Consider the following 113168-nt stretch of genomic DNA (forward strand, 5'->3'; position numbering starts at 1 on the left):
CGCAGGGCAGTGCCGAGGGCGTGACGCATCGCGCCGTCGACGGCCGCACGGGCAATGGCGGCCTGCGCGGCCTCAGAGAGAGTGCTGCCAGCCAGATCGGCGAGGCGACGGGCCGCGTTCCAGCCGAGGTCCGCCGCACCGTTGCGGTCGTCCGCGCCCCCGGGACCGGGGTCAGCGGCGCGCGACCGGGGTGGGCTCGACGTAAACACGCAGACGCTGATGGGCATGGAGCCAGCGGAGCCGGGTGCCACAGGCCCGCAGGGCAGTGCCGAGGGCGTGACGCATCGCGCCGTCGACGGCCGCACGGGCAATGGCGGCCTGCGCGGCCTCAGAGAGAGTGCTGCCAGCCAGGTCGGCGAGGCGACGGGCCGGGGTTCCAGCCGAGGTCCGCCGCACCGTTGCGGTCGTCCGCGCCCCCGGGCCCGGGGTCAGCGGCGCGCGGCCGGGGTGGGCTCGACGTAGACGCGCAGGCGCTGATGGGCGTGGAGCCAGCGGAGCCGGGTACCGCAGGCCCGCAGGGCGGTGCCGAGGGCGTGACGCATCGCGCCGTCGACGGCCGCGCGGGCCGTCGCGGCCTGCGCGGCCTCGGGGAGGGTGCTGTCGGCCAGGTCGGCGAGGCGGCGGGCGGGGTTCCAGCCGAGGTCCGTCGCGCCGTTGCGGTCGTCCGTGCCGCCGGTCCGGGCGCAGGCGGCGAGCGTGATGCCGGTGGCACCGAGGTGGGTGGCCACGGGGAGGCCGGCGAGGGTGGCGCTGCGGCGGACGGTGTTGACGACGTCCGCCGGGAGCCCGAGCTCCACCGGGGTCGGCCCGACCTGGCGGGCGACCAGGACGCCGGGCGGGACGGTCAGACCGCCGCCGGTCACGGCCCGTCCGTCGACCCGCAGCTCCCGGCCGGTCCGGTCGCGGCTGGTCTCCAGCCCGAGGGCCGGCAGGAACTCAGCGAGCGCGTTCGTCATCGCCATCTCCACCACCTCCCGGGCCGGCCCGGCCGCGTCGCCCGGCTCCGCCACCGCGGCGGCGCCGGTCAGACGCGGGGACGGCAACCAGTCGAGGGCGGCCATGCCCGCGCACTGGTCGCGGGCGTCGACGGGCCGGGCGGGCCGGATGCGCACGCCGGGCCCGTGGTCGCCGAAGGCGACCGGCAGGCCGGCCAGCAGTACCGCGTCGGTGAGGCGGTCGGCGAGGGCGGGATCGACCCGGCCGACGGGCGGGCCGGCATCGGCCGGGGCGGGCGGCTGCCGGTGCGACGGGAGGCTCACGAGTGCGGGCCCTTCTGCGTGGGGGAAAGGGGGGGACGGCCGGGGCGTGGGCTGCGGGACGCGGCGGTGTTGCGGATGCGCCGGGTACGACCGCCCCCGGCCGGCACGGCCAGGGCGGCCGCGTCCCGCGATTCCTCCGCGAGGCGGAGCTGCAGCCAGTTGGACGCGGTGAGCACCTGCTCGGCGTCCCACGGCTCGTCCAGGGCGATCGCGCGCAGCAGCGTCCACTCCCGCAGCCGCCGGGCGGTGAAGTCGTCCACCGCCACGGGCCCGGTCAGCTCCCGGCACCAGGCCGACCAGCCGGGGTCGGCGAGGAGTTCGGCGGCCCGCCGGTCGAGGTACTCGCACACGGCGCTGTTCGCCATGGTCGGGTCGGGATCGGTGAGCACCCGGGCGACCAGCGCGGCCGCGCCGCCCGGGGCCACCGCGGCGAAGGCCCGGCCGTAGCGCGCGAGCCGTACGTGCTCGTCCGGATGCCGGTCGGGGACGGTGCCCGACGCACTCTCACCCAACTCCCCGTCCCCTTTCGGCTGCCGTGACGCGGGATCGTATCGCGGCCCGGCGCACTGTCGAACTCCCGTTCCCCGGCTGTCGTGGCCTCAAACGCCTTGGAAGACACCGCTCCGGCCCGATCCGCACCCGAACCACTGTGCCCCGCCCCCGGGCGGACGGCCGGCTGCCCGGGCGGAGGAACACCACTGCCCGACCTGGCCGACGGTCGATCCCGGACACCCGATCAAGGCCGCCGGCCGTCGGGCTCCTGGCGGTCCCCGCGTGCGGAGGTCGACACGGTGGTCGAGGACCGTCGGCGGGCTACCCGGCCGAGGTCAGGGGCCGGTTGGGCGCACTGGGGGGCAGGTCGGCGGGGTGGGCAGGGGGACGGATCTCCCGCTGTCGGAACAGCACCGTGCGTTTGGCCTGCACCGGCCGGAGCACCACCGACCACACCTGCGCGGGCCGCCCCGCCGTTGACCTCGCCCGTTCGCGGGAGGACCGGACCGACTCCCACCGGCCCGGCCCTCCCACGGGCGGCGTGCCCACCGGGTTCAGAGGCTGATGCCCGTGGCGTAGACGCTGGTGCCGCAGTTGGGGACCGTGAGGAATCCGTAGCCGGTGATCACGGCCGGGTGGCCGCAGATCCAGCCCGGGCCGGAGGCCGGGCCGAAGATCCTGCGCAGCGCGACACCGCGAGCGGTGGTGGCGGTGTATTCGGCGGTGCGGAAGGCGTGCCACAGCATGCGGCCGTAGACGGTGGCGGCGAAGGCGGGGCTGATGCTGTTCGTCAGGCTGTCGACGGGTGCGATCCCGTTGACGGCACGGAGGGTGAGCAGGCCCGGTGACTCCGCCCCGGTGCCGTGGCCACGGTACACCTGGTCGACGTAGACGCCGACCGAGTACGGGAACACCACGTCGTCGTCGTTGAGCAGCGGGTCGGTGCCGCGGTCGTTTCGCGGACCGGAGGTCACGCAGGCTCCCGGGGTCACCGGCGTGCCCCCGCCGATCGCCTTCAGGAACGCCGCGCGGGTGTCCGAGTTCGGCTGCGGGAGCACCGGCTTGATGGTGGCGTTGATCCACGACGGATCGAGCTGGGTCCAGTTGGTGACGGTGCACTGGTAGATGCTCCTGAGCTGGTTGGTGCTCAGGTTGGCCGGCGCGTGGCCGCCGGACTTGGCCGCCCAGGTGACCGCGTCGCGCGCGAACGGCACGAAGAGGTACGGCTGGGGGCTGGGGTCGACCGCCGGCTGGCGCGCGGAGCGGACGTAGTCGACGGTCGACGAGGTGGTGCCCACCAGCGCGTTGAACCCGGCGAGGCTGCCGTCGGGGCGCGCGATGAACGGCGCCCCGGTCTTGGTCGTGATCGGGCTGGGCCCGGTCGCGTCCCAGCTGAAGAGCCGCGGCTGCCCCGGCGTGACGGTGGCGTCGTAGTCGTTGGACGTCCGGTTCATGAATCCCTGCGTGGTGTCCGCCCCGACCCCCACCAGGTCGATGGCGGCCGGCACCACCCCGGGAGGCGGGTCGGCCACCGCCGCCGGCGCCAGCACCCCCACCGCGCACACCGCGGTCACGAGACCCGTCATCACACGGGCAGCCGTCGAACGCATCGAAGATCCCTCCCGGGCATCACCCACCCGGCCCCACCGGCCGGAGGTGCGCCCATCCTCACCACCCGGCCACCCCGCGACAATGCCAATCACACTTCAACTCAGCTCCGGCACGCATCAGTTGGCGCCTCCGACCAGCCAACATCCGGCCCTGGCCGCACCCCGCCCCCCAAGAGTTCTTCCCTCGGCAACCCGGCCACGGAGGCCGCCCGGTCGGTCCCGGTGGCCGTCGGGGCGGCACCGAAGCCGAGGACACGGCCGGGACGGGCGGACCTTCACCCGCGCCCGTACCCGGGCCGGCCGGGATGACCGTCGCCGGTCCCCTCTCGGCCGTACTGCCGCAAGCGCCGTTCGGCGGCCGTCAACAGGCACAATCAGCCACTCCCGGCGGCGGACGTCCGCGTTCCGGCCGATCGCCGCACTTCGGGCTTGACCAGCCAAATTGGTCTATGCCACTTTCTGATCGCGCGGCCCGCCACCTCCTCCCCCACCGCCGCATCCGAGGTGAACCCGGGCTCCCCTCCGCCGGCGCCGCGCGCCATCCCCCACGTCAGGAGAGGAACCCCCATGACCGTCAGAACCAGCCGCCGGCTCCCCCGCGTCCGCGCGGCGCTCGCCGCCGCCGTCGCCGTCGGGCTCGGCGCCGGTGTGCTCGGCGCCCTGCCGGCGGCCGCCGCCGCGGGCGAGCCGCTCGCCGTGCAGTACCGCAACGGCGGCAGCGGCAGCTCGCAGGCCTCGCCGTGGCTCAAGGTCGTCAACACCGGGACCACGCCGATCTCGCTGGACCAGGTCAAGCTGCGCTACTACTTCCGCTCCGACTCCCCCTTCGCCGCGTACCGCTTCGCCTGCGACTGGGCCGTCCGCGGCTGCGCCAACGTCACCGGCACCATCGGCACCATCAACGAGCCGGGCGCGGCCGCCGACCGCTACCTGGAGATCGGCTTCACCGGCGGCGCCGGCACGCTCGCCCCCGGGGCCGACAGCGGCGACCTCCAGTTGCGCGTCCACCGCACCGACTGGCAGTCCATGCAGCAGGGCGACGACTACTCCTTCGGCGCCGCCCAGACCGGGTACGCGAACTGGACCAAGGTCACCGCGAGCGTCGCCGGCGTCCAGGTCTGGGGCACCGCCCCCACCCGGCCGACCGTCCCGGGCGGGCAGGTGCTCTTCGACGACCTCGACTACACCGGCCACGCCGACCCGGCGCTCGCCGCCCACGGCTGGAACGCCCGCGCGGGCGGCGGCGGGCCGGGCGTCGCCGGGGCGACCTGGGCGCCCGAGAACGTCACCTTCGCCAAGCAGGACGGCAACTCGGTGATGACCCTGCGGACGTCGAGCGCCGGGACCGCCGAGTCCACCCGGCACAGCGAGTTCCACAGCCAGGCCATGAAGTTCCGCAACGGCACGTACGCCGCCCGGGTCCGCTTCTCCGACGCCCCGGTGACCGGCCCCGACGGCGACCACCTGGTCCAGAGCTTCTTCGCCATCAACGACCTCAAGGCGCCGGACGCCGACGACTACTCCGAGTACGACTTCGAGTACCTCCCCAACGGCGGCTGGGGCGAGACCTCGAACATCTTCTTCACCACCTCCTGGGAGACGTACGGCGCCGAGGGCTCGGTCAACCAGTACACGACCTCCCGGACGTCGTTCGCCGGCTGGCACGACCTGGTCCTGACCATCGACGACAGCACCATCGTCTACTACGTCGACGGGGTCGAGTTCTCCCGCCACGACGCCCGCTACCTCCCCGAGCGGCCGATGGTGATCGCCTTCAACCAGTGGCTCACCGACCTGGCCGGGCAGACCGGTACCGAGGCGCGCACGTACGAGGAGCAGGTGGACTACGTCCTGCACGTCAAGGACCAGGTGCTGACCCCCGCCCAGGTCGGCACCCTCGTCACCGGCTACCGCGCCTCCGGCACGTCCTTCACCGACACCGTCCCCGCGTCCTGACCCCTGCCGACGACGGCAGACCGCGCCTTCCCGTCCGTGCCCGGCCGCCCCACCGGCCCGGCACGGCGGGGGCGCCCGGAGCGTGTGCGAAGTGCACCGGGGGCGCACGGCGCTTCGTGCACCACCACCGACTGCCGCGCGGTGCGGCGCCCGGGTGAGCCGACGGGCCGCCCGGACCGCGACGCGACGGCCGGGCGACGCGGGAAACCGCAGGTGGGAGGGCATCGGGGCGGCTCGCGGCGCGGCAAACCCGCGTGCGGGAGTCCGGATCGCCACCGCCCGCACCACGGGGCGCCGGTGCCCCACCCTTGGCCGGGGTCCCGGCGGTCCGCACGATCTCAGGTGTCCGGCGCTCACCGCCCCGCCGCTCCGTCCCCGGGAGGACCCTTGCCGACCACATCGGCCCCGGCCACTGGCAGGCCGCCGAGGGCACCACCACGCTCGCCTTCCGCGGCACCACGGGCACCACGGCGGGCCCGGTCCTGGACGACGCCCGGGTCCTGCCGTGCACACCGTGTCCCACCTGCGGCTGAGCGGGCACCGAACGGTGCAGGAGCGGCAATGGGTAGTCGCCCCCATTGATCCCCGTACCGTTCCGGAGGTCCGCTGGACCCCGGCCCGCGGCCGCACTCCCCCACCCGTCACAGCAAGCGGCAACCAGCAAGCAGTGAGCAGCGAGCAAGGCCAGGTGAACGGCATGCACCACCCCCACGAACCGCTGAACCGGGCGGCCCGACGGCCCGCGATGTATCTGCGGTGCCGCCCGTACGACCCCCAGGAGGCCGAGTACGTCCGCTCCGCCATGGAGCACCTGGCGCACCGCCTCGCGCTGCCCTTCCCCGACGTCTACGCCGACCACGGCCTGAGCACCCGCGGCCCGCTGCCGGCCCTGGCCAGTCTGCTGACGGCGGCCGAGCGCGGCTGGGTGGACGTGGTGCTGGTGCCCGGGCCGTTCGTGTTCTCGCTCGACGACCGCGCGGCGGCGGCGACCGTCGAACGCCTCGCCCGGGCGGGCTGCGAGGTGATCGAGGCACCGGGCCGGGTCGTCCGGCCGGTCGGCGCGCCCGGGGACCCGCTCGCCCCCGTCCGTCGGCACCTCGCCGCGGCCGCCGTGCCGTCGCCGTCGCCCGACGGGGCCGCGGTGGCGTACGGGGCGGTCTGAGCGGGTGTGCCCGGCCCCGCTCGACGGGGGCGGGGCGGGCGCGGGCATCATGGGGGCATGTCCGCTCACACCTCCTCCGCCGCCGACCCGACGCGGCGCCGATGAACCCGCCGACGGCGCCGGACGCGCCGGAGGGACCCGGCTTCGTGGGGCGGGCCCGGGAACTCGCCCGGCTCGCCGAGGCGCTGGCCCGGCCGCCGGCCGTGCTGCTCGTCGAGGGCGAGGCCGGAGTCGGCAAGTCACGGCTGGTCGCCGAGGCGTTGCGAGCGCTGAGCGGCCCGGCGGCCGCCGGCACGGGCCGCTCCGTGCTCCTCGGCCGCTGCCACCCGCTGCGCGAGCCGGAGCCGTTCGGCCCCGTGGTGGACGCCCTGCGGGACGCCGCCGCGCTGCTGCCCCCGCCGGGCACGCTGCCGCCCAGCACGGGGGCGCTGCGCCGGGTGCTGCCGGACCTCGCCGACCGGCTGCCCGCCGCGCCGGCCGTGGACGGCGACCTGCTGTCCGCCCGGCGTTTGCTGGCCCAGGGCGTGCGGGCGCTGCTGGCGGCGCTGGACGACCCGGTGCTGGTGGTCGAGGACGTGCAGTGGGCCGACGACGCGACCCTCGACCTGCTGGTGCGGCTGGCCCGCGACCTGCCGCCCCGGCTCTCCCTGGTGGTCACCTACCGGCCCGAGGACCTGCCGCCCGGAGCCCCGTCGCTCGCGGCCGCCTGCCGGGGCGCGGCCCTCGGGCCCGGCGCGGGCGTCGGCCTGCTGCGGCTGGAGCCGCTGGACGCCGCGGAGGTGGCGGAACTCGCCCGGACCGTGCTCGGTGCGACGGCGGCCACCGCCGAGGTCGTCCGGGTGCTGCACGAGCGCGGCCAGGGCCTGCCGTCGGCCGTCGAGGAGGACCTGCGGGCGCTGGCGGACCGCCCGCCGCCCCGGCGGGCGGCCGGCCTCGCGGCCGCGCTGGCCGCCGCCGAGGTCCCGCGCACGGTGGCCGACGCCGTCACCGGCCGGCTCGCCCGGCTCGGCGCGAACGGGGCGGCCGTGGTCGCCGCGGCGGCCGTGCTCGCGGTGCCCGCGGACGAGGACCTGATCACCGCCGTCGCCGGACTGGACGCCGGGGCGGGCGCGGACGGCCTGGCCGAGGCGCTGCAGGCGGCCGTCCTGCACGAGACCTCGCCCGACCGGTACGCCTTCCGCCACCCGGCGGCCCGGCGGGTCGCCCACCAGCGGATTCCCGGGCCCCGGCGCCGGCTGCTGCACCGGCGGGCGGTCGCCGCGCTGGAGTCCCTCGACCCCCGGCCGCTGGCCCGGATCGCCGAGCACACCCTGGCCATGGGCGACCGCGCGGCCTGGCAGGACCTCGCGCAGGCGGCCGCCGACCAGGCCGTGGCGCTCGGCGACCCGGGCGGCGCCCGCCGGATGCTGCGCGGCCTGCTGGACGAGCCGGACCTCGACCCGCGCCGGCGCGGCCGGGCCGCCCTGGCGCTGGCCCGGCTCGCGGCCGACGACGTGGACCCGGCGGCCAGTGTGCAGGTGCTGAGCGACATGGTCGCCGACCCCCGGCTGCCGGTCGCCGACCGCGGCGAGATCCGGCTGGCGCTCGGCTTCCTGACCGCGGTGCACAGCGGCAACCGGGCCGGGTTCGGCCCGATCCGCGAGTCCCTGGAGGAGCTGGAGGAGCGCCCGGTGCGGGCGGCCCGGGCCATGGTGGCGATCGCCATGGACGAGCGCGACGGCGCCGGCCGCCACGCCCGGGAGTGGCTCGACCGGGCGGAGCGGCTGCTGGCGGCCCACCCGGACGAGGACGTGGCCGCCGCCGTGCGGGCCACCTCACTGACCTTCCAGGCCAGGGCCGGCGACCCCGCGGTCTGGGACCGGCTGGACGAGCTGCCGCGCGCCTCGGAGCGTCCCGAGGTGATGCGCCAGACCACCCGGGCGCTGTACAACACGGGCGAGATCGCCATCGAGCTGGGCTACGACACCCGGGCCGCGCACCTGCTGACGGAGAGCCGGCGGCTGGCCATGCTGACGGCCATCCCGTACCTGGAGTGCTACAGCCGGCTGGCCCTGATCCGGCTGGACATGCTGGCCGGACGCTGGGACGGGGTGGAGCAGCGGTTCGCCGCGCTGGGCGCCGAGTTCGACGACCTGGCGATGGCCGGGGCCGAGCGCTCACTGCTGGTCGGGCGGCTGGCGGCGGGGCGGGGCCGGCTGGCGCTGGCCCGGGAGGAGTTCACGGTCGCCGCCTGGTACGGGCAGCGGGAGTCGCAGGTGACCGTGGCGCTGCGGGCGGCGGCCGGGCTCGGTGGGCTGCAGCTGCTGGAGGGCGACAGCGCCGGCGCCGCCGAGACGGTCGGTCCCGCGCTGGCCACCGCGCGGCAGGCGGGCGCCTGGGCGCGCACCGCCGAGCTGCTGCCCGTGGCGGTGGAGGCGCTGCTGGCGACGGCCGGCCGGGACGAGGCCGGCGCCGTCGTCGCGGAGGCGGCCGAGGCGCTCGCCGACCGGAGCGCGCCCGCCGCGTCGGCGGCACTGGACCAGGCCCGGGGGCTGCTGCTGGCGGCGGACGGCGGAGCGGGCACGGTGGAGGCGTTCACCCGGGCCCGGGACCGCTGGCAGGACATCGGACGCCCGTACGAGGCGGCGCGGGCGGACGAGCGGATCGCCGCCGCGCTGGCCGCCGTCGACCGGGCCCGGGCGGCGGAGCGGATGGCGGCCGCCGAGCGGGTCTACCTCGGCCTGGACGCGACCACCGACACCGCGCGGTGCCGCAAGCTGCGCCGGGACCTCGACCTCGGGGGGATCGGCTCGCCGGGGCGCCGGGGCTACGGCAAGCAGCTGTCGCCGCGCGAGCGGCAGGTGGCGGAGCTGCTCGCGCAGGGCACCGCCAACCAGGACATCGCCCAGGCGCTCTTCCTGTCGCCGCGCACGGTGGAGCATCATGTGGCGAACGTGCTGCACAAGCTGGGCACCAGCCGCGCCGGGACGGCGCAGGCGCTCGCCCGGGCGGACGCGGAGGCCGACGCGGCGGCGGACGGCTGACCGGGGCCGGGGGCCGGGTCACCCATCGTTCCCGGGAACCGATAGGTAGTCACCCGCATTGATCCGGCCACCCCCGAGCGGGTTCCCTGGTGGCACCGGCGAGCGAGCGGGGCAGCCGCTCCCCGACCAGGAGGGATCCCAGGATGAGTGCACGTCACCACGCGCCGAGCGCGACCGCCGTCCAGGCGACGGACGGACCGGCCCCGGCGGGGGCAACCGTCCGGCTCTCGCCGTCCCCCCGCAAGGCCGGAAACCATCCCGCCCTGGTCCGGCTGGCCCGGCTGAGCCGCTCCGGCCCCGCGCACTGGGCTCACTGAGCGCGCCGGTCCCCGGCCGCTGCCGCGTGCGGGCGGCAGCGGCCGGGGACCGGCTGATCATGGAAGGACGAACGGCCCTGCCCGGGCGAGCGGGCAGGGCCGTCGCCGTGCCGTGGACCGGCGGGATCAGCAGCCGGCCTGCACGGTGATGGTCGCGGTGGCGGGCGGCCAGCCCCACTGGGTGGTCTCCAGGGTCGCCGTGGCGCTCGAACCGCACGGCACGGTCCCGGAGATGCGGCCCACCGGGGTGCTGGAGCGGTCGACCAGGACGGTGGGCGTGATGGTGCCCAGGGTGGCGCCGCCGACCACCGAGGCGGTCATCCGGTAGGGGACCGTGCGGGCCGTCCAGCCGATGCTGCCGGGCGTGGTCTGGCCGTAGAAGGTGACCTGGTCGCCGCTGACGACGGCGCAGACCTCGTTGACCACCACGCCCCGGTATCCGGTGACGCAGACGCCCGGAGCGGGCGAGGACGGGGACGCGTCGGCGGCGGACGCGGTGCCCTGGGCGGCGGCGCCGGTGGCGCCGGCGGCGGTCAGGACGGCGCTGGTGGCGAGGATGGCGAGGAGCCGGTTCATCGGGTGATTCCCGTTCATGGGTAGGGGCGACGGCGTGAAGCCATGTGACATTTCACGCTTCACACGTCACATGCTGGCATCGATCCTGGCGGAATTCCTAATTCCACCCTGGCTTTTGAAGACAGATATTGGTTTCAGCCTTTCAATGACCAATTCTCATCGCTTAGGGCAACCTTCATGGCGCCCGGTTTCCGCGCATGAACACTTCGTTGCAAGCGTTGCCGGGGCGGTGCGCCGCCGCGCAGGATGAACGGGCCCGGCCGCGCGGACCAACGCGCGGCGGACGGGCGGCCGACTGGAGGGGATCGTCTCCGTGTCCGTGCAACAGCTCCATCTCGCCGTACTCCCGCCCACAGCCGACGGCTCCGCCGACCCCGGCGGGCTCGACGGCCTCACCCGGCTCGCCCGCACCGCCGAGCGCGGCGGGTTCGACTTCCTCCTCCTGCCCGAGTCCGCGAAGGGCGGGCCCGAGGTCCTCACCGCCCTCGGCGCCCTGGCCGCCGGCACCACCCGGCTCGGACTGGCCGCCGGCCTCGGCCCGGCCGGCCATCAGCCCTACGAGCTGGCCCGGCGGTTGGCCTCGCTGGACCACCTCAGCGCCGGCCGCGCGGCCTGGAGCGTGACGACCGGCCCCACCGCCTCCGACGCCGAACGGCTCCGCCACGGCGCCCTTCCGCCGGACGCCGGACGGCACGCCCACGCCGCCGAATTCCTGCGCGCCGCCCGGACGCTGTGGGACAGCTGGGCGGAGGACGACGTCCCCGCCGACCCGTCCGACGGCACCTTCGTGCGGCCCGGCGCGGGTGCGTTCGTCCACCACGGCACGCACTTCGACCTCAGCGGCCGGTTCACCACACCGCGCTCGCCGCAGGGCCACCCGGTCGTCGTGCGGACCGTCGGCTCCCCGCGGGACCTGACGTCGGCGGCCGCCGACGCCGAGGTGGCGGTCGTCCCGTACACCGGACTCGACGAGGCCCGGGCGCTGCGGCAGGACCTCGCCGAGCGGCTCGCCGCGCACGGCCGCTCCCCCGACGGGCTCAGGGTCCTCACCGCCGTCGGCTACGCGCTCGGCGACACCGCCCCGGCGGCCCGCGACCACGCCGCCGACATCGCCGGCACACCGCACGAGGTCGCCGACGCGCTCACCGCGTACGTACGCGGCGGCGGCTCGGACGGCTTCCTGCTCACCCCCCACCCGGGCGCCGGTCCGCTGGAGGACTTCGTCGACCGGGTGGTGCCGCTGCTCCGGGCCCGGGGCGCGCACCGCACCGCGTACGCCGGAACCACCCTCCGCGACCACCTCGGGCTCGCCCAGGCCCGCCGACCGAGCCGGGAGACCGCCGCATGACCAGCACGTCCACGACCCGCCCCGAGCGCGGGCTGCCGCCGCTGCACCTCGCCGTCGCCCTGGACGGGGCCGGCTGGCACCCGGCCGCCTGGCGCGCCGAGGGCGCCCGCCCCGGCGAGCTGTTCACCGCCGGGTACTGGGCCGACCTGGTGACCGAGGCCGAGCGCGGCCTGCTCGACCTGGTCACCGTCGAGGACGCCCTCGCCGTCCAGTCGGTGAGCCTGCGCGGGCCGGACGAGCGCACCGACCAGGTGCGCGGCCGGCTCGACGCCGTCCTGATCGCCGGGCGGGTCGCGCCGCTGACCTCGCGGATCGGACTGGTGCCCACCACCAACGTCACCCACACCGAACCGCGCCACCTCTCCGCCGCGTTGGCCACCCTCGACCGGGCCGCGCCCGGCCGGGCCGGCTGGCGGCCGCAGATCTCCGCCCGCGCCGATGACGCCGCCCACTTCGGCCGCCCCGCCCCGGCGACGCTCCAGGAGACCGACCTCGGCTCCCCCGAGACGATCTCCGGCCGCCTCGCCCCGCTCTTCGACGACGCGGCCGAGGTGCTGGCCACCGTCCGCCGGCTCTGGAACGGCCGCGAGCACGCCCTGCCGGTCACCGTCCTCGCCCACGCCCGCATCCCGTACGAACTGGCGGCCAAGGGCGGTGACGTCGTCTTCATCACCCCGCACTCCCCCGACGACGTGGCGGCGATCCTCACCGAGGTCGCGACCGCCGCCACCGCCGTCGCCCGGCCGGCCGAGCGCCCCCTCAAGGTCTTCGCCGACCTCCTCGTCCTCCTCGACGACAAGCCGGGCGAGGCGGCCCGCCAGAAGGCGCGGCTGGACGACCTCGACGGCGCCCCGCTCGCCTCCGACGCCGAGGTCTTCGCCGGCGCCCCCGCCGAACTCGCCGACCTCCTCCTCGCCTGGGGCACCGTGGACACCGCAGGACTCCGCCTGGACGGCTTCCGCCTCCGCCCCGCCCGCCTCCCCCACGACCTCCTGGCGATCACCCGCTCCCTCGTCCCCGAACTCCAGCGCCGCGGCGCCTTCCGCACCGCCTACCAGGCCCACACCCTCCACGGCCACCTCGCCCTGCCCGACCCGGCCGCCCTCCGGCGGTAGAGCCGACGGGTTCGGCCGCACCGCCCGTGACCGGTGACGTGACGATCTTCGCCGGGCGCGGGCTGGTGGAGTCCTCGAAGGCGAACGCCGATGACCGACATGCACGCCCGCCGCGCGGAGATCCGTCTCGGCGCGGCGCTGGAGGGCCTCGCGGTCGCCTGCCACGGGGCGACCGCACACCCCGGGGAGCACAACCACGAGTGCCGTGGGGGCAGCGCCGACGAGCTCGCCCTGCTCAAGGTCCCGGGTGTGCGGCTCGACCCCGACCTCCTCCGGCGGACCTGGCAGGTCCCCGACTTGAGTGACCACGGCGCGGTGCTCCGCCGGATCCTGCCGCAGCTCGCGGGCACCCTCGTCGACAGCCGCTCCGAGTCGTTCCGCCACCGGGACGAGATCGGCGGGTCGCTCGCCCGGGGCCGCTGGCAGGAGTGGCCGCCGCAGCAGGCCGCCGCCGTGCACGAGTTCCTGCACGCCTTCTGGGCCTACGGCCTCCTCACCCCCGCGCTCGGCCCCACGCCCTTCGCCCACGCGCACCGGACGCTCGTCCTGTGCGTCGAGGCCTCCGGCGAGCTGGGCCCCTGGCTCCGCGCCTGGGAGGCGCTGGAGCACCCGGTCGCCGACCGGAACCTCGCGGAGGCCGCCGAGAGCTGGTCCTGCGACCTGCTCGGCGACGAACTGCCCTGGAACACCCGCCACGACAAGGCCGCCCTGCTGACCACGCTCACCTCCTGGCTCGCCCGTCACGCCGCCCCCCGGCTGACCGCCCGGGGCGCGCCGGGCGAGCTGCTGCACCACCTGAGGCTGCTCGGTCTGTCCCTGCCGGACCGCCGGGACGACCCGCACTGGCCCCGGGACCTCTGCCGAGAACCCCCGCCCGGCCGGCGGGGATGTCGGCGCGGGGCCGTAGATTCGGTTCGGCAGAGCAGGAGTTGAGCGAACCTTGGACAGGACGGCGAGCCCGATGACCCCCGTGACCCCGATCCCCCCGAGCGAAGCGCACGGCGTCGCCCTCACGGAGCGCGCCATCGCCTCCGTCGCGGCCGATCCGCACCGGCCGATCCTGGCCTACGGCCCGTGGGCCGGGCCCTGGCTGACCGGGGAGCCGGAGCCGCTGGCGGCCGAGGCGCTGGCCGGGGCGGTCTTCCCGAGCGGGCGGCCGCTGCCGCCGAGCCTGCGCCGGTGGCTGGCGTTCGACGCCGGACTCCTGCGCCGGTTCGGGTGGCTCGACGGGGACGGCCGGTTCACGCCCCGGTCGCTGGGCGAGCTGGCGCGCGCGGAGCTGGGCGACGTCTGGGGCTCCTGCTTCGACACCGTGTCGGACCGCTTCGACGAGTGCTTCCTGCTCCCGGGCGGCTCGGACTCCCGCCGGGTGCTGGCCACCGGCGCGGGCGACGAGCACGGCGAGTACCCGGTGTTCGCGCTGGACATCGACGACATCCCGTGCGTCGAGCTGATGTACCCGGGACTGGACGTCTACCTGGCCGACACCGCCGGCGTCATCACCGTCGACCTCGACGGCTACTCCTGCCTGGTCCAGGACCCGCGCTACGCCCGGCGGATGCTCACCCACGCGCAACGGGCCTTCGGCGGCGAGTTCTCCGAACAGTGCTTCCCCGACCTCTGACGGCCCCGCCCTTCTTCGACCCCCCGAGTGAGGAGGCCCTCGCCTTGGAGCGGCCGCCCGGCCTCGATCCCCGGCTCCCCGGCATGGAGTGGCTCGACCACGTCGGCACCGACCCCGGCCTCGCCCTGGAACTGTTCGTCACCGACTGGTACCCCGCCGGCCCCGCCACGGAGCCACCGCCCGAGCCGCCGCGCTCCGTACCGCCCGCGCTGCGCCGGTTCCACCGCCTCGCCGCGCGGCACCCCGGCCTGTTCGGCAGGCAGAACCGCCTATGGCCCGCCGGGCGGTTCCAGGCCGCGGAGCGCAGCGACCGGCTGGTGATCGGCGGGGACAGCCTGGGCGGCTGGGACTGGTCGATCGCCTGGGAGCCCGACGCCACCGGCACGGACCCGACGGTCCGGCACACCCGGGAGGGCGACGACCCGACCGCCGAGCCGGAACCCCTCAGCCGCTTCCTCCTGCACTTCGCCCTCTTCGAGGCACCGGTCGGCCCCTACGTCGCCTGGGGCAGCAGCACTCCCCCCGCCGAACTGCTGCCCCGGCTGGAGGGGGTGCTGCGCCGGGTGCCCCTGCGGTCGTACCACTCCCCCTCCATGGGCAGCGAGATCCATGCCGCCCCCGGCGTGATCGCCCACACCCCGGCCGCCTCGGCGGCCTCGGGCGGCTACTTCGTGACGGCCCGCCACCGTCACCTGCTCCGGCCTCTCGCCGGGCTCGGCATCACCTGGGGGCGCTTCGACGGCTGACCGGCGCCGTGGCGGCGCCGCGGCGGGAGGGCGTGCCAGACTGGCCCGTCATGGGTGAGAACGAGGCCGCGCGGGCCGTGCCGCTGCTGGTGGTGGACGGGGCCAATGTCGTGGGATCGGTGCCCGACGGGTGGTGGCGGGACCGACGGGGCGCGGCGGAGCGGCTGCGTGACGCACTGGCGCCGGTCGGTGGTCAGGGGCTCGGTGACCGGCCGGAGCTGCCGGTGCGGGTGCGGACGGGGCCGCTGGAGGTGGTGCTGGTGGTCGAGGGCGCGGCCCGGGGAGTCACGGCGACGCCGGAGGTCCGGGTCGAGGCCGCGAGCGGCAGTGGCGACGATCTGATCGTCGACCTGGTCGCGGCTGCGCTCAGCGCCCACCCCGGACGGGACTGCCTGGTCGTCACGGCCGACCGCGGGCTGCGCGCCCGGGTCACCGCCCTCGGCGCCGCGGTCGCGGGACCCCGGGCCGTCCGGCCGGCCTGAACGCCGGGGCAGGGCGGGGAACAGCGGCTCACAGCGTCGGGGGCGGCCGGCCGTACAGCTCGGCCGTCGCACCCGGCAGGGGCGGCCCGCCGGGGTCCGCCGCGCGCCGCCCGGCCACCGAGGTCGGCAGCATCACCACGGCGACGAGCAGCGCCGCGACGGCGAAGGTGCCGAACCCGGCGATGCTCAGCGGCAGTTCCATCCAGGTGCTGAGCCAGGTCACCAGCCACAGCTTCAGCGGATTGCCCATCGTCGCGACCGCCAGACCGGCCGCCGACCGCAGCCGCACGCCGCGCCCCGGCAGCGACAGCCGGCTGAACTTCGGGCCGAGCACCGCCCCCAGGGCGACCAGGGTGAGCAGTTGCCGCCAGCCCGGGCCGTTCCCCAGCGCGGTGCCGTCGAGCACGGCGACCACCAGCGCGAGACCGGCGACGGCGAGCAGGTGCCGCGCGACGCCCCGCAGCGCCGACCCGTCCCCGTCGCGGTCGGCCAGCACGGACCAGAGGTGGCGCACCGTCACCCCGACCAGCATCACCACCACGGCGGCGACCACCGTCGCGCCCGGACCCGACAGCCCGACGGACAGGCCGAGCCCGCCGGCCAGCCGCACCGCCGCCCAGAGCGCCGCCGGCTCCGCCGCGAGCAGTGCCGGGAGCAGCAGCAGCGCCCCGAGGCAGGACGCGCACGAGCGGTCCGGCGGGAAGCGGCGGACCAGCGCGCCCCCGGCGGCGTGCACGGCGACCAGGAGCAGCGCCGCGACGAGTACGGCGGCGCACCGGCTCGCGGGCGGATCGCCCAGGTCGAAGCCCGCCACCACGGCGGCGGCCACGGCGAGGCCCACGGCGGTGGCCACCAGGTCGAGCAGGTGGGCGGCCGGGCCGGTCACCGGCCGGGATCCGTTCGACATCCGTCCCCCCGGGGTCGGGCGTGTTGGGCCATGGTTCCCCGCCCGCCGGTCCGCGACCCGTCCGACGGCCCGTCACTTCAGCCGACGGAAGCCCCCGCCGGGGACCTGAACCCCTGCACGCCGGAGCGCACCACAGCGCGCCCTAGCACGAAACGGCGCGTGCTCGTGGCAAGTTCACCGGGAGTCCGCTCGCATTGGCGAACTGGGCGTGGGCGCCCGTGCGCGGCGGGCGGCGCACGGTAAACCTGAGGCCGACACCGGCCCGGTCGCGGGTCCCGGAGTCCGGCCGGGCCGCTCCCGCCGGCGCGCGCAGCGCTCGGCGACAGCGCGTCCCGGTGCCCGACCGCCCCGCCCTGAACACCGCACGCCCCCGGGCGCCGACCGCCCGCCTTTCCCCCCACCACTCTTCGACCGTTTTGAGGATGCTGAATGCTTGGTGCTGGTTCGTCATCCGGACGCCGGCGCTCCGCCCCCGTGCTCGTCTGGCTCCTGCCCACCCTCGCGACGGCCGCCGTCGCCGCCGTGACGGTGGCCGCGGCCTCCCCCGGTGCCCGGACCGGGGTCGCGCTCTGCGCGGCGGTGGGCACCATGGCGGTGGTCCTGGTCGCCGCCGAGGCCGCCCGCCGGGGCCGGGTGGCGGAGGAGTTGCGCACACGGGCGGTCCAGCGCGAGGGCGAGTTGCTCCGCCGGCTGACCCGGCAGGAGACCGAGTACATCCGGATGGCCAAGTCCGTCCTGCCCGCCGCGATGACCAGGCTCACGATGGGCGAGGGCCTGGAGAACGTCGTCCGCGCCTACACCCTCCAGGACGTCACGGTCGGCGCCGAGTTCCGGGCGGCGCACCAGACCCTGCTGCGCGCCGTGATGGAGACCGTCGAGAACGAGGAGGCGCTGCGCGAGTCCGCCCGGCGCTCCTTCGTCAACATCGCCCGCCGCGTCCAGGCGATCGTCCACCGGCAGGCCGCCGAACTGCGCAGCATGGAGCACGCGCACGGCAACGACCCCGCCGTCTTCGACGACCTGCTGCTGCTCGACCACGGCAACGCGCTGATCGGCCGGCTCGCCGACAGCATCGCGGTGCTGGGCGGCGCCAGGCCGGGCCGCCAGTGGAACAAGGCGGTGCCGCTGTACAGCGTGCTGCGCGGCGCCATGTCCCGGATCCTCGACTTCGAGCGGGTCGAACTGCACCCGGTCTCGGAGGTGGCCGTGGTCGGCCCGGCCGTGGAACCGCTCATCCACGCGGTGGCCGAACTCCTGGACAACGCCACCCGCTACTCGCCGCCGCACACCCTGGTGCACCTGACGGCGGTCGAGGTGCAGACCGGCATCGCGATCGAGATCGAGGACGGCGGGCTCAGCCTCAGCGAGGAGGGCCGGGCCCGGGCCGAGCGGATGATCGCGGAGGCGCAGGCCGGCATCGACCTCAACGACCTCGGCGAGACGCCGCGGCTCGGCCTCGCGGTGGTCGGCCGGCTCTGCCAGGCGTACGGCTTCCAGGTCTCGCTGCGGCCCTCGGCCTACGGCGGGGTGCGGGCGGTGCTGGTCTTCCCGCAGGAGCTGATCACCACCGCCCCCGCGACCGGGCGCGCCCACGGCATCGGGGTCACCGGCTCGTCCGGGCCGGACCCGGTGGACGACCGCCGGCCGCACACCTCGCCGCCGCCGCGCCGCCCGCTCACCGGGCCGCCGCCCGGGCCGCTCAGCGGCACCCGCAGCCCGGCGTTCAACGGGGCCTCGCTCGGCGGCTCGCGCCGCGACTCCTTCGGCGGGTCCTTCGGCGGCCCGCGCGGCGGGTCGTTCAACGGGCCGGTGACCGGCGGGGACGACGTCCCGGTGGTGACCGAGCGGACCGCCACCGGTCTGCCCCGGCGTCGTCGGCACGCCGCGCCGGCGAACCGGTTCGCGGCCGGCGCCACGACCCGCCCGACCACCGCCGGACCCGGCACCCCCGCCCACGGCACGCCCACCGGCGGCCGTCCGCCCGCCCCGCCCGGAGGGCCGGCGGACGCGGGGCAGGACGCGGTGCAGCCGGGCCTGTGGCTGGCCGCGTTCACCGAGGGCATCAACGGCACCGGCCCGGAAGGCGGCAGCGGCAGCGGCAGCGGCGGCGAAGACGGCAGCGGCAACGGGGACTCGACGGGGACGCGGAGGGACGAGCGATGACTCAGCCACGGACCAACCTGGACTGGCTGCTCAAGCAGCTCGCGGACGAGGTCCCGCTCGTCCGCAACGTCGTCGTGCTCTCCGCCGACGGCCTGCGGATCGCCCAGCACGGCACCGCGCCCGACGCCGCCGACCGGCTCGCCGCCGCCTGCGCCGGGCTGCAGAGCCTCGCCGCCGCCGTCGGCCACGAGTTCCCGCACGGGGACGGCCGGATGCGGCTGGTGGTGATCGAGATGGGCGGCGGGTTCTTCTACCTCATGGCGGCCGGCGCCCGCGCCTACCTCGCGGTGCTCGCCGACGAGGGCGTGGACGCCGGGCTGATGGGCCACCGGATGCGCGACCTGGTCGCCCGGATCGGCGAGCACCTCAGCACGCCTCCGCGAAGGGGCGAGCCCGTCGCATGAGCACCACCGGCCGGGACTGGGGCGAGGAGGCCCCGGAACGCTTCTACGTGATCACCCGCGGCCACACCCAGCCGGCCGGACGGCCCGCGCTGGACCTGGTCACGCTGGTCGTCGCCCGGGCGGAACCCGCCCCCTCGATGCCGCCGGAGCACACGGCGATCCTGCGCCTGTGCGGATCGCCGCTCTCGGTGGCCGAGGTCTCCGCGTACCTGCGGCTGCCCGTCAGCGCGGTGACCCTGCTGCTGGCGGACCTGGTGGCCGAGGAACGGGTCGAGGCGCGCGCCTGCGTCCCGGCCGCCCTTCTCCCCGACCGTGCCCTGTTGGAGGCGGTGATGCATGGACTTCAGCGGCTCTGACACGGTGCCCGGGCCGGCGGACGAGGATCTGCTGCCGGACTCGGCCGCCGCGGCCGTCAAGGTGGTGATCGTCGGCGGCTTCGGCGTCGGCAAGACGACCCTGGTCGGCTCGGTGAGCGAGATCCGCCCGCTGACCACCGAGGAGACGATGACCCAGGCCGGGGCGGAGGTCGACGACCTGGCCGGGATCGAGCGGAAGTCCGAGACGACCGTCGCGATGGACTTCGGCCGGATCAGCATCAGCGACGAACTGGTGCTCTACCTGTTCGGCACCCCTGGCCAGGAGCGGTTCTGGTTCCTGTGGAACGGGCTGTTCGAGGGGGCGCTGGGGGCGGTCGTCCTGATCGACACCCGCCGGCTGGAGATCAGCTTCGACGTGATCGGCCGGCTGGAGGACCGGGGCGTGCCGTTCGTCGTGGCCGTCAACGCCTTCCCCGGCTCCCCCGACTGCCCGCACGAGGAGTTGCGGCTCGCGCTCGACCTGCCGCCCGAGGTCCCGATCGTGGCGTGCGACGCCCGGATCCGCCGGTCCGGGCGGGACGTGCTGCTGGCGCTCATGCACTACCTCTACGACCTCGCGGGCCCGCCACCGGCGCGCTGACCCGCGCCCCGCCCCCACTCGCCTTCCCCCCACCCGCCGTCCCCCACTCGCCGACCCCCTCCGGAGACACCGTGACCTCCCCGTTCCGTGACGACCCCGCCCTCGCCCCGCCGGCCGGCTGCCCCGCCCACCGGGGCGGCGACCCGGGCGGCCGGGACCAGGCCGTGCTCGACGCGCTCGACGAGCCCGCCTCCGACGAGCCCGGCCTCGACGAGCTGCCGGTCGCCGGGCTCCGGCGGCTCTACGGACCCGCCGCCGAGACCGACCCGGCGGGCCTGTACGAGCAGCTGCGCGCCGAGTACGGCGAGGTCGCGCCCGTCCTGCTGCACGGCGACCTCCCGGCCTGGCTGGTCCTCGGCCACTCCGCGAACCTCACCGTGATGCGCACGCCCTCGCGCTTCTCCCGGGACTCGCGCCGCTGGACGGCGTTCCAGGAGGGCCGGGTCGCCGCGGCCTCCCCGCTGATGCCGGTGATCGCCTGGCAGCCGCTCTGCGTCTTCGCGGACGGCGCCGAGCACCGCCGGCTGCGCGGCGCCGTCACCGACGGCCTGAACGGCACCGACCGGCGCGGGGTGCGCCGCTTCGTCACCCGGTACACGGCCGAGCTGGTCGAGGAGTTCGGCGGCAAGGGCCGGGCCGAACTGGTGAGCCGGTTCGCCGAGCACCTGCCGATGCTGGTGATGACCCAGCTGGTCGGGATGCCCGAGGAGTACGGGCCGCGCCTGGTCGAGTCGGCCCGCGACCTCATGAAGGGCACCGAGACGGCCATCGCCAGCAACGACCACGTGGTGGCCTCGCTGCGGCGCACCGTCGAGCGCAAGCGCAGCGACCCCGGGCCGGACCTGTGCACCCGGCTGATGCAGCACGAGGCCGGGCTCACCGACGAGGAGGTGCTGGAGCACCTGCGGGTCGTGCTGCTGGCGGCGAACGAGACCACCGTCAACCTGATCGCCGACACGCTGAAGATGATCCTCACCGACGAACGCTTCCGCGCCCACCTGTCGGGCGGTCATATGACCGTGCCGGACGCACTGGACCAGGTGCTATGGGACGCCCCGCCGATGTCGCTGGTGGCCGGGCGGTGGGCGACCGGCGACACCGTGCTCGGCGGCCGCCGGATCAGGGCCGGCGACATGCTGCTGCTGGGCCTCGCCGCCGGGAACGTCGACCCGGTGGTCCGGCCGGACCCGGCGAAACCGCTGCACGGCAACCGCTCCCACCTGTCGTTCGGCAGCGGACCGCACGAGTGCCCGGGCCAGGACATCGGCCGGGCCATCGCGGAGACCGGAATCGACTGCCTGCTCACCCTGCTGCCCGACCTGCGGCTGGCCGTCCCGGAGTCGGAGCTGACCTGGACCTCGGCCTGGCTGTCGCGCCACCTGGTCGAGCTGCCGGTGGAGTTCACCCCGCGCGAGCAGCTGCCGGAGGCGGTGGCGGCGGCCGCAGCGGCAGCGGAGGCGGACAGGGCCACCTCCCCCGTCCAGGTGGAGCACGTGGAGCCGGTGGAACCGGAGGAACCGAAGGCGGCCGAGCTGCCCGGGCCCCGGCGCGGCTGGTGGGACACGCTCACCGGCTGGCTGCGGCGCTGACCGCCGGCCGGGGCGGGCGCGGCTAGAGTCGGCCCGAACCGCCGCGCCGCGCCGACCACCGGAGGGTGACCCCGTGTCCCTGGTACGCGTCCACAACTTCTCCGTCTCGCTCGACGGCTACGGCACGGGCGAGGGCCAGAGCCTGGAGGCCCCGTTCGGCCACGCCGGCGAACGGCTGCACCGCTGGTTCCTCCGCACCCGGACCTTCCGCGCCATGCACGGCGAGCCGGGCGGCGAGACCGGCGTCGACGACGCCCTGGCGCGCACCTGGGGAGCCGGCATCGGCGCGGAGATCATGGGACGCAACAAGTTCGGCCCGCAGCGCGGCCCGTGGCAGGACCACGAGTGGAACGGCTGGTGGGGGGCCAACCCGCCGTTCCACACCCCCGTGTTCGTGATGACCCACCACCCCAGGCCCAGCCTGGAGATGGCCGGCGGCACCGCCTTCCACTTCGTCGACGGCTCCCCGCACGAGGTGCTCGCCCGCGCCCGCGCGGCCGCCGGCGGCCTGGACGTACGGATCGGCGGCGGCCCGTCCACCGTCCGCGCCTTCCTCGCCGCCGACCTGGTCGACCACCTGCACATCGCCGTGGTCCCGATCCTCCTCGGCCGCGGCGAGCGCCTCTGGGACGGACTGGAGGGCCTGGAGGACCGCTACCGCGTCGAGTCCGTCACCACCCCGAGCGGCGTCACCCACCTGACGTTCACCCGGCCCGCCGCCTGAGGTCCGTCCTGCTGAAACCGGTTCAAGGGCCCCGTTCCTCACGGTAGTCGGGGTGTTCGTCGCAGGACTGCGCCGGGGCCCGCAGAGCGCAGGTGAGGCCGGATCACTCCTACGGAGCCGCTGCTGCCGAACCGGCGGCAGCGGCTCGATCCGGTCGCGGGCGCTCCGGAACCGGCGACGGCGGTCTCCGCCCCGTCCGCCTATCCGGCGAGGAACGGGAGGAGGGCGGCGGTGAGTTCGGTGGGGGCGTCGACGGGGATGAGGTGGCCGGCGGTGGGGAACTCGTGGAGGTGGGCGGTGGGGATCGCGGCGGCGTAGCGGCGGCCGATGTCCTGGAAGTCGGCGACGTCGAGTGCGCCGGTCGCCACCAGGGTGGGGGCGGTGATGGTGGCGAGGTCGCCGGTGGAGGTGCCCCGGGAGTGCTCGCCGACGGCGGACTGGTTCACCAGGGAGGTGCGCAGCGGGCCGCGGAGGCGGTCGGCGGTGCCGGGTGCCACGTCCTCCCAGCGGCGGGCCGGTCCGCGGACCCACATGTCGAGGTTGACCTGGACGGCGGTGTCGAGGTCGCCCGCGGCCAGGGCCGCCGTCTCGGCCTCGTCGTAGGCGGTCATCTCGGCGGACCAGGGGTAGCCCGGCCACGGCGCGGCGAGCAGGGCCAGCGCGTGCACCCGGTCGGGGTGGGTGAGGGTGAAGTCGACGGCCACCCGGCCGCCCCAGGAGGCGCCGACCAGCCGGACGCGGTGGTGGCCGAGGTGGTCCAGCAGGCGGCGCAGGTCGTCGGTCTCGCGGAACGGTCCGGCCGGGGGCGCGGACTCGCCGAAGCCGCGCAGGTCGTAGCGGATGACGGTGTGGCGCTCGGCGAGCGCGGGGGCGACGGCGTCCCACATGCGGTGGTCGGCGATGCCGGCGTGCACGAGGACCACGGGCGGGCCGTCGCCGTCGACGACGTAGGAGAGTTGGCCGAGGGCGTCGGTGAGGGTGGGCATCCGCAGATGCTCGCAGGTGGCGGGCGCATGTGCCACCGGTTAATGATCACGGCCGGGGCTTCCGGTGCGCCCCCTCCGCTCTGGTGCGCCCCGGCCGGGAGGGCCGGGCGGGGTTTGCCGCCGCTGCCGGGGTGCCATATCCGAGGCTGCAGGCCGGATCCGGCGGGAGGCCGGATCGGGCCGACCGAGGGAGGGACACCCGTATGACAGACATCCACCGGTCCGCGCTGCGGTACACCGCCGACATCACCGCGGAGGACATCGACGCCCTGGCCGGGTTCATCGGCCGGCGGCTGGTCCTGCTGCGGGAGGCGGCCGGCGCGGCGGGGAGCGAGGAGGAGCGCGTCGGGGACGCGCTGGCGCAGACGGTGGCGGCGCTGACCGGGAGCGCCCGGGAGGTGCTCGGCGCGCTCGCCGAACGGGCGGCGGAGGCCGCGGAGGCCGGGCCGGAGGAGGAGGTCCGGCACCCCGACGACGTGCTGGAGGAGCTGATGGTCCGGCTCAGCACCCTGTGGCGCTACCTGCTGACGGCCGCCGAGGCGTGGAGCCACCTGCCGGACTACGACGTGGCGCGCTGGCGGCTCGACGGCCATCTGGACGCCGAGCACGAGGCGCGGGCGCGCTGGCTGGCGGCCGGCGAGGCCTGGTAGCCGTGCCGGACCGGCCCCGGCCCGGGCGGGCGGGGGCCGGCCGCGTCCCGGCACGGCGCCGGGCGGCGCGTGCGGGCGCCGGCGGTCTTGACGAAACGTCCAGTCAAAAGGTCTTCTGTACCACGGAGTCGGCCCGCCGGCGGCCGCACGGCCCGGTGGGGGTATAGCCCGGAGCTGTACCCCCGGGTGACATCTGCCCGGCCGGCGGACGGTCCTCCTACGGTTTCCCGCAACCCCCACACCATGACCGCGGGAGACCCCCCATGCTCCGACGACCCGCCAGGGCCGCGTGTGCCGTCCTGGCCACCGCCGCCCTCGGCTTGACGGCACTCCAGGGCACCGCCGGTGCCGCCGCTCCGACCCCCGGATCCGGCCCGGCCGCCCGGGCCGCCGCGGCCGCCTCGGCGGCGGCGGACACCCTCGGGGTGACCGCCGCCGCGCCCGAGGTGCTCGACGCGCTCCAGCGCGACCTCGGCCTGACGGCCGGGCAGGCGCGGGCGCGGATCACCAACGAGGCGCGGGCCGGTGCCCGGGCCGGCGCGCTCGCCCAGGGCCTGGGCGACAGCTGGGCCGGCTCCTGGATCGAGGGCGCCGACGCCTCCGGGCTGGCCGTCGCCACCACCCGGGCCGCCGACGCCGCGACGATCCGCGCGGCGGGCGCCCGTCCGGTGGTCGTGGCGCACCCGCTGGCCGCGCTGGAGGGCGCGCTGGCCGCGCTCGACCGGGCCGCCGGGCGCGGCGCCGCGGGCCGGGCCGACGCGCTCGCCGCCCCGGTGCGCTACGTCGACGTGCGCGACAACACCGTGGTGGTGCAGGCCACCGACCCGGCCGCGGCCGAGCGGCTGGTCTCCGCCGCCGGGGTGGACCGGGCGGCGGTGAAGGTGGAGACGGTGGCCGAGGCCCCGCGTCCGCTCTACGACCTGCGCGGCGGCGACGCCTACTACATCGGCGGCAGCTCCCGCTGCTCGATCGGCTTCCCGATCACCCGGGGAACCACCCAGGGCTTCGTCAGCGCGGGCCACTGCGGCCGCACCGGCGCCACCACGACCGGCTCCAACCGGGCCGCCCAGGGCAGCTTCCAGGCCTCGGTGTTCCCGGGCAACGACATGTCCTGGATCGCCGCCAACAGCAGCTGGACCGCGACCCCGTACGTGACCGGCGCGTCCGGCGCGGTGACCGGTTCGGTGCAGCAGCAGGTCGGCGCCTCGGTCTGCCGCTCCGGCTCCACCACCGGCTGGCACTGCGGCACCATCCAGCAGCACGGAACCAGCGTCACCTACCAGGAGGGCACCGTCTCCGGGGTGACCCGGACCAATGTGTGCGCCGAACCCGGCGACTCGGGCGGCTCCTTCATCTCCGGGACGCAGGCACAGGGCGTGACCTCCGGCGGCACCGGCAACTGCTCGCAGGGCGGCACCACCTACTACCAGCCCGTCAACCCGATCCTCCAGGGCTACGGACTGACCCTGAAGACCAACTCGTCGGGCCCCGGCCCCGGCCCGGGCCCGGGCAACCCCGGCGGGACCTGGTCGGCCGGCACCGTCTACCAGGCGGGTGACACGGTGACCTACGGCACCACCTCCTACCGCTGCCTCCAGGGCCACCAGGCGCAGGCCGGCTGGGAGCCGCCGAACGCGCCGGCGCTCTGGCAGAGCGCGTAGCCCGTCCGCGGGACGACGGCGCGACGGCGGGCCACCGGTGTGAGACCTTGGACGGGGGGCGAACCACCAAGGAGGCCCGATGTCCTCGAAGCGCCGCCGCAAGAAGAGGGCCCGCCGCAAGGGCGCCAACCACGGCAAGCGGCCGCAGTGCTGAACCAGCGCTGAGCCGGTGTCGGAGCGCCGCGCCGGTCCGGACTCCCCGTCCGGACCGGCGCGGCGCTCACGCGTCGGCGGGCCGCCGCTCCCGCGGCGCGTAGTACAGGCTCGCCATGGTCGCGCGCACGCTCCAGCCGAGGGCGGAGTACAGCGCCCGCCCGTCGGGCGTGGCGACCAGGATGCCGGTGGCGGCCCCGCCCTCGTGCGCGGCGTCCTGGAGGGCGCGCATCACCACCGAGCCGAGCCCCCGGCGGCGGTGCCCGGGGTCGGTCTCGATCTGGTCGGCCACGGCGGTCGTCCCGGTGACGGCGAGCTGGCCGCGCGCGGCGTAGTGGCCGTCGGCGGTACGGACCAGCGCCTTGACCACGCCGCCGCGCCGCCAGCTGGTGAGGGTGTACCCGGCGGGCACCGCCGGGCGCTGCGGGGCGAGCGGCACGGTCATCAGGTAGCCGGGGACGTCGAAGTGCCAGCCGGGGCCGATCCAGGGGCGGACGGCGTCGTCGTCGGCGAAGAGCTTCAGCCAGGTGCCCGGCGCGGTGGTGGCCGCCACCAGCTTCCGGACGTCGGCCTCAGCCGGTTCCGGCAGGACGTGCCGGGCCACCTGCTTCGGCTGCCCGACATCGACGCTCCACCCCCAGGGCTCGTCCACCGGGTCGGCCGCGCACCGCGACACGACCCAGCCCCCGACCCACTCCCGCACCAGCTCATTGACGGTGGGCTCGTCCACCCGCCACCCCCAGGTAATAGTCACAATAGATATTCACAGCTTACCAACTCTGCCGCCGGGCCACGAGCACCCGGAGCGGCCGGCACCCGGCGGGCACGGCACGCGTTGCGCGGGCGGCCCGGCGGGCGCAGCATCCTGGGCATGACGAGCGACGAGGAACAGATCCGGGCCCTGATCGAGGCGTGGGCGGCCGCGGTCCACCGGGGCGACCTGGCGGGCGTGCTCGCCGACCACGCGGCGGACATCGTCATGTTCGACGTCCCGCCGCCCTACGAGGGCGTCCGGGGCATCGACGCCTACCGGGAGACCTGGCCGCCGTTCTTCGAGTGGCAGGCGCGCGGCGCCGCGTTCGCGATCGAGTCGCTGGACGTCACCGCCGGCACCGACGTCGCCTACGCGCACGCGCTGCTGCGCTGCGGGACGCCGCAGGACCTCGCCGACCGGCCGGCCCAGCGGCTGCGGCTCACCCTCGGGCTGCGCCGCCAGGACGGCCGCTGGGTGGTCGCGCACGAGCACCACTCGTTCCCGGAGGTCACCGGGGTGGAGTAGCCCGCCCGGTCCCGGCGCGGGGGTGCGGTCCGGCGCCGGCGGTCGGCCGCGCCGGTGGCACGCTCCGGCCGACGGACCGGGGCCGCCCATCACCGTGACCGGCGACCCGTGTCCCGGGGTCCCGGGCGACCACGCCCTGCTCGGCGATGATGCAGGAGTCGGCCGCCCGGCTCGCCGCGCCGCCGTCCTGACGGACCCACACCATCCACGGAGGCACCGCATGTCCGCTTCACTCCCCGAGCTCACCGGCGACTACGTGCTCGACCCCGCCCACACCCGGATCGGCTTCGTCGCGCGCCACGCCATGGTGACCAAGGTCCGGGGCTCGTTCGGGCAGTTCAAGGGCACCGCCCACCTGGACGGCTCCGCCCCGGCCGAATCGGCCGGCCAGGTGACGATCAAGGCCCAGAGCATCGACACCGGCGTCGAGCAGCGCGACCAGCACCTGCGCACCAACGACTTCCTCGACGCCCCCAACTTCCCCGACATCACCTTCCGCACCACCTCCGTCGAGCCGCGCTCGGACAGCGACTACCGGGTGACCGGCGACCTCACCATCAAGGACGTCACCCGTCCGGTCGCCATCGACTTCGAGTACACCGGCAACGCCGTCGACCCGTACGGCAACCTGCGGGTGGGCCTGGAGGGCTCGCTGACGATCAGCCGCAAGGAGTTCGGCGTCACCTGGAACGCCGCCTTGGAGGGCGGCGGCGTCCTGGTCGGCGACAAGGTCGTCCTGGAGTTCGACATCTCCGCGATCAAGCAGGGTTAGGTCCGTCCAGCGGCCAGGTGTCCCGGTCGCGGAGGTGGTCGTAGGTCGGCAGCTCCGCGGCCAGGACGTCGAAGTGGGCCAGCGGCGCCCACAGCGCGCGGTCGCCGATCACGTACAGGCGCCGCTTCGCCCGGCTGGCGGCCACGTTGAGCAGGTGCGGACTGCCGGCCGCCCAGGCGCGGGCGCCGGGGCGGTTGCCACCGAGCAGGAGGATCACGACGTCGGCCTCCTTGCCCTGGGCCCGGTGGACGGTGGCGCAGCGCTCGTCCAACTGTTCGGCGCTCCAGCCGGCCTCGGCGCAGGTCTCGCGGGCCTCGCGGACCAGGGCGCGGAAGGGCGCGATGATCCGCACCCGGCCGGGCGTGACGCCGTGCCGGTCGAGCCGGCCGAGGACGAACTCCAGGGCGCGCCGGTCGCGTTCGCCCCAGGGCGCGTCGCCGTCCCGGGCGGGGTCGGGGGTGTTGAGCCAGCGGCTGGGGAGCAGGCCGTCGTGGTCCTCGTCGGGGAAGGGCCGGGGGTGGGTGCCGTAGACCATCAGGCCGCCGTAGGCGACGTCGTTGCTGACCGTGAACATGGGCTCCTCGCAGCGGCGGTGCACCCGCAGCGGCGAGCCGACCCAGACGGTGGACCCGTCGTCGCCGGTGGGGTCGGGCAGGCAGGTGCCGTAGCGGTTGACGCGGTCGGCGACCGCCTGGGCGGAGGTCGCGGAGGGCAGCCACTCCTCGTCCACGCCGTGGGCGCGCAGCAGGCGGCGCTGGAGGGCCGCGGGCATGGTGACCACCGGTTCGAGCTGGAGCGGGTCGCCGACCAGGACGGCCCGGCGGGCCCGCCACAGGGCGCCGACGGCGGCCTGCGGGGTGGCCTGCCCGGCCTCGTCGACCAGCACCCAGCCGATGGCGCCCCGGCCGAGGCGGGCGAACATGCTGCCGATGGAGGAGAAGGTGGTGGAGACGACGGGGACGAGGAGGAAGAGGGTCTGCCAGGCGCGCAGGACCTCCTCGTCGGGGACGGGGCCGTTGGTGCCCGCCATGAGCTCGGTCAGGACGAGGAGGTTGCCGCGCACCCGCTTGGCGTTGGCGGCGACGAAGGCGCGGTGCAGGTCCAGGGCGCGCATGAACAGGTCGCTGCGGGCGGTGCACCAGGCCTCGTCGGACCAGGGCGAGCCGAGTTCCTGCTCCCGGTCGTCGAGGTGGGCCCACTCCAGGGGCAGCGAGGGCAGGTCGGCGGCGGCCCGGCGCAGCACGCGGTGGGCGGCGTCGAGGCCGGCGCTCTCCGCGTCCAGGTCGCGCCGGGCGGCCTCGGCCTCGTGCCGGGCCCGCCGAATGGCCTCCAGGGCGGCGGCCTCGGCCGTCCGGGCGGCGGCCTCGCGGGCCCGGGCCCGGTCGGCGGCCCCGGCGGCCTCGGCGAGGGAGACGGTGGAGCGGGTGTGCAGGTCGTCGGCGGCGAGCCGCTCGGCGCGCACGCAGTCGGCGAGGTGCTCGTTGGCGTCCTCCAGGGCGGAGCGCCGGCGCACCAGCAGGTCGAGGATCTCGGCCTGGGTGCGTTCCTGCTGCGCCTCGTCGGCCTGGCGCTCGGCGGCGGTCCGCAGCAGGCGGCGCAGCCCGGAGCGCAGGCCGGGTCCGGCCGTGGCCGGCGCGTCCTGGCGGGCGGTCAGGGCCTCGACGTACTCGCGGTGGTGGGCGGCCCGTTCGCGGGCGGCGGCCAGGTCGGCGCGGGCCTCGGCGAGGGCCGTCCGGGCCCGGGGGATGTCCCCGGTCACGGCGTCCCGGGCGGCTTCGGCCGTCAGGGCGGCGGTCCGGGCGGTGGCGGCGGCCGTGGCCGCCTCGGCGTGCCGGGCCTCGGCCTGCGCCGTGCGCCGGTCGGCCAGGGCGAGGTCGGCGCGCAGGGCGTCGAGGCGCCGCGGGCCCCGCTCCGGTGCGGTGTCCGTCAGGGCGGCGGCGAGGCGGGCCCGTTCGGCGCGCAGACGTTCGACCTCGGCCCGGGCGGCCTCGAAGGCGGCGACGGCCTGCGGCCAGGAGGGCACCGGCTGGGCGGGGCCGGCGGCGGGGGCCGTGTCCGCGGTGCGCGCGGTACGGGACCTCGGGGCGCTCGGCGTCACCCAGTCCCCCAGGACGGCGTTCATGCCGCGCAGCGGGGGCAGGCCCCGGGCGGTGCGCGCGTCGGCCTCCTCCTCGGTCAGCCGGCCCCACCAGAAGCGCTGGGCGAACCTCGTCCGGTTCGACTTGTTGCCGAGCACGGCGGCCACCAGGCCCCAGGCGGGCGCGCCGTCGAGCAGGGCGGAGGCCAGGTCGGAGAAGTGGTCGGGGCCGTCGTGCCAGTGCTCGTCGAGGGCGGCGGCGCCGGGCAGCTCGGCCGTCACGTTCTCCACGGCGCCGTTGTTGGAGGAGGTGACCACGATCTCGTGGCCGGTGAGCCTGGGGTCGAGCGCCGCAACGAAGCGGGCGTGGCGCCCCTGCCGGTCCTTGCCGCGCCAGGCCCGGCCGACGAACGCCTCCTCCGGCCGCTCGAAGGAGGCCATCACGGTGGCCCGTTCGACGACCAGGGCGGCGACCAGGTCGCGCAGCATGGTGGTCTTGCCGGTACCGGGCGGGCCGTTGACGGAGAACAGGCCGCCGTCGGTCCCCTCGCGGTCGGCCAGCATCCGGTTGACCGCGAACTGCTGGCTGAGCGCGAGCGGGTACGCCGCCTTCGCCGGCCAGCGCCCCGCCGGCACCAGGGCCGGGTCGACGCCGTCCAGGACGGCCCGGCGGTCCTCGCGCAGGTCGGTGCGGGCGTCGGCGGCGATGTCGGCACGGGAGGTCAGATAGGCGTCCAGCGCGGGGCCGAGGCCGTCCGCGCCGTCGTCGAGGGCGGCGCGGACCCGGGCGAGGTCGGGCGGCAGGAGGCTGTTGAGGAACGGCTGCGCGGCGGTGGGCCTGGCCTCGGGGTCGCGCGGCAGGCGGACCAGCCGGCTGCAGACGCGGATCTCGCGCGGGTCGAGGCGGTCCTGGACACCGCAGAGGTGGGCGATCTGGGCGGTCAGGGCGACGAGGTCGGCGAAGGCGACGCTGCGGGCCGGGTCGGCGGGCGCGGCCACGGCGGCCTCCTGCGGGGCTTCGGTCCCGGTCCCGGTCCCGGCCGCGCCCTGCGCCGTGGGGCCGTCCTGCGCTGAGGGGCCGTCCTGCGCCGTGGCACCGTCCTGCGCCGGGCGGCGGGCCGCCACCCAGTCCGCCACCCTGCGCACCAGGGGGTCCGCCGCCCCCTGGACCGCGGCCCCGGTCATGTCACCGAGCAGCACCCCGACCGCCGCCACCGCCGCCCCGCCCAGCACCTCGGCGAGCACCTGCCGCCAGCCCCGGGCCACGACGGCGTCGGGCGCCGGCTGGACACCGTACCCGGCCTCCCGCGCCGTCCGGCTCCCGGCGGCGTACGTGATCGGCGCGGCGGCCAACTGCCCCACCGCCACCTCGAAGGCCTCGCCCAGCTCCTCGAAGCCGTCCAGCCACCCCGGCGCCGACGGCCCCGGGTCGAACAGCCGGCCGGTCGCCCAGGCGCACGCCGACACCACCGACGTCCCGTCGACGGGCCGCCCGTACTCGTCCAGGACCAGCGCGAACATCGCGCTGCGCCCCGACAGCACCAGCTCCTCCTGCGGCACCCCCGGATCCGGCTCGGTCCCGGCCGGCAGCACGGCGATCATCGCCTGCCGCAGCAGCTCCAGGTCGAACAGCCCGCCGTACACCTCGTGGCGCCACACCATCCCGCGCGGCGCCCGCCACGGCGCCGTGTCGGGATGCTCGGCCGACCACGGCAGCACCGGAGCGTCCTGACCCGCCGCCGGTGCGAGGTCGACGACGAACGTGTCGGAGGCCCGGGGCCTGCCCGCGCGCCGCTTGCGCGGCACCTCCGGAATGCCCGGCGGACTGAACAGCTCGACCGCCCGCCAGCACTCCAGCAGGTCGGCCACCCGCCGCCCCTGCTCCCGCTCCCGCCCCGACCCCATGCCGCGCCCCCGTACCGAACCCGCAGCCCGCAGCCGCTTCGTGTGCCGATCAACAGTCCGCAGAATCTACCGGACGGCGGACCGCCCGGCGTAGGCCCCCCGGGCCTCGGGCCCGGGAGCAGCACCAGGTCAGGCGGGCTTCCCGCGGTCCGCGGCGCTCTCCCCCGCCCGGCCCCCGGCGCCCCAGAACAGCGGGCCGGCCGTCGGTGTGACCGTGATGTCCCAGCCGAGTCCACGCAGCCGCCCCTCCAGCTCGGCCGGCTCGTACGGGACCTTCACGATCCGGTAGGCCGTCCCGTCCGGGGTGTGCCGCTCGATGGTGGAGGATGCCGGGCCCTCGACGAGCTCCTCGGGATTGCGGTAGCGGTCGTCGACGAGGAACACCCGGCCCCGCGGCGCGAGGGCGGCGGCCACCAGGGACCAGAAGGCCTCGAACCGGCCGGCCGGCACGTGCGAGAGCCAGCACCCCATGAAGACCACGTCATAGTGGCGGTCGGGTTCCCAGCCGAACAGGTCGGCCTCGACGAATCTCACCGGGGCGCCCTCGGGCAGCCGGCTCGCGGCGATCGCGAGCATCTCCGGGGAGGCGTCGACGGCGGTGAGGTCGCCGGCGTGGCGGAGCAGCCGGGGGGTCCAGGTGCCGGGGCCGCAGGCCAGTTCCAGGACGCTGCCCGCCGGCCGGAACGCGTCGAGCGCTTCGGCCAGTTCGACGCCGCCGGGAAGGTCACGGAGGTGGTCGGGGTAGTCCGGGGCGAGGGCCCGGTAGTAGGCGCGCTGTTCGGACAGCAGCCGGTCCTGAGCCGGTCCGGTGTTCATGCCTTCACTATGCGGCCGCCCCGGGAACAGGGCCAGCGCGCGGCTCAGCAGGCCGGGAGGGAGCGGGGCGGGGGGAGGAACACCTCGCACCAGACGGCCTTGCCGGGGCCGTGGCGGTACCAGCCCCAGCGGCGGGTCAGGCGGGCGAGGAGGAAGAGTCCGAGGCCCCCGAGGTCCTCCGGGCGGCGGGGGCGGCGGGAGCGCGGCGGGCGGGGGCTGCTGTCGGTCACCTCGATCCGCAGCAGGCTCCCGCCGCGGGCGAGCAGCAGGGTCCCGGGGCCGCCCGTGTGCCGGACGGCGTTGGTCACCAGTTCCGAGACCAGCAGCACGACGTCCGTGACGACGGCGCGCTCGGTGGTGTCGTCGAGCCAGTCCGCGGTACGGGCCCGGGCCTCGGCGGTGATGCCGGGGCGGGCCGCCAGCGGGAAGCGGAGGACCGTCAGTGTTCCGTGGAGGTCGGTGGCGGGCGGCATGGCCCTGGGCATGCGGTCGTTCCTCCTCGATGTTCGGCGGTCGCTCCTCAGCGGTCGGCGGCCGGCCTCTCGTCGGCAGGCCGCTCGGTGACCATCCGTTCGGTGACCATCCGTTCGTCGGCCAGCCGCTCGTCCGTGCGCGGCGCCCGCGTCCCGGCGACCGCCGCCGCCCTGCGGTCACGCCGGGTCGTGCGGCGCGCCGGCCTGGTCCGGGCCTTGCGGGCCGCGCCGGCCAGCGCGAGGCCGAGGCAGAACAGCAGGGCGAGCGCCAGCCCGGCGAGGAAGACGCCCAGGCTGTTGAGGGTCACCAGGTCGTTGCCCAGAATGGTCACCTGGTACTCCGGCCCGCCGGAGAGGTTGTCGGCGATCAACAGCCCGGTGAAGGCCGCCGTCGCGGCGACCAGGAGAAGTCCGAACAGCAGCATGGCGTGTCCCTTCCGTCCTCGCCCCCTCGGTGTCCGTTCCCCACCACTGCGTCGCGCCTACCCGGACGGGCCCGGGCCTAACGCGGTTCGCCGGGCCCGTCCGGCTCGACGCGGACGGCGACCAGGCAGGTGTCGTCGTCGGTGTCGGCCGGGCTCAGCTCCAGCAGCAGGTCCAGGTAGCGCTCCAGGTCGGGGCCGGGCGGGCCGGCGGCCCGGATGAGGTGGTCGACCGACTCCTCGACCGGGCGGTCCCGGCGTTCCACCAGGCCGTCGGTGTAGAGCAGCAGGACGTCGCCCGGCGCGAGGCGGGCCGAGTACTCCTCGTACTCGGTGTCCGCGAGGGCGCCGAGCAGCACCCCGTGCGGCAGCGGCAGCACCTCGGCGCCGTCCCGGCCGAGCCGGATCGGCGGCAGGTGGCCGGCCCGGGCCCAGCGCAGCGTGCCGTCGTCCGGGCCGAGCAGCACGCAGACGGCGGTGGCGGTCACCTGCCCCGGTTCGCGCAGGGCCACCGTGTTGGCCCACTCCAGCAGCCGCGCCGGGCCCGCGCCGGTGACGGCGAGCCCGCGCAGCGCGTGCCGCAGGGCGACCATGCCGGTGGCCGCGCCGACGCCGTGGCCGGCCACGTCCCCGACGGCGAGCAGCACCTGCCGGTCGGGCAGCACCAGCACGTCGTACCAGTCGCCGCCGACCCGCTCGCGCTTGGCCGCGGGCCGGTAGCGGACGGCGGCGTGCAGGCCGGTGGCGCCGAGCGGCGGCGGCGCGGCGGGCAGGATGGCCTGCTGGAGCCGCAGCGCCAGCTGTTCGCGCTCGGCCGACTCCTGCTCGCTGTCGGCCAGCCGCGCCCGGGTGGCGCCGAGCGCGACCTCGGTCCAGTGCTGCGCCGACACGTCGTGGTAGGCGCCGCGCACGGCGCTGAGCGCGCCGTCGGCGTCCAGGACCGGTTCGGCCACCACCCGGGTGTAGCGCTGGGTGCCGTCCGGGCGGACCAGCCGGAAGACCGCGGAGGCGGTGCGCAGACGGTGCTGGACGGTGTCCAGCAGCCGCCGTACGGCGGGCTCGTCGTCCGGGTGGACGTACCGGGCGAGCTGCGCCAGCGGAACGGCCGGGGCTCCGGGTGGCAGGCCGAACAGCTCGGGCAGGCCCGCGTTCCACAGGATCCGGCCGGTTCCGGGCTGCTCCTCGAACCCGGCGACCCGGGCGAGGCGCTGGGCCTGGCGCAGCAGCGCGGTCTGGTCGGACTCGCCGGAGTGCTCGTCGTCCCGCTGCCAGCTGAGCAGCAGCCGCCCGTCGAGCGGGGCGACGGCGATCCGCAGGGTAACGGGCTGGGAGATGCCGCCGCCCTGGAAGACCAGGTGGAGGCGGTCGTCGGTGCGGGTCTCCCCGGTCTCCTGGGCGTGCAGCAGCGGTTCCAGCAGGCCGGTGGCGCAGGCCACCGGGTAGGTCTCCAGCAGGGAGGTGCCGTCCAGGCCGCTGCGGGGGCGGCCGAGCGGGTCCCGGAAGGCGCGGTTGGTGCGCAGGATGGTGAAGTCGACGGCCCGCCCGTCACGCAGGACGGGGGCGAGCAGCAGGGCGGGGGTGGGCAGGCCGTCCAGGAGGTCGGCCTGCCGGTCCGGCGGGACGGCGGGCTCGGGGTGGCCGAGGACGGTGGCGCAGAGGTCGGCGAGGGCTCGGAGCTGGCGGCGCTGCGGGGTGCCGAGGGCGGGGGCGGGGCCGGGCCAGAGCACTTCGAGCGCGCCGCGGCGGCGGCCGTAGTCGAGCAGCGGGAGGACGGCCCGGGGCGTGTCGGGGCCGCCGACGGCGGGGCCGGGGGGCGCGGGGTCGCCGGGCCAGTGCTCGGCGCCGGTGGCGACGGCCTGCTGCGCGGGGGTCGGGACGCCGGGCGGCACCCGGCTCCAGGCCTCGGCCTCGTCGGCCGGCAGTCCGGCCCGGGCGGCGAGGCCGAGGGCGCCGCCGGGCAGCCGCTGCCAGACCAGGACGGCGTGGGCGCCGAGCGGGGCCGCGCCCTGGCGCAGGACCGCCTCCACGGCGCCGTCCAGGTCGGACACGGCGGCCAGGGCCCGGACGAGGGTCGGCGGGGCCGGTTCGGGCGGTTCAGGCGGTTCAGGCGGTTCGGGCGGTTCGGCCAGGGCGGACTCCGCGGGCGGTACGGGGCGCTCGGGCGGCGGCCAGGCCGGGCCGGTGCGGCCGGGCTCGGCGGCGCGGCCGACGACGTCGGCGGCCAGGGTGAGGACCGGGACCCCGGCCTCCCGGGCGAGCCGGGCCAGCCGGGCGGCGGCCTCGGCGGGCGGGACGGCCAGCCGTTCGGCGAGCATCCCGGTGGCGAGATCGACCAGCGCCCGGGTGCCCTCCTCCGCACGCATCCGTTCGGCGGCGTGCTGGAGGCGGCGGACGGCGCCCGCGAGCCGCCGCGCGACGGCCTCACCCTCGGCCCCGGCGACGTCGTCTCCGCCCGCGTCGGCCGCCCCGTCGTCCCGCGGGGCGGGGTCGCGCGCGGTGTCGTCCCGGGAGCCGGGGCCGGCGGTCATGACGCGTCCAGCCAGTGCCGCATCCGCTCCAGCAGCAGCACGGTGTCCACGGGCTTGGTGACGTGGTCGTCGGCCCCGGCGGCGAGGCTCTTGGCCCGGTCGCCCGCCATGGCCTTGGCGGTGACGGCGACCACCGGCAGCCGGGCGGAGCGCTCGTCCGCCCGGATGGCGGCGATGGTGGCGTAGCCGTCGAGGCCGGGCATCATCACGTCCATCAGCACCAGGTCGGTCTCGGGGTGGTGGCGCAGCAGGTCGAGCCCGGCGCGCCCGTCGGCGGCGTGCAGGACGGTCAGGCCGTGCTGTTCCAGAGCGGCGGCGAGGGCGAAGACGTTGCGGATGTCGTCGTCGACGATCAGCACGGTGCGTCCGGCGAGCGGTTCCTCGGCCCCGGCCCCGGGCCCGGCCGGGCCGGGGGCGGCGGCGGGGTGCCGACCGCCGAGCAGGGCGATCAGCCGTTCGCGCAACTCGTCGAGCCCGGCGATGAGTTCGAGGCGGTCGACGGTCGCGCCGACGCTCGCGGCGGGGCCGCCGTCACCGTGGTAGCCGAGGACGGGCGTGCTCTCCGGGAGGGCGGTGAGCAGCACGGGGGCGAGTTCGCCGGTGTGGGCGAGGTCGACGACGGCGCAGCGGTAGGACCCCTCGGCGATGGCGGCGCGCAACCCGGCCTCGTCACCGGCGCTGCGGATGCCCGTCGGAGGGTCGTCGCCGTGCGCCTCGGCGGCGGTGCGGGTGAGCAGGGTGAGCAGGGCGGGCGGTTCGGCCTCGACGACCAGGACGCGGGCCTCGGCGGGCGGGGCGGCGGCGGGCCGGTCGCGACGGGCGAGCGGGAGGTAGAAGCTGAAGCGGCTGCCGCGGCCCGCGGCGGAGCGGACGGTGAGGGCGCCGCCGAGCAGGCGGGCGAGTTCGCGGCTGATGGACAGGCCGAGGCCGGTGCCGCCGTAGCGGCGGCCGGTGGTGCCGTCGGCCTGCTGGAAGGCGCCGAAGATGGAGTCGAGGTGGGCGGGGTCGATGCCGATGCCGGTGTCGTCGACGTGGAAGGCCACCGCGGCCTCGGCCTGGCCGAGTTCGGCGGGCAGGGCGCCGGCCTCGACGCGTTCGATGCGCAGGTCGACCCGGCCGGCGTCGGTGAACTTGACGGCGTTGGACAGGAGATTGCGCAGTACCTGGCGCAACCTGGCCTGGTCGGTGACGAGTTCGGGCGGGACGCCGTCCTCGACGGTGATCCGGAAGGCGAGTTCCTTCTGGTCGGCGAGCGGCTTGAAGGAGGACTCGACGTAGGCCAGCAGGTCCTGGACGGCGAAGGGTTCGGGGGCGAGTTCCATCTTGCCGGCCTCGACCTTGGAGAGGTCGAGGATGTCGTTGATGAGCTGGAGCAGGTCGGAGCCGGCCGAGTGGATGACGCCCGCGTACTCGACCTGTTTGGGAGTGAGGTTGCCGGCCGCGTTCTGGGCGAGCAGTTGGGCGAGGATCAGCAGGCTGTTGAGCGGGGTGCGCAGTTCATGGCTCATATTGGCCAGGAACTCCGACTTGTACATCGAGGTGAGGCTCAACTGCCTTGCGCGTTCCTCCAGTTCCTGCCGGGCCTGTTCGATCTCCAGGTTCTTGGCCTCGATGTCGCGGTTGCGGTCGGCGAGCAGCCCGGCCTTCTCGGCGAGTTCGGCGTTGGAGCGCCGCAGCTCCTCCTGGCCGTCCTGCAACTCCTCGGAGCGGGCCTGGAGTTCGGCGGTGAGCCGCTGGGACTCGCCGAGCAGTTCGTCGGTGCGGGCGTTGGCGAGCAGGGTGCCGATGTTGACGCCGCAGGCCTCGGCGAACTGCTCCAGGAAGTCGCGGTGGACGGCGCTGAAGGGGTGGACGGAGGCGAACTCCATGACGCCGAGCAGCCACTCCTCCAGGGCGATCGGCAGGATCACCACCGAGCGGGCGTGGCTGGCGCCGGCGCTGGAGGAGACGGTGGCGTAGCCGGGCGGCAGGTCGTCGAGGGTGACGGTGCGCCGGGTGCGGGCGGCCTGGCCGACCAGCGACTCGCCGACCCGCACCCGGGCGGGGGCGGCCCCGCCGGAGGGGATGCCGTAGGCGCTGATCCGGGCCAGCGCGGTGGACTCGCCGTCCTCCTCCGCCAGGTAGAAGGCACCGTACTGGGCGCCGACCAGCGGGGTCAGCTCGTCGGTGATCAGCTCGGCGACGGCGCGGATGTCGCGCTGGCCCTGCATGGAGGCGGTGAAGCGGGCGAGATTGGTCTTCAGCCAGTCCTGCTCCTGGTTGGCGCGGGTGGTCTCGCGCAGCGACTCGACCATGAAGTTGACGTTGTCCTTGAGGTCGGCGACCTCGCCGGAGGCGTCCACGGTGATCGAGCGGGTGAGGTCTCCGGCGGCGACGGCGCCGGTGACCTCGGCGATGGAGCGGACCTGCCGGGTGAGGTTGCCGGCGAGTTCGTTGACGTTCTCGGTGAGCCGCTTCCAGGTGCCGGAGACGCCCTCGACCTCCGCCTGGCCGCCGAGCCGGCCCTCGGTGCCGACCTCCCGGGCCACCCGGGTGACCTCGGCGGCGAAAGAGCCGAGCTGGTCGACCATGGTGTTGACGGTGTTCTTGAGCTCCAGGATCTCGCCGCGCGCGTCCACGTCGATCTTGCGGGTGAGGTCGCCCTCGGCGACCGCCGTGGTCACCTGGGCGATGTTGCGCACCTGGCTGGTGAGGTTGTGCGCCATGAAGTTGACGTTGTCGGTGAGGTCCTTCCACGTCCCGGCGACGTTGGGGACGCGCGCCTGGCCGCCGAGGGTGCCCTCGGTGCCGACCTCCCGGGCCACCCGGGTCACCTCGTCGGCGAACACCGACAGCGTGTCCACCATGGTGTTGATCGCGCCGGCGAGCGCCGCCATCTCGCCCTTGGCCTCCACGGTGATCTTCCGGGAGAGGTCGCCCCGGGCGACGGCGGTGGCCACCTCGGACATCGAGCGGACCTGGCCGGTGAGGTTGGAGGCCATCACATTGACGTTGTCGGTGAGGCCCTTCCAGGTGCCGGAGACGCCCCGGACGGTGGCCTGGCCGCCGAGGTTGCCCTCGGTGCCGACCTCCCGGGCCACCCGGGTGACCTCGTCGGCGAACGCCGACAGCTGGTCGACCATCGTGTTGATGGTCTCCTTCAGCAGCAGGATCTCGCCGCGCGCGTCGACCCTGATCTTCTGGGTGAGGTCGCCCTCGGCGACGGCGGTGGTGACCTCGGCGATGGCGCGGACCTGGGCGGTGAGGTTGTCCGCCATCACGTTCACCGACTCGGTGAGGTCACGCCAGGTGCCCGAGACGTCGCGGACGTCGGCCTGCCCGCCGAGCCGGCCCTCGCTGCCGACCTCCCGGGCCACCCGGGTCACCTCGTCGGCGAACGCCGACAGCTGGCCGACCATGGTGTTGACGGTGTTCTTGAGCTCCAGCAGCTCGCCGCGGGCGTCGACCTCGATCTTCTGGGTGAGGTCGCCGCGGGCGACCGCCGTGGTCACCTGGGCGATGTTGCGCAGCTGGCGGGTGAGGTCGCCGGCCATCGCGTTGACGGCGTCGGTGAGGTCCAGCCAGGTGCCCGCCGCGCCGGGGACGTACGCCTGGCCGCCGAGCCGGCCCTCGCTGCCGACCTCCCGGGCCACCCGGGTCACCTCGGAGGTCACCCGGGCGAGCTGCTCGACCATGCCGTTGAACACGCCGGCGATCTCGCCCGGCACGCCCGGCAGGTCCGGGCCCAGCCGGGTGCGGAAGTCGCCGTCGCGCACCGCCGTCAGCCCGGCGAGCAGCTGCCGCAGGACCTGGTCGGGCTGGTCCGCGCGGCCCGTTCCGGCCCCCGGCGCGCTGCCCGGCACGCCGTCCGGTGCCTGGTGCTCGTCCATCCGTCCACCGCCCGGATCCACCGCACGGCCCGATCGCCGAGGGGCGGTCCCGCCGTGGGGAGCGGCGGCGCCGCCCCGCCTCCCACTGTGCCACCGTCGCGCGGCGGGTGACACGCGGGACGGGTGGTTCGGCGGCGGCCGGCCGGGTAGACGCCGGTGGCAAGAACGGGGAACCGGAGAGGAGCACGGCCATGCCCCGAGGATCGAGCCCCAAGCGGGAGCGGCAGTACGAGCACATCAAGGAGAGCGCGCTGGATCGCGGCGCGAGCGAGAAGCGGGCCAAGGAGATCGCCGCCCGGACGGTCAACAAGGAACGCGCCCGGCACGGCGAGTCCAGGACGGCGAGCCGCAGTTCCACCCACGACATGTCCTCCGGCCGGCGCGGCGGGCAGCGCTCGCACCGGGGCTCCGGCGGGCCCACCTACGACCAGCTGTACAACGAGGCCAAGCAGCGCGGCATCAAGGGGCGTTCGAGGATGAACAAGCGCGAGCTGTCCCACGCGCTCGGCCGGTGAGGACGGGGAGGCTCGTCATGACCGTCCCGACCGTGCCGCCGCCCGGCCATCCGGACACCGAACCGTTCCCGCACCCCCACCCCAACCCGGCGCCCCACCCGGATCCGGATCCGGCGCCGCCCCCGGTGCCGCCGTTCCCGCCGCCGGACCCCGACCCGGGCCCGCCGACCGGGCCCCGGCCGCTCTAGCCACCACGGTGGTCCGGCGCACCACGGTGGTCCAGCGGCGACGGCACCTCCAGCCAGACCGACTTGCCCGCGCCCTCGGGCCGTGAGCCCCAGGCGCGGGCGAGCCGGTCCACCACGCGCAGCCCGTGCCCGCCCGGCTGCCCCGGGTCGGCGGACGGGCGCAGCCTCGGCGGCTGCGGGCTGGCGTCGACGACCTCGACCCGCAGCCGCAGGGTGTCCCAGCGCAGCCGCAGCTCGCTCGGGCCGCCGGGCGCGTGCAGGCAGGCGTTGGTGACGAGTTCGGAGACCATCAGCAGGACGTCCTCGAAGACGGCCACCTGCTCGTCGTCCGGCCACTGCCCGCCGTTCGCCGCCAGCCAGTGCCAGTCGACCAGGGCCCGGTGGCTGAAGTCCCGCGAGCGCTGTACCGCACCCTCGGCGCCGCCCAGCGTCAGCCGCCGGGTCTCGTCCCGGTCGGGGTTCGCCGCCGCGGCGGGGTCCGGGATGGTCATCACGGCCCCTCACGCACCCGCGTCGGGCGCGAGGGCGACGGCGACGCTGGGGTGGATCCGCAGCACGGTGTCCGCCCCGGTGACGGCGAACAGCCGGACGACGGCCGGGCGCGGCCCGGCGACCTCCAGCCGGACACCGGCCGCGTCGGCCTCGCGCCGGGCGAGCAGCAGGATGTTCAGGCCGGTGGAATCGCAGAAGCGCAACTCGGCGAGGTCGACCAGGATCCGGGTGAGGCCCTCCTCGGTCGGCCCGGCCAGCGCGGTGCGCAGCCCGTCCGCCGAGTCGTGGTCGAGCTCTCCCCCGACGGCGACGATCCGCACCGGTCCGACGCGCCGCACCGCGACACGCAGCTCCCCTGGCCGGTAGGCCTCCGGGGCCCCGTCCCCCGCCTCCCCGGCACCCCCGGCGCCCCCGGCGGACAGATGCATCGCTGGCTCCCGGTCCGGTCGCAACGGCCGTGTGCCGTCCAGACCATGATGCCGCGCGCCGGCGCGGGCCGCGCGAACGGCGGGCGCCGGCAGCGTCCGGGTGCTCTCGTCCACGGCCGGCGTTTGCCCGCCCCCGGCCCGGCTACACGCGAAGCGGGGCGGCCGGTGGATGATCGGGACGGGGACGCGGGAGGGCCGACGGACAGGACGGAGGCGGGCCGGATGGCACCGGGAACGGGCGGGCCGGACGGCGACGCCCCGTGCCGCACCGGGCGGCAGGAGTCGCCGGAGGAGCGCGCGGACCGGCGCTGGGGCGATCTGCTCCAGGAGGTCCGGGTCGCGCAGACCGGCTCCCAGGTCCTGTTCGGCTTCCTGCTGAGCGTCGTCTTCATGCCGCGCTTCGCCCAGTTGGAGCAATTCGACCGCAACCTGTACGTCGTCACCGTGGTCCTGGGCGCGCTGGCCACCGGCTCGCTCACCGCGCCGGTCTCCTACCACCGGCTGTTCGCCGGCCGCCGGCTCAAGCCGGAGCTGGTCGAGGCCGCCGGGCGGCTGGTCGCGATCGGTCTGGTGCTGCTGGCGCTCACCATCGGCTCGGCGCTGCTCCTGCTGCTGCGGGAGGCCGCGGACGGCGCCGTGGCCGCCTGGATCACGGGCGCGGTGATGGCCTACTTCGCCGTCTGCTGGCTGCTGCTGCCGGTGTTCCACCTGCGCCGCCACAACGGCGGGGGAAAGCGCCCGCCGCACGACTGAGCGGCGCCGCCGCGGGGACGTTTCACCCCCGCCCGGGCGGCAACACGCCCGCCATGAGGACCCACCGACATCCGCCGCCACGCACCGCCGTCGTGACCGGGGCCGGGGCCGGGGTGACCCGCGCCGAGGAGGGGTTCGGGCCGATCGACGCCCGGGTGAACGATGCCTTCGCCGGGGTGTTCGCGCTCTTCGCGAACACCCCCGCCGCCGAGTTTCGCCGGGTCGCCGAAGTCACCTACCTTGGGAACGTGAACGGCAACCGAGCTGCGCTGCACCGGATGCTCCCCCGCGACCGCGGCACCGTCGTCCAGGTCGGTTCGGCCGTCGCCCACCGGGGCACCCCGCTGCAGAGCGCGTACAGCGGCGCCAAGCACGCCCTCCAGGGCCGGCACGAGCCGCTGCGCTGCGAACTGCTCGCCGCCCGATCGGGCGTGCGGGCCACCATGGTCCAGTTGCCGGCCCTCGCCGGCCCGCGGTTCGACCGGGTGCTCAGCCGGCTGCCCGGACGCGCCCGGCCGCTGGCACCGGCGTACCGGCCGGAACTCACCGCCCGCGCCGTGCGGTACGCCGCCGACCACCCGGCCCGGCGCGAGGACCGGGTCGGCGCGAGCACGGTGGCCACCCTGCCGGCCGACGCGGTCGCCCCCGCCGACCTGTGGACGCCGGTCGACGACGTCGCCGACCACGGCGCGCGCGGCCGCTTCGACGGCGAGGCCCCCGGGCGCAGCCCCCGGCTGTGGGCCTCCCAGCGCCACGGCCTTCCGGCGGCGGTCTCGGCCGGCCTGCCGGGCGCGGCGGCCGATGCGGCGCCTGCCCCGGGTCCGGGGCGGAGCCGGCCGTGAACGCGCACCCGACCCCCAGGACGGTGCCGACCGTCGGGGTGGAGGAGGAGTTCCTGCTGGTCGACCGCCGTACCCGGCTGCCCGTCGCCCGCGCCTCGCAGGTGCTGGCGGCCGCCGGCGCGGTGCTCGACGAGCGGGTGCAGCCGGAGTTCCTCCAGGTGCAGGTGGAGACCACCAGCCTCCCCGCGCTGCGGCTCAAGGAACTGGCCGACGACCTCGCCCGGATGCGCGCCGTCCTGGTGGCCGCGGCCGCCGACGCGGACTGCCTGCTGGTCGCCAGCGGAACGCCGGTGCTGCCCGGACCGGACCCGGCCGTGCTCACCGACAACCCGCGCTACCGGCTGATGGCGGCCCGCTACCCGGCCGCCGCGGACAGCAACAGCGGGGCGCTGTGCGGCTGCCACGTGCACCTGGGGACGCTGGAGCGCGGGCTGGCGCTGGCCCTCGGCAACCGGCTGCGGCCCTGGCTGCCGGTGCTCCAGGCGCTGACCGTCAACTCCCCGTTCGACGCGGGCCGCGACAGCGGGTTCGCCAGCTGGCGCGATGTGCGCTGGTCGCGCTGGCCCACCGTCGGCGCGGCGCCGCTGGTGGACGAGCGCGGCTACGAGCGGCGCGCGGACGCCCTGGTGGCGCGCGGGACGCTGCTCGACCGCCGGATGATCTACTGGTACACCCGGCCGTCCGAGCACGTGCCGACGCTGGAGGTGCGGGTCGCCGACGTCAGCGCCGACCTGGGGAACGTCCTGCTGCTGGCCGGGCTGCTGCGCGGCCTGGGCGCCGTACTGCTCGACGAGGCGAGGGCCGGACTGCCCCCGCCCGCCGTGCCGCACGGCCGGCTGGCGGCCGCCCACCGGCGGGCCGCGCAGACCGGCCCGGTGGGCGAGGGGATCGACCCGTTCACCGGGTGGCCGGTGCCGATGCCCGCCCTGGTGGACCGGCTGCTGGAGCGGGCCGCGCCGGGCCTGTCGGCCGCCGGCGACCTGGCGGCCGTCGAGGCCGGGCTGGACCGCCTGCGCCGGCTGGGCAGCGGCGCCGAGCGCCAGCGCCGGGACTTCCGGGTGCGCGAGTGCCCGCAGGACGTGATCGACGGGCTGGCCCGGCTGACCGCCGCCGTCGCGCCGCCCGGCTGAGGCATGACGCGCCCGGACCGGGGCAGACGCGCCACGGGCGGGCACCGGCCCGCCAGTCGAACGGAGGCGAACACCATGGCGACCGACGACAAGGTGCGCAACATGGCCGAGAAGGCCCGCGGCAAGGCCAAGGAGGCCGCCGGCCGGGCCACCGGTGACCGGACGATGGAGGCCAAGGGGCGCGGCACCCAGATGAAGAGCGACCTCAAGCAGGCCGCGGAGAAGCTCAAGGACGCGGGCAAGGACTGACGCCGCCCTCACGGCCGTGGCAACGCACCGGAAGTGGGTGGTGAGCATGACCGACCCAAACGACCGTACCCGTGAGCCCCGGGATCCGCCCGTGCGGAGCGAGAGCCCCGAGTCCCGGATGACCGGCGAGGGCTCGCCCCCGCCGGAGCACGAGGAGGACAAGGGCCCGGCGGACGGCCCCGAGTACGCGGTGACCCGCCCGGGGACGGGGGCGCCGGAGCGCGAGCCCCCGCCCGACCGGCCGGCCGGCGGTCCGCAGCCGTACGAGCCGCCGGACTGACCCGCTCCCGCACACCGTTCGCCGCAGGCCCGGTGGGATGATCACAGATTCCCACCGGGCCTGCGGCGAACGGGTGATCCCGTCCTGGTGTTCGCGCACCCGACGGCGTTGCGCGCGGGACGCGCCCGCCCGCACGGCGGTAGACCTGGGGCCGCGCCGCGGCGGCCCGACGACCCGGGGGGGTGAGCCGATGCGTACGGCCGTGGAACTCCTGCTCTGGTGGGGCCTGTTGCTGCTGCTCTACGTGGTGCTGATCAGCTCGGTGACCGCCCTGGAGGCCGCCGTCGGCGGTGGCATCGCCGCCCTCGCCGCCCTCGGCACCGTCGCCGCCCGCCGGGCCTCCGGCGCCACGACGGGCGGGCAGGCCGGCTGGGCCCGGGCGCTGTGGGCCTTGCCCACCACCCTGCTCTCCGACACCGGTCGGCTGGCCGCCCTCGTCCTGCACACCGTGCTCCACCCGGGCCGGCCCCCGACGGACGGCGGCTTCCACACCGTCCGCCTCTCCCCCGGCACCGGCCCCGCCTGGGCCGGCGCGCTGCTCTCCGCCACCCCGGGCGGCATGTCGTCGAGGCCCGCGCCGGCGCGCTCGCCCTGGCGGGCCTGCCGCCGTTCGGCACCGGGCTCGGCAAGGCCGTCGCCGAGGAAACGGCCAGGGAGCGGGCGGGCCGGCTGCCGGTGGTGTTCGTCCTGATGTCGGCGGTCACCGGCGGCGCGGTGCTACGGGCCGCGCTGCGGGTGTTCGGCGGGGTCGGCGCGCGGCCCTCGGAGCACCCCGAGGAGGCCGCCACCCGCGGCGAGGGCGAGGAGCCCGGGACCGGCGGGCCCGGCCGGCGGCTGCCCGCCCCGATGATCGCCGTCCCCGCGCTGCTGCTGCTCGGCTGCCTGGCGGGGGCGCCGTCCCGGGCGTGGCCCGGGCGCCGGCGCAGGCCGCCGCCGCCTTCACCGACCGGCCCGGCTACCTCGCCGACGCCCTGCTGACGGGCACGGCGCCCGCCGCCGGGCCCGTGCCCGAGGCGTCCTGGACAGCGCCCGGCGTCCTCCTCGGCCTGCTGTCGGCCTTGCTCGCCGCCGCCGTCCGCCACCACCGCGCCGCCGTCCTGCCGCTGCGTCGCCTGCACTCCGGCCTGCTGGGCGACTACGTGGCCTGGCTGACCTTCGGGCCGGCGGCCCTGGTCCTGGCCCTCGCCGCCCAGCTGTGACCGGGCCGCCTACGACGCGCCCGGGGTGAGGAAGGCGCGGACGCGTTCGGTGAGGGAACGTTCGGGCGGGGGCAGATGGTCGGCCGGGCGGGCGGTCGGGGGCTGATGCCGGGGACGCCCGTCGGAACGCTCCTTGGTCTCGCGGGCGCGGTCGCCGAGCGCGCGCAGCTCCTCCGGGGTGGTGACGGCGCGCAGGGCGGGGAACAGCCGGGCCTCCTCGTCACCCGCGTGCCGGGTCACCTCCTCGATCACCCGGGCCAGCAGCCGGTCGAAGCGGTTGGAGCCCGCGCCGGTCAGCCGCAGCTCCTCCAGCAGTGCCTCCACCCCGTGGTGGTCGGCGAGTTCGCGCTCCACCACGGCGGGGCCGTCGGACAGCCGCTCACGGGCCAGCGGGTAGAGGTGCCGCTCCTCGGCGACGGCGTGCCGCACCAGCTGGTCGATGACCACGGCCGCCAGCTCCCCACGGGCCGGGTCCCCGAGCGGCATGCCCTTCATCTCGCTGAAATGGGTGAGCATCGCCCGGTGGTCGGCGGTGAGCTCCTCCAGCAGGTCTGCGTCACGGCGCATGACGGCCTCCTTCCACGGCGGGCCCGGCCGGCCGCTCCGGCGGCCCGCACAGACGGCTACCCGGGCGGACCGGCGGCACGCGTCACCGGCCAGCGAAGGGCCCGCGCCCCGCGGTCCCCGCCGGGGCGATTGGGGCGGGGCTCGGAGGGCAGGCGCCCGGTGCGTCCCGGTTCCGGGAGGGACGGCCGGGACGGCGGCCGACCGGGGGGAGCGCCTGCGGGGACCTCATGGAGCTGATTGACGACCTGGAGTTGCTGACCGACGTCGCCACCGGCGACCTCGACGTCTACCTGCGCTACTCGCGCGGCCCCGAGGCGGACGCGGCGGGCAGCCTGGACCACGAGGCGGACGTGCCCCTGCCGGGCCTGTCCGTCACACCCCTGCGCCCGGAGCCCTGGTGGCCGCGCCCGGCGGCCGACTGGGTGGCCCGCCGGGTGTTCAGCTACGCCCACCTCGCGGAGAAGCGCTCCGACCGGCGGCCCTGGATCCTCACGGGCCGGGTGGCCGGCACCGGCCCCGACCACGAGCCGCTGATCGCGGAACCGCTGCCGCTCGCCTGGCTGGGCCCGAAGCTGCTCGCCCAGGCCTCCGAACGGTACCGGGAGCGGTTCGCGCGCGGCCGCGACTCCGCCGACTGAGCGCCGGGGACGCCCGGGCCGACGGCTGGGAACGCTCGCGTCGGGCAGACGCCGAGGTCACCCGACATCCCGCAGCGCCCGCGCGGAGGCACCATGAACGGCCCGGAAGGCCTCCTGTGTGAACTGTCCTCCGCCCACCGCGCGGTCGAGGCCTTGCTGCGACGACTCGACGCCGTCCACGCCCGGGGCGAGCACGCCGTGGCGGACGGCCGCCGGCTGCTCGCCGAACCGGACCGCGTCCTCGACGAGCACCTGACCGTCGAGGAGGCGCACTTCCACCCCCTCGTCCGCCGGTACCTTCCCGCCGGGCGGGCGCTCGCGGGCGCCACCGCCCACACCCACACGACGGTGCGGCGGCTGCTGGCGCGGGCGACGGACGAACGGCTGCCGGCCGCCGACCGAACCCGCTGCACCGGCGCCCTGCTGGTCCTCCTGCGCGCCCACCCCGGACGGCGAGAGCCGGCGCCTGCTCCCGCTGATCCGCGCCGCCGTCCCGGCGGCCGAGCTGCGGCGCTGCGCCGACCGGCTCGCCGAGGCCCGGCGCGAACGGCCCGGCTCCCCCGTCGGGGGGCTGCCGCCCGGCACCGGGGCGATCGCCTCCGTGCGCGACCGCATCACCGGGCACGGCAGCGCGAACCGGCCGCATTCGCCGTGACCGGCGGCGACCCCCGGTGGACGGTGCGTCAGAGTCCGTGAGCCCCCGGCCCGGAGCCGTTTCGGCCGTCCCCTGACGGCAACCCGCAGGAGTATGGCGTACCTCGAAAGCACCGTGAGCACCCTCCCGCGACCCCGCCCGGCGGGCGCCTCCGCGACGCACCCCGGTGCCTGGCTGTTCCTCCGCGGGCCGCACCGCGCGGCAGTGGACGCGCCGCCCGGCGCCGTCCTGTTCGGCCGGGACGGCACCCTGATCCAGGACGTCTCCTGCAACGGCGACCCCGGCACGGTCCACCCGCTGGCGGGCGCGCGGGCCTCGCTCGCCGCGCTGCGGGCAGCCGGCTTCGCGCTCGGCGTGCTGAGCGCCCAGCCCGGCGTCGCCCGCTGCGTGCTGCGGCGGGAACAGGTCGAGTCGGTGCAGGCCCGCACCGAGATGCTGCTCGGACCGATCGACGTGTGGGCGGTCTGCCCGCACGGCCCGCACGACGCCTGCGACTGCCGCCCGCCCGCGCCCGGCCTGGTGACCGCCGCCTGCCACGCCCTGGGCCTGCCCCCGGCACTCGTCACCGTGGTGGCCCACGGCGACCCGCTGATCGAGGCCGCCCTCACCGCGGGCGCCCACGCCGTCCGCATCCCCGACGGCGCCGCCCCGCCACCGGCCGCCCCGTGTCCCCCGTGCGTCCCCGTGGTCTGCCGCACCGCCGACAGCCCCGAGCAGGCCACCGGCCTCCTTCTGCGCGTGCGCGGCTGACCCGCCCCTCGACGAGGGCCTCCCCGGCTCCTGGCCGGGGAGGCCCTGTGCCACCGCTACCCGCGCCCGCCGGCCGCTGGTGCGGGGCGGCGCAGCGCGGCGTCGATGGCCTGGGTGAACGGGGCGAGATCGTCCGGGTTGCGGGAGGTGACCAGGTGCCAGCCGCCGGTGGTGTCCTCGACGACGGGCTCGTCCGTCCACTCGGCGCCCGCGTTGGTGAGGTCGGTGCGCAGGGAGGGGAAGGAGGTCATCCGCTTGCCGGTGGCGACGCCGGCCTCGGCGAGCAGCCAGGGACCGTGGCAGATCGCGGCGACGGCCCGGCCGGTGGCGCTGAAGGCGCGCACCAGGTCGACGGCCTCGTCGTGGAGGCGGAGGGTGTCGGCATTGACGGTGCCGCCGGGGATCAGCAGGAGGTCGTAGTCGGCGGCGTCGACCTGCCCGAGGGTGTGGGTGGGACTGACCGTCTCACCGGGCTCCTTGTCCCGGACGAGGGTGCGGATGTCGTCCTCGTCGACGGCGGCGATGTCGACCTGGACGCCGTCGTCGCGCAGGTGGCGCAGCGGGACGAGGAGTTCGTCCTGTTCCACGCCGTAGTTGGTGACGATGGCCAGGGCTTTGCTGTCGCGGGTCATGGTTCTCCTCCTGATCGGCGGGCTCCTGAACGCGTGCGGGTACCCGGAGGGGCCGCCGGTATGCGCGGATGGCGCCGGACGGCGGATCGCAGCGGGGCTCGGGTGTGCGCGGCATCGGCGACGGGTAGCCGCAGGCCACCGGCGGGCATGAGGCCCGTCCCGAAGTCGAGGGAGACAGTGGTGAGTGCCAGACGACGCTCCTGGGCCGCCAGCGTGAACCAGGCGGCCGGGTGGGCGGAGGCGGATGCCGGGCAGCCGTCCGAGGGCGAGGGACCGGGGGAGGGCCCGGCGGTGTCCGGCGCCCCGGCGGAGGACGAGGAGGGCGAGGGCCCCGAGCCGCCCGCCGCCGACCGCACGGCACCGTGACGGCCTGACGGTGCTCTGCGCGGTCACTCCCGCGCATCGCCGCCGAGGTCTCCGTAGCGGGCGCGCCACTCGCGGGCGCGGGCGTTGTGCCAGTCGACCCCGCACTGCGCCTGGTGCTCGGAGAGGCCGCTGAGCGCGGCGACCAGGGCGAGCGGCACCGGCTCGTCGTACTCGGCGAGGGTGCGGCAGACCTTGGCCGCCCACTGCTCCTCGTGGACGAACGGGCGGTTGCGGTAGAGGTCGATCAGCACGGCGAGGTGCTCGGGCGAGCAGGCGGTGACGACCCGCCTGCCGTCGAGTCCGGGGTCGAAGGCGTGGACGGCGGAGGAGTCGGGGACGAGCGCGCCGAGCAGTTCCACGTCGAGGACCACCTGGCCGCAGTGGTCGCACAGGTCGTACTCCGCCGCGTCGTGCGCGCCGGGTCCGCCGTCCGCCGGGGGTTCGTAGTGCTCCACGTCCGGCGCCTACCCGGCGGGCACGTCGGCATTCCGCCCGGTAGGGACGGGCGGGGCCGGGTAGGCGCGCGGTGGGCCGGCGTCGGCGCCGGCGCCGGCCCGCGACCGCCGGAGTGCGAGGACCGGGAGGACACCATGACCGAGTCACCACGGGAACGGCCGCTGCACGACACGGGCGGCGCACCTCCGGTGTGGGAGGCGGAGACCGGGCCGCGCAGCCACGATCCCGGCGCAGCGCCCGAGGACGAGGGCGTCCCCGACCTCCAGGACGGCTCGCCGTCCCAGCGGTGGTCGGAAGACCCCCAGGTCGAGGCCGTCCCGGTGGACGCGCCGGTGGCCGCCGAGTCGTTCGGCACCACGGCGGCCGAGCAGGCGGCCGGCGAGTCGCTGGACGCGCGGCTGGCACAGGAGGAGCCGGAGGCGGACGAGGCCGCCGGTCCCCCGGAACCCGCCGCCGGGCGACTCGACCTGACCGACCCGCACAGCGATCTGCGCGCCGCCGCGCCGGACGACACCTCCGGGCTGTCGGCCGAGGAGGAGTCGGTGCGGATCAGGCGGGACGACACGGAGGACGACGGCGAACGGGGCGGCGGCTTCGAGGACCGCACCGAGCGGCCCGGCGTCGAGACCCCGGAGGAGGTCGAGGGCACCACGGGCCCGCAGGACGCCGAGGGCGACGTCCCCGGCACCGGCTGAGCGGCCGCCCGCCGCCGTGCTGACGGCCCCGGCCCCGTTCAGGGGTCCGGGGCCGTCGCCGTGCCGGCCGCGCCGGGTTCAGGTCGGGGTGATGCGGCCGCGCCAGCCTCCTTCCGCCCTGCCCCGTTCCTCGATGAAGTCCTTGAACCACCGCAGGTCGCCCTTGACCCGCCGGTCGACCATGCCCAGGGCGGCGTCACCGGCCTTCTCGGCCATCCCCTCGGGCCGGAAGTCGATGGCCAGGCTGACCCGGGTGTGCGCGTCGTCGAGGCGCTGGAAACTGACGACGCCCTTCTGGTCCACCCCGCCGTCGACGGTGCGCCAGACGATCCGCCCGTCCGGCGGCTGGTCGACGATTTCGGTGTCGAACTCGCGGCTGACACCACCGACGCTGGTCCGCCAGTGGTTGTGGCGGTCGTCCAGCTGGGTCACCGCGTCGACCCCTCCATGAACCGCGGGAACTCCTCGACCAGCGTCCACTGGTCGTACGCGTGCAGCGGCACGTCGACGTCGACCGACTGCTCGACCACGCTCATCCGGTGCCTCCGTGGTGCGTGCGGCCGGGCCGTTCCCGGCCTCGACCGCGCGCCTGACCGGGCTGGGCGCCGGTAACCGCCCCGGTCGGCGGAGAACCGTCCCAGTGGGTGCCACCCGGTGGCCGACCGGCGCCGCCCGGGATTGCATGGGAAGCCCGATCCCCTGCTCCGGGAGGCAGTCGTGTACGAGATGTGGGCCGAGACCGATCCGGCGGAGGAGCCGTCGGGTCTGGTGTGGCACGTGGTGTCGAAGGACGACGCGTCGACGGCGCTCTGCGGGCAGCTGCTGGAGCTGTCCCGACGCGTGGTCCCCAACGGCCTGGACGGGCCCGCCGGGGTGCCGGACCGCTACTGCGATCCGTGCCTGGTCACGGTGCGTGAGTCCATGGCGGCCGCCGCCCGCTGACACACACGACGAGGGCGTGCGCCGATCGGCGCACGCCCTTGAGGTCCGTGGCGGTCAGGCGCTCAGCGCGACGATCATCCCGATGAGCATCACCGATACACGGCCACCGCCGCGAGCACGATCACGACGGCGGGCCAGCGGCCCCAGGCCCTGCGGACCTCGTCGGGTTCCGGGTGGGAGATTCCTGAGATGCCCCCTTCGGCCGGCGGGGTGTCACCGCCGGCCGGCAGCGTGCCGCGCCGGTCGAGGCCGGGCGTACGGTCGGGGTCTGGGTCGGGTGTGGCCATGATGTCGTCCCGGGTCGTGGCTTCCTGCGAAAACCCGGCGGGTTCCCCGAGGCGGGGACGGTAAACGCCCGCCGCGGGTCGGCCCGGCTCCGCGGCGGTGGTGCGGGCGGCGGGCCGGTCGCGGGCGGTCAGGCGGCGGGCCACCGTGCCGAGGTCGGTTTCCAGCCGCTGGGCCACCTGGGCGAGCAGCATGAGGGCGGTGTGCGGGGCCACCCCGTAACGCACCATCACCACGCCCACGGCCAGCCCGGTGGCGTGCCGCCGGTCCAGCCAGGTCGGCCGAGCCGTCCGGGCCGGCGCGGAGCGGTCCAGGGCGATCGACGCCTGGAACACGAGCGCCGCGGTCAGCCGCAGGGGCGGGCCCCGGGCTCCTCCGGGCAGAGGAGGTAGGCGCTGAAGGCCGTGCAGCCGTGCGGGTGCGTCCGCAGGCGCGCGACAACCACGGTCCGCACCCCGCAGCGGCGGGCGCGGCCGGTGACCCCCCCGGCCGTCCCGCCTCGATCCGCACCACGACCTGCCCCTCCCCCTGGGCACGGGTTCTCGACAGCGGTCCCGCCCCGGCCTCGCCCTGCGCCCGTTCCAGCGCCAGGAGCTGCGGCCGATCCCGCCGCCGGGGTGTGCACCGACCCCTCGTCGTGCCAGGTGCTCCCCGCCGCGGGCAGGCGGGGAGGCCCGGTCAGCCGACGAGCAGGACGGCCGGCTCCACCCTGCCCTCGACCAGGGACCTGGCGGCGTCCGCGACCCCCGTGCCGCTGCGCCGGGCATGGCTGCGGAGCACCTGGAAGGCGATGTCCATGTCGAGGCCGCCCGCCTCGGCGAGGATGCCCTTCGCCTGCTCGATCGTGGTCCGGTCCGCCAGCGCGGCGGTGATCTCCTCGGCGGCGGTCAGCCGGCGGCCGTGCCGGCGGTGCAGCAGGGCGATCACCGCGAGGTCGGCGAGCGCCTGCACGAGTTCCGGGACGTCCCCGCCCGGGCCGGCGGCCGTCCGGCCATCGAAGAGGTTGAGCGCGCCGACGGTCCGCCCGTCCAGGCGCAGCGGCACCGCCCGCACCGAGCGGAAGCCGACCTCGACCGCCGCCGGGGCGAACCGCGGCCAGCGCCCCCGGGCCTCGCGCAGGTCCGGGACGAGGATCTCCGCGCCGGTGCGGTGGCAGTCCAGGCAGGGGCCCTCGCCGACGGCGATCTGCAGGGCCTCCAGCCGGCGGACCCGCTCGCTGGAGTAGGCGATGTCGCGCAACTCGCCGAAGCGGTCGGCGACCACCAGTCCGGCGCCCGCCACCCCGCTGAGGGTCATGCACACCTCGGTGAGCCGGTGCAGGAACTCGACCGTGTCGTAGTCGGGCCCGACCAGCGTGCCGGTGAGGCCCGCGAACGCCTCGGCCGCCTGGGCCTCGCGCGTCATGACCGCCTTCCCTTCCCCCACCGGCCAGGCTACGCCCGCAGGGTGCCCGAGGTCGTCCGTCATCGGTCCTCCTCCGTGAAGCGCAGCTTGCGCCGCCCCACCCGGCGCGCGATCTCGTCGATCTCCTCATCGTGCGCGAAGGCGTAGGCACGCAGCCGGTCGAGGGCCTCGCCGGCCCGGACGCCCAGCTGCACCATGATCATGCCGACCGCCTGGTCCACCTCGACGCCGTTGAGCGGGGTGCCGTCCAGCCAGGGCCGGGCCGTCACGTCGTCCGGCGCCGCGACGAAGGAGCCGACCAGGGCGAGGGTGACGGTGGTCGCGGCGACCTGGATGTCGGCGATCTCCGACAGCCCCGGCATCCCGGGCGCGGCCCGGTGGAGGCTCAGCACGCCGATGCAGGAGGCACCCAGGTGCAGCGGGAAGGCGTGCACCCGGCGCAGCCCGCGGGCCTCGGCGCCCTGGGCGCCGAGGGTCGCGGCCAGCACCGGCCACCGGTCCTCCTCGGGGGCGAACAGGTCAGGGACGAGGACCGGGCGGCGCAGCCGGAAGGCGTCCACGCCCGGTCCCTCGCCGAGCGCGAACTGGCGCTCCTCCAGCCGCCGGGCGTGCTCGTCGCTCGCCCAGACCCCGGCACGGTGGCCGGTGTCGGCCATCAGGGTGATCGCGGCGGCGTCCATCTCCAGCGCCTCGACGCAGGCGCCGCAGAGCCGTTCGGGCAGCGCCGGCCGGCCCGGACCGTTGACGGCCTCGGCCATGATCTGGGCGATGCGCGTCAGATCGGCCATCTCCTGCCTCGTTCTCCGTCGTCTCGCACCGGCGCGGACCTCCGCCGCCGGACCCGGCGGGGCGCGGCGGCCGACCGCGTCCGGTGATCACGGAGGCACCGCGATCCCCGCCGTGCAGGACGGACGCCCCGGGCGGCCGCTCCTCCGGGCCGCAGCAGCGCCTACCCCGGACCGGCCGGGGCACACCCCGCCGGGGCGGGCGGCGGATCACGGGTTTGGCCGTGCCGCCATCGGCTAGCCGCCCGGTATGGACACTTCCACCCATGACCTCCCGCAGAGCCGGCCGTGGTCGCGGCGGTTGCGCGCCGCCTTGGACGCGCCGGCCGAGTGGCGATTCCTCGACCGGGCGGCCGCACCGCTCGCCGACGCGCTGAACGGCCTGCCGCTCGGCCGCTCCCGCGATCTGCTGCACGGCGTCTGGCTCGGCCACCCACTGCACCCCGCGCTGGTCCAGCTGCCGATCGGCTGCTGGGTCTCGGCGGAGCTGCTGGACAGCCTGCCGGGCAACCGCCGGGCGGCGGGCGTCCTGATCGCCGCCGGGCTGGCGACGGCCGGGCCCGCCGCCGTGGCGGGCTGGGCGGACTGGGCCTGCCTGGACCCGCCCCGGCGGCGCACCGGCCTGGTGCACGCCGCCGCCAACACCACAGGCGTGCTGCTGTTCGCCGGCTCGCTGCTGGCCCGCTGCCGCCACCGGCCGCTGCGGGGCCGGCTGCTCGGCCTGGCCGGGCTGACCGCCATCTCGCTCGGCGGCGTACTCGGCGGCCAGCTGTCCTACCGGCAGGCCGCAGGCCCCAACCGGGCCGCCGCCGTGCACCGGCTGGCACCCGCGGAGTGGATCGGGGTGGGGCCGGTCGAGGACTTCCCGCCGGGCGAACCGGTCCGGCGCACGGTCGACGGCCTGGCGGTGGTCGTGGTCCACGACGAGGAGGACCAGTGGCACGTCCTCGCCGAACGCTGCGCCCACCTGTCCGGTCCCCTGGCCGAGGGCACCCTGGTCGACGGCTGCCTGCGCTGCCCCTGGCACGGAAGCGAGTTCCGCCTGCGCGACGGCGAGGTCGTCCGCGGCCCGGCCACCGCACCCCAGCCCGTCCTCCAGGCCCGGGCCCTCTCCGGACACCTGGAGATCCGCCTGCCGGACGCGGGGTGAGCGCGGGGCCGCCATGCCCCGGGAGGATCACTGACCAGGCTGACCGGTCTGACGAGCCGGGAGGCGCTGGGCCCGTACGACGAGTGGGTGACGAGACCCTCTGGAATCCGTCCAACGGGGCATCCCCGTTGTTCCTGCGCCAGGTGGAGATCTTCGAGGAGGAACTCGGCGGGCGGGCGTCGAGGCGCTCCGGGAATCGCCCGGTTCCATCCGGCCGCCCTTCGCGACGTGCAGATCCGGCGGACACATGTCCACCCGCCGGCGAGGACCGACTGGGCTGGGAGGAGCTTCGCGGGAAGGTCCGGGAGCCGGACCGGTGCATGGTGCGCTGAGGACAGCACGGCCGGGCCCGCCGTGCCGACCGGTCAGGCCGGCTCGGCGCTGAGCTGGACGCCGAGGTCGGTGAACCCGAGCGCGTTCGCCACCCTCCTCGATGCCGGGACCCGGGCCCGCCACTGCGGCAGCAGGTCCTGCGCCAGCGCGTGCCGCACCGCCGCCGACCCGGCCACCCGGGCGAGGCCCCGGCCCCGTTGGCCGGGCCCGGTCAGCACCGCCAGATGGGCCGTGCGGGCCGGCCAGTGGCGGTAGCCGGCCGCGGCGGCGACCCGGCCGTCCAGGCGGACGGCGAAGGCGGGCGAGGTGATCTCGTCGAGGCCCGCCTCGGCGGCGTCGGCCGCCCCGGCGGACCGTTCGAGGGCGGTCAGCTCCGGGTGCCCGGCCGGAAGTTGCTCGACGGACAGGGCCCCGGGTCCGCGGGGCGGAAGGCGGACGCGGAGACGTAGGCGAGCGCGGCGGGCCCGAGTACCCGGCCGATCGGGAGCGTTCTCGTGATCACCGCGGGATCGGCAAGGCCGCCGGCGGGCACCCCCGCCAGCGCCTCGCGGACCCGGGCGGCGGCCTCCTCGGTCGGCGCCGTCACGACGGCGGCCCCGCCGAGGACAACGACGCCCACCCAGCCGGGCGGGCCGAGCCTCGACGCCGGAGCGGCCACCACAAGCACGTCGCCCTCCGCCCCGAACGCGACCGGCGCCGACGCCAGTTCCCGCCACAGGCCCTGGGCCCTCACCACCAGAGGATCGTCAGCCATGCCCCGATCCTGCCAGCCGGACCGCCAGGCTGTGGGACGGCCCCGGTGGGGCAGCCGCTCGGCATGCCGCTGATCAGACCACCCGGGGTCTACCGGCCCCAGGGTGACACCGATCTCCTCCTCTCCTGCCTGCGCCGCGAGCGCCTCGACGGGCCGGCCGGGTGCTGGACCTCGGGACCGGGACCGGGGTGGTGGCGCCGGCCGCCGCGCGCAGCGGGGCGCGGGTGACGGCGGTCGGCCTCTCGGCCCGCGCCGTCGGCGCCGGGCGGGCCGGTGGTCACCAGGGCGAGGACGGCTTCGGAGAGGGGCCCGCCCGGCGCCGGTGCCGGCCTCATCGCGCGCTCCCGGTGCCCGGGCTGGTCCGTCGCCGGCCGCCATCGGCCGGACGGCGCAGCAACGTCGCAGCGCAGCCGAGCAGCAGCAGCCGTCCGGCGGTCACCACCCGCAGGGCGGGTCCCGTCGGGACGGCCGGACCGGCGGCCAGGAGACCGAGTGGCACCAGCCCGCCGGCAACCGGCACGCGGGTCCCGCCGGTGGCCGCCCGCATCGGCTCGCGCAGGGCAGGACCGAAGCTCCGCAGGAGTGTCACCGGCCCGCGTCGGCCAGTGGTCCGGACCTTGCGTGTCCGCGGGTCCCTGCCGTCCGCCTCCTCCGGGTCGCCCTTCGGAGTCCGGCCGGGCGGGTTCCCCGGATCGGGCCCGCCGAACCTGTCCGGCCGATGGCCGTCACGGCGCGGGCAGGCCCGGGGGCGCCCGCCCGGCGGATGACCCGCTGTCCGGCCCGCGCGGGCCGGGGACCGGGTACCCGATGCGCCGGAGGGCGAGGGCGGCGGGCAGCCGCACGTCACCGCCCGCCCTCCTCCGGGACCCGCACGGCCAGGAGGAGGCCGTGGTCGACCGGGGAGGCGCCCGTGGTCAGGTGGCCGGCGATGCGGTCGAGGTGGGCGGCCAGGGTGGTGTCCGGGGTGGGTGCGGGGCGGACGGCGGCGAGGAGGCGGGATGCGCGGGCGCCGCTGGGGGTGCGCTCCGGGGGGCCGAGGGTGGCGAGCAGGAGGACGTCACCGGGCTGGAGGCGCAGCGCGGACTCGTCGTACCGGGCACCGGGGCGGCCGCCGAGGGCGGGGCCGACCGGGCCGGGGGCGAAGGCGGGCTCGCCGGCGCGCAGCAGGAGCGGGGGCAGTTCGTCGGCGGCGCTCCACAGCAGGTCGTGGGCGCGCGGATCGTAGAGGGCGCAGACGGCGCCGACCGTCCGGTGGCCGTTGTGCTCGCAGAGCATGGCGTTGAGCACGTCGAGCAGTTCGACCGGGCCGGCCCCCGTGTGGGCGAGGGCGCGCAGGCCGTTGCGGACCTCGCCCGCCCGGACGGCGGCGGCCGGACCGCGGCGGCCGACGCCGCCGGCCGCGAGCAGGTAGCGGCCGCCGGGCAGCCGCAGGAGGTCGCACAGATCCCCGGCCGACCGGGGGTTCTCGGCGCCGCGCAGGGGGCGTACGGCGTGCTCCGGCCCGCCGGTGTCCGGCTCGGTGGCGGCCGAGGCCGCCGTCAGCGCGGTCCGCAGGGCCCGGGCGGACCGGTGCTCGGCGGCGGCCCGGCGGCGCTGTTCGGCCAGCCGGGAGCGGACCGCCGTCAGCTGCTCCTCGGCGTGGTGCCGACCGGTGATGTCCTCGACGACGCCGTGCACGGTGCGCGCCGTACCGCTGCCGGGGTCGGTGAGCGACTCGGCGACGACCCGCAGGACGCGCGGGGCCGCGCCGTGCGCGCCGGGCACGCCGAACTCCAGGGTGGTCAGGTGCTGACCCGCCAGCAGGCGGCGGACGAGCATGCCGGCGGCGGGCCGGTCCTCGGGGCAGACCCGGTGCAGCAGGGCGGCGACCGGGACCACAGCGGGCTGTGCGCCGCCCAGGCCGAGCAGCCGCAGGGCCTCGCGCGAGCAGTCCGGGCCACGGTCGCCGGTGGACCACCGGAAGCTGCCGACGCCAGAGAGCCGCTGGGCCTCGGCCAGGTGGGCCGCCCGTTCGGTCGGGCCGCTGCGCGGGCGCCAGGTGAGCAGCAGACCGTCCAGGAAGGGGGTGACACGGATCGTCACGGTCCGGGCCGGCCCGCCGGTGCCGGGGTTGAAGCCCTCGGCCGGGCCCTCGTAGGGGACGGCGTCCAGCGCGGCCCGCAGGATCCGGGCGAACGCCCCGGTGGCGACCAGGCCCGGGTGCAGTTCGCTGAGGCGCCGGCCCCGGGCGGCCGGGCCCGTGCCGCCCGCGGCCCGGTTGGCGTAGGCGACGCGCAGGTCGGTGACCGGGCCGCCGCGGCCTCCGGGCCGGACCGCGGAGAGCGCCAGGACCGGGGAGAACGTGGCGTCCAGGAGGCCGCGCAGCCAGGCCTCGCCGCCGGCCACGGCGAGGGCCGGCTCGCCGCCGTCGCCGGCGGCCACCCGCAGCAGCTGCCCGCCGACGGGACCGGCCAGCGCGTTGACGTAACGGGTGGCGGCGCGCGCCCGTTCGGCGGGGCCGGCCCAGCCGAGGCTCATCGCGCCGATGATCCGCCCGCCGTGGTGCAGCGGGACGGCGCAGGCGCTGCGGCCGGGGACGATCCGGCCGGTGACCGGCTGCCCGGCGGCCGTCTCCGGGGGGTCGAACTCCCAGACCATGCCGCCGCCGTGCGCGGCCGAGACCAGTGGCACGCCGGTCTCCGGCGGGATGCGGCGCCACTGGCTGAGCCGGTGGGCGGGCACGCCGTGGCCGGCCACCAGGGAGAGTGCGCCGTCGGGTTCCAGCAGGCCGAGCACGAGCGCGATCACGCCCACGGGGGCGAGGGCCACCTCGTGCAGCACCCGGGCGAGGTCCTCCGGGGTGTCGGTGGTGGCCAGGGCCGAGGAGGCCAGGTGGAAGAGCGCCGCGAGATCGGGGGCCGGGGTCTGGCCGGGCGTTCCCGGCGGGTGCGGCCGGGGTCTGGACGGCTCCGGGCCGTCGGGGAAGGCACCGGTCGGCTCCTGGCCCTCCGGCAGCGGCGGGCCGGGCGCGGGCCGGGCGGCCCGCCGTTCCCCTCCGGTGTCCCCGGTCTCCTCGGGCGGTGGTGCGGCGACGCCCACCAGACCCGCCGCGAGGTCCGCCACCTTGCGGTTGGTGTCCTGGGAGAGGCGCACCAGGTGTTCGAAGGCCTCGTCGGGGGTGCAGCCGAGCCGTTCGGTGAGCATACCCTTCGCCTGCTCGATGACACCCCGGCTGCGCATCGCCCGGCGCAGCCCCTCGGCCTCGGTGCGCAGCCGGTCCACGGCCTCGCGCAGGACGGCGGTCTCCTCGGCGCCCGACGCCGCGTCCGGGCGGGCCTCGTCAGGGGCGGGGCGAGGCGCGTCCGGGCGCGGCGGTTCCTGCCCCGCGGCCGAAGGCGGACCGGGCATGGTCACTCCCGTCGGCGCAGCACGGCGCCGAGGCCCCCGGCCGGGCCGGGCACGGCCGCGGGGACGGCCAGGGCATCGGCCCCGTCGGCGACGGCGCAGCACATCAGGGCGTCGGCGGCGGGCGCCGGCCGGGGGTCGGGGAAGCCCATGGCGCGGACGTCGTTGCGGCGGACGCCGAGCTGGCCGGGTGCGGCGCCCGTCCACACCGGCCGCTCCGGGTCGTGGCCGCCCTCCTGGACGAGCAGGGTGGCGAGCCGGTGCTGCCGGGCGGCGTCGACGACGGCGGGCACGCCCTGGGCGGCGGCGCCGGGGGCGGTCTCGACGCCCTCGGCGGTGGCGGTGTGCTCGCCCGGGCGGCCGACGCCGGTGCGGAAGGCGTCCAGCACGCTGTCCGGGCGGCGTGCCCGGTGGGTGGACCAGGCCTCGGCGAGCCGGCGTTCGAAGGCCGCGCGGGCGGCGCCGTCGTTCCGTCCGCCGTTCCGTCCGCCGCCGTCGAGCTCCCCGGTGTCGGGAAGCAGCCGCCGCGGCAGCCGCCGGTGGACGGCGCGGCACTCGGGGCGTCGCCGGTGAGGACGAGCAGTCGGGCTCCGCTCTCCGGCCAGATCCGGGCGAGGTGGTCGGCGATGATGCCGGCGGTGCGGTCCCAGGCGTCCTCGCGGCGGTGGCGGTGGTGCCACTCGTAGCGGTCGGCGGGCGGGGCGCGGTGGCCGCGGCCCTGCCACCGGAGGACGTCGACGCTGCCCATCGGCGCGGTGCGGCCGAGATCGCGCCGGTCGAGGTCGGCGCCGGTCCGGTCGACGGTGGCGATCAGGCAGGCGGCCGTGGTGTCGCCGAGCAGGCCGAGCAGCGGCGCGGTGTGCGGCAGGGGTGCCCAGGCGGCGTCGACGCCGGGCGGCGAGGCGGCAAGCGGGACGTCCAGCGCGACGCCGCCGCAGGCCGCGAAGACGGCCCGGCCGAGGGGTGCGCCGGAGGCCGGCTCGGCGGCCTGGTGGTCGCGGACGGCGGCGCGGGTGGGTTCATCGGCACCGAGGGCGGCCAGCCGGCGGACGGCGGCACGGTCGACGAGGGCGCGGCGCCGGGCGGCGTCCTCGGTGCCGCGCGAGGTGTCTCGGTAGACGGAGGCCCAGGGGCCGGGCCGGTCGAGGAGCGGTGAGAGGAAGGCGAGCTGCATGACGGTCTCCCCGGGTGGGGTGGGTTCCGCCGCGCGCCTGCCCCGTGCCCTCGGCCGGACACCCGGACGCCGGGCGCGCACGCGGAACCGCCGGACGGGCGGAGCCGTCCGTGCCTCCAGTATCGCGTTCCGGACCCGGCCCGGTCGAACGGACGGGGGCCGGTCAGGCGGCCCCGGCCGAAGGCCTGGGCCGGGTGGCGGGCCGCCGGGGCGCCGCGGCCGACGCCGACCGCGCCGTGGGCGTACGCGGCCACGCCGCCGGCCGGCGCGAAGGGGTGGTGCTTGGCCTTGAGCAGCGAGCCGATCCGCTCGGCCGCCTCCAGGATCGCCCGGGTGAGGTCGGGCTGGAGGCCGGCGACCGGGTCGAGCGGCCGGCCCTCGGTGCGGGTCCTGGGCTGCGGCCGGGGGCGTTCGGCGCGGCGGTCCATCATGGTCTCCTGGCCCATGGCGGTCTCCTCGGGGCCGGCGGTGCGGTCGGACGCCCCGACGGCTACCCGGTCGGACGGGGCCTGCGCCGGGTCCCGCCGGGCCCGCGCGGGGGAACCGCCTCAGCCCGGTACCGGCGGCCGGGCGAGGAGGCTGGTGTCCAGGGCGGCCAGCAGTTCACCGGTGTCGGCGTGGACCTCGGCGGCGCCGGCGCCGAGGAGGTCCTGGGCGGAGTGCCCGCCGCTCTCGACGGCCACGCACGGCACCCCGGCGCGGCCGGCCGCGGTGACGTCCCAGAGCGTGTCGCCGACGAACACCGCCAGCTCGGGGGCGCTGTCGGCGCGGTCGAGGGCGGCCCGAACGAGGTCCGGCTCGGGTTTGGTGGCGGCGACGTCGTCGGCGGTGGTGACCGCCGCGATCACCTCGTCGGCGTCCAGCGCGGCGCGCAGCGCGGTCAGTTCGCGCTCCGAGGCGGAGCTGGCCAGCACCACCCGCCAGCCCCTGCGGGCGCAGGAGCGCAGCAGTTCGCCGGCGTCGGGCAGGGGACGCACGACCGGCCAGTAGCGGGCGTAGAGGGCGTCGTGGGCGGCCGTGACGGCCTCGTCGTCGCCTCGGTCGCGGTCCTCCCCCAGCAGGTGGTCGAGCAGCCGGTCGGCGCCCATACCGACGGCACGGTGCACCCGGGCGGCGGGGACGGTGCGCCGGTACTGGCGCAGCGCCTCCCACCAAGCGAGGGTGTGCAGGTAGGTGGTGTCGAGCAGCGTTCCGTCGACGTCGAAGAGCGCCGCCGGGCTGGCGGTCATGGGGTTCCTCCCGGAGGCGGGGGCTACGGCGGTACCGCCTCGTGGACGGCGAACGCGTCGGTGGCGCCGGTGAGTTCGAGTACCCGGCGGACCAGGGGGCGGGGGCGGGCGAGTTCGATGCGGCTGCCGAAGCCGGCCGCGCGGGTGGTGGTCTCCAGCAGCACGCTGACGCCGGTGGAGTCGCAGAACGCCAGGTCGCCGCAGTCGATCACGACGACCGTGCCGGGGAGGGCGAGGGCGCGGTCGAGGGCGTGGCGCAGCACGACGACGGAGTCCAGGTCGAGTTCGCCGTGCAGGGCGAGGACGGTGCCGTGGGCCCACGGCCGGGCGCGGACGGTGAGCCCGGCGGGCGCGTCCGGCGCGATCGCGGTGCCGTTGGGTGGCCGGGGCCGGCGGTGGGTCATGGCGGGTGCTCCTCGGGGTCGTAGCCGGACTCCCCCGCGGTGACGCCGGGCCGTACCGCGTCGCGGACCAGCCGCGGGCCGGCGAGGTCGTCGGAGGAGACGGGCTCCTCGAAGCAGGTGACTCCCTGGTCGGCGAGGGCCAGGCCGGGGCGGCCGGTGTCGCGCACGGCCCGGTTCATCGCCTCGTGGGCTCCGGCGGTGTCGTGGGCGTCGCGGCCGGAGACCAGGGCGGCGAGTTCCTCGTGGACGACGGCGCCGACGGCCGGGGCGCCGTAGGTCCAGCCGGTGCCGGTGTGGCGGCCGCTGACCGCCTCGACCAGGACCAGGATGGTGCGGTCCCAGGCGAGGGTGCCGTCAGCCTCCGGGCTGTCGGTGGGGACGGTGCAGACGCGCACGCCGATCCGCTCGACGGTGCTCATGACGGCGCCCGCAGTCCGGACCGGGCGCCGCCGGCGAGCAGCGCGGCCGCGCGGTCGACCAGGGCCATGATGGCCGGCGCGGGGTCGGCGCTGCCCTGGGTGGGCAGCACGCTGCCGTCGGTGATCAGCAGGTTGGACACGGCGAAGGCGCGCAGCCGGTGGTCGACGGCACCCTCGCACGGGCCGCCGGACATCCGGCAGCCGCCGACCAGGTGGGCGTGGCGGTCGATGGTGATGACCTCGCTCGCCCCGGCGGCGACGTCCTTGAACAGGCTGAGCAGGCCCACCTCCTGCCGGCAGGAGCCGCCCATCGCGCTGCGGTCGGTCTGGCCGACCAGCGCGGCCACCGGGACGTGGTCGAGCTTCGCGTCGTAGAGGCCGTTGAGCAGGTGGATCGCGCCGGGCCCGGAGGTGGCGGCGCACACCGCGGTGCGGCCGGAGAACTTGGCGTAGCCGACGGCCTCGAAGGCCGCCGTCTCCTCGTGCCCGGCCTGGACGAAGGCGGGGCGGTTGTCGGCCCGGACCCAGGCCGCGAGCAGGCCGACGCCGTCGTACCCGAAGACGTACTCGACGTCCCAGGCGCGCAGTCGCTCCAGGCTGTGGTCGGAAACCTTCGGTGACACGGCCCTTCTCCTCCTTCGCGCCGACGGCCCCCCGCAGCGCGGCTAACCGCTGCGGGGGGCCGGAAACACCCGGAGGGGCGCGGGTTGTCAGCCGGGTGCGGACGGAGCGGCCGGCCGGGCGTCCGCCTGGCGGTCCTCCAGTTGCTCGCGCAGGTGGGCGAGGGTGGCGGAGAGCAGTCGTGAGACGTGCATCTGCGAGACGCCGATCCGCTCGGCGATCTCGGACTGCGTCCGGTCCTCCCAGAAGCGCAGTTTGAGCACCACCTGCTCGCGGCGCGGCAACCGCCCGAGCAGGGGGCGGACGGCGGTGCGGAACTCGGCCAGCTCGATGCCGGGGTCGCAGGAGCCGAGCCGGTCCAGCAGCGCGCTGCCGGACTCGTCGGTGTCCTGGTCGCGCAGCGCGTCCAGCGAGTTGGGCCGGTAGACCCGGCCGGCGACCAGCCCCTCGACGACCTCGTCGACGGTGAGGTGCAGGTCCTCGGCGATCTCCTCGGGGCGCGGGAGGCGGCCGAGCCGCTGTTCCAGCCGGTCCGAGCCGCGGGCGACGGTCAGGTAGAACTCCTGCATCCGGCGCGGGACGCGGACGGGCCAGGAGGTGTCGCGGAAGAACCGCTTGATCTCGCCGGCGATGGTGGGGATGGCGTAGGTCAGGAACTCGACGCCGCGGCCCGGGTCGTAGCCGTCGACCGCCTTGATCAGTCCGACCGTGCCGACCTGGAGGATGTCGTCCATGTCCTCCGGTCGGTGGCGGAAGCGGCCGGCGATGAAGCGCACCAGCGGCATGTTGAGTTCGATGATGGTCCCGCGCACGTAGCTGTAGGCGTGCGACTCGCGGGGCAGCCCGGCGATCCGCTCGAAGAGCGCGTCGCTGAGTTCGCGGGCCTCGGTCTTGCCCATGACCCGCAGCTGCGCCTCGGTGGGGCGCGGGGGCAGGTCCGGCGGCAGCCCGTCCGGGAATCCGGAGGGCGTGGTCGTCGACGGGACCGGCGGGGGTTCGGCACGGTGGCCGGTTCGGAGTGTCGGAGTGGACACGGCGGTTCTCCAGGGAGCGGGAACGCCTGGGCCGCGAGGAACGTAGGGCGCAAGCGCCCGCGCGTACCGCGGCTCCTCTTCCCGAAGACCACTGCCCGGCTTCTTCAAGCGACGGTCCAGGTGGCGCCCGACGGGCGCGGGAACGGTCGGCGGTGGTACTCCACGACCGCTCCGTTGGTGTTGGTACCCAGTACGGGGTGATTGATGCCGATTCGCCCCGGTTCACCTTCCGTGCCGCGGCCGGCCACGGCGCGGGCGTGAGCGCCCGGCTCAGCCGCCCGGCAGCAGGGTGCGCAGCGGACGGGCGGCGGCCTCGGCGGCGGGCCGCGTCAGGTGCAGGGCCGCGTGGAAGCGGCCGTCGGTCTCCTTGCCGCGCGGATCGTCGCCCGCCGCGGCGACCGCGGCGATGGCGAAGTCCCGCTCGGCGGGGTCGGTGAAGCGCCGCTGCGGGTAGGTGCGGGAGGTGTCCTTCTCGGTGACCAGGCCCAGCGGGACCAGTCCGTCGGCGATGGGCCGGTAGGAGCCCGTGCGCAGCACGAAGGCGGCCACCCAGGACGGCTGCGCCATGCCCTCCAGCAGGGGACGGAAGGTGCGGGCGGACAGGAAGCTCGCCCCGCCGGTCAGGGTGATCAGGCGGGTGCCGCGGGTGGCCCGGTACAGCTCCGGGCTGGGCGCGGCGGTCTCCAGGTTCTCCACGAACCCCTCGTCGAGCAGGCCGACCGCGCGCCCGTAGGCGATGGCCGGAGCGGAGATGTCGAGGCCGACGACGGGCACCGCGTCCGGCCGGCGGCGCGCCGCGTAGTACGCGCGGTCCGACTCGATCAGCTCGGCGGTCGTCAGCCGGGCCACCTGCGGCGAGGTGTAGCGCTCGCGCAGGTCCTCCAGCGTGACCGCGTGGTTGAGCAGCGCCGCGTTGATGCCGTACGAGCAGCAGACGTCCAGGACCGTGGCCCGCGGCCCACCCGCCGGTCCCCGGCCCCCGGAGAGGCCGGCCGGCCCCAGGAGCCCGCGGAACACCCCCTGGGCGTGGTGGGGCGTCCGGTACTCCAGCGCCCCCAGCACCCCGAAGTACGATCGCGGGTCCGGCCGGTCGTAGATCTCGTCGAAACGGGTCATCCGTGCGGGCGTGCCCGGTGTGCGACGGTTCCCGGCGGTGGCCATCAGGGTTCCTCCGTGTTCGGTTACCACAGGCATAGCGCACCGCGCCGCTTCCTGGAAAGGGCGCCGCTCCCGGTACCGGGGGAGCCACTCGGACGGGATGCCGAAGGCCCGCCCGGGCGCTGCGGGCAGCAGCGGCCGGGCGGGCGACCGAGGGGCGGACGGGGTCCGGGCGCGGGGTCGGGCGCCCTGGATGCGGACCCCGGGGCAGCCGTCCCTCGGTCAGCAGGTGCCGGCCGCGTGTTCGCGCGCGACCAGGTCGGTGCGGCCCGCCGTGGCGTCCAGCCAGAGCACCCTGGTGCCCCGGTCGGCGGCCGGCATGTACTGGCCGCCGCGGTTGCAGGAGACCCGCTGGGGGGTGCCGCCGGTGAGCGGGAGCTGCCAGAGCTTCGGCAGCTCGGCGTTGCGGACGGCGCCGCCCTCCCAGCGGAACCGGTGGCTGAAGGTCACCGCCCGGTCCGAGGCGGTGAGGCCGACGATGTCGCGCCGGTCGGCGGCGGAGCCGGTCACCAGGTCGGTCACTCCGGACCCGTCCACGGCGCCCGAGCGGATCGAGCTGCCGGTGCCGCCGCCGTCGGGCCGCTCCACCCAGAGCAGGCGGCCGCCGGCCAGCCGGGCCTGGCCGGCCGTGGTGGCGGCGGCGCCGTCCAGCACGTACTGGGCGACGACCTTGCCCTTGGCGATCGAGTAGACGGTCGGCGCGGACACGGTCCGCTCGCCGGAGGTCCACGTCTCGATCCAGCCGAGCAGGTCGCCCTGGAGGGTGAGGTCGGCCGCGTCGTGGCCGTCGGGCAGCGGGATCTCCACCACCGGGGCACCGTTCACCGACAGCGCGGGCCGGGCGCGGCCGGCGGTGGAGTCGCTCACCCGGAAGGCGACGTTCCCGCCGGCGACGCGGACGTCCGAGAGGACCTGGTACGGGGCGCGCCGAAGGCTGCGGAGCGGGCCGCCGTCGACCGGGCGGGCCAACACCTCCCAGCCCCAGACGCCGTTCGCGTCCGCCCCCATGGCGACCCAGGCCGCGGTCGTCCCGTCGGTGGCGGGCCAGCCGTGCGAGCGGCCGTCCTGCGGGCTGAGCGCGACGGGTTCGGCCGAGCCGGCGACGGTGCCGGTGAGCACGCCGAGGCTGCCGCCGAAGCCGTGACCCGAGGTGCCCGCCACCCAACGGCCGCCGGCGACGTCCGGGGCGACGAGACTGCTGGGGATGTCGCCCAGCACGACGCGGCTGTCCGCGCCGATCCGGCGCTGCCAACCCTGCTTGATCCCGTGCGCGTCGAACGCCCCGACCACGGTGCGCAGTTGGGCCCGGCTGAGGCCCATCGCGCGGCCGGCGGCGAGCACCGCGTTGCGGGCGTCGACGAAACCGTCCAGCGGCGTGAGGTACTCGCTGAGCGCCCGGTAGACCAGCCGGTCGGCGGTCAGCGGGTCGAGGCCGCGGCGGATGTCCCACAGCGCCCCGCCGATGATGGTGGAGTTCAGGTGCACACCGCTGTTGTCGATGTCCGCCGCCGCGCCGACGTAGTCGTCGACCGTGGTGCGGCGGTCGTCCAGCCGGCGGCCGGCGCAGGCCTCGGGGGTGCCGGTGCGGCAGAGGCTCTCGCCCAGCAGGGCGGCGCGCGGGTCGTCCATGGACAGGCCGCGGGCGGTCACCTCGATCGCGTTGCCGAAGTAGTCGGAGACGGCCTCGTCGAGGGCGCCGGACTGCCCCGCCAGGACCAGCCCGGCCGTGCTCTCGACCACCCCGTGGGTCATCTCGTGGCCGGCCACGTCGAGCGCCACGGCGAACGGGTACTCCTTGTCGCCGCCGCTGCCGTAGATCATCTTCCGGCCGTCCCAGGCGGCGTTCCGCATCGACTCGCCGAAGCTGGTGGCATTGACCACCGCAGTGATCGGGCCGTTCTTCCCGTCGATGCCCTGACGCCCGAGCCGGTCGCGGTAGAAGTCGTACACGATGCCGGCGTTGACGTGCGCATTTGCGGCGCCGGTGGCGGCGGCCGAGGCGGGGAACTCGGGCGTCGCCGAGGCCACCGGCAAGAGGTCGGTGGGCATGCCGCCCCTGACCTCCAGGAAGTCGCGCCCCGCCGCGTCGTAGGTGGTGATGACGGCGGGGCGGGTGAGGTCGGTGAGCCGGTAGGTGCCGTCCGGGAGGCGGCCGAGGTTCACCGGCACGGGGTTGCCGTGGACGTCCGGGGCGGTGCCCGTGGCGGGTTCGACGGCCCCGGCGGCGCTCCCGGCCGTCCCGCCGGCCTCGGCGCCCGCGCCGGCGGCCCGGTACGGGGCTCGCGCGTCGTGGGCGAGGGCGATCACGCCGGTGGTCGCGTCCACGAACACCTCGCGCGCCTTCGCCGCCCAGGCGGCCGGGTCGGTGCCGCGCACGGTGAAGTGCCGGGCCAGCCGGCCGGTGCCGCCGGGCAGCACCACCAGGCCGTGGTCGTCGGCCGTGGCGCCCTCCCGGGCGGCCGGGTCCTCCACCGCGCCGAGCGCGAGCCGGCGCAGCACCTCGTCCGGGACGCTCTGCGTGGTCGGGGCGGTGAGGCCGGTGAAGTACTTGCCGCCCACCGACTCGACCCGCTGCCCGTCGCCCTCGCCGACCAGGTGGACCAGGTAGGCGGCCCCGAAGACGGCGATGCCGCCGTGCCGCTGGGCGAACCTGACGGTGCGGCGGCCGTCGGCGGCCCGCTCGGTCCCGGTCTCGACGAGTTGCGCGGGGTCGACCCGGTAGCGGTCCTGGTGCGCGGCCAGGTGGGAGCGCGCCGCGTCGGCCGCAGTGGCGCCGGGGGCCCGCTCGGCCAGCCCGGTGACCAGTTGCGGGGCGCCGGTGTCCGCTCCGGCGACCAGCCCCGGGACGGGGTCGGTGTCGGCGGCCGGCGCGGCGACGGCGGGCGGCACGCCCAGGCCGAGGCCGAGGACGGCCGCGATCGCCATGCCGAGCGGCTTGGGTGAACGGAAACGATGGTGCACTGCGGTCCTCCCACGGGAGATCGAGGGCCCGGCCGCACGCCAGGCCACGCCTGTGCGGCGGGCGCCCACACCCCCACGGCTCGTCCGTTCTCCGGCGCCGGCCGCCCGCCTGGCGACCACCATAGGCCAACTCTCGTCATATGTCGATGCTCTGCATATGTAGGTGCACCGAGGGCACTCTCGGATGGATGACCCGTCCATGCCAAAGCAGCGACCGGGGGTCACCGGCCCGCGAATACGTGACAAATCCGGTGAATCGGCGAATTGATGACGCCACGCCAGTCGGACCGCACACCATTCACCACGGACGGAACCCGTCGGCCATCGCCCCGCAGGGCCAAAAGGACATGCGATTGTTATCATTGCTCAACACAGAATTCTCTTGGTCGCATACGATCTCGTGCGGACCGGAAACCCGTCCCACCTGCGCCCCCGTCGGGTGCACACGGGTCAGGCACCAACGAGGAAGAGAGCCGGAGGAGCGGCGCAGAGCCCGGCGGCTTTTCGGGGGACGTGAAACACCCGACACCTGAACCAAGAGCCCTGGAGTTTCCTTTGCCGATCCGTCCGGCCAATCTCGCGGCCAAAATACGGCCGCTGGCCTCGCTGGCCCGCCGCAACCGGCCCGCCGACGGCACGCCCGACGCCCCGGCCGCCGCCGCACCGGAGGAGGCCGCGGCCGAGGAGGCCGCGGTCGAGGCCGTGTACGAGGTGGTTCCCGAGACCGCGCACGAGGAGGCCGACCACGAGGAGGCCCGGCACGAGGATGTCGCGGCGGAGGAGCCCCGGTCGCCGTACGAGCGGCTCGGCGAGGAGCGGTCCGCACGGGAGGGGGAGCTGCTCGGCATGCTCCCGGGCGTCGTGCGCCACCGCGAGCACCTGGCCGAGGAACGCCGGACGCTGCTGCCCGCCGACCGCAGGGACGGCAACCTGGCCGAGGTGAGCGAGGCCCTGCGGGCGGCCGGACTCAACCACGGCATCGTGCCCGACCGGCACCCCCGCCACCGGCTGGCGATCCGCCCCGGCGACCGGCCGGCCGTGCTGGAGGCGCTGGCCGCCGCGTTCGCCGGCCAGGCCGTCTACGCCGACCTGCTGGAGCACGGCCGCACCCTCACCACCGTGCTCGCGGAGCAGCTGCCCGGCGCGGTCGCCCTGCTGGAGCCCGGGGCCCAGGACGCGCAGGAGAACACGGCCGAGGACTCGAACGACGACGGGCCCGACGCCGGGCTGGACCAGGACGACGCGACGCCCCCCGAGCAGGCCGACCCGATCTGGCCCGCCGACCGGGTCAAGGGCGTGCGGATCTACCGCCCGGCGGTGCTCGGCACCCTGCTGTACGGCCCCGAGACCGGCTGCGACCTGGAGTTCTGGGACTCCGCCGCCCCCTCCGAGGGCGCCATCGCCTCGATCGACGAGACACCGTTCGGCTGGTGGGTGCCCTCGCTGGAGGCCACCTCCACCACGACGATCGGCGGCCGGCCCTTCCCGCTGCTGGACGTCTTCGCCGCCTCGCTCCCCGAGCAGGTCGACTTCCCGGTCGACGCCGTGATCACCTGGGTCGACGACTCCGACCCCGCCTGGCAGGAGCGCAGGGCCGCCGCCCGCGCCCGCCTCGCGCACACCGCCGCCCCGATCGCGGAGGAGGACGGCGTCGCCGAGAGCGGCATCGCGGGCGACGCCGACCAGCGCTTCCGCAACCGCGACGAGCTGCGCTACTGCCTGCGCGCCCTCGCCGCCAACGCGCCCTGGATCCGGCGGATCCACCTGGTCACCGACGACCAGACGCCGCACTGGTTGGACACCGCGCACCCGGGCCTGACCGTCGTCCCGCACCGCGAGCTGTTCGCCGGCACCGACGCGGGCCCGGTGTTCAACTCGCACGCCATCGAGACCCGGCTGCACCTCGTCCCGGACCTCGCCGAGCACTTCCTCTACCTCAACGACGACGTCTTCCTCGGCCGCCCGCTCGTCCCCGAGGACTTCTTCCTCGGCAACGGCATGCCCCGGTACTTCCCCGACAACCGGATCATCCCGCCCGGCGAGGCCGAGTCCGGCGACTCGGTGTACGTCGCCGCCCAGAAGAACACCCGCGGCGCGCTGGCCGCCGCCGTCGGGAAGACCTACCCGCGCACCCTCAAGCACTCGCCGCACCCGCTGCGCCGCAGCGTGCTGGCCGAGAGCGCCGAGCGGTTCGCGGCCGAGCTGCACGACACCGTCCGCTCGCCGTTCCGCTCCGCCGACGACCTCGCGCCGGTGACCCTGGCCATCCACTACGGCCACGCCACCGCCCGCACCGTCGAGGGCCACCTCTACGACGGCTACTTCGTCACCGACAGCACCGAGGACCTCGGCCGGCTCGCCCAGCTCCACGACGAGCGCTGGGCGGACTACTTCTGCCTCGCGGACGGGACGCGCGACCTGCTGTCGCCCGAGGAGCAGGAGCGGGCCGTCACGGACTTCCTGCGGACGTACTTCCCCGCGCTCTCTCCCTTCGAGCTCCGCGAGACGGCGCCGGAGGCGGCCGGCGAGGCCTCCGACCAGGGCTGACCGCCGGCGGCCCGGCCCGCCTTCCCCCCGCGTGTCGTACGTCTCATCGGGGCGACGATCCCGTTCGTCCGCGTCGCACTGTGATGGGATGACCCTCCACGAGTGACGACCGCTGACCGGGGGGCACGCAGTGAGGACGAAACTGATCGGGCTGGGACCGGACGCGGGCGCGCCGGACCTCATCGGGCTGGGGCTGATCCGCCTCGCCGTGGAGGAACGGTCGGCGCCCGCGGCCGGGTCCGCGCCCTGGCTGGGGCGGCTGCGGGCGGCCTCGTTCGCCGACGCCTGGCTGGCCTTCGCCGACCCGGCGGCGCCCGGCCTGAGGGTGCCGGCCGAGGCCGTCCTGCTGGCCGTGGTGCGGGAGGCGGCGGAGCTGGTGCTGCGGCGCCACCACGGGGACGGCCCGGCCGCCCTGGAGCGGCTGGGCCTGGAGTCGGCCGAGGCCCGCGAGTGGGCGCGGCTCACCGACGCGGCCCACCCCGCCGAGCCCGCCGCGTTCGTCCTGCTCTGGCACGGGGTCCGCGCGGCCACCGCCGGGAGCGGCCCGGCCGCCGAGGCCGAGCGCGCGGCCCACACCGCGTACGTCGCCGAGCGGTGCGCGGCCCACGTCCGGGAGCACTGCCGCCGCCAGGACCTGCTGGCCCTGGTCCTCGCCTGCGCCCGCACCGCCGCCGACGCGCTGGCGGACCTCACCGACGGCGACCCGCTGCGGGCGCTGGCCGTCCTGGACGCCCACGCGGCCCGCCACATGGCGCCCACCGCCCCGGTACCGCTCTGGGTGCCCGGGCGCCCCGGCTGAAGCCCTGCCGCCGACGAGCCCGACGCGACCGCCGAAACCGCCGAGGCCGTTGCCGGAGCTACGCCGCCTCGCCGTCGCCGATCGACAGGACGAGCGCGGTGGTCCGCCCGCCGGGCGCGTCGTACTCGACGGTCTCCCCGGCCCGGCGCCCGAGCAGCACCTTGCCGAGCGGACTGTCGGCGGTGACCAGCTCCGGGTCCAACTCCTCGGCGAGTTCGCCGATCCGCACGGTCATCTCGTCGGCGTCCGCGAAGCGCAGGGTCACGGTGCTGCCGACGCCGACGCTCCCGGTCTTCGGCGCCCCGGCGGCGGCGGCCTCCCGCAGCCGCCCCTCCACCTCGGTGATCCGGTCGTCCAGCCGGTCGAGCCGGTCGGCCCGCTGCAACTCGTCGGCCTGGTCGGCCCGGTCGCCGACCTCCTCGCCGCCGCGCAGGGTGGCGGCGACGGCGTCGCGTTCGGTGCGCAGGTCGCCGAGCTCGCGCTCCAACGCGTTCCGGCCGGCCTCGCTGATGGGTTCTGGTGCACCGGTCATGGCCGTCTCCCTGGTCGGGCCGCCGCGGTGGGCGGCGAAGGCTGAATCCGGCATTTCCGAACATAACGGAGTCCGGCCCCCGAGGCTCGGCGACAGCCGTGACCCCGATCGGTAACGAACCGCCGATCCGTCTTCCCGAGGCGGACGGCGGTCGGTAGAACAGGCGTACCACCATCGCCGAGGCAGGGAAGCCAGCCACCATGAGCACCAACGGTCCCACGGGGCACGGCCAGAACCCGTACGAGGGGTCCGACCCGTACGGTCAGCAGCAGCAGAACCCCTACGGCGGCGCCCAGCAGCCGTACAAGCAGGAGGCCCCGTACGGGCACCCCTACGGAGAGCAGCAGCCGTTCGGGCAGCCCGGCTACGGCACTCCCCCGCAGCAGCCCTACGGCTCGCCGGAGGGCTCCTGGCCGCACGGGCACCCGCAGCCCGGCGCCTTCGGCGGCAGCCCCGTGCCCGGCGGCCGGCCGCTCGCCCCGATCGGCGAGCGCCTGGTGGCCCGGCTGATCGACACCGGCGTGCTGCTCGTGCCCACCGTGCTGCTCTACGCCGTGGTCGGCGCCTCGATCCTGTACTACGTGCTCGCGGCCATGCTCTCGTTCGCCTACGAGGCCGTGCTGCTGGTGACCCAGGGCGGCCAGACGGTCGGCAAGAAGGTCATGAAGCTGCGGGTCGTCGACCTCGGGACCGGCGGCAAGCCCGCCGAGGGCTCGCTGGTGGGCCGCGCGGCGCTCTACACGCTGCCCAACGCCGTCTACTGCATCGGCTCGCTGTTCGCGCTGCTGAACGTGCTGTGGCCGCTGTGGGACAAGCCGTACCAGCAGGCGCTGCACGACAAGCCCGCCAAGACGGTGGTGGTCAAGGAGTCCTGACCCCGCCCGCACCCGACCCCCGCCGACCGGACACCGGGCCGCCGCCACGCGGCCGGGCGTCCGGTCGGTCGCGTTCCCGGTGGGGCACCGGGGGCGGAGGAGACCGGGCGCGGACACAACTCGGGGCTGCAGGTCAACATTTACTTTCCCCGCGCGACCTCGCATAGTGGCAGGCCGTAACCGAGAGGGGAGCGCTTCCTGTGCCTCAGGCCGAGGAGAACGTGGTACGCCAGGTCGAACTGGAGCGGGCGGAGGTGGCCGCCGTCGTCGCCCTGTTCGACGACCGGCTCGCCGACACCAGGGCGCAGCTCGCCGTGACGCTCGCGACCCGGGCGGACGGCGCCCGTGAGGCGTACGAGCGGCAGTCGGCGGCCGAACGGCTCGCCCGGGAGGTGCGGCGGCTCGAAGGCGCCGAGGGCGGCCTGGTGTTCGGGCGGATCGACCTGGCGGACGGTACGGCGCTGCGGATCGGCCGGCTGGGCCTGCAACGCGACGAGGAGGAGCTGCCGGCCCTGGTCGACTGGCGGGCGGACGCGGCGCGCGCGTTCTACGAGGCGACGCCGGTGCACCCGATGGGCCTGCGGCGGCGCCGGCACCTGCGCGTGGCCGAGCGCGCCGTCGTCGGGGTCAGCGACGAGCTGCTCGACGGCTCGGAGCCCACCGCCGAGGACGTGGTCGGCGACGGCCCGCTCGCCGCCGCGCTCCAGGAGCGGCGCACCGGGCGGATGGGCACCGCGGTGGCGACCCTGCAGACGGAGCAGGACGCGATCGTCCGCTCCTCGCACCGGGGGGTCACCGTGGTCCAGGGCGGCCCCGGGACCGGCAAGACGGTGGTCGCGCTGCACCGCGCCGCCTATGTGCTCTACGCCTTCCCGAAGGCCGCCGAGCAGGGCGTCCTGGTGCTGGGGCCGAACGCCCGGTTCCTGGAATACATCTCGCAGGTGCTGCCCTCGCTCGGCGAGAACGACGTCGTGCTCGCGACCTGCGCGGAACTGGCCGGCGACGGCGCGGCGGTTGCGGCCGGCGGTGCGGTCGGTGCGGGCGGTGCCGAACGGCCGGGAGTGGCCCGGCTCAAGGGCGACGCCGCGCTCGCCGTGGCGCTCGCCGACGTGGTGCGCGCACGGCAGGCGCCGGACGGCGGCCTGGAGGTGCGCGTCGGGAAGGAGGACGTCCGGCTGGACGCGGCGGAGGTCGCCCGGGTCCGGAACGCCGCCCGGGCCGGCGGGCTGCCCCACCACCGGGCCCGGCTCCTGTTCAAGGAGCTGCTGGTGGACTCGGTGACCGCCGCGCTGGCCCGGGGCGCCGCCGAGACCCTGGCGCGGATCGACGCCGAGGTCGCCGAGCTGACCGGCATCGACCTCGACCGGGTCGCGGCGGCGGACCTGCGCCATCTGGGCCTGGAGGCCGGTCCGGCCGACGAGGGCCCCGGGTTCGACGTCGACGCGATGCGCGCCGAACTGCTCGACGACGCCCATGTCGAGCGCGCCGTCGAGGAGCTGTGGCCGCATCTGACGCCCGTCGCCGTGGTGGAGGCCCTGCTGGGCGACCCCGGGGCGCTGGCCGCGCACCTGCCGGGGTTCACCCCCGAGGAGCGCGCGCTGCTGCTGCGCGCCCCGGACGCGCCGTGGACCGACGCCGACCTGCCGCTGCTCGACGAGGCGGCGGGCCTGCTGGACGGTCCGCCGGAGCGTGCGTTCGGGCACGTGGTGGTGGACGAGGCGCAGGAGTTCACCGCGTTGCAGTGGCGGATGGTCCTGCGGCGCTGCCCCGGCCGGTCGATGACGCTGGTCGGCGACTTCGCCCAGGCCGGTCCGGCGACCACCGCGCGCGGCTGGCACGAGGCGCTGGCCCCGCACCTCGGCGGCCGCTTCGATCTGCGCACCCTGACCGTCAGCTACCGCACCACCGAGGAGATCCTGGCCACCACCCGCGAACTGCTGGCCAGGATCGCCCCGGACCAGCCGCCGGTCGGCTCGGTCCGGCACGGCGAGCGGCCGCGCACCCTGGAGGCCTCGCCCGGCGCACTGGTCGACGTCCTGCGCGCGGAGCTTCGCGAGCAGGCGGCCGCGCACCCCGGCGAGCTGATCGGCGTGGTCTGCCCGGACGCGTCGGTCGGCGCGCTGACGGCGGCCGGGGTGGCGGAGCTGTCCAGACTGGTACCGGCCTCGGAGGCCCGGGGCCTGGAGTTCGACACGGCCGTGGTCGTCGATCCCGACGGCATCACCGCCGCCCGCCCCGGCGGTGAGCGCGACCTCTATGTCGCGCTCACCCGGGCGACCAAGCGGCTGTGCACGGTCGTCGTGCGGGAGGGCTGAAGCGCCGGGCGGCCCCGGGCGGCGGGCCGTTCCAGCCCGCCGCCCGGGGCCGGGCCGGGTTCAGGCCCGGTAGGCGACCAGGCCCATCATCCCGGCCTCGCCGTGGTAGGCGTTGTGGCAGTGTGTCATCCACTGCCCGGGGTTGTCGGCGTCGAAGTCGCAGGCCACCGTCCGCCCGGGCAGCACGATCACGGTGTCCTTGCGCGGCCCCTGCTCACCGACCTGGAAGGTGTGGCCGTGCAGGTGCATGGGATGCCACATCTCCGTCCGGTTGACGAACTCCAGCCGGACCCGTTCCCCGCCGCCGACCAGGAACGGGTGGTCGGTCGGCCTCGCCATGTCGAAGGGGCGCCCGTTGAGCGCCCAGTCGTACCGGGCCATGCCGCCGGTCAGCTCGATCCGGTGGGTGCGCTCGGGCGTGCGCGCCGGCAGCCGGACCTCGTCCGCCGCCCGCAGTTCGGAGGAGGCGAGGATCCGCCCGTTCAGCTCGGCGGGGCGGACGGTTTCCGCCGGCGCCTCGCCCGTGCCGGTGCGGACCAGCGCCCGGCCGGCGGCGTCCTTGCCCTCGGCGAGCGCGGTCAGCGGGAAGACGCCGTCCTGGAGGGTGACCAGGGCGTCGTAGCGCTCGCCCATGCCGATCAGCAGGGCGTCCACCTCCTCGTGCACCACCGGGTAGCCGTCGGTGTGGGTGACGGTCAGCTTGTGGCCGCCCAGGGCGAGGCGGTAGGCGGTGTCGCCGCCCGCGTTGACGATCCGCAGCCGCACCCGGCGGCCGGGCCTGGAGCGGTACACCTCGGGGTCGGCGGCGATCCGGCCGTTCACCAGGTGGTGCGGGTAGCGGACGTCGCCCGCGTCGCCGCCGAGCAGGTCGCTGGTGGCGCCCATGAGCATGAACGACGACGGCCGGCCGGCGGGCGCTCCCGCGTCCGCGTCCGTGCCGGGCATCGCGTGGCCGCCCATGTCGTGGCCGGACATCCCGCTCATGTCGTGGCCGCCGCTGCCGCCGCCCATGCCCTTGCGGAGTTCCGTGAACGCCTGGTCCGGGGTGCCGGTGAGGCCGTCCAGCCAGTCGTCCAGGACGACCACCCACTCCTCGTCGTACCCCAGCGGCTCCCGCGGGTCCTCGACGATCAGCGGTGCGTACAGGCCCCGGTCGAGCTGGACGCCGACGTGCGGGTGGAACCAGTAGGTGCCCGGCCGGTCGGTGACGAAGCGGTAGGTGTGGCTGTCACCGGCCGCGACCGGCCGCATGGTCACCGGCGGTACGCCGTCCATGTCGTTGCGCAGCGCCAGGCCGTGCCAGTGCAGCGAGGTCGCCACGGGCAGCCGGTTGTCCAGGGTGGCGACCAGGGTGTCCCCGGCCGTGGTACGGATCGCGGGGCCGGGCAGGGCGCCGAAGGTCCAGGTCGCAGCGGTGGTGCCGCCGCCCAGGTCGACGGCCTGGGCCGTCGCGGTGACGGTCACCGGGCGCTCCTTGCCGGTGCCGCCCCGCTTGGCCTCCGCATCGGCGACGGGGCCTCCGGACGGGTCGACGAGCGGCGGCGTGGCGGCCGCGTCGGAGCAGGCGGCGAGCAAGCCGGCGCCGACGGCGCCCAGGCCCGCGCGCAGCAGGGAACGGCGGTTGACGGTGAATTCGGGCATCGGGGTCTCTCGGGTGAGTGCGCGTCGGCACCGGCCTCGACGGCCGTGCCGGTGGACAGGTCCGACCGGCGGCGGGAGGCTGTTCGCTCCTCCACCACCGTCGGGGCGCCTATCTGCGCGAGACCGAGAGGACGTCGAGGTCGGGCGGTGGTGCGCCCGGCCAGGGGGTGCCGGGCGCGGTCGCCCGGCGGTGCGGTGCCGGGTCGGCGCCGGTGCCGGGGACGGCGAGGCCGGTCTGCGGCGGGCCGTCGAGCAGGACGCCGCGTGCGGGCACCGTCGAGGAGCAGACCCGGTGTTCGGCGCAGGCCCGGACGGGGTGCTCGGCGACGGCCGGCGCCCGGTGGCCGACGGTGGCGGGGTGCTGGTGGGTGGCCGCCGGCCGGTGGGCCGCCGCCGTCATCGCCGTGGCGGTGTGCGGGGCCGCGGTGACGCCGGCCGGCAGGGTGTGATGGCCGATCAGCCCGAGGGCGGTCAGCAGGAGGAGGACGAGCGCCGCGCCTGCCCCGGCCCGCGCCCGCGCTCCTGCCCCCGCTTCACGGCGACGCGGGTCGCGGGAGGGAGGGGCGGCGTCCTGGCGCATGGCGGCCACTATACCCAGGCCCGGTATGTGGGAACGGTAAGCGCGGGCCGCTCAGCCCCCGGCCACTCCTTCGGCCGTCCACACCACCCACGGGGGCCGGACGGCCGCGCAGAGCGGCTGCCCCTTGGCGTCGGTCAGACCGAGGCGGGCGGTCAGCCGCCCGGCCGCCGCCGCGTCGGCGGCCACCCGCGCGTCGACGGCGTCGAGCATGAGCTTGGCCCGGCGGAACATGGTGAAGGCGCCACCGTCGTCGACCGCGCCCCAGACCAGGTAGACGAAGCGCTGCCCGGGGCGGCCCTGGACGTACGGGCCCTTGACGTCGATGCCGCCGGGGGCGGGGCTCGCCGTGCACTCCAGCGTCCAGGCCGCGGAGGGCGCGTCGCCGGGCTGGAGGTCGAGGAGTTCACCGGGGCACTCGCGCCGCTGGACGGCCACGTGGATGTTCCGGTAGCCGGGAAAGCCCGGCGCGGCCGGGCAGGAGCGGCCCGGGAGGTCGACGGCTTCGATGCGCAACTGCACCCGGACAGCCTGCCCCAGGTCGTGACCTGGGCGCCACCAGGACCGTCAGAGGTCCAGGACCCCCTTGCCGAGGGTGGTCAACCCGCCGGCCAGCGCCAGGCCGAGCACCACCGCCCGGGCGCGGCGCTCGGGCACCCGGTCCGCCAGCACCCTGCCGACGCCGGCGCCGAGCGCGATCCCGGCCGCCGCCGTCGACCACGCGGGCGCCGCCAGGTGCGGCGCACCCTTGGCGGCGAGCGAGAGGAGGTTGACGGCCACCCCGTAGAACTGCGCGTTGGGCAGGAACTCGCGGGCGCTCCAGCCCGTGTTGACCGCGTAGAGGGAGACGGCCGGACCGCCGACCCCGGCGGCGGAGTTCATGAACCCGCTGGCCGCGCCCGCCGCCAGCGCGCCCCGGACGCCGCGCAGTCCGGCGGCCCGCACCCCCCGGATCACCAGCAGCGCCGCGCCGCTGACCAGCAGTCCGATGCCGATCAGCAGCGCGGGCGCGGGCACCCGGCCGGCGATCCAGGCGCCCAGTGGCACGGTGCACGCGGCCGCCCCGGTCAGCGGCAGCATCCGGGCGAGCCGCACCTGCCGCCAGGTACCGGCCAGCCCGACGGCGCTGATGGCGCCGGCCGCGCAGTTGGACAGCGTCACCCCGTCGCCCGGCCCCAGCAGCAGGACCAGCGCCGGTCCCGCGACCAGCGCGAACCCGACCCCCGCCAGCCGCTGCACGGACGCGCCCACCAGCACCCCCAGGCCCAGCGGCAACGCGGCACCCCACCCGGCATCCACGGCACTCCCCCCGCCTCCGGACTCCGACGTGGCACCCGACCGTACGCGCCCGGCCCCCGTTCGCTCGACCGGATTTCACTCATCGGACCCCCACGAACTACTACACGTCTGTAGAGTCGACTCCACGGCCCGCGCAGAAGGGGAAGACATGGCAGACGACCCGCACCCGCCCACCACGGCGTCCCGCCCGGCCGCACCCGGCTGGCAGCCGCCCGAGCACGAGGTCGAGCCCGCCTACCACCCGGTCCAGGTCAACCGTCCGGACGGCAGCTGGTCCGTGGGCCGGATCAACGCCTGGTGGCGCCCGGCCGGCGCCCAGGCCTGGTGCCGGGTCCGGACGCTGGGCCGCGGCGGGTCCGCGGCCTGGATGCCTTTCGACCCCGACCGCCTGCTGCTGCTCCCGGCCTCGGGGATCTGACCCTCAGCGGCGCACCGGCTGCTGACGCAGCAGGACGGCCACCTCGCGGTCGGTGACGTCGCGGAAGTCGTCGTACCAGGGGCCCACCGCGTGCAGATAGGTGGCCTCGCGCAGGCAGAGCAGCGCGTCGACGACCCGGCGCAGCGCCGCCGCCTCCCGCGCGTCGCACACCGGCGCGGCCAGCACCAGCCGGTCCGGCCCGCGTCCGCGCAGGGCCTGGACGGCGGCCGGGATGACCGGCCCGTACACCACGCCGTCGGTGACCAGGACGACGGTCCGGCCGTCCACCGGCAGCGGCGGCCTGCGGTCCCGGTACAGCTTCTCCAGCCGGTGCAGTTCCACCCGCTGGTGGGTCATCTCGCCTTCGAGGTCCGCCTCCCCCAGCCCGAGCCCGCGCATCGCCCGCCGGTTCAGCACCGGCGGCGCCTCGTCGGCCAGCGCCCCGAGCGGCGTCCCGTTGCCGGGCGCGTTGAGCGCCCGCGCGACCACCACGTCCAGCGGCGCCGCCAGTTCGCGCGCAACCTCCGCCGCCACCGCGACCCCGCCCGGTGCCAGCCCCACCACCACGGGCTGCGCCCCGCCTCGCGCCCGCAGGTACTCACCGGTCCGCCGCGCAAGCCTGAGCCCGGCGTCCCTGCGGTTGGTGAACAGCGCGGTCACATCCTCCTCCTCGCCGACACGCCTACCCCGGCCCGCCCTCGGCACACACCGGGTGCGGTCGATTGCCGGTGATCACGACGGGCTGTGGGAGTGCTGCGCGTCCACTTCACGGCGGAGGACTTCACCCGGGTCCGCTTCCCGCCCGGCCCGGCGCCGCTCCAGGCGTTGCACCCCGCCCCGACGACGGCTGCGGCTCCGTGTGGCCGCCGCTGTTCGACCGGTGGCACGGCCGTGTCCCGTGCGCCTCCGGCCGCCGCCGAACCGCCCGCCGGCCCGGTTCCCCGGCGGTCGCCCGCCGGCCTTCCCCGACGGGCGCGGCGACTCCTCGGCCGACGCGCCGGCCGTCCTGGCACCGGGCGCACGGCGGCACGGCGGCGTGCGGGACTGGTCCGGCGCGGCGCCGGACCGGGATGTCCGCCCCGACGGGCGCGGCCCGGTTCTCCTGCCGGCCTTCCGCCATCCGGCGGACCCGCTGCTCCGGGACGCCCCGGACCGTCCCGCCGGCCTGACCTGGGCGACCCTACGCGGCTGGAGGCCCTGCGCCTGCTCGCCGAGCCGCGGACCACCACCTGACCGGCGCGCGCCCTGCGGGTCGGCAGTGCCACGGCCTCCCCGCGCGCGGCGGCGCTCCGGTCGGCGGGTACGGCGACGACGACCCGCGCCGGCCGCCCGGTCACCCACCGGCGGACGGACGGCCCTCGGCGCGCTGCTCTCGGGTGGCAGACCGCCCTGATCCACCTGCCGGAGGGGGCGGGCGGGCCGCAGTGCGGGATCCGCCCGGGCTCGGCGTTCGACGGGCGCGGCGATACGGGCCCGCGAATCGGGTTGAGTTCGCCCATAGGCGAAGACCTAGCGTCGTCGTCATGACAGAAGACAACGTCAACGGCCGGCTCCGGATCGCCGTGGTGATCGGAAGCGTGCGCAAGCCCCGACTGGCCGATTCCCTCGCCGCGTGGTTGGAGCGGGAGCTCTCCGCGATCGACTGGATCGACCTCGACATGATCGACCTCGCCTCGGTCCCGCTGCCGATGCACGAGATGCAGCCGGGCGGGGCTGCCGCGTCCCCGATCTCCGCGCGGCTCGCGGAAGCCGACGGGTTCGTGTTCCTCACCCCGGAGTACAACCACAGCTTCCCGGCGGCGCTGAAGAACGCGATCGACTGGCACTTCACCGAGTGGGCGTACAAGCCGGTCGCGTTCGTCGGATACGGCGGCTCCGGCGGCATCCGGGCCATCGAGCAGCTGCGGACGGTCCTTCCGGAACTGCGGGCCACCACGATCCGGGAATCGGTTCTGCTGCCGATGGCGTGGGAGCACATCGACGCCGACGGTCACTTCGTCGCTTCGCCGGGCACGACGAAGGCGCTGCACTCGACGCTGGAGGAACTGCGCACGTGGGCGCGGGCGTTGCGGGCCCTCAGGGTCGCGGAGCCGGTCGGGCCGGCATAACCTCGGCGCCTTCGGCGGCGGGGGGCGTGCGGTCGCGCTCCCCCGCCGTGCCGCCGTGATACTGGACCGGCAGGACTCATCCATGAACGCGGGGGACGCATGCCATGACCACCACCGAACACTTCGGCCTCGAAGCGAGCCAGGCCTCGCTGACGGTCGGGCAGCTGGCCAGGGCCGCCGGGGTGACGCCCAACGCGGTCCGCTTCTACGAGCGCTACGGCGTGATCAGCGGCTACCGGAGCAGTGGCAACGCCCGCCGCTTCACCGTCGACGCGATCTGCCGGGTCAGGCTGGCACTCGCCGCGCAGCGCGTGGGGATCACCCTCAAGGAGAGTGCCGACATCCTCGCCGGCATCCCGCCCCTCTCACGCGATCTCGACCGGTGGACCGCCGCCGGGGAGGAACTCGTCCGGATCGGCCGGGACCGCATCAGCCGGCTGCAGGAGACGGTGAACGAACTGGCCACGCTCGAATTCCTGCAGTCGGCCCCCGAGGCGGACCGGCCCCGGCCGACCGTGCCGGGGAAGGCCGGCTGACGGCGCCGTGTCGGTGAAGCCGATGTGAAAGGTGTAGGCGGACCTGGGCATCCGGGCGGCGATCCGGAGCAGGGCCCAGCGGCCCTGGCTGGTCTTCACGCAGATGCTCTGGTCGCGCAGCAGGGTGTCGAAGTCGAGTTTGCCGTCGATGAGTTGGGTCCGCGTCGAGCAGTTCGGGATGTCCGCGTTGTTGATGATGCCCAGGCCCTGGTCGTCGATCTTCTCCCGCGCCCCGTGGAACAGCCGGCCGGAGTCGAGCCGGACGTCCGCGCCCGGCGTTCCGCTCGGCACCACCGCCATGGTGTCGAGGTCCAGGAGGTTGTCGTCGCCCACCGTGATGTCCGCGACGCCGGTGAGGTAGCGGTCGAAGTCGTGGACCGTGGGGTCCAGCGTCGGGGAGGCGGCGGCGCTGCGGCTCGGCGTCGGCGAGGAAGGCGTCGGGGACGGGGAGGACGCGGGGCGGGCCGCGCGTCCGCCGTCGCCGTGCTGGAGCAGGGGGACGCCGACGCCCAGGGCCGCCAGGACGAGCGCGGCCAACGGGAAGACCGCGAACTGGACGACGGGCCGCTGGTACCAACTGGTCGTCGCGGCTGCCGGACGCCCCGGGTCCGGCGGATGGCCCGGGTCCGGGGGGCGACCCGGCTCCGGCGAGTGACCCGGGTCCGGCGGGTGGCCGCCCGCGCCGGACGCTGCTCCGACCTCCGGACCGTCCGACACCGCATCCCTCCCCGCCCCGGCTCGCCCTCCCCTCCAGTGTGGCGGCCACGGCGACGTCAACCACCCTCAATGGCTGACGAGTTGGGAAACTCTACGTGCGCCCCCGAACGGCGGTGGTGAGGCGGGTCCGGCCCAGCGCCTCCACCCCGGCGGCGGCGAGGACGGCCCAGGTGGTCCGGCCGGTCGGGGTGGGGCCGTCCTCCGGGAGGCGCCAGCCCGGGGGCGCCGGCTCACCGGACCGGAGAGCGGTGAGCAGGGGGACGACGTGATCGGCGGCCCGCGTCCAGGGCTCGGCGGCCGGCTCGGCACCCGCCGGTACGCGGCGGGTCAGGGCGACAGCGGCCGACAGGGCGGCCAGGGCGGCGAGCAGCACGGCGAGGGTCCGGTCCGCGCCGAGGACCGCGACGGACAGCCGCGCGGTGGCGGCCGCGACGACGATCGGCAACACACCCACCACCGCGGCCGGCAGCCTCAGGACGCGCCCGCCGGCGGACGGGGTGGACGGGGAGAGGCCGCCGACCAGCAGGCCGCGGCGGCGCAGCCCCGCCTCCAGCTCCCGGGCGGGCGCACTGGGGCCGAACGCGGCACGCGGGGCGCCCAGCCAGCCGGTGCCGGACGGGCCGAGCGCGGCGAGCAGCACGGCCTCCACCTCGTCGCGCGGGCGGGGCCGGACGACCCGGACCATCCCGTGCCGGTCGATCTCCACCCGGGCCGTCAGGAGCATCCGCAGCAGCGCGGTCTCGGCCACCCGCCACGGCCCCCCGGCCAGGTAGGCCAGCTCATGGATCGACAACTCCTCGTCCTGAACGCCCTGTTCGCCGCGCACGACCCACCACTCCCCCGCCCGCCCGCCGCCCGGCCGGTGTGCGCAAGGCTACCGGGGCCGGTGGGTGGACACGGATCGTTCGGGGCCGGAATCCTTCCTATACTCCACCCGGTCCAGCCACCCGGGCCACCCGCCCCGGTCCCACCCGGTCCACCCGACGACGTACGGAGCCCGTGTGCAGGCAACGCCCGCCGATCCGAGCACCCCCGACGCCTTCCTCACCCCCGTCGAGCACCTCTTCGTCCGGAACCACCTCGGACCACCACCCGAACTCGAAGCCTCCTCCTGGACGTTGACCGTCGAAGGCCTGGTGGAGCGGCCGCTCTGGCTGGACCTGGCGGCACTGCGCGGGCTGCCCCGGACCAGCCTGACCGCCTTCCACGAGTGCTTCGGCAGTCCGTCCCGGCCCGACGTCCCGACCCGCGCGATCGCCAACCTGGAGTGGTCCGGAGTCGCGCTCTCCGACGTCCTGGACCTCGCGACCCCGCGCCCGCAGGCCCGGCACATCTGGTTCGAGGGCGCCGACCGCGGCTCGTTCGCGGGCGAGAGCGGGCTGACGTACCTGAAGGACCTCCCGCTGGACCCGGCCCGTGAGGAGGTGCTGCTGGCCGACACCGTCAACGGCGAACCGCTGCCGAGGCGGCACGGCTTCCCGCTGCGGGCGGTGGCGCCCAGGCTGTTCGCCACCAACTCGGTCAAGTGGCTGACCCGCCTGGTGTTGGCCGACCACCGGCCCGAGCACCTCTTCACCACCCGCCTCTACACCCGCGTCCCGCCGGGCGGCGGCGCCCCGCGCCCGGCCCGTGAGGTCGACGTCAACAGCAAACTCCTCGCCCCGCACGACGGTCGGCGGGTGGCCGCCGGGACGTACCGGGTGAGCGGCCGGGCCTGGAGCCACGCGCCGGTCGTCTCGGTGGAGATCGCCGTCGACGACACCGGCTGGCGCCCGGCCGTACTCCACCCGCGCGGCCCCCAGCCCGTCTGGCAGCACTTCACCCTGCCCTGCCGCCTCACCCCGGGCCCCCACCGCATCCGCTGCCGCGCCACCGACGCCCACGGCCGCGTCCAACCCCCCACCGGCGCCCGCAACGCCGTCCACACGGTGGAGGTACTCGCCACCTGACCCAAGTGCCCGTTGTGCTAACGGTGCTGTTCCATGAAGGTGATGTCGAGATCCAGATCGAACCGGGCACCGGACAGGGCCCCGGCGCCGTCGTTCCCGGCCGGGATCAGCTCGCCTCCAGTCGCGCCTTCACGCCGGCAAGGCTTCGGCGGACAGCGATCGTCTCGGGGTGGTCCTCGTCGAACCGTTCGAGCTGGATTTCGAGAACTGCTTCCAGATCCGCGCGGGCCGCATCGAGCTCCCCCAGCTCGCACAGGACCAGAGCGAGGTAGCGGCGCGTCGGAAGGCTGCCGACGTGGAAATCCCCCCACTGCTCACGTTCGATGGCGAGGACCGCCTCGAACTCCTCCCGCGCCGTCTCCAGCTCCCCCAGCTCGAAGAGCGAGAGAGCGAGGTTGTGACGGGCGACGAGAGCGCGGGGATGCGTGTCGCCCATGCGGGACGACGCGGCGGCGAGAACGGCTTCCTGCTCGGACTTGGCCGCCGCCATGTCCCCCATGTCATAGAGGAGTTCGGCGATCCGAGCACGGTCGACCACCGCCCGGGGGTGCGTCTCGTCGAAACGCTCCCGCCAAGCGACGAGGACGGCTTCGAACTCGTCCTGGGCATCCTCCGACTCCCCCAGATCACGCAGGACCATCGCACGGTGATGGCGGGTGGTGAGCGTCTCCGGATGGGTATCGCCGAGTTGTTCGCGCTCGACGGCGAGGACCGCTTCGAACTCCCTCCGGGCCGCCTCCAAATCCGACTGCTGGTAGAGGATTTGCGCAAGGTGGAAGCGGGCCGCAAGAATGCCGGTGCCGTCCACGCATTCCCGCCGGGCGGCGACAATGGCCTCGAACTCAGCCCTGGCTGCGTCCAACTCCCCCAGCTGAAACAGGACCAAGGCGCGCTCGTGCCGGGTCATCAGAGCTTCGGCGTGGGTGTCGCCGTACCGCTCGCACTCAATGGTGTGGACCGCCTCGAACTCGGCACGGGCCGCCTCCAACTCCCCCAGGTCACGCAGGACCATGGCGAGATTGAAGCGAGTGGCGATCCGCTTGGACTCGCCAGGCTGCTCACGCTCGACCTCGACAACCGCCTCGAACTCGGCACGGGCACGGGTGTGCAGGCCTTCGAGTCGAAGATACCGGCCAGCCAGGTTCACGGCTCCGGCGAGAAGTTGGAGGTCCCCGTCAACGAGACCTCCGGTCCGGGACTGGTGAAGGTGGAAGCTGTCCAGAAGGTGCGGCGAGAGGAGCTGCCAGATTCCCCAGAACTCGGCCTCCTCCGGTATCCCGGTCTCATCCGCATCGGCCGCCGCGACCAGGATCCTTGCCGCGGTGACCGCTGCCTCCGGCGTGCGCGAGGCGTCGCGGACCAGCGGGTGCATGCGTAGCACGGGGATGCCGTCAGGGGCGGTGGCGGGAAGGTCGATCAGGCCGAGAGCGGCGAGGGCGGTGAGGTGTTGCCAGAGGGTCGGGCCGTCGAGGGTGGCGAGGGGGCCTGCCTCGGAGAGGCGGTCGGGGGTGAGGAGGAGGGTGTAGGGCAGATCGGCGTCGGCGAAGGAGGCGATCAGCTCCAGGAGCGGCCGGGCGTGGGCGTGGCCGCGCTGTTCGAGCAGGTCGAGGGACATCGCCCAGGTCCGGGGCAGCACGTGCGCGGAGTCCAGGCCCTGCGGGCCGTCCTCCCGGGCGCGCTGGTAGTCGGCGTAGGTGGTCGGGGTGCCGGGGGCGCGGAAGGGCGCGGGGGTCCGGTTGGCCTCGGTGAGGTAGGTGCCGGCCAGCCGCAGGGCGAGCGGGAGGCCACCGAGGCGGGCGGCCAGCGACCGGGCCTCGGCCTCGGTGCCGGCGGTGGCCGGGGCGTGGTCGCGCAGGATGCGGGCGGCGTCGTCGAGTCGGTCGCCGGTCAGGGGCCGCAGGGGGTGCAGCCGGGCAGGCGGGCCCCAGGTGGCGGGGGTGCTCTCGCGGGTGGTGACCAGGATGGTGCCGGCTCCGGTGGCGGGGCGGATCCAGCCGGTGCCGGCGTTCAGCGAACCGGGGCCGTCGAGCAGGGCGGGGTCGTCGGCGTTGTCGACGACCAGCAGCCACGGCGCGTCCAGCCGCGCCAGGCGGGACCACAGGACATCGGCGGTGTCGCCGCGTTCGAGCTCCTCCGGTTCGGCGCCCGCCTGGCGGGCGACGGCGCGCAGCCCGGCCTCCAGGGCGGGGCCGTTGCGGGCCTCGACCCACCAGACCCGGCAGCCGGCCGCGGTGCGGCGGGCGGCGATTTCCAGCGCCAGGGCGGTCTTGCCGCAGCCGCCCATCCCGCACAGCACCAGCAGCCGCTCCCCGGCCGGCGCGGCCTCCAACCGTGCCAGGAGGTCCGCGCGGCCGCGCAGTGGGCGGTCGGCGGCCCGCAGGCCCAACGGCGGCGCCACCGTGACCGGGACGGCCTGCTCGACGGGGTCGGACGCCCGGATGAGAACGTCGGCGCGCCCGGTCTGGACGACGGTGCCGTGCACCGTGCTGCCCGTCAGCCGGTTGTGCGCGTGGGCGCCGGCCTCGCCGTCCGCGCCCCTGGATTCCCCGCTCACCTGCCACCCCCACAGCCCGGTGCATCCGCTGTCCCCCATTCTCGCCCACTGCGGCGCAGAGATGGGCGACGGACGTACGGACGGGGAGCGCCGGGTGAACTGACGTTCCATCACATTCGGACTGGTCGCGGTACTTTCGCGCCAAACACCCGTGCGGCATCCCCGCACCGGTGGCCCGGGTGGGGATAGCCTGGGCCCATGGTTGCAGACCACAGGGAAGACGCGGCCGCGGGCGAGCCGGAGTTCGTCAGCGGACCCGCGCTGATCCTCCGGTCCCTGGCGGCCGACCCCGGCCGGCCGGCCGTCGTCACCGCCGACGGCGTCCGGATCGCATCCGGCGAGTTCGCCGCCGCCACCTACCGCCTCGCGCATGAGCTGATCGCCCGGGGCGCCACCCGCGGTACCACCGTGACCCTGCTGACCGGCAACACCGCGGAGGCGCTCGGGGCACGGTACGCGGCCGGGCTCGCGGGCGCGCGGCTGGTGACCCTGTACGACGGAATGAGCGCGCCGGTCCTGGCGGAGATCACGGCGAGCGTCGACACGGCCGTCCTGCTCGTGGACGCCGAACGGTACGCCTCCGCCGCCGAGTTGCTCCCGCTGGTCGACGTCCCGGCGGTCCTCACGCTCGGCCCCGGGCCGGACTCCGGGGTGGCCATCGGCGAGGACGTCCTCGCGGCCTCCGCCGGCCGCCCGGCCGAGCCGCCGGACGTCCGGATCCGCCCCGAGGACGACCACGGCATCCGCCACACCGGCGGCACCACGGGCATCCCGAAGGGCATCGTCGGCCTGCACGGGCCCTACCGCGGCATCTTCGACGTCCCGCTCGGCAGCGGCGGCGCCGACGGACCGCCCCGCCTGCTCGCCGCGACCTCGCTCGCCCACCTCGCCGGGGTCCTCGCCGACCTGACCCTCCAGCGCGGCGGCACGGTGGTCCTCCAGCGCTCCTTCGACCCGGGCGCGGTCCTCGCGGCCGTCGAGCGCGAACGGATCACCGACCTCTGGGTGCTGCCGCCGCTGCTCCACCAGTTGCTCGACCACCCGGCCATCGGCCGCACCGACCTGTCCTCCCTCCGGCAGATCCTGTACGGCGGCAGCGCCGCCTCGCCGACCCGGACCCGTGAGGCGCTCAAGGTGTTCGGGCCCATCCTGTTCGGCCTCTACGGGATGTCGGAGGCGCAGCTGATCGCCGTGCTGACCCCGCCGGAGCACGCCCGGATCGGCCAGGACGGGCGGGTCCCCGTCGGGCGGCCCGTCCCGGGCGTCGAGGTGGCGATCCGCTCGCTCGACGGCGCCGACCTGCCGACCGGCGACCAGGGCGAGATCCACGTGCGCTCCGAGGTCGTCATGGCCGGGTACTGGAAGCGGCCCGACCTCACCGACGCGGTGCTGCACGACGGGTGGCTGAACACCGGCGACGTCGGCTACTTCGACGAGGACGGCTACCTCTACCTCTCCGACCGGGTCAAGGACCTGATCATCGTGGTCGGCGGGCACGTCCACCCGTCCGAGGTGGAGGACCTCCTGGTCACCCACCCGGCGGTCGCCCGCTGCGCGGTCTTCGGGGTCCGCGACGCACAGGAGGGCGAGCACGTCCACGTCGCCGTCGTCCCCGCCCCGGGGCAGCGGCCGGGGCTGGACGAGCTCCGTGCCTTCGTCACCGCGCGCAAGGGACGGATCTACGCCCCCGAGGTGCTCCACCTGGTCGACGAGATCCCGCTGACGCCCGTCGGCAAACCGGACAAGCGGCGGCTGCGCGAAGCAGCCGCGGGCTGAGGGCACGCCGAGGCCGCGGCCGGCTCACGCCCAGAGCCGCGCGCCGAGCACGGTGCCCTCCGGGGCGCCGGGCAGGACGTAGGCGACGGCGGAGGCGGTGTGCTCGACGAAGGGGTTGAGCGCGTCACGCTCGGCGAGGCGGTTCTGGACGCGGGTGAACTGGCCCGCGTCGCGCATGAAGGCGCAGAACAGCAGGCCGCGGTCGCCGGGGGCGTCGTCGTAGCTGTAGCCGCGGCGCAGCATCCGGGCGCCGCCGTCGAGGCGGGGGCCGGTGAGGCGGACGTGGGAGGTGGCGGGGATGACGTAGGCGCCGTCGGGGTGCTTGGCGTAGAGGTCCGGTTCGTCGCGTTCGGCGGTGCCGGTGAGCGGGGCGCCGTCTGCGGCGCGGCGGCCCATGGCGAGGTTCTGCTGCTCCTCGGGGAGGGCGGCGAAGGCGGCGGTGTCCATCCGGATCCGCCGGTAGACCAGGACGGTGGCGTTCTCGTGCGGCCCGGGCGGGCCCCAGACCCACTGGCGGGCGGCGTCCTCGTCGGGGTTGGCGGTGCCGTCCTTGAAGCCGAAGAGGTTGCGGGGGGTGGCGCCCGGGGCGGTCCCGGGCAGGAAGCCGGATTGTGCCCAGCGGGGGGTGGCACCGGCGCCCTGGGCGGCGGTGGTGGCGAGTTCGGCGACGACGGAGAGCGTCCAGTGGTCGGCGGCGCAGAGCTGGAGCAGCAGGTCGCCGCCGCCGCGGGCCGGGTCGAGGCGGTCGCCGGGGAAGGCCGGCAGGCCGGCGAATCCGGCGGGGACGGCGAGCGAGAGCCGGGCGGCGAGGTCCGGGCCGAGGCCGACCAGCGAGGTGAGCCGGGGCGCGGCGCCGTCGGCGCGCAGGCGCGGGTCGGGTGCCGGTCCGGCGGCCGCGGCCAGGGTGCGGGTCCAGGCGGTGAGCAGGGCGCGCAGGGCCTCGCGGTCGGCGGCGGCGGAGGCCGCCGGGAGGTCGAACGCGAGCAGCCTGGTCGCGGGGAGCTGCGGGGCGGTCAGCGCGGCCTGCCGGGCGCCGTGGAAGGGGATCGGGCCCTCGGGCGGCGGAGCGCCGGTGGGGGTGGTGGCACGGCCCTGCCTCCGGTCGCGGTCCGCCAGGTCGGCGACCGTCGCGCCGACGCCGGCGGCGAGCGCCGCCCCGGCCGCCAGCAGCGCCCTTCGCCTCCCGACACCGGACGCGGCGGGGAGGTTCGGAAGCGACGCGTTTTCCGGTTCGGTGGGCATGCGCCCTATTGGAGACGATAAAACACGTGCCATGCAAATCACGTTTCCTGATCGTCAGTCACCCCGCAGGACCGCTGTGACGGCCGTGGCCGTCGTGGTCGTCCTGGCGGCGGCCGGGTGTTCCTCGTCCGGTCCGGCCGCGGAGGACGCCAAGCACCCGGGCGGGAGCGTGGTGCGCGTCCCCGAGGACTTCCCCACCGTCCAGAAGGCGGTGGACGTCGCGCACGAGGGCGACACGGTGCTGATCGGCCCCGGCACCTACCGCGAGAGCGTGCGCGTCGCGAAGCGGAACATCGTGGTGCGGGGCACGGACCGCTCCGCCGTGGTGCTCGACGGCGGGCTGAAGCTGGCCAACGGCATCACCGCCACCGGCCCCGGCACGGTGGTGGAGAACCTCACCGTGCGCGGCTACCTGGCCAACGGCGTGCTGTTCACCGGCGTGACCGACGAGAAGCTCCAGCAGCGCGGCGCGGGCGGCTCGGCGTACGACCCGCTGGACACGCAGCGGTTCCCGCCCGTGGAGGGCTTCCGGGCGACCCGGGTGACGGCGTACAACAACGGCCTCTACGGCATCTACGCCTTCGACGCGCGCGCCGGGGTGATCGAGGAGTCCTACGCCTCCGGGCACGCCGACTCCGGCATCTACGTCGGCCAGTGCAAGCCCTGCGACACCCTGGTGCGCGGCAACACGGTGGAGCGCAACGCGGTCGGCGTGGAGCTGACCAACGCCTCGGACGGCCTGTCGATCCTGGGCAACCGCGCGGCGGGCAACCGGGTGGGCGTCACGGTGAACTCCAACGACCTGGAGGCGCTGGCCCCGCAGCACGGCGCGGTGATCGCGGGCAACGTGGTGGTCGACAACAACGCCGCCGACTCGCCCCAGCAGGCGGACGGCGGTTTCGGGATCGGCATCGGGATCGGCGGCGGCACGGCGAACCGGGTGGAGCGCAACCTGGTCCGGGGCAACCGGGCGGCGGGGGTGATCGTCACCGATCCGGCGGGCCACCCGGCGAGCGGCAACCGGGTCGAGGGCAACCAGGTGGACGGCAACGGGGCCGATCTGGTGCTCGCCTCGGTCGACCCCGCCAACTGCTTCAGCGGCAACCGGCCCGGCACGCAGAGCCCGGACGGCCTGGAGGCCGCGGCGGCGTGCGGCGGGCCGGGGCGCGGGCCGCTGGCCGCCGGGCGCGCGGCGCCGGTGCAGGCGCCGCCCGGGATGCCGTTCAGCCAGGTGCCGGCGCCGCCCGCGCAGCCGTCGCTGGCCGATCCGGCGGCGCCCGGCCGCCCGGCGGCCGGCCTGCCGGGGCCGGTGGACCCGGCGGCGTACCCGCTGCCGGTGGACCCGGCCGCGGTGCCGCCCAAGCCGGCCGGGTAGCGGCCGGGAGGAAGGCCCGCCGGGAGGAAGGCCCGCCGGGTGACGGTCAGCCGGTGAGCCAGGGGGCCTCGGGAAGCTTCGCGGTGTCGTCGCGCCCGCCGAACTCCACCGTGGACGGGGTGCCCAGGCCCGGCATCCGCATGGTCGCCCGCCGCAGCGTGCCGTCGCCGTCGACCCAGTAGGTCAGCGGCGACCGCTCGCCGTCGGGGGCGGCGCCCTGGGCGCGCGGGCCGGCGAACCGGTCGTGGTCGCGGCCGTCGAGGCGTTCGCGGCCCAGCCAGCGGGCGCCGGACTGGGCGAGCAGCAGCGGGTTGTCGGGCCGGTCGGCGCCGAGTTCGACGATCAGTTGGAGCCCGGCGTCCAGCGGGTCCGCGGTGTAGGTGCGCGAGGACCAGCCCTGCCGGGGGACGCGCTCGGCCTGCTGCCAGGCCGGGCCGTCGACGCCGGCCGGTTCGGGGGCGAGCCCGAGGCCGCCGGCGTCCCAGACGACCAGGCCGTGGTCGAGCGCGCCGTTCGCCCCGGTGACCTGGTAGCGGCCGGCGCCCCGGCGGGTGCGGTAGTCGACGACGCCCTCGACCCGGACGCCGACGCCCCCGCCCTCGGCGGCGGTGAGGGCCACCGCGACCGGGCTGGCCTGGAACAGGTTCAGCCGTGACAGGGCCAGCCGGGAGGCCTCGTCGACGGTCACCGGCCGCTCCTGCGGCTCCTCGGAGGCGCCGCGGTAGGCGACCAGGCCGCCCACCACGGCGGCGCACACCGCGAGGGCGGTCAGGCTCCTCGGCCAGAAGGTCCGGCGACCCGGCCCGGGGGGCGCCTTGGGGGGTTCGGCCTTGGTCTTCCGGGCCATGCGCTTGCCTTCTCTCATCGGTCGGTCACAACACACGGGCGGGCCCGGGGACCTGAGGTCTCCGGACCCGCCCTGCCAACGGCGCCCGGGTGGGCTACCGGGGTCGGACTACTGCCGCTGGGCCCGGCGCCGGCGCGCCAGCAGCACGAGCACCGCTCCGAGCACGGTCAGCGTGCCCGCACCGGCCGCCAGCACCGGGATGCCCTCGTTGGCACCGGTGTTGGCCAGGTGTCCCGGAGCCGGAGCCGGAGCCGGCGCGGCCGGGGACGGCTGCACCGGCGGCCGGGTCTGCGCCGGCGTCGCGGTCGGCGTCGGGGTGGGCGTCGGCGTGGGGCTCGGCGTCGGCGTCTCGGAAGGCGTCGGCGTCGGCGTCGCCGTGGGCGTGGGCGTGGGCGTCGGGGTCGGCGTCGGGATCAGCCGGTTGACGGCCGTCACCTCGACTCCGGCCGCCAGGTTGTCGGCGTTGAGCACCAACGGCCCGAACACCGTCTTCTCCGGCGCGGAGTAGCCCTCCGGCGGGCTCACCTCCTGCCAGTAGTACGACCCGGCCACACCGCTGCCCTTGCAGAGGCCGTCGGCCCCGGTGGTGCAGGGCTCGCCGACCGCCGTGTCGGACTTGTCACCGGTGCTCTGCAGCCCGTCGGTTCCGTTGGTCTCCTTCCAGAGCCGGAACTTCGCGCCCGCCAGCGGCTTGCCGTCCTGGTCGTGCTTGACCAGGCGCAGCTCGCCCTCCTGCTGCCGGAACCCGAAGTCGTAGGTGTGGTCGTTCTCGCCCGGCCCGCCGGTGGTCAGCGCGCGCTCGGCGTACTGCCCGCCCGCCGGGACGACGCCCTTCGAGTTGACGAAGGCGTTGTCACCGACGTCCGCGGTGGTCGGCACCCACTGGTACAGCGGGCCGCCCTTGGCGTAGTCGGCGGGGTTGTCCAGCCGGACGGTGTACTTCGTGCGCGGCTTGAGGCCGCCGGTGACGTTGGTGTCGTCGAAGTAGTACTCACCGCGGTCGGTGGTCTTGCTGGTGCCGACGAGCTTCCCCGCCTCGTCGTAGAGGTTCACGGTCGCCCCGGGCACCGGCTTCTGGCCCGGGAGCTGGAGGCCGCTGCGCTCGGGGTCGTACCAGACCCGGTTGCCGATCTGGAGCGGCGCCTGGTCGCAGAGCACCTCCAGGTCGCCCATCGAGGCGCCCTTGCCGAACGGGGCGACCTCGTCCTTCGGGGTCAGCCGGAAGCCGAACTTCGGGTCCTGCGCGCCGTTCCGCTGGAGGAACGACGTGCCGTAGCCGAGGGCGGTGTGGTTGGGGTCGAAGGCGGAGGTCGCGATGGTGCTCTCGACCTTGGAGTTCGCCATGCCCGCGAAGGCCGTGTTGCGGTGGCCTCCCCAGCTGGTGTCGAAGAAGCGGGTGCCCCGGGGGGACAGTCCGCAGCCGTTGTTGGTGTCCATCACGTAGCCGCCGTTCGCCGGGCAGGCCTTGTTCAGGTCACCGCCCGACATCACGGTGGCGTACGGGACACCGGACGGCGCGCGGTCGGCGAAGCGGTCGCGGAAGGCCAGCAGCATCGAGCCGTCGGTCTCGAACGCGATCTCGCCCAGCTCGGGTTCGGGCTGGGCCATGGTGGCGGTGCCGCACGCGTTGCCGTTCTGCGAGGTCGGCCAGGTGTCGGTCCACGCGAACCAGGCCGCCCCGTCGCAGGGGCCGCCGCCGACCGTCGTCTGGCGCGGGTAGTCCAGCGGCTGGTTCAGGATCGGCGCCGAGAACGTGCCGGTGGCCAGGTCGAACGGCAGCACCACCGCCCGCAGGTCGGCCGCCTTGCCGGTCGACTCGCCCGAGCAGACGCCGCCGAGGAAGCCGCCGCCGTCCTGGAGGCCGAGGCCGAAGGGACGCCAGTCGCCGGCCGCGGGGCAGCCCGGGTCCGGGATCGGGTGGACGGCCTTGGGCGCGGCGGCCGTGGCCGCGGTGGCGTCGTAGCGGTAGAGCTTGCGGTCGTTGAGGTTGACGACGAAGAGGTCCTTGCCGTCGTCGGTGACCTTGATGCCGCCGAGGCTCTCCTTGCCCGGCGTGGCGATGAACCCGTCGTCGGTGCCGCTGCCGTGGGCGGTGGAACCGGCGTTCGGGACGGTGGTGAACAGCGTGGTCGCCTTGGTCTCCACGTCGGTCACGTAGATCCCGCCCGCGCCGCCGGGGCCGTAGTCCGTGGCGCGCTTGGCGACCGCCGAGGAGAACACCCGCCGGTCGGCCTTGTTCCACGCGATGCCGTACAGCGTGCCGGTCTGGGCGTTGGTGGCGATGTTCGTGGCCTTGACGTCCACGCCCTCCTGGCCGCGCGCGCTGTACGGGAAGGACACCAGCGTGCGCTGCGTCCCGCCCTCGCGGGTGGCCGGCTGGCAGGTCGTCATCAACGGGGCGTTCTGCTGGCAGTAGTCACCAGGGCTCCACAGCCCGGTGGTGAACTCCACGTTCTTGCCGCCGGTGAGGTCGACGAACTCCTCGTTGCTGCTGAGCTGATTGGGCGCGCCCTCCAGCCCCTTCCGGGAGGCGAACGCCGGGTAGAGCCTGCCCGGCTTCGGATTCACCACCTGGACGCGGTACTTGCCGCCGGTCAGCTTGGTGCCCGGCGTCAGCGTCACCGTGCCGTTGGCCGCCGTGGTGCCGTCGACGACCGCCCCCGCGTCGTCGGTGAGGGTCACCTTGACGCCGGCCATGCCGGGCTCCAGGGCGGTCTGCCAGACACCGTCGGTGTCCACGGCCCGCACCACGCGGACCGTCACCGTCCCGTCGGCCGCCTGCGGGAACGCGGCCGGGGCGGCCAGCAGCGAGCACGCCCCGATTCCGAGGAGCAGCGCCGCGGCGCCCCCCACGGTGCGGCGGCCGGGCGCACCCGGCCGCCGCCGCTCCGGGCCGCGCGCGGCGGCGCCGGGTTCCTGATCACGTGTCGTTGTCATCCCTGCTCTCATGATGCGGTTGGGCCCCGCCGGCCCGACTCCGCTGCGGAGTCCGGGTGTGACGGAGAGCCGCCATTGTTAACGGGAGCTTAAAGGGACTTCACACAAGTTCGCAGGAAAACCAGGAACTTTGACGGCAGATCAGACGTTCCGACTGTCTGTGTGCCGATGTCTTCGCCCGCCGTTCCGTCAGCGCGGCGAGAGCAGCGCGAGATCCTCGCCGAACCCGGCCAGCACCCGGCCGTCCGGGGTGACGGCCAGGGCGGCGACGGGCTGGGGGAAGGCGAGTTCGCCGGTCACCGACGGTTCGCCGGACAGGTCCCAGACCTGGACGCGGTGCCGGACGGCGAACAGTGCGACGGGTCGGCCGCCGACCGTGCCGGTGGCGGCCGCCGTCAGCCCGTCGGGCGCGAGCGCCGCCGCGGCGGCGGGCAGGTCGTCCGCGGCGTCCCGGGCGAGCGCCTCGGCGAGCGGCGGCGCGGCCTCCGTTCCGGCGGCGAGGTCCCAGACCCGGCGCGCCACGTTCTCGTAGGCGTCCACATGGCTCGCGACGGCGTACGCCCGGCCGTCGGCGAGCACGGTCCGCACGCCGGTCACGCCCTCCCACTCGTCCTGGTACGGCGCGGTGGACAGCGGCGGGCCGACGGGCTCGCCGGTGGCGAGGTCCCACAGCCGCAGCACCTCGTCGTCGCCACCGCTGACGGCCACCGGCCGGCCGTCGAGCACCGTGCCCGCGAGCGCCCTGACGTGCGCCCGGTGGCCGGGCGTCCGCCGGTCGGCCGGTGCGGCGTCCGACAGCTCCCAGGCCCGGCCGCCCTCGCTGACCACCCAGCAGCGGCCGTGCGCGGCGGCCGTGGTCAGCTCGCCCCAGCCGACGGGCAGGCGGTCCAGCCGGCGCAGCGGGTCGAGGCTCCACAGTTCGGCCTCCTCCAGCGGCTCGCCCACGTAGGGGTTGCTGCCGACGGTGAGCACCCGGGGGCGTCCGCCGACCTCGGCCACCGCCATCCGCCACAGGTCGCGGTCCTCGGCGCGGGCTTCGGCGAGGCGCTCGCCGGAGGTGAGGTCCCAGACGCCGACGGAGCCGCCGTAGCTGCCGGCGACGACCCGGGGGCGCCCGTCGGGCCCGGCCACCGCCCAGGCCTGGAGGTCGTCCTTCTCGAACGGCTCGATCTCGCGGACCGGCCGGCGCGTGGCCAGGTCCCAGAGCGTGAAGCGTTCCTCGTCGCAGCCCAGCACGTGCGGCCGGCCGTCGATCACGACCGTCACGACCGCGGACGGCGTGGGGTCGGGTTCGGCGCCGGGGGCGGCGGCCAGGGTGCCCAGCGCCTCGCCCGTGCGGGGGTCGAGGAGGCGGGGCGCGGTGTAGCCGTCGCAGCGGACCGTGACCGGGCGGCCGTCGAGGAGCGCGGCGCACTCCTCCCCCGGCGCGCGGCCGGCGGGCGCCGGGCGGAGCAGCGGGTCGCCGGTGGCCGGGTCGCGGAGCAGCAGCGCGCCGTCGGCGTCGCGGGTGAGCGCGGCCGGCCTGCCGTCGACGCCGACCAGCGGCGGCGGCCAGGCGCCGTCGGCGGCGCCGAGCGGGCCGAGGAAGGCGGGGTGGACGCCCGAGCCGGTGGCCCAGTCCACCCGCCACCGGGCGTCCGGGACCTGCTCGACGACCGCCTCGGCCAGCCGCGCGGCGAGCGCCCGGTCGCCGAAGCGGGCCGCGTCCAGCGCCAGGATCTGCCGGCGGGTGGCGGCGTCGGCCGCGCCGTGCACCTCCACCGACGCCCGGTACACGGCCGCCGCCAGCCGGGCGGCGGGCCCGGCCGCCGTGGCGAGCCGCGCCGCCACCTCGTGCGGATCCCCGGTCACCAGGAACCCCGGGTCCGTCACCTGCGCTTCCTCCGGCGCCCGTTCGGCGCCCCCGAGATCCTCAACCATGGCCGGGACTGTAGCGGTACGGACCGACAACGGGTAGCGGTGTCCGGCCGCCCGCCGAGAGACCAGGGCCCGTCTTCGAACCCCCGTCGTCCGCCCGCAGGGCGGCCCGGGCGGCGTCCGGGTGCGTGCATCGCACGGCGGAGGTGGGGGCACCTCCGGCCGAAGGCCGGGGGCGCACCGCCCGGCAGGCGGGGGCTTGAAGAGGGGCCCTAGGTGAGGGCGGCCACCAGGCTCGCCACCGTGACCGTGTTGAAGACGAACGCGATGACGGCGTTGGCCGCCACCGTCCGGCGCATCTCCCGGGAGAGGACCGTGACGTCGGTGGTGCCGAAGGTCGTCATGACCGACACGGCGAAGTACAGGTAGTCGGACCACTCGGCGCAGTCCGGGCCGGGGAAGTCCAGCGCCCGCTCCTCCTCGACGAGGTCGTCGGCGTGGAAGGCGACCGCGAAGGAGACCAGGGCGCAGACCCAGGCGTCGGCGACCAGGGCGAGCGCGATCACGACCCGCGCCGGCTCGGGGAGGGCCGAGCCCAGGTGGCCTGGGCGCCAGAGCAGGGACACCGGCATGGCGGCGGCCGCGACGAACAGCGACACGCCCGGGCCCGGGGCGGAGCCGAGGAGGTAGCGCTGGAGCACCGTGCCGCGCTCCGTGCGGGCCCAGTCGCGGATCCGGGCCGGAGTGGCGGTCGAGAAGGCCGCCGGCGTGACGGCGAGGTAGCCGGCCAGGTAGACGAACAGGACGAGGACGACCGCGTCGGCGGCGGGCCGGGCGACGGGCCGGCGGCGGACCTGCGCCGGTCGTCCCGGGCGGTGCGTCCGCCCGCTCCGGCGGGGCGCCAGTGTAAGGCTCAGGGCCGTTCGGATTGACGATATGTCACCCCTTGGGGGTATGCCCGGAGTTCAGGCCCGGCACCCTTGACCGGTCGATTCCTTGCAGTAGTGTCGCCACCCGAACACACCGGGGAATCGGTTTCCCCACTGTTCAACCACGCGTTCCCGCTCACGATCCGGATCTATGGCTGGAGTTCAAGGCGATGACGGCGGCAACCGGAACCGGGATCGACCCCCGCTTTGCGTACCGTGTCCACCACGCGCTGCTCCGCACCGAGGACGGCCGCACGGATCCGGCGGAGGTCGCCCGTCGGCTCGGCGCCTGTCCGGACGACGTCCGGGAGGCCGTGGACTGGCTGGCCGGGCAGGGACTCCTCGACCGGGACCCGGACACGCCCCTCGACCCGCGCGCGCAGGACCTCATCTCCGACCTGACCGACGGCCTGCTCTCCCCGCCGTCCGCCGCCGGGAGCAGCCCGGCCGTCGAGGTGGTCGAGTCGCGCGAGCAGCTGTGCCACCGGCTCGGGGAGCTGCACGCCGCCAGCCGCTCGGAGGTGGCGGTGATGCTGCCGAGCGAGGCCGAGCGCGAGCCGTTCCAGACCGGTATCCGCGAGGACGTGGAACTGCTGCGCCGGGGCGTGCACTACCGGCTGGTGGCGCCGGCCTCGGCGCTGGGCAGGCCGGCCGTCGTCGAGTACGTCGACGCGCTCCAGGAGGCGGGCGCCGAGGTGCGCACCGCCGAGTCGCTGCCGCTGCGGCTGGTCATCGTCGACCGGCAGAAGGTGGTCACCCGCTCGCAGGTGGAGGGGCCGCGCCGCACGGTGGTGATCGACGGCGGGCTGCTGGCGCAGTTGTTCACCCTGGTCTTCGAGCACAGCTGGTCGACGGCCGCGCCGTACACCCGGCGGCGCCGGGGCGGCGGTTCGGCGCCGGCGCTCTCCGCCACCCACCGGCTGGTGCTGCGGATGATGGCGGTGGGGGCGACCGACAAGGCGATCGCCCGTCACCTCGGCTACTCGGACCGGACGGTGCGGCGGTTCGTCGCGGAGATCCTGCGGGTGCTGGAGACCGACAACCGGCTGACCGCGATGGTGCGGGCGACCCGGCTCGGGCTGCTGGAGCACGAGCCGCAGCGGGCGCCGGAGGTGGCGGCGCCCTGAGCCCGGCGGCCGCGGCTCACAGCAGGCCGCGTTCGGAGGCGATCCGGGCGGCGTCGAAGCGGTTGCGCCCGTCGAGCTTGCGCATGGCGCCCGAGGTGACGTTGCGGACGGTGCCCGCGGCGAGGTAGAGCTCGCGGGCCACCTCCTTCACCGAGGCGCCGGTGGCGGTGAGCCGCAGGATCTCCCGTTCGCGCTCGCTCAGGACCTGCTCGGCGACGGCCGCCGGGGCGGCCGGGCCGAACGGCGGCCCGGTCTCCCCGGCCGCCGCCGCTCTGCCTCCCGCCGCTCTGCCACCCACCGCGCTGGCCGGTCTGCCGCCGGCGGCGGCGTCCCGGATGGCGTCGACCAGGCGCGGGATCTTCGTCTGCTTGGGCACGACGCCGAGCACGCCCGCCGACACCGCGCGGTCCACCAGCGTCCGGGTGGGCCGGGCCGTCATGATGACGATCCGGCAGTCGGGCAGCCGCCGGCCCAGCTCCCGCACCAGGCGGAAGCCGCCCTGCGCGGTGCCCATCCCCAGGACCGCCACGTCCGGACGCCGGCGCACCGCGACCGGGACGATCATCGAACTGCGGTTCACCGCGCCGACGACCTCGAAGTCCTTCACGGAGGCCAGCACCTCGGCGATCGCGTCCAGGGGCAGGAGTTGCTCATCGGCTACCAACACACGAATGGTCGTCACTAGGTCTCCCCCGAGGGTCCCGTGAAACGGATTTCCTGGTGATCGTGCCGGCCGCAGGCCCAAGTGTGCGGCCCGCCGTCCGGCCCCGTCGACGGCTCCGGGCGTCCGGGTGCGGACATGGCCGCGGCAGGACCGCCAGGACCGGCGGGGCCGGTGGGTCTACGCGTGTCATTCGGTGACCCCTCAACTTATCCCGGCTCCGGGGGCCGACCCGACGCCCTGGGGCAGGGACGTGACAAGTGTCAGTAGAAGCAGGTCAAAGCCTTGTCCCCGGTCACCGGCGGGGACCACGATGCGCACTGGTGATCGACTGCCGCGCGGGGCCCGTCCGCCCCGCCCGGCGCATCCGCACCCGTCTGTCCACACCCGTCCGCCGTCCCGACAGCCGCCTGCTCCGACACCCTCCACCGCCCGCGCGCCGCCCGTAGGACCCGACCCCTGCCCGCGCCGGCCGGTCCCCGTCCGCCCGCGTGCCCCGCGCGCCGCCGGCCGGGCACCGGACCGCGGCCGAAGCCCGCTCACCACGGATGCCAGAGGAAGAGGACATGCACACAGACCCTGTGGTCCAGGACCCGACCCAGGCCCTGGCCGTCGTCGGCATGGCGGGACGCTTCCCCGACGCCCCCGACGTCGAGAGCTTCTGGCGGTTGCTGACGGAGCGGCGCGACGCCGTCCGTCCGGTGCCCGCCGCCCGGTGGGACGCCACCGCCCAGCTCGACCCGCAGCGCGAGATCCAGGCCGTCGGCGGATTCCTCGACGACGTCGACCTGTTCGACGCCACCTTCTTCGGCATCTCCCCGCGCGAGGCCGAGATGCTCGACCCCCAGCAGCGGCTGATGCTGGAGGCCGCCTGGCGGGCCCTGGAGGACGCCGGCACGCCCGCCCGGGCGCTGGCCGGCACCCGGACCGGCGTCTTCGTCGGCGCCGGCTGGCACGACTACGAGCACGTCGGCCGCAAGAGCGGCAGCGGCGTCACCCAGCACACCGCGCCCGGCTACGCGCTCGACATGATCGCCGCCCGGGTCTCCTACTTCCTCGGCCTGACCGGCCCCAGCCTGGTCGTCGAGACCGGCTGCTCCTCCGCGCTGGTCGCGGCGCACCTCGCCGCCCAGGCGCTGCGCGCCGGCGAGGTGGACGCGGCGATCATCGGCGGGGTCGCGCTGATGCTCGACCCGACCGCGTCGATCGGCCTCACCTACTTCGGCGGCCTCTCCCCCGACGGCCGTTGCAAGGCCTTCGGCGCCGGGGCGAACGGCTTCGTGCGCGGCGAGGGGGTCGGCGCGCTGTACGTGAAGACGGTCGCCCGGGCGCTCGCGGACGGCGACCGGATCCACGGCGTCATCGCCGGCACGGCGGTGAACAACGACGGCGGCGGGCAGAGCGTCGTCGCCCCCAGCCCGCTCGGCCAGGAGCGGCTGCTGCGCGACTCCTACCGGAACTGGGGCATCCCCGCCGACCGGGTCGCCTACCTGGAGGCGCACGGCACCGGCACCGCCGTCGGCGACCCGATCGAGGCCGGCGCCGTCGGCCGGGTCCTCGGGCAGGCCCGCAGCGCGGACGCGGGACCGCTGCCGATCGGCTCGGTGAAGACCAACATCGGCCACCTGGAGGCCGCCGCCGGCATCCCCGGGCTGTTCAAGGCGCTGCTGTCGCTGCGGCACGGCCTGGTGCCGCCGAGCCTGCACTCGGCCGAGCTCAACCCGGACATCCCGTTCGACGAGCTGAACCTGACGGTGGTCCGCGAGCCGCTGCCGCTGCCCGCCGACGAGCAGGTCTTCGTCGGGGTGAGCAGCTTCGGCTGGGGCGGCACCAACGCCCATGTGGTGCTGACCGGCGCGCCGCGGACCGCCGCCCCCGCCCCCGCCGCCCGGGAACCCGCCGGCGCGGACCGGGACGCCGCGGTGCTGCTGCCGGTGTCGGCGCACAACGAGCAGGCCTTCGCCGGGCGCGCCGGGGAACTGCGCGAGGTGCTGGCCTCCGGCGCCGCCGCGCTCCCCGCGCTGGCCGGCACGCTCGCCTGGCAGCGCGACCAGTTCCCGGTCCGGGCGGCCGTCACCGCCGCCGGCGCCGCCGAGGCGGCCGGGGCCCTGGAGCGGCTCGCCGCCGGCCAGGCCGCCGACGGCGAGGTAGGCGTGTTCACCGGACGCGCCGCGCCGCGCGGGCGCACCGCCTTCGTCTTCCCCGGCCAGGGCTCCCAGTGGCACGCCATGGGCCGTGAACTGCTGGCCTCGGACCCGGTGTTCGCCGCCGTGATCCACCGCTGCGCGAAGGCCCTGGAGCCATACACCGACTGGGACCTGGTGGAGGTCGTCTCCGGCGCGGCCGGCGAGGAGTGGCTGTCGCGGATCGACATGCTGCAGCCGACCCTGTGGGCGGTCTCGCTGGGCCTGTGCGAGGTGTGGCGGGCGGCCGGCGTGCGGCCGGACGTGGTGGTCGGCCACAGCCAGGGCGAGGTCACCGCGGCCACCGCGGCGGGCATCCTCTCCTACGAGGACGGCGCGATGGTGGTCGCCCGGCGCAGCGCGATCGCCCGGCGTACCTCGGGCCAGGGCCGGATGCTGGCGGTGGACCTCTCGCTGGACGCCGCGAAGGCGGCGCTGTCCGGCTTCGAGGAGGGCGTCTCGCTGGCCGTGAACAACGGGCCGAACAGCTGCGTGCTCTCCGGGGACACCGAACTGGTGCTGGCGCTCAGGGAGTTGCTGGAGGCCGAGGGCACCTTCTGCCGGCTGGTCAACGTCGACTACGCCTCGCACAGCCCGCAGATGGACGAGCTGGAGGAGGACCTGCTGGCGGCGCTGCGCACGGTGCGCCCGGGCCCGGGGGCCGTCGAGCTGATGTCGACGGTGCGGGTGGTCCCGCTGGAGGGACCGGAGCTGGACGCCCGGTACTGGGTGGACAACCTGCGCCGCCCGGTGATGTTCGCCGACGCGATGGAGCGGCTGTTCGACACCGGGGTCACCCATGTGGTGGAGATCAGCCCGCACCCGGTGCTCACCCCGGCGCTGGAGCAGCTGGCCGCGCAGCGGCCGCTCCCGCCGCAGGTGCTGTCGACGCTGCGGCGCGACCAGGGCTCGCCGGCCATGGTGCGCGAGTCGCTGGCCCGGGCGTACGTGAGCGGCCTGGAGCCGTTCGGCGCGCTGCCCCGGAACGCCTGGGCGCCGGTGCCGCCGTACCCGTGGCAGCGCACCGCGCACTGGGTGGAGCCGGCCCGCCGGCGCACCGCGGGCGGCGCCGGGGAGGCGCTGCGGCTGATGCCGTCGGTGACCGAGCAGGGCGCCTGGACGGGCACGCTGGAGCTGGCCCCGGCGGACCTGCCCTGGGTGCGCGACCACCGGGTGTACGACGCGGTGGTGCTGCCCGGCACCGCGATGCTGGAGCTGGCGCTGCGCACGGCGCTGGCCCGCACCGGCGGGGCGCACCGCACGCTCGCCGACGTCGGCCTGCACAGCCATCTCACCCTCACCGAGGAGCCGGTGACGGTGGCGCTGGGCTGGCGGGACGACGTCACCGGCGGCGGCAGCTTCACGCTGTCCTCGCTGGAGCCGGGCGCGCAGGGCTGGGTGCGGCACGCCTCGGCGCGGGTGCTGGCCGAGGACACCGCGTCCGGTCTGCCGTCCTTCCCCGAGCGGCTGCTCGGCCTGGAGGCGGCCCCGGCCGGGGCGTTCTACGCGGACTGCGCGGCGCGCGGGCTGAACTACGGCCCGGCGTTCCAGGGTGTGCTGGGGCTGCGCGGGGAGGCGGCGGAGTGCCTGGCCGAGGTGCGGCTGCCGGACGGGCTGCCGGTCTCCGGCCATCCGCACCGGCTGCACCCGGCGCTGTGGGACGCGGCGCTGCAGGCGTCGATCCCGCTGTTCCCGGGCGAGGAGGCGGCGGTTCCGGTCGGCGTGGACCGGGTCCATCTGCACCAGGACCTGGCGGAGCCGGTCACCGCGCTGTGGTCGCACGCGGTGCGCCGGGCGGGCGGTGAGGAGGTCGACCTGTTCCTGTTCGACGCCGCGCGGCGGCCGGTGCTGAGCCTGCTGGGGCTGCGGATGCGGGCGCTGGCGGCCTCGGCGGACCCGGGCGCGGCGGACGCCGAGCGGATCCACCGGCTGGAGTTCCGGCCGCAGGCCCGTCCGGAGGGCGCGGCGGGCGAGGAGGGCGCGGCGGGCGCGGCGGGCGGCGAGGCGCCCGGCCGGTGGGCGGTGTGCGCGGTGGACGCGGTGGGCGGCCCGGCCGCCCGGGCGCGGGCCGCCGAGCTGGCCGAGGCGCTCGGCACGCTCGGCGCCTCCGCGCCGGCCCAGGTGGCCGACGGCGCGGAGGCGGAGCGCGGCGAGGTCTGGGAGGAGCGGCTGGCCTCGGTCGACGGGCTGAGCGGCGTGGTGTTCGTGGCGCCGCGCGCGGACGCCGGGCCCGCCGCCCAGCGCGCGGGCCTGTCGGCGCTGGCCGCGCTGGTGCGCGCCTGCGCCGCCCGTCCGCTGGTGCCCCGGCTGGCCGTCGTGACCGCCGACGCGCAGCCGCCGGCGTCGGCGGCCGGCGAGGTGGACCCGGGCGCGGCCCTGTACTGGGGCTTCGGGCGGGTGCTGCGCCGTGAGCACCCCGAGCTGCGGCCGGTGCTGGTGGACGTGGCGGGCGCGGACCCGGGCTGGGCGGCGCGGTGTGCCGCCGAGCTGGCCGCCGGGGACGGCGCGGACCAGGTGGTGCTGCGCGACGGCGAGCGGCTGGTCGGCCGGCTGGTGCGCGGCGCGGCTGTGGCGGCGGACGACCCGGCGGAGCCGGCCCGGCCCGCCTGGCGGTCGGCGGGACCGCAGCCGCTGCGGCTCGCCCCGGACCGTCAGGGCACCTGGGACGGCCTGGCGTTCCGCCCGCTGGAGCGGCGGGCGCCCGGCGCCGGGGAGATCGAGATCGCGGTGGGTGCGGCCGCGCTGAACTTCATCGACGTGATGAAGGTGATGGGCAGCTACCCCGACCCGTCGGCCGACCCCCGGCTGCTCGGCCTGGACGGCGCGGGCGTGGTGACCAGGGCCGGGGAGGGCGTCACCCGCTTCGCCCCCGGGGACCGGGTGGTCGCCTGCACCGGCGGCGGCGCGCTGGCCAGCCACTGGACGGTGCTCGCCGACCACGCGCAGCACATCCCGGCGGGGATGTCCGACGAGGAGGCGGCGGCGTTCCCAGCGGTGACCATCACCGCCTGGTACGGGCTGCGGCACCTGGCCGCGCTGGCGCCGGGCGAGACGGTGCTGGTCCACTCGGCGGCCGGCGGGCTGGGCCTGGCGGCGATCGAGGTGGCCCGGCTGCTGGGCGCCGAGGTGCTGGCCACGGCGGGCAGCGAGGAGAAGCGCGCCCATCTGCGCGGGCTCGGCGTCCGGCACGTCTTCGACTCCCGGGACCTCTCCTGGGCGCGGCTGGTCCGCGAGGCGACCGGGGGGCGCGGGGTGGACGTCGTCCTCAACTCGCTGACCGGCGCGGCGATCCCGCTGGGCCTGGAGGTGCTGGCGGACGGCGGCCGGTTCGTCGAGGTGGGCAAGGCCGACATCCACGGCGGGCGCACGCTGGGCCTGGAGGCGTTCCGCAAGGGCCTCTCACTGGCCTCGCTGGACCTCGCGGGGGTGATCGCCCGCCGTCCGGCGCTGTTCACCCGGCTGTTCGCCGAGGTGTGGGAGCGGGTCGAACAGGGCGGGCTGCGGCCGCTGCCGGTGCTGCGCCGGCCGTTCGCGCGGGCCGTCGACGCGATGCGGGAGATGGCGCGCGGCCATCACATCGGAAAGTTCGTGCTGTCCGACCCGACGACGGTCGGCGAGGTGGTGCCGGAGCCGCTGCGGGAGGGCCGGTTCCGGGGCGACGGCAGCTATCTGATCACCGGTGGCCTCGGCGCGCTCGGCCTGTCGCTGGCGGAGTTCATGGCCGGGCGGGGAGCGGGCCGGCTGGCGCTGGTCGGACGGTCGGCGCCGGGCGGGGACGCGGTGGCGCGGATCGAGGCGATGCGGGCGCGCGGCGTGGTGGTGGAGACCTTCGCGGCGGACGTCGCCGACCCGGCGGCGGTGCGCCGGGTGCGCGAGCAGCTGCCGCCGCTGCGCGGCGTGGTGCACGCGGCCGGCCTGCTGGACGACGCGACGGTGCTCAATCTGACGCCGGAGCAGCTGCACCGGGTGCTGGCGCCCAAGGTGGACGGAGCGGTGAACCTGGACGAGGCGACCGGCAACGACCCGCTGGACTTCTTCCTGCTGTTCTCCTCGGCGGCGGCGCTGTTCGGCAACGCCGGGCAGGCGGCCTACGCGGCGGGCAACGCCTTCATGGACGCGCTGGCGGTCTCCCGGCGGCGGCGCGGGCGGCCGGCGCTGAGCGTGCAGTGGGGTCCGTTCACCGACGTCGGCCTGGCCGCCGCGGAGGACAACCGGGGCGCCCGGCTGGCGGAGCGCGGCATGGCCGGGTTCTCCACCGAGGAGGCCTGGCGGGCGCTGGAGGGCTTCCTGGGCGGTGACGAGCAGGTGGTCGCCTATGTGCCGATCGACCTGCGGCAGTACCTGGAGGCGTACCCGGACGCCGTGACGCTGGAGAGCTGGAGCGCGCTGCGCGAGCTGGCCCGGCACGGGGGCGGCGGCAGCAGCGCGGGCGCGGCCTTCCTCGCCGGGCTGCGGGCCGCGCCGCAGGAGCGGTGGCCGGAGCTGCTGGAGGCCAAGGTGCGGGAGCTGGCCGGCCGGGTGCTGCGGCTGGACAGCGGCGCGGTCGACCGGGACACCCCGTTCAAGGCGCTCGGGCTGGACTCGCTGATGGGCCTGGAGCTGCGCAACCGGCTGGAGGCGGCGTTCGGGCTGCGGCTGTCGCCGACCCTGCTGTGGACGTACGGCACGCCCCGGGCGCTGTCCGCCGTCCTGGCGGAGCGGCTGCTCGGCGAGGAGCCGGCGGGCGAGGCGGCGGGGGCGGCCGGCCAGGACGCGGCCACGGACGGCGAGGGCTGAGTGCGATGACGGAGCAGCAGACGACGGCGCAGCAGACGACGGAGCAGCCGACCGCCGCCGCGCCCACCCCGCTGACCAGGGCGCTGGACACCGTCCGCAGGCTGCGGGCACAGCTGGACGCCGCGAGCGGCACCGGCCCGCTGGCCGTGGTCGGCATCGGCCTGCGGCTGCCGGGCGGCATCGCCGACCTGGACGGCTACTGGGCCGCGCTGGCCGGCGGCCGGGACCTCACCGGCCCGCTGCCGGCCGGGCGGCGCGGGCCGTTCGCCGCCGAGTGGGAGCGGCTGCCGCACACCGGCGGCTTCCTGGACGAGGTGATGGACTTCGACGCGGAGTTCTTCGGCATGGGTGCCGCGGAGGCGCGCGGGACCGACCCGCAGCAGCGGCTGCTGCTGGAGGTCGCCTGGGAGGCCCTGGAGAACGCGGCGCTGCCGCCGGACCGGCTGGACGCGGCCCGCACCGGGCTGTTCGTCGGGATCACCGGCCAGGAGTACTGGGACTGGCACCGAGGGGAGCTCGACACCCACTGGGCGGGCGGCAACGGCCACTGCTTCACGGTCGGGCGCGTCGCGTACGCGCTGGGGCTGGCCGGTCCGGCGATCACGGTGGACACCGCCTGCTCGTCCTCGCTGGTCTCGGTGCACCTGGCGCGGCAGGCGCTGGCCCGCCGGGAGTGCGACGTGGCGCTGGCCGGCGGGGTGAACCTGGTGCTGTCGCCGCGCGCCACCCGGCTGCACCGGCTGGCGGGCACGCTGTCGCCAGACGGGCGGTGCAGCCCGTTCGACGCCCGGGCGAACGGCTTCACCCGGGGCGAGGGCTGCGGCGTGCTGGTGCTCAAGCGGCTGGAGGACGCGCGGCGCGACGGCGACCGGGTGCACGCGGTGGTGCACGGCTCGGCGGTGAACCAGACCGGCCGCTCGACCGGCTTCACGGCGCCCAATGTGCTCTCCGAGGTGGCGCTGACCGGGGAGGTGCTGGCGGACGCCGGGCTCTCCCCCGCCGACATCGGCCTGGTGGAGGCGCACGGGACGGGCACCTCACTCGGGGACACCATCGAGATGGAGGCGATCGCCGCCGCGCTGGGCCGCCGCAACGGCGGGGCGGAACTGGCGGTCGGCTCGGTCAAGGGCAATCTGGGGCACCCGGAGTCCGCGGCCGGCGTGATCGGCCTGATCAAGGCGGTGCTCTGCCTGCGGCGGCGCGAGGTACCGCCGCTGGTCAACTTCGCCACCCTCAACCCGCTGATCGACCTGGACGGCACCGGCATCACCCTGCCGTCCGCGCTGCGGCCGTGGCCGGAGCGCGCCGGGCGGCACGCGCTGGTCAGCGCCTTCGGCATGGGCGGCACCAACGCCCAGGTGGTGCTCGGCGCGGCCGGGAACGACAGCGCCGCGCCGGCGGGGACGGTCGGCGGCTTCGAGGTGTCGGCCCGCACCCCGGAGGCGCTGGGCGCGCTGGCGGGCGCCCTGCACGGCCGGCTGGCCGGGCTGGCGGAGGCCGACTACCCGGCGTTCGCGTACACGGCCGGGGCCGGGCGGGCCCGGCACCGGCTGCGGGCCCGGATCACGGCCGCCGACCGGGCCGCCGCGCTGCGGGCGCTGCGCGCGCTGGCCGGGGGCGGCACACCGCCCGGGGTGGTGCTCACCGAACGGGGTTCCGACGAGGACGGCGCGGCACCGGCGCTGCCCCGGGCCGTCCTGGACCTGCCGAACTACCCCTGGCAGCGTAGCCGTTACGCCCCCGAACCGGCCGATGCGACGCCGCCGCCCGTCCCTGTGACGACGACCGGCGACGCGAGGGCCGACGCGGCGGGCGAAGACCGGCACGCCCTGTTCGCGCTGGAGTGGGCCGCCGCCGGGGACGGCGCCGCCGCTCCCCCGGCCGGCGCCCCCGGACGGTGGCTGCTGTTCGCCGACCGCACCGGCGTCACCGCGGCGCTGGGCGCCGAACTGGTCGCCCGGCGCGGCAGCTGGGTGACCGTCACCCCCGGTGACCGCTCCCGCCGGCTGGACCCGCTGCACTTCGAACTCGACCCGCGCCGCCCCGAGGACCTCACCGCCCTGCTCAAGGAGCTGCGCGCGGCGGGCGACGAGCCCTGGGCCGGGGTGGTCCACGCCTGGGGCCTGGACGCCGCCCCCGGCCCCCGGCCGGACGGCGCCGCGCCGTTCCCGCTCAGCGAGGAGCACGAGCAGGCCGTGCGTCCTGCCCTCCAACTGGTCCGCGAACTGGCCGACGAGGGCCTGCCCGGCACCCCGCGCCTCACCCTGCTGACCCGGGGCGCCCAGCGGGTCGGCGGGCGTGACCCCGCGCCCGACCCGGCCCAGGCGCTGCTCCGGGGCCCGGCCGCGGACGGACCCGGCGCGCCCCGCCCGCTGGTCGTCGACCTCGACCCGGACCCGGCCGGGGACGACGCCGCCCGGCTGCTGGACGTACTGCTGCGCCCCGCCGGGGAGCCGGCGGCCGCGCTGCGCGGCCCGGCCCGGTACGTCCCGGTGCGGGTGCCGCAGGACTCCGCCGACGGCACCGAACCCGGCTGGCAGCGGCGGCCGTTCGACCCCGAGGTGGACACCAACCACCGCATCCTGGCGGTCCGCCCCGGCCTGCTGGAGAGCCTGACGCCGACCCGCTGGGAGCGCGCCGCGCCCGGCCCCGGACAGGTGGAGATCGAGATCGCGGCGGCCGGGCTGAACTTCAGCGACGTGCTCAAGGCGATGGGCGCCTACCCGGGCGCCACCGGGAGCGCCCCGCTGGGCGTGGAGTGCGCGGGCCGGGTCAGCGCGGTCGGCGCGGGCGTCGACCGCTTCCGCGTCGGGGACCGGGTGATGGCCGTGGTGCCGTCCGCGCTGGCGGCGTACGCCACCACCGAGGCGCACCTGGTGGCGCCCCGGCCCGCGGCACTGGACGACGAGCAGGCGGCGGCCGTGCCGGTCGCCTTCCTCACCGCCGTCTACGGCCTCGACCACCTGGCCCGGCTGGGGGCCGGCGAGACGGTGCTGATCCACTCGGCGAGCGGCGGGGTGGGCCTGGCCGCGCTGGCGGTCGCCCGGCGCCGCGGGGCCCGGGTGTTCGCCACCGCCGGAACGCCGGAGAAGCGCCGCTTCCTGCGCGAACTCGGCGGCGTGGAGCGGGTGATGGACTCGCGCTCGACGGCCTTCGCCGACGAGGTCGCCGAGGCCACCGCCGGCCGCGGCGTCGACGTGGTGCTCAACTCGCTGACCGGGCAGGCGCTGCGGCGCGGGCTGGCGCTGCTGGCGCCGGGCGGGCGGTTCGTCGAGCTGGGCAAGCGCGACATCTTCGACGACAACCCGGTCGGTCTCGGCCACCTCAAGGGGAACCGGGCGCTGTTCGCCGTCGACCTCGACCACGCCTTCCACGCGCGGCCGCAGCTGCTCGCCGAGCTGTTCGCGGAGGTGGTGCGGGGCTTCGACGGCGGGGAGTTCGGGCCGCTGCCGGTCACCGTCCACCCGTTCGGCGAGGCCCGGGAGGCGTTCGCCGCGATGGCGCAGGCCCGGCACCTCGGGAAGCTGGTGCTGCGGCCGGGGCCGGCGCCGGAGATCGCCGTGCCGCCGAGCCCGGCGGTGGTCCGGGCGGGCCGGGCCGGCTACCTGGTGACCGGCGGGACGACGCCCGCCGCCCTCGCTGCGGCCGGGCGGCTGGCGGAGCTGGGCGCGCGCCGGATCGCCCTGGTCCGCTCGCCCGGCGCCGACGCCGGCCGGGCCGCCGAGGCGGTGGCGGGGCTGCGCGCCCGGGGCGTGGAGGTCACGCTGCCGGTCGCCGACCTGGCCCGGCCCGGGGAGGCCGCGGCGCTGCTGGCCGCACTGGCCGTGGCCGGGGTGGTGCACCTCGCCGGCGGCCCGGAGGACGGCGCCGCCGAGGACGACCCGCTGGGCGCCTCGGCGGCCCGGGCCGCCGAGGCCTGGCAGCTCCACCTCGCCGCGAGCGAGCGGGAGTTGGACTTCTTCGTGCTGTGCGACCCGGCCACCGGAGCGGGCCGCGAGAGCGCGCTCGGCGCCTGCCTGGACGCGCTCGCCGTGCACCGCCGGGCGCTCGGGCTGCCCGCGCTGAGCGTGGACGGCGAGGGCCTCGGCTCGCTCGCCCGGCTGCTGGGCAGCCCGGCCGCGATCGTCCGGGCGGCGGCGGCCGGGCCCGGCGCGCCGGACACCGGGTCCGACGGCGGGGCGGCGCTCCGCCGCCGGCTGCTGGCGGTCGAACCCGGTCGGCGCCGCCGGGCGCTGCTGGTGGCGCACTGCCGGGAGCTGGCGGCCCGGGTGCTCGACGGCCCCGGTGCGGACGCCGCCGCGATCGACGGCTCGGCGCCGCTGGCCGGTCTCGGCTTCGACTCCATGCGCACCCTGGAGCTGCGCTCGCGGCTGGAGCAGTCGCTGGGCGTGCCGCTTCCCGCCACCCTCGGGTGGCAGTACCCGACGCTGGACGCGCTGGTGCCGTTCCTCGCCGAGCGGATGGGCATCCCGCTGGAGGCCGAAACGTCCACACCGCCCGCCGCGGCCCCCGCCGAGGACCGGACCGCCCCCGCCACCGACCTCGACGGGCTCTCGGAGAGCGAACTCGAAGCCCTCCTCCTCACCAGGACCGAGCAGTTCGACGCAGACGCCCGCACCGACGCAGACGCCCGCACCGATGCCGACGCCCATCCGACCGACCGGGGACAGGGACGATGACCACACGCGACGACTCCACCCGGCCCGAAGCCACCGGGACCACCGTCACCGGAACCACTGCCACCGGAACCGCCGCGCCCGACGACCGGTCCGCGTCGATGACCGCGATGAAGCGCGCCCTTCTGACGATGGAGCGGATGCAGCACCGCATCGACGCCCACGAGCGGGCCCGCACCGAGCCGATCGCCGTCATCGGCGTCGGCTGCCGCTTCCCCGGCGGGGTGGGCGACCCGGACGCGTACTGGGAACTGCTCACCGCCGGCACCGACGCGATCGGCGAGATCCCGGCCGACCGCTGGGACGTCGACGCGCTCTACGACGAGCGCCCGCGCACCCCGGGCCGGCACAGCACCCGCTGGGGCGGCTTCCTGGACCGGATCGACCGCTTCGACCACGAGTTCTTCGGCATCTCCCGCCGCGAGGCGGTCTCCATGGACCCGCAGCAGCGCCTGGTCCTGGAGGTCGCCTGGGAGTCCCTGGAGGACGCCGGGCAGGCCCCGCACGCGCTGGCCGGCAGCCGCACCGGGGTGTTCCTCGGCATCTGCAGCAACGACTACGCGGGGCTGCTGTTCCGCGAGCCCGCCGACATCACCGCCCACGCCAGTACCGGCGTCGCCCACAGCATCGCCAGCGGCCGGCTCTCCTACCTGCTGGACCTGCGCGGGCCGAGCGTCTCGGTGGACACCGCCTGCTCCTCCTCGCTGGTCGCGGTCCACCAGGCGTGCCAGAACCTGCGCCTCGGCGAGTGCGACCTGGCGATGGCCGGCGGCGTCAACGCGGTCGTCTCCCCCGACGCGGCGATCTCCTTCTCGCAGTTCCCGGAGATGCTCGCCGACGACGGCCGCTGCAAGACCTTCGACGCGGCGGCCAACGGCTTCGTGCGCAGCGAGGGCTGCGGCGTGGTGGTGCTCAAGCGGCTCTCCGACGCGCGGCGCGAGGGCGACCGGGTGCTCGCGGTGATCCGCGGCTCGGCCGTCAACCAGGACGGGCGCAGC

97 protein-coding genes and 3 pseudogenes (1 of these 100 only partly in view) are annotated in these 113168 nt (G+C 76.3%); 50 read left to right on the plus strand and 50 right to left on the minus strand.

All coding sequences use genetic code 11. The annotated features are described in order from the left end of the window. From ACFZBX_RS22625 to ACFZBX_RS22640, 4 genes are all read right to left on the minus strand, one after another. Positions 1-227 (minus strand): hypothetical protein (locus ACFZBX_RS22625; protein ID WP_391535577.1); only part of this gene is annotated, 227 nt, incomplete at its 3' end. Positions 228-428: 201 nt separating this feature from the next. Next, positions 429-1259, minus strand: a complete 831-nt coding sequence (locus tag ACFZBX_RS22630; RefSeq protein ID WP_391535578.1) for a hypothetical protein — start codon at positions 1257-1259, stop codon at positions 429-431. Continuing rightward, the gene (locus ACFZBX_RS22635; protein WP_391535579.1) at positions 1256-1771 is read right to left on the minus strand and encodes a hypothetical protein; all 516 of its coding nucleotides are present in this window, start codon (positions 1769-1771) and stop codon (positions 1256-1258) included. Before ACFZBX_RS22635 ends, ACFZBX_RS22630 begins: the two co-directional genes overlap by 4 nt. A 534-nt stretch (positions 1772-2305) precedes the next feature. Beyond that, complete coding sequence (locus tag ACFZBX_RS22640; RefSeq protein ID WP_391535580.1) at positions 2306-3361, minus strand: substrate-binding domain-containing protein; 1056 nt, start codon at positions 3359-3361, stop codon at positions 2306-2308. 567 nt (positions 3362-3928) lie between these two features. On the opposite strand from ACFZBX_RS22640, the gene ACFZBX_RS22645 reads away from it, so the two are divergent. The 4 genes from ACFZBX_RS22645 to ACFZBX_RS22660 all read left to right on the plus strand — a co-directional run bounded on the left by ACFZBX_RS22645 (position 3929) and on the right by ACFZBX_RS22660 (position 9819). Further along, entirely contained in the window at positions 3929-5317 is a 1389-nt protein-coding gene (locus ACFZBX_RS22645) for a cellulose binding domain-containing protein (RefSeq protein ID WP_391535581.1), read from the plus strand. Positions 5318-5984: 667 nt separating this feature from the next. Next, positions 5985-6479 (plus strand): hypothetical protein, encoded by a 495-nt coding sequence (locus ACFZBX_RS22650; protein WP_391535582.1) that lies wholly within the window; start codon positions 5985-5987, stop codon positions 6477-6479. A gap of 101 nt (positions 6480-6580) precedes the next feature. Beyond that, on the plus strand, positions 6581-9502 hold the full coding sequence (locus ACFZBX_RS22655; protein ID WP_391535583.1) for an AAA family ATPase: 2922 nt from the start codon (positions 6581-6583) through the stop codon (positions 9500-9502). A gap of 143 nt (positions 9503-9645) precedes the next feature. Then, positions 9646-9819 (plus strand): hypothetical protein, encoded by a 174-nt coding sequence (locus ACFZBX_RS22660; RefSeq protein ID WP_350548720.1) that lies wholly within the window; start codon positions 9646-9648, stop codon positions 9817-9819. Between the two features lie 126 nt (positions 9820-9945). Here ACFZBX_RS22660 and ACFZBX_RS22665 read toward each other — a convergent pair whose 3' ends face one another. Then, complete coding sequence (locus ACFZBX_RS22665; RefSeq protein ID WP_391535584.1) at positions 9946-10395, minus strand: hypothetical protein; 450 nt, start codon at positions 10393-10395, stop codon at positions 9946-9948. A gap of 313 nt (positions 10396-10708) precedes the next feature. Here ACFZBX_RS22665 and ACFZBX_RS22670 point away from each other — a divergent pair, with 313 nt between their 5' ends. The 6 genes from ACFZBX_RS22670 to ACFZBX_RS22695 all read left to right on the plus strand — a co-directional run bounded on the left by ACFZBX_RS22670 (position 10709) and on the right by ACFZBX_RS22695 (position 15710). Further along, positions 10709-11743 (plus strand): LLM class flavin-dependent oxidoreductase, encoded by a 1035-nt coding sequence (locus ACFZBX_RS22670; protein ID WP_391535585.1) that lies wholly within the window; start codon positions 10709-10711, stop codon positions 11741-11743. Further along, positions 11740-12858, plus strand: coding sequence for an LLM class flavin-dependent oxidoreductase (locus tag ACFZBX_RS22675; protein WP_391535586.1), 1119 nt, complete (start codon positions 11740-11742; stop codon positions 12856-12858). The genes ACFZBX_RS22670 and ACFZBX_RS22675 overlap by 4 nt, the downstream gene beginning before the upstream one ends. A 90-nt stretch (positions 12859-12948) precedes the next feature. Next, positions 12949-13791, plus strand: a complete 843-nt coding sequence (locus ACFZBX_RS22680) for a hypothetical protein (protein ID WP_391535587.1) — start codon at positions 12949-12951, stop codon at positions 13789-13791. Positions 13792-13828: 37 nt separating this feature from the next. Next, positions 13829-14482, plus strand: coding sequence for a hypothetical protein (locus ACFZBX_RS22685; RefSeq protein WP_391535588.1), 654 nt, complete (start codon positions 13829-13831; stop codon positions 14480-14482). Between the two features lie 44 nt (positions 14483-14526). Beyond that, positions 14527-15228: a hypothetical protein gene (locus ACFZBX_RS22690; protein WP_391535589.1), complete on the plus strand. Its 702-nt coding sequence runs from the start codon at positions 14527-14529 to the stop codon at positions 15226-15228. Positions 15229-15278: 50 nt separating this feature from the next. Next, on the plus strand, positions 15279-15710 hold the full coding sequence (locus ACFZBX_RS22695; RefSeq protein ID WP_391535590.1) for an NTP pyrophosphohydrolase: 432 nt from the start codon (positions 15279-15281) through the stop codon (positions 15708-15710). Positions 15711-15738: 28 nt separating this feature from the next. On the opposite strand, the gene ACFZBX_RS22700 is transcribed toward ACFZBX_RS22695, so the two are convergent. Next, positions 15739-16617: a hypothetical protein gene (locus ACFZBX_RS22700; protein ID WP_391535591.1), complete on the minus strand. Its 879-nt coding sequence runs from the start codon at positions 16615-16617 to the stop codon at positions 15739-15741. Between the two features lie 429 nt (positions 16618-17046). Between ACFZBX_RS22700 and ACFZBX_RS22705 the strand changes: the two genes are divergently transcribed. The 6 genes from ACFZBX_RS22705 (at position 17047) to ACFZBX_RS22730 (ending at position 22454) form a co-directional block, all read left to right on the plus strand. Further along, on the plus strand, positions 17047-18780 hold the full coding sequence (locus tag ACFZBX_RS22705; RefSeq protein WP_391535592.1) for an ATP-binding protein: 1734 nt from the start codon (positions 17047-17049) through the stop codon (positions 18778-18780). After that, complete coding sequence (locus ACFZBX_RS22710; protein WP_391535593.1) at positions 18777-19184, plus strand: roadblock/LC7 domain-containing protein; 408 nt, start codon at positions 18777-18779, stop codon at positions 19182-19184. The genes ACFZBX_RS22705 and ACFZBX_RS22710 overlap by 4 nt, the downstream gene beginning before the upstream one ends. Next, positions 19181-19540, plus strand: coding sequence for a DUF742 domain-containing protein (locus tag ACFZBX_RS22715; protein ID WP_391535594.1), 360 nt, complete (start codon positions 19181-19183; stop codon positions 19538-19540). Before ACFZBX_RS22710 ends, ACFZBX_RS22715 begins: the two co-directional genes overlap by 4 nt. Continuing rightward, the gene (locus ACFZBX_RS22720; RefSeq protein WP_391535595.1) at positions 19521-20141 is read left to right on the plus strand and encodes an ATP/GTP-binding protein; all 621 of its coding nucleotides are present in this window, start codon (positions 19521-19523) and stop codon (positions 20139-20141) included. The genes ACFZBX_RS22715 and ACFZBX_RS22720 overlap by 20 nt, the downstream gene beginning before the upstream one ends. Positions 20142-20212: 71 nt before the next feature. Next, positions 20213-21730: a cytochrome P450 gene (locus ACFZBX_RS22725; protein WP_391535596.1), complete on the plus strand. Its 1518-nt coding sequence runs from the start codon at positions 20213-20215 to the stop codon at positions 21728-21730. 73 nt (positions 21731-21803) lie between these two features. Continuing rightward, positions 21804-22454, plus strand: a complete 651-nt coding sequence (locus ACFZBX_RS22730) for a dihydrofolate reductase family protein (protein ID WP_391535597.1) — start codon at positions 21804-21806, stop codon at positions 22452-22454. Positions 22455-22654: 200 nt separating this feature from the next. Here ACFZBX_RS22730 and ACFZBX_RS22735 read toward each other — a convergent pair whose 3' ends face one another. After that, positions 22655-23476: an alpha/beta fold hydrolase gene (locus tag ACFZBX_RS22735; protein WP_391535598.1), complete on the minus strand. Its 822-nt coding sequence runs from the start codon at positions 23474-23476 to the stop codon at positions 22655-22657. A gap of 167 nt (positions 23477-23643) precedes the next feature. Between ACFZBX_RS22735 and ACFZBX_RS22740 the strand changes: the two genes are divergently transcribed. Then, positions 23644-24090 (plus strand): hypothetical protein, encoded by a 447-nt coding sequence (locus ACFZBX_RS22740; protein WP_391535599.1) that lies wholly within the window; start codon positions 23644-23646, stop codon positions 24088-24090. Between the two features lie 263 nt (positions 24091-24353). Then, entirely contained in the window at positions 24354-25751 is a 1398-nt protein-coding gene (locus ACFZBX_RS22745; RefSeq protein WP_391535600.1) for a carbohydrate-binding protein, read from the plus strand. A gap of 220 nt (positions 25752-25971) precedes the next feature. Here the strand turns inward: ACFZBX_RS22745 and ACFZBX_RS22750 are convergent, their stop codons facing one another. After that, complete coding sequence (locus ACFZBX_RS22750; RefSeq protein ID WP_391535601.1) at positions 25972-26634, minus strand: GNAT family N-acetyltransferase; 663 nt, start codon at positions 26632-26634, stop codon at positions 25972-25974. A gap of 141 nt (positions 26635-26775) precedes the next feature. Here ACFZBX_RS22750 and ACFZBX_RS22755 point away from each other — a divergent pair, with 141 nt between their 5' ends. After that, entirely contained in the window at positions 26776-27183 is a 408-nt protein-coding gene (locus ACFZBX_RS22755; protein WP_391535602.1) for a YybH family protein, read from the plus strand. Between the two features lie 220 nt (positions 27184-27403). Further along, the gene (locus tag ACFZBX_RS22760) at positions 27404-27955 is read left to right on the plus strand and encodes a YceI family protein (protein ID WP_391535603.1); all 552 of its coding nucleotides are present in this window, start codon (positions 27404-27406) and stop codon (positions 27953-27955) included. Here ACFZBX_RS22760 and ACFZBX_RS22765 read toward each other — a convergent pair. The 6 genes from ACFZBX_RS22765 to ACFZBX_RS22790 form a co-directional block, all read right to left on the minus strand. Then, complete coding sequence (locus ACFZBX_RS22765; protein WP_391535604.1) at positions 27942-31937, minus strand: AAA domain-containing protein; 3996 nt, start codon at positions 31935-31937, stop codon at positions 27942-27944. The two genes, ACFZBX_RS22760 and ACFZBX_RS22765, sit on opposite strands and share 14 nt — an antisense overlap. A gap of 129 nt (positions 31938-32066) precedes the next feature. Next, on the minus strand, positions 32067-32753 hold the full coding sequence (locus ACFZBX_RS22770) for a class I SAM-dependent methyltransferase (protein WP_391535605.1): 687 nt from the start codon (positions 32751-32753) through the stop codon (positions 32067-32069). Between the two features lie 44 nt (positions 32754-32797). Further along, positions 32798-33238 carry an ATP-binding protein gene (locus ACFZBX_RS22775; protein WP_391535606.1) on the minus strand — a complete coding sequence of 147 codons (441 nt, stop codon included), beginning with the start codon at positions 33236-33238 and terminating at the stop codon, positions 32798-32800. Between the two features lie 35 nt (positions 33239-33273). Then, positions 33274-33651 (minus strand): hypothetical protein, encoded by a 378-nt coding sequence (locus ACFZBX_RS22780; protein WP_391535607.1) that lies wholly within the window; start codon positions 33649-33651, stop codon positions 33274-33276. Positions 33652-33728: 77 nt separating this feature from the next. Next, positions 33729-36176: a SpoIIE family protein phosphatase gene (locus tag ACFZBX_RS22785; RefSeq protein WP_391535608.1), complete on the minus strand. Its 2448-nt coding sequence runs from the start codon at positions 36174-36176 to the stop codon at positions 33729-33731. Continuing rightward, on the minus strand, positions 36173-40045 hold the full coding sequence (locus ACFZBX_RS22790) for a HAMP domain-containing protein (protein ID WP_391535609.1): 3873 nt from the start codon (positions 40043-40045) through the stop codon (positions 36173-36175). Before ACFZBX_RS22790 ends, ACFZBX_RS22785 begins: the two co-directional genes overlap by 4 nt. A 191-nt stretch (positions 40046-40236) precedes the next feature. Between ACFZBX_RS22790 and ACFZBX_RS22795 the strand changes: the two genes are divergently transcribed. After that, a complete protein-coding gene (locus ACFZBX_RS22795) occupies positions 40237-40560 on the plus strand; it encodes a plasmid stabilization protein (RefSeq protein ID WP_391535610.1) in 324 nt (107 codons plus the stop codon). Positions 40561-40744: 184 nt separating this feature from the next. On the opposite strand, the gene ACFZBX_RS22800 is transcribed toward ACFZBX_RS22795, so the two are convergent. Both ACFZBX_RS22800 and ACFZBX_RS22805 read right to left on the minus strand, forming a co-directional pair. Beyond that, the gene (locus tag ACFZBX_RS22800; protein ID WP_391535611.1) at positions 40745-41239 is read right to left on the minus strand and encodes an ATP-binding protein; all 495 of its coding nucleotides are present in this window, start codon (positions 41237-41239) and stop codon (positions 40745-40747) included. Between the two features lie 9 nt (positions 41240-41248). After that, positions 41249-41668 (minus strand): STAS domain-containing protein, encoded by a 420-nt coding sequence (locus ACFZBX_RS22805; protein ID WP_391535612.1) that lies wholly within the window; start codon positions 41666-41668, stop codon positions 41249-41251. Between the two features lie 222 nt (positions 41669-41890). Between ACFZBX_RS22805 and ACFZBX_RS22810 the strand changes: the two genes are divergently transcribed. From ACFZBX_RS22810 to ACFZBX_RS22845, 8 genes are all read left to right on the plus strand, one after another. Continuing rightward, positions 41891-42421, plus strand: a complete 531-nt coding sequence (locus ACFZBX_RS22810) for a DUF6328 family protein (protein ID WP_391535613.1) — start codon at positions 41891-41893, stop codon at positions 42419-42421. Positions 42422-42474: 53 nt separating this feature from the next. Beyond that, on the plus strand, positions 42475-43263 hold the full coding sequence (locus ACFZBX_RS22815) for an SDR family NAD(P)-dependent oxidoreductase (RefSeq protein ID WP_391535614.1): 789 nt from the start codon (positions 42475-42477) through the stop codon (positions 43261-43263). Then, positions 43260-44393, plus strand: coding sequence for a glutamate--cysteine ligase (locus ACFZBX_RS22820; RefSeq protein ID WP_391535615.1), 1134 nt, complete (start codon positions 43260-43262; stop codon positions 44391-44393). The genes ACFZBX_RS22815 and ACFZBX_RS22820 overlap by 4 nt, the downstream gene beginning before the upstream one ends. A 75-nt stretch (positions 44394-44468) precedes the next feature. Further along, the gene (locus tag ACFZBX_RS22825; protein ID WP_380296281.1) at positions 44469-44642 is read left to right on the plus strand and encodes a CsbD family protein; all 174 of its coding nucleotides are present in this window, start codon (positions 44469-44471) and stop codon (positions 44640-44642) included. A gap of 91 nt (positions 44643-44733) precedes the next feature. Further along, a complete protein-coding gene (locus ACFZBX_RS22830; protein ID WP_391535616.1) occupies positions 44734-44922 on the plus strand; it encodes a hypothetical protein in 189 nt (62 codons plus the stop codon). Between the two features lie 190 nt (positions 44923-45112). After that, positions 45113-45613, plus strand: coding sequence for a hypothetical protein (locus tag ACFZBX_RS22835; RefSeq protein WP_391535617.1), 501 nt, complete (start codon positions 45113-45115; stop codon positions 45611-45613). Further along, complete coding sequence (locus ACFZBX_RS22840) at positions 45613-45900, plus strand: hypothetical protein (protein WP_391535618.1); 288 nt, start codon at positions 45613-45615, stop codon at positions 45898-45900. Before ACFZBX_RS22835 ends, ACFZBX_RS22840 begins: the two co-directional genes overlap by 1 nt. Continuing rightward, complete coding sequence (locus ACFZBX_RS22845; protein ID WP_391535619.1) at positions 45828-46121, plus strand: hypothetical protein; 294 nt, start codon at positions 45828-45830, stop codon at positions 46119-46121. Before ACFZBX_RS22840 ends, ACFZBX_RS22845 begins: the two co-directional genes overlap by 73 nt. 9 nt (positions 46122-46130) lie before the next feature. On the opposite strand, the gene ACFZBX_RS22850 is transcribed toward ACFZBX_RS22845, so the two are convergent. Further along, entirely contained in the window at positions 46131-46688 is a 558-nt protein-coding gene (locus tag ACFZBX_RS22850; RefSeq protein ID WP_391535620.1) for a hemerythrin domain-containing protein, read from the minus strand. 227 nt (positions 46689-46915) lie between these two features. Here ACFZBX_RS22850 and ACFZBX_RS22855 point away from each other — a divergent pair, with 227 nt between their 5' ends. The 3 genes from ACFZBX_RS22855 to ACFZBX_RS22865 all read left to right on the plus strand — a co-directional run bounded on the left by ACFZBX_RS22855 (position 46916) and on the right by ACFZBX_RS22865 (position 48731). Further along, the gene (locus tag ACFZBX_RS22855; RefSeq protein ID WP_391535621.1) at positions 46916-47326 is read left to right on the plus strand and encodes a DUF6098 family protein; all 411 of its coding nucleotides are present in this window, start codon (positions 46916-46918) and stop codon (positions 47324-47326) included. Between the two features lie 93 nt (positions 47327-47419). Next, entirely contained in the window at positions 47420-48022 is a 603-nt protein-coding gene (locus tag ACFZBX_RS22860) for a hemerythrin domain-containing protein (RefSeq protein ID WP_391535622.1), read from the plus strand. A 52-nt stretch (positions 48023-48074) separates the two neighbouring features. After that, positions 48075-48731, plus strand: coding sequence for an HAD-IIIA family hydrolase (locus ACFZBX_RS22865; protein ID WP_391535623.1), 657 nt, complete (start codon positions 48075-48077; stop codon positions 48729-48731). Positions 48732-48787: 56 nt separating this feature from the next. On the opposite strand, the gene ACFZBX_RS22870 is transcribed toward ACFZBX_RS22865, so the two are convergent. Further along, the gene (locus ACFZBX_RS22870) at positions 48788-49363 is read right to left on the minus strand and encodes a type 1 glutamine amidotransferase domain-containing protein (protein ID WP_391535624.1); all 576 of its coding nucleotides are present in this window, start codon (positions 49361-49363) and stop codon (positions 48788-48790) included. Between the two features lie 180 nt (positions 49364-49543). Between ACFZBX_RS22870 and ACFZBX_RS22875 the strand changes: the two genes are divergently transcribed. Then, entirely contained in the window at positions 49544-49729 is a 186-nt protein-coding gene (locus ACFZBX_RS22875) for a hypothetical protein (protein ID WP_391535625.1), read from the plus strand. Positions 49730-49752: 23 nt separating this feature from the next. On the opposite strand, the gene ACFZBX_RS22880 is transcribed toward ACFZBX_RS22875, so the two are convergent. Next, the gene (locus ACFZBX_RS22880) at positions 49753-50184 is read right to left on the minus strand and encodes a hypothetical protein (protein WP_391535626.1); all 432 of its coding nucleotides are present in this window, start codon (positions 50182-50184) and stop codon (positions 49753-49755) included. A gap of 135 nt (positions 50185-50319) precedes the next feature. Here ACFZBX_RS22880 and ACFZBX_RS22885 point away from each other — a divergent pair, with 135 nt between their 5' ends. After that, on the plus strand, positions 50320-50880 hold the full coding sequence (locus ACFZBX_RS22885; protein ID WP_391535627.1) for a hypothetical protein: 561 nt from the start codon (positions 50320-50322) through the stop codon (positions 50878-50880). 78 nt (positions 50881-50958) lie between these two features. Here the strand turns inward: ACFZBX_RS22885 and ACFZBX_RS22890 are convergent. After that, positions 50959-51416 (minus strand): annotated as a pseudogene (locus tag ACFZBX_RS22890) (SRPBCC family protein). A 181-nt stretch (positions 51417-51597) separates the two neighbouring features. On the opposite strand from ACFZBX_RS22890, the gene ACFZBX_RS22895 reads away from it, so the two are divergent. Further along, the gene (locus ACFZBX_RS22895) at positions 51598-51822 is read left to right on the plus strand and encodes a hypothetical protein (protein WP_391535628.1); all 225 of its coding nucleotides are present in this window, start codon (positions 51598-51600) and stop codon (positions 51820-51822) included. Positions 51823-51911: 89 nt separating this feature from the next. Here ACFZBX_RS22895 and ACFZBX_RS22900 read toward each other — a convergent pair whose 3' ends face one another. The 3 genes from ACFZBX_RS22900 to ACFZBX_RS22910 form a co-directional block, all read right to left on the minus strand. Next, on the minus strand, positions 51912-52442 hold the full coding sequence (locus tag ACFZBX_RS22900; RefSeq protein WP_391535629.1) for a DUF6480 family protein: 531 nt from the start codon (positions 52440-52442) through the stop codon (positions 51912-51914). Between the two features lie 343 nt (positions 52443-52785). After that, positions 52786-53511, minus strand: coding sequence for a GAF and ANTAR domain-containing protein (locus tag ACFZBX_RS22905; protein WP_391535630.1), 726 nt, complete (start codon positions 53509-53511; stop codon positions 52786-52788). Between the two features lie 59 nt (positions 53512-53570). Further along, complete coding sequence (locus tag ACFZBX_RS22910) at positions 53571-54299, minus strand: GAF and ANTAR domain-containing protein (protein ID WP_391535631.1); 729 nt, start codon at positions 54297-54299, stop codon at positions 53571-53573. Between the two features lie 247 nt (positions 54300-54546). Between ACFZBX_RS22910 and ACFZBX_RS22915 the strand changes: the two genes are divergently transcribed. Beyond that, a complete protein-coding gene (locus ACFZBX_RS22915) occupies positions 54547-55446 on the plus strand; it encodes a Rieske 2Fe-2S domain-containing protein (protein WP_391535632.1) in 900 nt (299 codons plus the stop codon). A gap of 365 nt (positions 55447-55811) precedes the next feature. On the opposite strand, the gene ACFZBX_RS22920 is transcribed toward ACFZBX_RS22915, so the two are convergent. The 13 genes and pseudogenes from ACFZBX_RS22920 to ACFZBX_RS22980 all read right to left on the minus strand — a co-directional run bounded on the left by ACFZBX_RS22920 (position 55812) and on the right by ACFZBX_RS22980 (position 68917). Continuing rightward, the gene (locus ACFZBX_RS22920) at positions 55812-56186 is read right to left on the minus strand and encodes a GNAT family N-acetyltransferase (RefSeq protein WP_391535677.1); all 375 of its coding nucleotides are present in this window, start codon (positions 56184-56186) and stop codon (positions 55812-55814) included. Further along, positions 56147-56533, minus strand: a complete 387-nt coding sequence (locus ACFZBX_RS22925) for a hypothetical protein (RefSeq protein WP_391535680.1) — start codon at positions 56531-56533, stop codon at positions 56147-56149. The genes ACFZBX_RS22920 and ACFZBX_RS22925 overlap by 40 nt, the downstream gene beginning before the upstream one ends. Positions 56534-57376: 843 nt before the next feature. Then, positions 57377-59920, minus strand: coding sequence for a SpoIIE family protein phosphatase (locus ACFZBX_RS22930; protein ID WP_391535633.1), 2544 nt, complete (start codon positions 59918-59920; stop codon positions 57377-57379). 2 nt (positions 59921-59922) lie between these two features. Further along, entirely contained in the window at positions 59923-60306 is a 384-nt protein-coding gene (locus tag ACFZBX_RS22935) for a hypothetical protein (RefSeq protein ID WP_391535681.1), read from the minus strand. A 27-nt stretch (positions 60307-60333) separates the two neighbouring features. Continuing rightward, positions 60334-61091, minus strand: a pseudogene (locus tag ACFZBX_RS22940) (hypothetical protein); the annotation flags it as partial. 548 nt (positions 61092-61639) lie between these two features. Then, positions 61640-62320, minus strand: a complete 681-nt coding sequence (locus tag ACFZBX_RS22945; RefSeq protein WP_391535634.1) for an HAD family hydrolase — start codon at positions 62318-62320, stop codon at positions 61640-61642. A gap of 23 nt (positions 62321-62343) precedes the next feature. After that, entirely contained in the window at positions 62344-62724 is a 381-nt protein-coding gene (locus ACFZBX_RS22950) for an STAS domain-containing protein (protein WP_391535635.1), read from the minus strand. After that, positions 62721-63143, minus strand: coding sequence for a hypothetical protein (locus ACFZBX_RS22955; RefSeq protein ID WP_391535636.1), 423 nt, complete (start codon positions 63141-63143; stop codon positions 62721-62723). The genes ACFZBX_RS22950 and ACFZBX_RS22955 overlap by 4 nt, the downstream gene beginning before the upstream one ends. Continuing rightward, on the minus strand, positions 63140-63379 hold the full coding sequence (locus ACFZBX_RS22960) for a GMC oxidoreductase (RefSeq protein WP_391535678.1): 240 nt from the start codon (positions 63377-63379) through the stop codon (positions 63140-63142). The genes ACFZBX_RS22955 and ACFZBX_RS22960 overlap by 4 nt, the downstream gene beginning before the upstream one ends. Then, positions 63371-63766: pseudogene (locus ACFZBX_RS22965) on the minus strand (thiamine pyrophosphate-binding protein); the annotation flags it as partial. The gene ACFZBX_RS22960 and the pseudogene ACFZBX_RS22965, both read right to left, overlap by 9 nt. 87 nt (positions 63767-63853) lie before the next feature. Then, positions 63854-64798, minus strand: coding sequence for a SigB/SigF/SigG family RNA polymerase sigma factor (locus ACFZBX_RS22970; RefSeq protein WP_391535637.1), 945 nt, complete (start codon positions 64796-64798; stop codon positions 63854-63856). Between the two features lie 270 nt (positions 64799-65068). Next, positions 65069-65914, minus strand: coding sequence for a hypothetical protein (locus ACFZBX_RS22975; protein ID WP_391535638.1), 846 nt, complete (start codon positions 65912-65914; stop codon positions 65069-65071). Positions 65915-66178: 264 nt separating this feature from the next. Further along, the gene (locus tag ACFZBX_RS22980) at positions 66179-68917 is read right to left on the minus strand and encodes a M4 family metallopeptidase (protein ID WP_391535639.1); all 2739 of its coding nucleotides are present in this window, start codon (positions 68915-68917) and stop codon (positions 66179-66181) included. 555 nt (positions 68918-69472) lie between these two features. Here ACFZBX_RS22980 and ACFZBX_RS22985 point away from each other — a divergent pair. Beyond that, positions 69473-71464: a Stealth CR1 domain-containing protein gene (locus ACFZBX_RS22985; protein WP_391535640.1), complete on the plus strand. Its 1992-nt coding sequence runs from the start codon at positions 69473-69475 to the stop codon at positions 71462-71464. A 130-nt stretch (positions 71465-71594) separates the two neighbouring features. Beyond that, positions 71595-72263 (plus strand): hypothetical protein, encoded by a 669-nt coding sequence (locus ACFZBX_RS22990; RefSeq protein WP_391535641.1) that lies wholly within the window; start codon positions 71595-71597, stop codon positions 72261-72263. A gap of 58 nt (positions 72264-72321) precedes the next feature. Here ACFZBX_RS22990 and ACFZBX_RS22995 read toward each other — a convergent pair whose 3' ends face one another. Then, a complete protein-coding gene (locus ACFZBX_RS22995; RefSeq protein WP_391535642.1) occupies positions 72322-72795 on the minus strand; it encodes a GreA/GreB family elongation factor in 474 nt (157 codons plus the stop codon). Between the two features lie 200 nt (positions 72796-72995). Between ACFZBX_RS22995 and ACFZBX_RS23000 the strand changes: the two genes are divergently transcribed. Together ACFZBX_RS23000 and ACFZBX_RS23005 are read left to right on the plus strand one after the other, a co-directional pair. Beyond that, positions 72996-73670 carry an RDD family protein gene (locus ACFZBX_RS23000; RefSeq protein WP_391535643.1) on the plus strand — a complete coding sequence of 225 codons (675 nt, stop codon included), beginning with the start codon at positions 72996-72998 and terminating at the stop codon, positions 73668-73670. A 200-nt stretch (positions 73671-73870) separates the two neighbouring features. Then, positions 73871-75985 (plus strand): HelD family protein, encoded by a 2115-nt coding sequence (locus ACFZBX_RS23005; protein WP_391535644.1) that lies wholly within the window; start codon positions 73871-73873, stop codon positions 75983-75985. A gap of 60 nt (positions 75986-76045) precedes the next feature. Here ACFZBX_RS23005 and ACFZBX_RS23010 read toward each other — a convergent pair whose 3' ends face one another. From ACFZBX_RS23010 to ACFZBX_RS23025, 4 genes are all read right to left on the minus strand, one after another. Then, positions 76046-77626 carry a multicopper oxidase family protein gene (locus tag ACFZBX_RS23010; protein ID WP_391535645.1) on the minus strand — a complete coding sequence of 527 codons (1581 nt, stop codon included), beginning with the start codon at positions 77624-77626 and terminating at the stop codon, positions 76046-76048. Between the two features lie 109 nt (positions 77627-77735). Next, on the minus strand, positions 77736-78206 hold the full coding sequence (locus ACFZBX_RS23015) for a hypothetical protein (protein ID WP_391535646.1): 471 nt from the start codon (positions 78204-78206) through the stop codon (positions 77736-77738). A 51-nt stretch (positions 78207-78257) separates the two neighbouring features. Beyond that, the gene (locus ACFZBX_RS23020; protein WP_391535647.1) at positions 78258-78725 is read right to left on the minus strand and encodes a DUF5990 family protein; all 468 of its coding nucleotides are present in this window, start codon (positions 78723-78725) and stop codon (positions 78258-78260) included. Between the two features lie 45 nt (positions 78726-78770). After that, entirely contained in the window at positions 78771-79478 is a 708-nt protein-coding gene (locus tag ACFZBX_RS23025) for a sulfite exporter TauE/SafE family protein (protein ID WP_391535648.1), read from the minus strand. A 172-nt stretch (positions 79479-79650) separates the two neighbouring features. Here ACFZBX_RS23025 and ACFZBX_RS23030 point away from each other — a divergent pair, with 172 nt between their 5' ends. Beyond that, a complete protein-coding gene (locus ACFZBX_RS23030; RefSeq protein ID WP_391535649.1) occupies positions 79651-79920 on the plus strand; it encodes a hypothetical protein in 270 nt (89 codons plus the stop codon). 3 nt (positions 79921-79923) lie between these two features. Here ACFZBX_RS23030 and ACFZBX_RS23035 read toward each other — a convergent pair whose 3' ends face one another. After that, entirely contained in the window at positions 79924-80580 is a 657-nt protein-coding gene (locus tag ACFZBX_RS23035; RefSeq protein WP_391535650.1) for a phosphoribosyltransferase, read from the minus strand. 863 nt (positions 80581-81443) lie between these two features. Between ACFZBX_RS23035 and ACFZBX_RS23040 the strand changes: the two genes are divergently transcribed. Together ACFZBX_RS23040 and ACFZBX_RS23045 are read left to right on the plus strand one after the other, a co-directional pair. Then, positions 81444-82028: an NADPH-dependent FMN reductase gene (locus ACFZBX_RS23040; protein ID WP_391535651.1), complete on the plus strand. Its 585-nt coding sequence runs from the start codon at positions 81444-81446 to the stop codon at positions 82026-82028. Between the two features lie 104 nt (positions 82029-82132). Then, positions 82133-82564, plus strand: a complete 432-nt coding sequence (locus ACFZBX_RS23045) for a MerR family transcriptional regulator (protein WP_391535652.1) — start codon at positions 82133-82135, stop codon at positions 82562-82564. Between the two features lie 808 nt (positions 82565-83372). Here the strand turns inward: ACFZBX_RS23045 and ACFZBX_RS23050 are convergent. After that, complete coding sequence (locus tag ACFZBX_RS23050) at positions 83373-84107, minus strand: TIGR04222 domain-containing membrane protein (protein WP_391535653.1); 735 nt, start codon at positions 84105-84107, stop codon at positions 83373-83375. A 175-nt stretch (positions 84108-84282) separates the two neighbouring features. Here ACFZBX_RS23050 and ACFZBX_RS23055 point away from each other — a divergent pair, with 175 nt between their 5' ends. Continuing rightward, a complete protein-coding gene (locus ACFZBX_RS23055; RefSeq protein ID WP_391535654.1) occupies positions 84283-85230 on the plus strand; it encodes a molybdopterin-dependent oxidoreductase in 948 nt (315 codons plus the stop codon). 106 nt (positions 85231-85336) lie between these two features. Here ACFZBX_RS23055 and ACFZBX_RS23060 read toward each other — a convergent pair whose 3' ends face one another. After that, a complete protein-coding gene (locus tag ACFZBX_RS23060; RefSeq protein WP_391535655.1) occupies positions 85337-87784 on the minus strand; it encodes a tetratricopeptide repeat protein in 2448 nt (815 codons plus the stop codon). Between the two features lie 198 nt (positions 87785-87982). Here ACFZBX_RS23060 and ACFZBX_RS23065 point away from each other — a divergent pair, with 198 nt between their 5' ends. Further along, the gene (locus ACFZBX_RS23065; RefSeq protein WP_391535656.1) at positions 87983-89560 is read left to right on the plus strand and encodes an AMP-binding protein; all 1578 of its coding nucleotides are present in this window, start codon (positions 87983-87985) and stop codon (positions 89558-89560) included. Positions 89561-89584: 24 nt separating this feature from the next. Here ACFZBX_RS23065 and ACFZBX_RS23070 read toward each other — a convergent pair whose 3' ends face one another. Beyond that, positions 89585-90802 carry a Dyp-type peroxidase gene (locus tag ACFZBX_RS23070; RefSeq protein WP_391535657.1) on the minus strand — a complete coding sequence of 406 codons (1218 nt, stop codon included), beginning with the start codon at positions 90800-90802 and terminating at the stop codon, positions 89585-89587. A gap of 76 nt (positions 90803-90878) precedes the next feature. Here ACFZBX_RS23070 and ACFZBX_RS23075 point away from each other — a divergent pair, with 76 nt between their 5' ends. Then, the gene (locus ACFZBX_RS23075; RefSeq protein WP_391535658.1) at positions 90879-92177 is read left to right on the plus strand and encodes a right-handed parallel beta-helix repeat-containing protein; all 1299 of its coding nucleotides are present in this window, start codon (positions 90879-90881) and stop codon (positions 92175-92177) included. Between the two features lie 46 nt (positions 92178-92223). Here ACFZBX_RS23075 and ACFZBX_RS23080 read toward each other — a convergent pair whose 3' ends face one another. From ACFZBX_RS23080 to ACFZBX_RS23095, 4 genes are all read right to left on the minus strand, one after another. Beyond that, positions 92224-93024: a hypothetical protein gene (locus tag ACFZBX_RS23080; protein WP_391535659.1), complete on the minus strand. Its 801-nt coding sequence runs from the start codon at positions 93022-93024 to the stop codon at positions 92224-92226. 108 nt (positions 93025-93132) lie between these two features. Further along, the gene (locus ACFZBX_RS23085; protein ID WP_391535660.1) at positions 93133-95961 is read right to left on the minus strand and encodes an SdrD B-like domain-containing protein; all 2829 of its coding nucleotides are present in this window, start codon (positions 95959-95961) and stop codon (positions 93133-93135) included. A gap of 189 nt (positions 95962-96150) precedes the next feature. After that, a complete protein-coding gene (locus ACFZBX_RS23090) occupies positions 96151-97881 on the minus strand; it encodes a WD40 repeat domain-containing protein (protein WP_391535661.1) in 1731 nt (576 codons plus the stop codon). 209 nt (positions 97882-98090) lie between these two features. Continuing rightward, entirely contained in the window at positions 98091-98621 is a 531-nt protein-coding gene (locus ACFZBX_RS23095) for a DUF1345 domain-containing protein (protein ID WP_391535679.1), read from the minus strand. A 296-nt stretch (positions 98622-98917) separates the two neighbouring features. Here ACFZBX_RS23095 and ACFZBX_RS23100 point away from each other — a divergent pair, with 296 nt between their 5' ends. Continuing rightward, positions 98918-99874 (plus strand): LuxR C-terminal-related transcriptional regulator, encoded by a 957-nt coding sequence (locus ACFZBX_RS23100; RefSeq protein ID WP_391535662.1) that lies wholly within the window; start codon positions 98918-98920, stop codon positions 99872-99874. 16 nt (positions 99875-99890) lie between these two features. Here ACFZBX_RS23100 and ACFZBX_RS23105 read toward each other — a convergent pair whose 3' ends face one another. Continuing rightward, positions 99891-100541, minus strand: a complete 651-nt coding sequence (locus ACFZBX_RS23105; RefSeq protein ID WP_391535663.1) for a DNA-binding response regulator — start codon at positions 100539-100541, stop codon at positions 99891-99893. Between the two features lie 560 nt (positions 100542-101101). On the opposite strand from ACFZBX_RS23105, the gene ACFZBX_RS23110 reads away from it, so the two are divergent. The 3 genes in view from ACFZBX_RS23110 to ACFZBX_RS23120 are tightly spaced (at most 5 nt apart) and all read left to right on the plus strand, a layout consistent with a single transcriptional unit that may run on beyond the window. Continuing rightward, positions 101102-107494: an SDR family NAD(P)-dependent oxidoreductase gene (locus ACFZBX_RS23110; RefSeq protein WP_391535664.1), complete on the plus strand. Its 6393-nt coding sequence runs from the start codon at positions 101102-101104 to the stop codon at positions 107492-107494. Positions 107495-107499: 5 nt separating this feature from the next. After that, positions 107500-112173 carry a beta-ketoacyl synthase N-terminal-like domain-containing protein gene (locus ACFZBX_RS23115; protein WP_391535665.1) on the plus strand — a complete coding sequence of 1558 codons (4674 nt, stop codon included), beginning with the start codon at positions 107500-107502 and terminating at the stop codon, positions 112171-112173. Further along, on the plus strand, positions 112170-113168 hold the 5' end (the start) of the coding sequence (locus ACFZBX_RS23120) for a type I polyketide synthase (protein ID WP_391535666.1). Its footprint extends 2349 nt past the window's final position; 999 of the gene's 3348 nt are visible here — the first part of the coding sequence; it begins with the start codon at positions 112170-112172; its stop codon lies off the right edge, out of view. Before ACFZBX_RS23115 ends, ACFZBX_RS23120 begins: the two co-directional genes overlap by 4 nt.

The sequence above is a fragment of the Kitasatospora sp. NPDC008115 genome, assembly GCF_042957205.1.
In the GTDB taxonomy this organism is placed as follows: domain Bacteria; phylum Actinomycetota; class Actinomycetes; order Streptomycetales; family Streptomycetaceae; genus Kitasatospora.

What these genes read in the sequence shown, in the direction of transcription:
- ACFZBX_RS22885 (WP_391535627.1), top strand. Translation starts at nt 50,320, where the DNA reads ATGACCGAGTCACCACGGGAACGGCCGCTGCACGACACGGGCGGCGCA.
- ACFZBX_RS22755 (WP_391535602.1), top strand. Translation starts at nt 26,776, where the DNA reads ATGACGAGCGACGAGGAACAGATCCGGGCCCTGATCGAGGCGTGGGCG.
- ACFZBX_RS22770 (WP_391535605.1), bottom strand. Translation starts at nt 32,753, where the DNA reads ATGAACACCGGACCGGCTCAGGACCGGCTGCTGTCCGAACAGCGCGCC.
- ACFZBX_RS23100 (WP_391535662.1), top strand. Translation starts at nt 98,918, where the DNA reads ATGACGGCGGCAACCGGAACCGGGATCGACCCCCGCTTTGCGTACCGT.
- ACFZBX_RS22760 (WP_391535603.1), top strand. Translation starts at nt 27,404, where the DNA reads ATGTCCGCTTCACTCCCCGAGCTCACCGGCGACTACGTGCTCGACCCC.
- ACFZBX_RS22975 (WP_391535638.1), bottom strand. Translation starts at nt 65,914, where the DNA reads ATGACCCGTTTCGACGAGATCTACGACCGGCCGGACCCGCGATCGTAC.
- ACFZBX_RS22870 (WP_391535624.1), bottom strand. Translation starts at nt 49,363, where the DNA reads ATGACCCGCGACAGCAAAGCCCTGGCCATCGTCACCAACTACGGCGTG.
- ACFZBX_RS23115 (WP_391535665.1), top strand. Translation starts at nt 107,500, where the DNA reads ATGACGGAGCAGCAGACGACGGCGCAGCAGACGACGGAGCAGCCGACC.
- ACFZBX_RS22775 (WP_391535606.1), bottom strand. Translation starts at nt 33,238, where the DNA reads ATGCCCAGGGCCATGCCGCCCGCCACCGACCTCCACGGAACACTGACG.
- ACFZBX_RS22660 (WP_350548720.1), top strand. Translation starts at nt 9,646, where the DNA reads ATGAGTGCACGTCACCACGCGCCGAGCGCGACCGCCGTCCAGGCGACG.
- ACFZBX_RS23080 (WP_391535659.1), bottom strand. Translation starts at nt 93,024, where the DNA reads ATGGCCCGGAAGACCAAGGCCGAACCCCCCAAGGCGCCCCCCGGGCCG.
- ACFZBX_RS23110 (WP_391535664.1), top strand. Translation starts at nt 101,102, where the DNA reads ATGCACACAGACCCTGTGGTCCAGGACCCGACCCAGGCCCTGGCCGTC.
- ACFZBX_RS22785 (WP_391535608.1), bottom strand. Translation starts at nt 36,176, where the DNA reads ATGACCGCCGGCCCCGGCTCCCGGGACGACACCGCGCGCGACCCCGCC.
- ACFZBX_RS22765 (WP_391535604.1), bottom strand. Translation starts at nt 31,937, where the DNA reads ATGGGGTCGGGGCGGGAGCGGGAGCAGGGGCGGCGGGTGGCCGACCTG.
- ACFZBX_RS22795 (WP_391535610.1), top strand. Translation starts at nt 40,237, where the DNA reads ATGCCCCGAGGATCGAGCCCCAAGCGGGAGCGGCAGTACGAGCACATC.
- ACFZBX_RS22790 (WP_391535609.1), bottom strand. Translation starts at nt 40,045, where the DNA reads ATGGACGAGCACCAGGCACCGGACGGCGTGCCGGGCAGCGCGCCGGGG.
- ACFZBX_RS22840 (WP_391535618.1), top strand. Translation starts at nt 45,613, where the DNA reads ATGTCGGCGGTCACCGGCGGCGCGGTGCTACGGGCCGCGCTGCGGGTG.
- ACFZBX_RS23000 (WP_391535643.1), top strand. Translation starts at nt 72,996, where the DNA reads ATGAGCACCAACGGTCCCACGGGGCACGGCCAGAACCCGTACGAGGGG.
- ACFZBX_RS23015 (WP_391535646.1), bottom strand. Translation starts at nt 78,206, where the DNA reads ATGCGCCAGGACGCCGCCCCTCCCTCCCGCGACCCGCGTCGCCGTGAA.
- ACFZBX_RS22700 (WP_391535591.1), bottom strand. Translation starts at nt 16,617, where the DNA reads ATGTCGAACGGATCCCGGCCGGTGACCGGCCCGGCCGCCCACCTGCTC.
- ACFZBX_RS22705 (WP_391535592.1), top strand. Translation starts at nt 17,047, where the DNA reads ATGCTTGGTGCTGGTTCGTCATCCGGACGCCGGCGCTCCGCCCCCGTG.
- ACFZBX_RS23090 (WP_391535661.1), bottom strand. Translation starts at nt 97,881, where the DNA reads ATGGTTGAGGATCTCGGGGGCGCCGAACGGGCGCCGGAGGAAGCGCAG.
- ACFZBX_RS22910 (WP_391535631.1), bottom strand. Translation starts at nt 54,299, where the DNA reads ATGGCCGATCTGACGCGCATCGCCCAGATCATGGCCGAGGCCGTCAAC.
- ACFZBX_RS22905 (WP_391535630.1), bottom strand. Translation starts at nt 53,511, where the DNA reads ATGACGCGCGAGGCCCAGGCGGCCGAGGCGTTCGCGGGCCTCACCGGC.
- ACFZBX_RS22800 (WP_391535611.1), bottom strand. Translation starts at nt 41,239, where the DNA reads ATGACCATCCCGGACCCCGCCGCGGCGGCGAACCCCGACCGGGACGAG.
- ACFZBX_RS22740 (WP_391535599.1), top strand. Translation starts at nt 23,644, where the DNA reads ATGACAGACATCCACCGGTCCGCGCTGCGGTACACCGCCGACATCACC.
- ACFZBX_RS22680 (WP_391535587.1), top strand. Translation starts at nt 12,949, where the DNA reads ATGACCGACATGCACGCCCGCCGCGCGGAGATCCGTCTCGGCGCGGCG.
- ACFZBX_RS22665 (WP_391535584.1), bottom strand. Translation starts at nt 10,395, where the DNA reads ATGAACCGGCTCCTCGCCATCCTCGCCACCAGCGCCGTCCTGACCGCC.
- ACFZBX_RS23030 (WP_391535649.1), top strand. Translation starts at nt 79,651, where the DNA reads ATGGCAGACGACCCGCACCCGCCCACCACGGCGTCCCGCCCGGCCGCA.
- ACFZBX_RS22675 (WP_391535586.1), top strand. Translation starts at nt 11,740, where the DNA reads ATGACCAGCACGTCCACGACCCGCCCCGAGCGCGGGCTGCCGCCGCTG.
- ACFZBX_RS22865 (WP_391535623.1), top strand. Translation starts at nt 48,075, where the DNA reads ATGGCGTACCTCGAAAGCACCGTGAGCACCCTCCCGCGACCCCGCCCG.
- ACFZBX_RS22925 (WP_391535680.1), bottom strand. Translation starts at nt 56,533, where the DNA reads ATGGCTGACGATCCTCTGGTGGTGAGGGCCCAGGGCCTGTGGCGGGAA.
- ACFZBX_RS22850 (WP_391535620.1), bottom strand. Translation starts at nt 46,688, where the DNA reads ATGCGCCGTGACGCAGACCTGCTGGAGGAGCTCACCGCCGACCACCGG.
- ACFZBX_RS22780 (WP_391535607.1), bottom strand. Translation starts at nt 33,651, where the DNA reads ATGCTGCTGTTCGGACTTCTCCTGGTCGCCGCGACGGCGGCCTTCACC.
- ACFZBX_RS22930 (WP_391535633.1), bottom strand. Translation starts at nt 59,920, where the DNA reads ATGCCCGGTCCGCCTTCGGCCGCGGGGCAGGAACCGCCGCGCCCGGAC.
- ACFZBX_RS22655 (WP_391535583.1), top strand. Translation starts at nt 6,581, where the DNA reads ATGAACCCGCCGACGGCGCCGGACGCGCCGGAGGGACCCGGCTTCGTG.
- ACFZBX_RS22640 (WP_391535580.1), bottom strand. Translation starts at nt 3,361, where the DNA reads ATGCGTTCGACGGCTGCCCGTGTGATGACGGGTCTCGTGACCGCGGTG.
- ACFZBX_RS22835 (WP_391535617.1), top strand. Translation starts at nt 45,113, where the DNA reads ATGCGTACGGCCGTGGAACTCCTGCTCTGGTGGGGCCTGTTGCTGCTG.
- ACFZBX_RS23070 (WP_391535657.1), bottom strand. Translation starts at nt 90,802, where the DNA reads ATGCCCACCGAACCGGAAAACGCGTCGCTTCCGAACCTCCCCGCCGCG.
- ACFZBX_RS22955 (WP_391535636.1), bottom strand. Translation starts at nt 63,143, where the DNA reads ATGAGCACCGTCGAGCGGATCGGCGTGCGCGTCTGCACCGTCCCCACC.
- ACFZBX_RS23045 (WP_391535652.1), top strand. Translation starts at nt 82,133, where the DNA reads ATGACCACCACCGAACACTTCGGCCTCGAAGCGAGCCAGGCCTCGCTG.
- ACFZBX_RS22945 (WP_391535634.1), bottom strand. Translation starts at nt 62,320, where the DNA reads ATGACCGCCAGCCCGGCGGCGCTCTTCGACGTCGACGGAACGCTGCTC.
- ACFZBX_RS23040 (WP_391535651.1), top strand. Translation starts at nt 81,444, where the DNA reads ATGACAGAAGACAACGTCAACGGCCGGCTCCGGATCGCCGTGGTGATC.
- ACFZBX_RS22825 (WP_380296281.1), top strand. Translation starts at nt 44,469, where the DNA reads ATGGCGACCGACGACAAGGTGCGCAACATGGCCGAGAAGGCCCGCGGC.
- ACFZBX_RS23010 (WP_391535645.1), bottom strand. Translation starts at nt 77,626, where the DNA reads ATGCCCGAATTCACCGTCAACCGCCGTTCCCTGCTGCGCGCGGGCCTG.
- ACFZBX_RS22715 (WP_391535594.1), top strand. Translation starts at nt 19,181, where the DNA reads ATGAGCACCACCGGCCGGGACTGGGGCGAGGAGGCCCCGGAACGCTTC.
- ACFZBX_RS22745 (WP_391535600.1), top strand. Translation starts at nt 24,354, where the DNA reads ATGCTCCGACGACCCGCCAGGGCCGCGTGTGCCGTCCTGGCCACCGCC.
- ACFZBX_RS22710 (WP_391535593.1), top strand. Translation starts at nt 18,777, where the DNA reads ATGACTCAGCCACGGACCAACCTGGACTGGCTGCTCAAGCAGCTCGCG.
- ACFZBX_RS22860 (WP_391535622.1), top strand. Translation starts at nt 47,420, where the DNA reads ATGAACGGCCCGGAAGGCCTCCTGTGTGAACTGTCCTCCGCCCACCGC.
- ACFZBX_RS22805 (WP_391535612.1), bottom strand. Translation starts at nt 41,668, where the DNA reads ATGCATCTGTCCGCCGGGGGCGCCGGGGGTGCCGGGGAGGCGGGGGAC.
- ACFZBX_RS22720 (WP_391535595.1), top strand. Translation starts at nt 19,521, where the DNA reads ATGGACTTCAGCGGCTCTGACACGGTGCCCGGGCCGGCGGACGAGGAT.
- ACFZBX_RS23085 (WP_391535660.1), bottom strand. Translation starts at nt 95,961, where the DNA reads ATGACAACGACACGTGATCAGGAACCCGGCGCCGCCGCGCGCGGCCCG.
- ACFZBX_RS22855 (WP_391535621.1), top strand. Translation starts at nt 46,916, where the DNA reads ATGGAGCTGATTGACGACCTGGAGTTGCTGACCGACGTCGCCACCGGC.
- ACFZBX_RS22645 (WP_391535581.1), top strand. Translation starts at nt 3,929, where the DNA reads ATGACCGTCAGAACCAGCCGCCGGCTCCCCCGCGTCCGCGCGGCGCTC.
- ACFZBX_RS22695 (WP_391535590.1), top strand. Translation starts at nt 15,279, where the DNA reads ATGGGTGAGAACGAGGCCGCGCGGGCCGTGCCGCTGCTGGTGGTGGAC.
- ACFZBX_RS22950 (WP_391535635.1), bottom strand. Translation starts at nt 62,724, where the DNA reads ATGACCCACCGCCGGCCCCGGCCACCCAACGGCACCGCGATCGCGCCG.
- ACFZBX_RS22995 (WP_391535642.1), bottom strand. Translation starts at nt 72,795, where the DNA reads ATGACCGGTGCACCAGAACCCATCAGCGAGGCCGGCCGGAACGCGTTG.
- ACFZBX_RS22810 (WP_391535613.1), top strand. Translation starts at nt 41,891, where the DNA reads ATGGCACCGGGAACGGGCGGGCCGGACGGCGACGCCCCGTGCCGCACC.
- ACFZBX_RS22815 (WP_391535614.1), top strand. Translation starts at nt 42,475, where the DNA reads ATGAGGACCCACCGACATCCGCCGCCACGCACCGCCGTCGTGACCGGG.
- ACFZBX_RS23065 (WP_391535656.1), top strand. Translation starts at nt 87,983, where the DNA reads ATGGTTGCAGACCACAGGGAAGACGCGGCCGCGGGCGAGCCGGAGTTC.
- ACFZBX_RS22915 (WP_391535632.1), top strand. Translation starts at nt 54,547, where the DNA reads ATGGACACTTCCACCCATGACCTCCCGCAGAGCCGGCCGTGGTCGCGG.